116 protein-coding genes, 16 tRNA genes, 2 rRNA genes and 1 pseudogene (2 of these 135 only partly in view) are annotated in these 115,343 nt (G+C 43.9%); 125 read left to right on the top strand and 10 right to left on the bottom strand.

What is annotated here, in order from left to right; genetic code table 11:
* From rplC to CKV62_RS07615, 39 genes and pseudogenes are all read left to right on the top strand, one after another.
* On the top strand, positions 1–371 hold the 3' portion of the coding sequence (rplC, locus tag CKV62_RS07805) for a 50S ribosomal protein L3 (RefSeq protein WP_095066418.1). 271 nt of this gene lie to the left of the window's left edge; 371 of the gene's 642 nt are visible here — the last part of the coding sequence; its start codon lies off the left edge, out of view; it ends in the stop codon at positions 369–371.
* A 26-nt stretch (positions 372–397) separates the two neighbouring features.
* The gene (gene rplD / locus CKV62_RS07800; protein WP_038116113.1) at positions 398–1,021 is read left to right on the top strand and encodes a 50S ribosomal protein L4; all 624 of its coding nucleotides are present in this window, start codon (positions 398–400) and stop codon (positions 1,019–1,021) included.
* On the top strand, positions 1,021–1,305 hold the full coding sequence (rplW, locus tag CKV62_RS07795; RefSeq protein ID WP_004695108.1) for a 50S ribosomal protein L23: 285 nt from the start codon (positions 1,021–1,023) through the stop codon (positions 1,303–1,305). The genes rplD and rplW overlap by 1 nt, the downstream gene beginning before the upstream one ends.
* A gap of 26 nt (positions 1,306–1,331) precedes the next feature.
* The gene (gene rplB / locus CKV62_RS07790; RefSeq protein WP_095066417.1) at positions 1,332–2,162 is read left to right on the top strand and encodes a 50S ribosomal protein L2; all 831 of its coding nucleotides are present in this window, start codon (positions 1,332–1,334) and stop codon (positions 2,160–2,162) included.
* 23 nt (positions 2,163–2,185) lie between these two features.
* On the top strand, positions 2,186–2,467 hold the full coding sequence (gene rpsS, locus CKV62_RS07785; protein WP_038116116.1) for a 30S ribosomal protein S19: 282 nt from the start codon (positions 2,186–2,188) through the stop codon (positions 2,465–2,467).
* A gap of 13 nt (positions 2,468–2,480) precedes the next feature.
* Entirely contained in the window at positions 2,481–2,816 is a 336-nt protein-coding gene (gene rplV / locus CKV62_RS07780; protein ID WP_038116117.1) for a 50S ribosomal protein L22, read from the top strand.
* 16 nt (positions 2,817–2,832) lie between these two features.
* Positions 2,833–3,501, top strand: a complete 669-nt coding sequence (gene rpsC, locus CKV62_RS07775) for a 30S ribosomal protein S3 (RefSeq protein ID WP_095066416.1) — start codon at positions 2,833–2,835, stop codon at positions 3,499–3,501.
* Positions 3,501–3,938, top strand: coding sequence for a 50S ribosomal protein L16 (gene rplP, locus CKV62_RS07770; RefSeq protein WP_038116122.1), 438 nt, complete (start codon positions 3,501–3,503; stop codon positions 3,936–3,938). Before rpsC ends, rplP begins: the two co-directional genes overlap by 1 nt.
* A complete protein-coding gene (gene rpmC / locus CKV62_RS07765; RefSeq protein ID WP_004695115.1) occupies positions 3,928–4,131 on the top strand; it encodes a 50S ribosomal protein L29 in 204 nt (67 codons plus the stop codon). The genes rplP and rpmC overlap by 11 nt, the downstream gene beginning before the upstream one ends.
* A 41-nt stretch (positions 4,132–4,172) precedes the next feature.
* Positions 4,173–4,433: a 30S ribosomal protein S17 gene (gene rpsQ, locus CKV62_RS07760; protein ID WP_004695116.1), complete on the top strand. Its 261-nt coding sequence runs from the start codon at positions 4,173–4,175 to the stop codon at positions 4,431–4,433.
* Between the two features lie 24 nt (positions 4,434–4,457).
* Positions 4,458–4,826 (top strand): 50S ribosomal protein L14, encoded by a 369-nt coding sequence (gene rplN / locus CKV62_RS07755; RefSeq protein WP_004695117.1) that lies wholly within the window; start codon positions 4,458–4,460, stop codon positions 4,824–4,826.
* 18 nt (positions 4,827–4,844) lie between these two features.
* The gene (gene rplX, locus CKV62_RS07750) at positions 4,845–5,165 is read left to right on the top strand and encodes a 50S ribosomal protein L24 (RefSeq protein WP_038116124.1); all 321 of its coding nucleotides are present in this window, start codon (positions 4,845–4,847) and stop codon (positions 5,163–5,165) included.
* A gap of 23 nt (positions 5,166–5,188) precedes the next feature.
* On the top strand, positions 5,189–5,728 hold the full coding sequence (rplE, locus tag CKV62_RS07745) for a 50S ribosomal protein L5 (RefSeq protein ID WP_095066415.1): 540 nt from the start codon (positions 5,189–5,191) through the stop codon (positions 5,726–5,728).
* Positions 5,729–5,744: 16 nt separating this feature from the next.
* Entirely contained in the window at positions 5,745–6,014 is a 270-nt protein-coding gene (gene rpsN / locus CKV62_RS07740; RefSeq protein WP_004695122.1) for a 30S ribosomal protein S14, read from the top strand.
* A gap of 27 nt (positions 6,015–6,041) precedes the next feature.
* Complete coding sequence (rpsH, locus tag CKV62_RS07735) at positions 6,042–6,428, top strand: 30S ribosomal protein S8 (RefSeq protein WP_095066414.1); 387 nt, start codon at positions 6,042–6,044, stop codon at positions 6,426–6,428.
* A gap of 24 nt (positions 6,429–6,452) precedes the next feature.
* Positions 6,453–6,998 carry a 50S ribosomal protein L6 gene (rplF, locus tag CKV62_RS07730; RefSeq protein ID WP_038116133.1) on the top strand — a complete coding sequence of 182 codons (546 nt, stop codon included), beginning with the start codon at positions 6,453–6,455 and terminating at the stop codon, positions 6,996–6,998.
* A gap of 17 nt (positions 6,999–7,015) precedes the next feature.
* Positions 7,016–7,396, top strand: coding sequence for a 50S ribosomal protein L18 (gene rplR / locus CKV62_RS07725; protein ID WP_331711897.1), 381 nt, complete (start codon positions 7,016–7,018; stop codon positions 7,394–7,396).
* 18 nt (positions 7,397–7,414) lie between these two features.
* A complete protein-coding gene (gene rpsE, locus CKV62_RS07720) occupies positions 7,415–7,918 on the top strand; it encodes a 30S ribosomal protein S5 (protein ID WP_004695136.1) in 504 nt (167 codons plus the stop codon).
* 14 nt (positions 7,919–7,932) lie between these two features.
* Entirely contained in the window at positions 7,933–8,112 is a 180-nt protein-coding gene (rpmD, locus tag CKV62_RS07715) for a 50S ribosomal protein L30 (RefSeq protein ID WP_004695138.1), read from the top strand.
* Positions 8,113–8,134: 22 nt separating this feature from the next.
* Positions 8,135–8,578 (top strand): 50S ribosomal protein L15, encoded by a 444-nt coding sequence (gene rplO / locus CKV62_RS07710; RefSeq protein WP_095066412.1) that lies wholly within the window; start codon positions 8,135–8,137, stop codon positions 8,576–8,578.
* A 1-nt stretch (position 8,579) separates the two neighbouring features.
* Entirely contained in the window at positions 8,580–9,842 is a 1,263-nt protein-coding gene (gene secY, locus CKV62_RS07705) for a preprotein translocase subunit SecY (RefSeq protein WP_038116141.1), read from the top strand.
* A 12-nt stretch (positions 9,843–9,854) separates the two neighbouring features.
* A complete protein-coding gene (locus CKV62_RS07700) occupies positions 9,855–10,418 on the top strand; it encodes an adenylate kinase (protein WP_038116143.1) in 564 nt (187 codons plus the stop codon).
* A gap of 3 nt (positions 10,419–10,421) precedes the next feature.
* Complete coding sequence (gene map / locus CKV62_RS07695) at positions 10,422–11,192, top strand: type I methionyl aminopeptidase (protein ID WP_095066411.1); 771 nt, start codon at positions 10,422–10,424, stop codon at positions 11,190–11,192.
* A gap of 22 nt (positions 11,193–11,214) precedes the next feature.
* Positions 11,215–11,433, top strand: coding sequence for a translation initiation factor IF-1 (gene infA, locus CKV62_RS07690; RefSeq protein ID WP_004695147.1), 219 nt, complete (start codon positions 11,215–11,217; stop codon positions 11,431–11,433).
* Positions 11,434–11,459: 26 nt separating this feature from the next.
* Positions 11,460–11,573 (top strand): 50S ribosomal protein L36, encoded by a 114-nt coding sequence (gene rpmJ / locus CKV62_RS07685; protein ID WP_004695148.1) that lies wholly within the window; start codon positions 11,460–11,462, stop codon positions 11,571–11,573.
* A 23-nt stretch (positions 11,574–11,596) separates the two neighbouring features.
* Positions 11,597–11,965 carry a 30S ribosomal protein S13 gene (rpsM, locus tag CKV62_RS07680; RefSeq protein ID WP_038116149.1) on the top strand — a complete coding sequence of 123 codons (369 nt, stop codon included), beginning with the start codon at positions 11,597–11,599 and terminating at the stop codon, positions 11,963–11,965.
* Between the two features lie 19 nt (positions 11,966–11,984).
* A complete protein-coding gene (gene rpsK / locus CKV62_RS07675; protein ID WP_004695151.1) occupies positions 11,985–12,374 on the top strand; it encodes a 30S ribosomal protein S11 in 390 nt (129 codons plus the stop codon).
* A 73-nt stretch (positions 12,375–12,447) separates the two neighbouring features.
* Positions 12,448–13,449 carry a DNA-directed RNA polymerase subunit alpha gene (locus CKV62_RS07670; protein ID WP_095066410.1) on the top strand — a complete coding sequence of 334 codons (1,002 nt, stop codon included), beginning with the start codon at positions 12,448–12,450 and terminating at the stop codon, positions 13,447–13,449.
* A 12-nt stretch (positions 13,450–13,461) separates the two neighbouring features.
* Positions 13,462–13,797, top strand: coding sequence for a 50S ribosomal protein L17 (gene rplQ, locus CKV62_RS07665; RefSeq protein WP_038116154.1), 336 nt, complete (start codon positions 13,462–13,464; stop codon positions 13,795–13,797).
* 176 nt (positions 13,798–13,973) lie between these two features.
* Positions 13,974–14,807: pseudogene (locus CKV62_RS07660) on the top strand (energy-coupling factor transporter ATPase); the annotation flags it as partial.
* Positions 14,808–14,977: 170 nt separating this feature from the next.
* Positions 14,978–15,838, top strand: a complete 861-nt coding sequence (locus CKV62_RS07655; RefSeq protein WP_095066408.1) for an energy-coupling factor transporter ATPase — start codon at positions 14,978–14,980, stop codon at positions 15,836–15,838.
* A complete protein-coding gene (locus CKV62_RS07650; protein ID WP_095066407.1) occupies positions 15,828–16,631 on the top strand; it encodes an energy-coupling factor transporter transmembrane component T family protein in 804 nt (267 codons plus the stop codon). The genes CKV62_RS07655 and CKV62_RS07650 overlap by 11 nt, the downstream gene beginning before the upstream one ends.
* On the top strand, positions 16,628–17,413 hold the full coding sequence (truA, locus tag CKV62_RS07645; RefSeq protein ID WP_095066406.1) for a tRNA pseudouridine(38-40) synthase TruA: 786 nt from the start codon (positions 16,628–16,630) through the stop codon (positions 17,411–17,413). The genes CKV62_RS07650 and truA overlap by 4 nt, the downstream gene beginning before the upstream one ends.
* Before the next feature lie 275 nt (positions 17,414–17,688).
* Complete coding sequence (locus CKV62_RS07640) at positions 17,689–19,440, top strand: 2-oxoacid:acceptor oxidoreductase subunit alpha (protein ID WP_095066405.1); 1,752 nt, start codon at positions 17,689–17,691, stop codon at positions 19,438–19,440.
* Position 19,441: 1 nt separating this feature from the next.
* Complete coding sequence (locus CKV62_RS07635) at positions 19,442–20,314, top strand: 2-oxoacid:ferredoxin oxidoreductase subunit beta (protein WP_095066404.1); 873 nt, start codon at positions 19,442–19,444, stop codon at positions 20,312–20,314.
* A gap of 164 nt (positions 20,315–20,478) precedes the next feature.
* Positions 20,479–21,366, top strand: a complete 888-nt coding sequence (locus CKV62_RS07630) for a prephenate dehydrogenase (RefSeq protein WP_095066403.1) — start codon at positions 20,479–20,481, stop codon at positions 21,364–21,366.
* Positions 21,367–21,422: 56 nt separating this feature from the next.
* Entirely contained in the window at positions 21,423–22,460 is a 1,038-nt protein-coding gene (locus CKV62_RS07625) for a nicotinate-nucleotide--dimethylbenzimidazole phosphoribosyltransferase (RefSeq protein ID WP_095066402.1), read from the top strand.
* Entirely contained in the window at positions 22,457–23,560 is a 1,104-nt protein-coding gene (locus CKV62_RS07620) for a nicotinate-nucleotide--dimethylbenzimidazole phosphoribosyltransferase (protein WP_095066401.1), read from the top strand. Before CKV62_RS07625 ends, CKV62_RS07620 begins: the two co-directional genes overlap by 4 nt.
* 220 nt (positions 23,561–23,780) lie before the next feature.
* The gene (locus CKV62_RS07615; RefSeq protein ID WP_095066400.1) at positions 23,781–24,935 is read left to right on the top strand and encodes an alpha/beta hydrolase; all 1,155 of its coding nucleotides are present in this window, start codon (positions 23,781–23,783) and stop codon (positions 24,933–24,935) included.
* Positions 24,936–25,023: 88 nt separating this feature from the next.
* On the opposite strand, the gene CKV62_RS07610 is transcribed toward CKV62_RS07615, so the two are convergent.
* A complete protein-coding gene (locus tag CKV62_RS07610) occupies positions 25,024–25,914 on the bottom strand; it encodes a LysR family transcriptional regulator (RefSeq protein WP_095066399.1) in 891 nt (296 codons plus the stop codon).
* A 183-nt stretch (positions 25,915–26,097) separates the two neighbouring features.
* On the opposite strand from CKV62_RS07610, the gene CKV62_RS07605 reads away from it, so the two are divergent.
* From CKV62_RS07605 to CKV62_RS07550, 12 genes are all read left to right on the top strand, one after another.
* Positions 26,098–26,706 (top strand): sugar O-acetyltransferase, encoded by a 609-nt coding sequence (locus CKV62_RS07605; RefSeq protein WP_095066398.1) that lies wholly within the window; start codon positions 26,098–26,100, stop codon positions 26,704–26,706.
* 113 nt (positions 26,707–26,819) lie between these two features.
* Positions 26,820–26,894 (top strand) — tRNA-Gly (locus tag CKV62_RS07600).
* Between the two features lie 5 nt (positions 26,895–26,899).
* Positions 26,900–26,975 (top strand) — tRNA-Asn (locus tag CKV62_RS07595).
* A 30-nt stretch (positions 26,976–27,005) separates the two neighbouring features.
* A tRNA-Lys gene (locus CKV62_RS07590) sits at positions 27,006–27,081 on the top strand.
* 5 nt (positions 27,082–27,086) lie between these two features.
* Positions 27,087–27,161, top strand: a tRNA-Glu gene (locus CKV62_RS07585).
* Positions 27,162–27,164: 3 nt separating this feature from the next.
* Positions 27,165–27,240, top strand: a tRNA-Val gene (locus tag CKV62_RS07580).
* A gap of 3 nt (positions 27,241–27,243) precedes the next feature.
* A tRNA-Gly gene (locus CKV62_RS07575) sits at positions 27,244–27,318 on the top strand.
* A 5-nt stretch (positions 27,319–27,323) separates the two neighbouring features.
* A tRNA-Asn gene (locus CKV62_RS07570) sits at positions 27,324–27,399 on the top strand.
* A 33-nt stretch (positions 27,400–27,432) separates the two neighbouring features.
* Positions 27,433–27,507, top strand: a tRNA-Gln gene (locus tag CKV62_RS07565).
* 11 nt (positions 27,508–27,518) lie between these two features.
* Positions 27,519–27,594, top strand: a tRNA-Lys gene (locus CKV62_RS07560).
* A gap of 5 nt (positions 27,595–27,599) precedes the next feature.
* Positions 27,600–27,674, top strand: a tRNA-Glu gene (locus CKV62_RS07555).
* Between the two features lie 4 nt (positions 27,675–27,678).
* Positions 27,679–27,754: transfer RNA gene (locus CKV62_RS07550), tRNA-Val, on the top strand.
* An 87-nt stretch (positions 27,755–27,841) separates the two neighbouring features.
* Here the strand turns inward: CKV62_RS07550 and CKV62_RS07545 are convergent.
* Entirely contained in the window at positions 27,842–28,165 is a 324-nt protein-coding gene (locus CKV62_RS07545; RefSeq protein ID WP_095066724.1) for a YnfA family protein, read from the bottom strand.
* Positions 28,166–28,167: 2 nt separating this feature from the next.
* Positions 28,168–29,067: a LysR family transcriptional regulator gene (locus CKV62_RS07540; protein WP_095066397.1), complete on the bottom strand. Its 900-nt coding sequence runs from the start codon at positions 29,065–29,067 to the stop codon at positions 28,168–28,170.
* Positions 29,068–29,365: 298 nt separating this feature from the next.
* On the opposite strand from CKV62_RS07540, the gene rpsD reads away from it, so the two are divergent.
* Complete coding sequence (gene rpsD / locus CKV62_RS07535; RefSeq protein ID WP_008602541.1) at positions 29,366–29,953, top strand: 30S ribosomal protein S4; 588 nt, start codon at positions 29,366–29,368, stop codon at positions 29,951–29,953.
* Positions 29,954–30,403: 450 nt separating this feature from the next.
* On the opposite strand, the gene CKV62_RS07525 is transcribed toward rpsD, so the two are convergent.
* The gene (locus tag CKV62_RS07525; RefSeq protein WP_095066396.1) at positions 30,404–31,480 is read right to left on the bottom strand and encodes an IS30 family transposase; all 1,077 of its coding nucleotides are present in this window, start codon (positions 31,478–31,480) and stop codon (positions 30,404–30,406) included.
* A 91-nt stretch (positions 31,481–31,571) separates the two neighbouring features.
* Positions 31,572–32,444 carry an MFS transporter gene (locus CKV62_RS07520; protein WP_231968316.1) on the bottom strand — a complete coding sequence of 291 codons (873 nt, stop codon included), beginning with the start codon at positions 32,442–32,444 and terminating at the stop codon, positions 31,572–31,574.
* Between the two features lie 217 nt (positions 32,445–32,661).
* Between CKV62_RS07520 and CKV62_RS07515 the strand changes: the two genes are divergently transcribed.
* From CKV62_RS07515 to citF, 47 genes are all read left to right on the top strand, one after another.
* Complete coding sequence (locus CKV62_RS07515) at positions 32,662–33,039, top strand: WapI family immunity protein (RefSeq protein WP_095066395.1); 378 nt, start codon at positions 32,662–32,664, stop codon at positions 33,037–33,039.
* 170 nt (positions 33,040–33,209) lie between these two features.
* Positions 33,210–33,650, top strand: coding sequence for a 50S ribosomal protein L13 (rplM, locus tag CKV62_RS07510; protein ID WP_095066394.1), 441 nt, complete (start codon positions 33,210–33,212; stop codon positions 33,648–33,650).
* Between the two features lie 20 nt (positions 33,651–33,670).
* Positions 33,671–34,063 carry a 30S ribosomal protein S9 gene (rpsI, locus tag CKV62_RS07505; RefSeq protein WP_004695188.1) on the top strand — a complete coding sequence of 131 codons (393 nt, stop codon included), beginning with the start codon at positions 33,671–33,673 and terminating at the stop codon, positions 34,061–34,063.
* Positions 34,064–34,252: 189 nt separating this feature from the next.
* Positions 34,253–34,693 (top strand): MarR family transcriptional regulator, encoded by a 441-nt coding sequence (locus CKV62_RS07500; protein ID WP_095066393.1) that lies wholly within the window; start codon positions 34,253–34,255, stop codon positions 34,691–34,693.
* A 14-nt stretch (positions 34,694–34,707) separates the two neighbouring features.
* A complete protein-coding gene (locus tag CKV62_RS07495; RefSeq protein WP_197696272.1) occupies positions 34,708–35,694 on the top strand; it encodes a zinc-binding dehydrogenase in 987 nt (328 codons plus the stop codon).
* A 29-nt stretch (positions 35,695–35,723) separates the two neighbouring features.
* Positions 35,724–37,259, top strand: a complete 1,536-nt coding sequence (locus CKV62_RS07490) for an ABC transporter permease/substrate-binding protein (protein ID WP_095066392.1) — start codon at positions 35,724–35,726, stop codon at positions 37,257–37,259.
* A gap of 229 nt (positions 37,260–37,488) precedes the next feature.
* On the top strand, positions 37,489–38,280 hold the full coding sequence (fabM, locus tag CKV62_RS07485; protein ID WP_095066391.1) for a trans-2-decenoyl-ACP isomerase: 792 nt from the start codon (positions 37,489–37,491) through the stop codon (positions 38,278–38,280).
* Positions 38,281–38,450: 170 nt separating this feature from the next.
* Positions 38,451–39,206, top strand: a complete 756-nt coding sequence (gene pgl / locus CKV62_RS07480) for a 6-phosphogluconolactonase (RefSeq protein WP_095066390.1) — start codon at positions 38,451–38,453, stop codon at positions 39,204–39,206.
* Positions 39,207–39,241: 35 nt separating this feature from the next.
* Entirely contained in the window at positions 39,242–39,484 is a 243-nt protein-coding gene (locus CKV62_RS07475; protein WP_038117869.1) for a Sec-independent protein translocase subunit TatA/TatB, read from the top strand.
* Between the two features lie 11 nt (positions 39,485–39,495).
* Entirely contained in the window at positions 39,496–39,804 is a 309-nt protein-coding gene (locus tag CKV62_RS07470; protein WP_095066389.1) for a heavy-metal-associated domain-containing protein, read from the top strand.
* Between the two features lie 66 nt (positions 39,805–39,870).
* Positions 39,871–40,314 (top strand): cupin domain-containing protein, encoded by a 444-nt coding sequence (locus CKV62_RS07465; RefSeq protein WP_095066388.1) that lies wholly within the window; start codon positions 39,871–39,873, stop codon positions 40,312–40,314.
* Between the two features lie 117 nt (positions 40,315–40,431).
* The gene (locus CKV62_RS07460) at positions 40,432–41,835 is read left to right on the top strand and encodes a DASS family sodium-coupled anion symporter (RefSeq protein ID WP_095066387.1); all 1,404 of its coding nucleotides are present in this window, start codon (positions 40,432–40,434) and stop codon (positions 41,833–41,835) included.
* 526 nt (positions 41,836–42,361) lie between these two features.
* Positions 42,362–44,032: a dihydroxy-acid dehydratase gene (gene ilvD, locus CKV62_RS07455; RefSeq protein WP_095066386.1), complete on the top strand. Its 1,671-nt coding sequence runs from the start codon at positions 42,362–42,364 to the stop codon at positions 44,030–44,032.
* Between the two features lie 47 nt (positions 44,033–44,079).
* Positions 44,080–45,303: a threonine ammonia-lyase gene (ilvA, locus tag CKV62_RS07450; RefSeq protein WP_095066385.1), complete on the top strand. Its 1,224-nt coding sequence runs from the start codon at positions 44,080–44,082 to the stop codon at positions 45,301–45,303.
* 18 nt (positions 45,304–45,321) lie between these two features.
* Complete coding sequence (gene ilvB / locus CKV62_RS07445) at positions 45,322–47,031, top strand: biosynthetic-type acetolactate synthase large subunit (RefSeq protein WP_095066384.1); 1,710 nt, start codon at positions 45,322–45,324, stop codon at positions 47,029–47,031.
* Positions 47,031–47,519 (top strand): acetolactate synthase small subunit, encoded by a 489-nt coding sequence (ilvN, locus tag CKV62_RS07440; protein ID WP_038117884.1) that lies wholly within the window; start codon positions 47,031–47,033, stop codon positions 47,517–47,519. The genes ilvB and ilvN overlap by 1 nt, the downstream gene beginning before the upstream one ends.
* 11 nt (positions 47,520–47,530) lie before the next feature.
* Complete coding sequence (locus CKV62_RS07435; RefSeq protein ID WP_095066383.1) at positions 47,531–48,316, top strand: ABC transporter ATP-binding protein; 786 nt, start codon at positions 47,531–47,533, stop codon at positions 48,314–48,316.
* Positions 48,317–48,453: 137 nt separating this feature from the next.
* The gene (gene ilvC / locus CKV62_RS07430; RefSeq protein ID WP_095066382.1) at positions 48,454–49,461 is read left to right on the top strand and encodes a ketol-acid reductoisomerase; all 1,008 of its coding nucleotides are present in this window, start codon (positions 48,454–48,456) and stop codon (positions 49,459–49,461) included.
* Between the two features lie 142 nt (positions 49,462–49,603).
* On the top strand, positions 49,604–50,065 hold the full coding sequence (locus tag CKV62_RS07425) for a DUF3290 family protein (protein ID WP_095066381.1): 462 nt from the start codon (positions 49,604–49,606) through the stop codon (positions 50,063–50,065).
* A gap of 9 nt (positions 50,066–50,074) precedes the next feature.
* Positions 50,075–50,785, top strand: coding sequence for a DUF421 domain-containing protein (locus CKV62_RS07420; RefSeq protein ID WP_095066380.1), 711 nt, complete (start codon positions 50,075–50,077; stop codon positions 50,783–50,785).
* Positions 50,786–50,872: 87 nt separating this feature from the next.
* Positions 50,873–52,597: a radical SAM protein gene (locus tag CKV62_RS07415; protein WP_095066379.1), complete on the top strand. Its 1,725-nt coding sequence runs from the start codon at positions 50,873–50,875 to the stop codon at positions 52,595–52,597.
* Positions 52,598–52,650: 53 nt separating this feature from the next.
* The gene (locus CKV62_RS07410; RefSeq protein ID WP_095066378.1) at positions 52,651–53,625 is read left to right on the top strand and encodes a purine nucleoside phosphorylase YfiH/LACC1 family protein; all 975 of its coding nucleotides are present in this window, start codon (positions 52,651–52,653) and stop codon (positions 53,623–53,625) included.
* 171 nt (positions 53,626–53,796) lie between these two features.
* Complete coding sequence (locus tag CKV62_RS07405) at positions 53,797–54,483, top strand: YggS family pyridoxal phosphate-dependent enzyme (protein WP_095066377.1); 687 nt, start codon at positions 53,797–53,799, stop codon at positions 54,481–54,483.
* 52 nt (positions 54,484–54,535) lie between these two features.
* Positions 54,536–55,027, top strand: a complete 492-nt coding sequence (locus tag CKV62_RS07400; RefSeq protein WP_038117842.1) for a cell division protein SepF — start codon at positions 54,536–54,538, stop codon at positions 55,025–55,027.
* Positions 55,028–55,053: 26 nt separating this feature from the next.
* Positions 55,054–55,848 carry a pyrroline-5-carboxylate reductase gene (proC, locus tag CKV62_RS07395; RefSeq protein ID WP_095066376.1) on the top strand — a complete coding sequence of 265 codons (795 nt, stop codon included), beginning with the start codon at positions 55,054–55,056 and terminating at the stop codon, positions 55,846–55,848.
* A gap of 2 nt (positions 55,849–55,850) precedes the next feature.
* Complete coding sequence (locus tag CKV62_RS07390; protein ID WP_095066375.1) at positions 55,851–56,636, top strand: YlmH family RNA-binding protein; 786 nt, start codon at positions 55,851–55,853, stop codon at positions 56,634–56,636.
* Positions 56,637–56,691: 55 nt separating this feature from the next.
* Positions 56,692–57,339, top strand: a complete 648-nt coding sequence (locus CKV62_RS07385) for a precorrin-2 dehydrogenase/sirohydrochlorin ferrochelatase family protein (protein ID WP_095066374.1) — start codon at positions 56,692–56,694, stop codon at positions 57,337–57,339.
* The gene (hemA, locus tag CKV62_RS07380; RefSeq protein WP_095066373.1) at positions 57,308–58,579 is read left to right on the top strand and encodes a glutamyl-tRNA reductase; all 1,272 of its coding nucleotides are present in this window, start codon (positions 57,308–57,310) and stop codon (positions 58,577–58,579) included. Before CKV62_RS07385 ends, hemA begins: the two co-directional genes overlap by 32 nt.
* A 4-nt stretch (positions 58,580–58,583) precedes the next feature.
* A complete protein-coding gene (gene hemC / locus CKV62_RS07375) occupies positions 58,584–59,522 on the top strand; it encodes a hydroxymethylbilane synthase (RefSeq protein WP_095066372.1) in 939 nt (312 codons plus the stop codon).
* Entirely contained in the window at positions 59,519–61,033 is a 1,515-nt protein-coding gene (cobA, locus tag CKV62_RS07370) for a uroporphyrinogen-III C-methyltransferase (protein WP_095066371.1), read from the top strand. The genes hemC and cobA overlap by 4 nt, the downstream gene beginning before the upstream one ends.
* Before the next feature lie 113 nt (positions 61,034–61,146).
* Positions 61,147–62,121 carry a porphobilinogen synthase gene (gene hemB, locus CKV62_RS07365; RefSeq protein WP_095066370.1) on the top strand — a complete coding sequence of 325 codons (975 nt, stop codon included), beginning with the start codon at positions 61,147–61,149 and terminating at the stop codon, positions 62,119–62,121.
* A gap of 9 nt (positions 62,122–62,130) precedes the next feature.
* On the top strand, positions 62,131–63,432 hold the full coding sequence (hemL, locus tag CKV62_RS07360) for a glutamate-1-semialdehyde 2,1-aminomutase (RefSeq protein ID WP_095066369.1): 1,302 nt from the start codon (positions 62,131–62,133) through the stop codon (positions 63,430–63,432).
* Positions 63,433–63,501: 69 nt separating this feature from the next.
* A complete protein-coding gene (locus tag CKV62_RS07355) occupies positions 63,502–63,939 on the top strand; it encodes a helix-turn-helix domain-containing protein (RefSeq protein WP_095066368.1) in 438 nt (145 codons plus the stop codon).
* A gap of 320 nt (positions 63,940–64,259) precedes the next feature.
* Complete coding sequence (locus CKV62_RS09595; RefSeq protein WP_231968314.1) at positions 64,260–64,622, top strand: hypothetical protein; 363 nt, start codon at positions 64,260–64,262, stop codon at positions 64,620–64,622.
* A gap of 89 nt (positions 64,623–64,711) precedes the next feature.
* Positions 64,712–64,864 carry a hypothetical protein gene (locus tag CKV62_RS09445; protein ID WP_157728924.1) on the top strand — a complete coding sequence of 51 codons (153 nt, stop codon included), beginning with the start codon at positions 64,712–64,714 and terminating at the stop codon, positions 64,862–64,864.
* Positions 64,865–65,140: 276 nt separating this feature from the next.
* Entirely contained in the window at positions 65,141–65,308 is a 168-nt protein-coding gene (locus CKV62_RS09590; protein WP_157728923.1) for a hypothetical protein, read from the top strand.
* A gap of 2 nt (positions 65,309–65,310) precedes the next feature.
* A complete protein-coding gene (locus tag CKV62_RS09585; RefSeq protein WP_231968313.1) occupies positions 65,311–65,562 on the top strand; it encodes a hypothetical protein in 252 nt (83 codons plus the stop codon).
* Between the two features lie 750 nt (positions 65,563–66,312).
* Complete coding sequence (locus CKV62_RS07340; RefSeq protein WP_095066722.1) at positions 66,313–66,771, top strand: hypothetical protein; 459 nt, start codon at positions 66,313–66,315, stop codon at positions 66,769–66,771.
* Positions 66,772–66,913: 142 nt separating this feature from the next.
* Complete coding sequence (locus CKV62_RS07335; protein ID WP_095066367.1) at positions 66,914–67,657, top strand: M48 family metallopeptidase; 744 nt, start codon at positions 66,914–66,916, stop codon at positions 67,655–67,657.
* A gap of 12 nt (positions 67,658–67,669) precedes the next feature.
* Positions 67,670–71,077: a DNA polymerase III subunit alpha gene (locus CKV62_RS07330; protein WP_095066366.1), complete on the top strand. Its 3,408-nt coding sequence runs from the start codon at positions 67,670–67,672 to the stop codon at positions 71,075–71,077.
* A 126-nt stretch (positions 71,078–71,203) separates the two neighbouring features.
* Entirely contained in the window at positions 71,204–72,952 is a 1,749-nt protein-coding gene (gene pyk, locus CKV62_RS07325) for a pyruvate kinase (RefSeq protein WP_095066365.1), read from the top strand.
* Between the two features lie 75 nt (positions 72,953–73,027).
* The gene (locus CKV62_RS07320) at positions 73,028–73,771 is read left to right on the top strand and encodes a Bax inhibitor-1/YccA family protein (RefSeq protein ID WP_095066364.1); all 744 of its coding nucleotides are present in this window, start codon (positions 73,028–73,030) and stop codon (positions 73,769–73,771) included.
* A gap of 17 nt (positions 73,772–73,788) precedes the next feature.
* The gene (locus tag CKV62_RS07315) at positions 73,789–74,700 is read left to right on the top strand and encodes a LysR family transcriptional regulator (protein WP_095066363.1); all 912 of its coding nucleotides are present in this window, start codon (positions 73,789–73,791) and stop codon (positions 74,698–74,700) included.
* Between the two features lie 280 nt (positions 74,701–74,980).
* Positions 74,981–76,384, top strand: a complete 1,404-nt coding sequence (locus tag CKV62_RS07310; RefSeq protein ID WP_095066362.1) for a DASS family sodium-coupled anion symporter — start codon at positions 74,981–74,983, stop codon at positions 76,382–76,384.
* Between the two features lie 103 nt (positions 76,385–76,487).
* Positions 76,488–76,757: a citrate lyase acyl carrier protein gene (gene citD, locus CKV62_RS07305; protein ID WP_095066361.1), complete on the top strand. Its 270-nt coding sequence runs from the start codon at positions 76,488–76,490 to the stop codon at positions 76,755–76,757.
* Positions 76,757–77,722, top strand: a complete 966-nt coding sequence (locus CKV62_RS07300; protein WP_005382238.1) for an HpcH/HpaI aldolase/citrate lyase family protein — start codon at positions 76,757–76,759, stop codon at positions 77,720–77,722. Before citD ends, CKV62_RS07300 begins: the two co-directional genes overlap by 1 nt.
* Positions 77,712–79,259 (top strand): citrate lyase subunit alpha, encoded by a 1,548-nt coding sequence (gene citF / locus CKV62_RS07295; protein ID WP_095066360.1) that lies wholly within the window; start codon positions 77,712–77,714, stop codon positions 79,257–79,259. Before CKV62_RS07300 ends, citF begins: the two co-directional genes overlap by 11 nt.
* Positions 79,260–79,418: 159 nt before the next feature.
* Here citF and CKV62_RS07290 read toward each other — a convergent pair whose 3' ends face one another.
* On the bottom strand, positions 79,419–79,838 hold the full coding sequence (locus CKV62_RS07290; protein ID WP_095066359.1) for a hypothetical protein: 420 nt from the start codon (positions 79,836–79,838) through the stop codon (positions 79,419–79,421).
* Entirely contained in the window at positions 79,838–80,761 is a 924-nt protein-coding gene (locus tag CKV62_RS07285) for a LysR family transcriptional regulator (RefSeq protein WP_095066358.1), read from the bottom strand. The genes CKV62_RS07290 and CKV62_RS07285 overlap by 1 nt, the downstream gene beginning before the upstream one ends.
* A gap of 387 nt (positions 80,762–81,148) precedes the next feature.
* Between CKV62_RS07285 and nifJ the strand changes: the two genes are divergently transcribed.
* From nifJ to CKV62_RS07270, 3 genes are all read left to right on the top strand, one after another.
* Entirely contained in the window at positions 81,149–84,685 is a 3,537-nt protein-coding gene (gene nifJ, locus CKV62_RS07280) for a pyruvate:ferredoxin (flavodoxin) oxidoreductase (RefSeq protein ID WP_095066357.1), read from the top strand.
* Between the two features lie 201 nt (positions 84,686–84,886).
* Complete coding sequence (locus CKV62_RS07275; protein WP_095066356.1) at positions 84,887–86,500, top strand: methyltransferase regulatory domain-containing protein; 1,614 nt, start codon at positions 84,887–84,889, stop codon at positions 86,498–86,500.
* A 283-nt stretch (positions 86,501–86,783) separates the two neighbouring features.
* A complete protein-coding gene (locus tag CKV62_RS07270; protein ID WP_095066355.1) occupies positions 86,784–87,812 on the top strand; it encodes a helix-turn-helix transcriptional regulator in 1,029 nt (342 codons plus the stop codon).
* A gap of 334 nt (positions 87,813–88,146) precedes the next feature.
* On the opposite strand, the gene putP is transcribed toward CKV62_RS07270, so the two are convergent.
* Positions 88,147–89,634 (bottom strand): sodium/proline symporter PutP, encoded by a 1,488-nt coding sequence (gene putP, locus CKV62_RS07265; RefSeq protein WP_095066354.1) that lies wholly within the window; start codon positions 89,632–89,634, stop codon positions 88,147–88,149.
* 322 nt (positions 89,635–89,956) lie between these two features.
* On the opposite strand from putP, the gene recQ reads away from it, so the two are divergent.
* From recQ to CKV62_RS07240, 5 genes are all read left to right on the top strand, one after another.
* Entirely contained in the window at positions 89,957–91,789 is a 1,833-nt protein-coding gene (gene recQ / locus CKV62_RS07260; RefSeq protein ID WP_095066353.1) for a DNA helicase RecQ, read from the top strand.
* Entirely contained in the window at positions 91,786–92,577 is a 792-nt protein-coding gene (locus CKV62_RS07255) for a thymidylate synthase (protein ID WP_095066352.1), read from the top strand. The genes recQ and CKV62_RS07255 overlap by 4 nt, the downstream gene beginning before the upstream one ends.
* A gap of 10 nt (positions 92,578–92,587) precedes the next feature.
* Positions 92,588–93,082, top strand: coding sequence for a dihydrofolate reductase (locus CKV62_RS07250; RefSeq protein ID WP_095066351.1), 495 nt, complete (start codon positions 92,588–92,590; stop codon positions 93,080–93,082).
* Entirely contained in the window at positions 93,079–95,394 is a 2,316-nt protein-coding gene (locus CKV62_RS07245) for a Tex family protein (protein WP_231968312.1), read from the top strand. The genes CKV62_RS07250 and CKV62_RS07245 overlap by 4 nt, the downstream gene beginning before the upstream one ends.
* 259 nt (positions 95,395–95,653) lie before the next feature.
* Positions 95,654–97,138 carry an aldehyde dehydrogenase family protein gene (locus CKV62_RS07240; protein WP_095066350.1) on the top strand — a complete coding sequence of 495 codons (1,485 nt, stop codon included), beginning with the start codon at positions 95,654–95,656 and terminating at the stop codon, positions 97,136–97,138.
* Positions 97,139–97,221: 83 nt separating this feature from the next.
* On the opposite strand, the gene CKV62_RS07235 is transcribed toward CKV62_RS07240, so the two are convergent.
* Together CKV62_RS07235 and CKV62_RS07230 are read right to left on the bottom strand one after the other, a co-directional pair.
* Entirely contained in the window at positions 97,222–98,076 is an 855-nt protein-coding gene (locus tag CKV62_RS07235) for an IS3 family transposase (RefSeq protein WP_231968419.1), read from the bottom strand.
* The gene (locus CKV62_RS07230) at positions 98,040–98,609 is read right to left on the bottom strand and encodes a helix-turn-helix domain-containing protein (protein ID WP_231968311.1); all 570 of its coding nucleotides are present in this window, start codon (positions 98,607–98,609) and stop codon (positions 98,040–98,042) included. The genes CKV62_RS07235 and CKV62_RS07230 overlap by 37 nt, the downstream gene beginning before the upstream one ends.
* A 492-nt stretch (positions 98,610–99,101) precedes the next feature.
* Between CKV62_RS07230 and CKV62_RS07220 the strand changes: the two genes are divergently transcribed.
* The 18 genes from CKV62_RS07220 to CKV62_RS07135 all read left to right on the top strand — a co-directional run.
* Positions 99,102–100,178, top strand: coding sequence for an IS30 family transposase (locus CKV62_RS07220; protein ID WP_095064756.1), 1,077 nt, complete (start codon positions 99,102–99,104; stop codon positions 100,176–100,178).
* Positions 100,179–100,562: 384 nt separating this feature from the next.
* Entirely contained in the window at positions 100,563–102,107 is a 1,545-nt protein-coding gene (gene cshA / locus CKV62_RS07215) for a degradosome RNA helicase CshA (protein WP_095066347.1), read from the top strand.
* Positions 102,108–102,278: 171 nt separating this feature from the next.
* Positions 102,279–102,698 (top strand): Fur family transcriptional regulator, encoded by a 420-nt coding sequence (locus tag CKV62_RS07210; RefSeq protein ID WP_038117737.1) that lies wholly within the window; start codon positions 102,279–102,281, stop codon positions 102,696–102,698.
* Positions 102,699–102,847: 149 nt separating this feature from the next.
* Positions 102,848–103,684, top strand: a complete 837-nt coding sequence (locus CKV62_RS07205) for a deoxyribonuclease IV (RefSeq protein ID WP_095066346.1) — start codon at positions 102,848–102,850, stop codon at positions 103,682–103,684.
* A 222-nt stretch (positions 103,685–103,906) separates the two neighbouring features.
* Complete coding sequence (locus CKV62_RS07200) at positions 103,907–105,082, top strand: exonuclease SbcCD subunit D (protein ID WP_095066345.1); 1,176 nt, start codon at positions 103,907–103,909, stop codon at positions 105,080–105,082.
* A complete protein-coding gene (locus CKV62_RS07195; protein WP_095066344.1) occupies positions 105,083–108,166 on the top strand; it encodes an AAA family ATPase in 3,084 nt (1,027 codons plus the stop codon).
* A 160-nt stretch (positions 108,167–108,326) separates the two neighbouring features.
* Complete coding sequence (locus CKV62_RS07190; protein WP_095066343.1) at positions 108,327–108,701, top strand: VOC family protein; 375 nt, start codon at positions 108,327–108,329, stop codon at positions 108,699–108,701.
* A complete protein-coding gene (locus CKV62_RS07185) occupies positions 108,701–109,408 on the top strand; it encodes a tRNA threonylcarbamoyladenosine dehydratase (RefSeq protein WP_095066342.1) in 708 nt (235 codons plus the stop codon). Before CKV62_RS07190 ends, CKV62_RS07185 begins: the two co-directional genes overlap by 1 nt.
* Positions 109,405–109,839, top strand: coding sequence for a peptidylprolyl isomerase (locus CKV62_RS07180; protein ID WP_095066341.1), 435 nt, complete (start codon positions 109,405–109,407; stop codon positions 109,837–109,839). The genes CKV62_RS07185 and CKV62_RS07180 overlap by 4 nt, the downstream gene beginning before the upstream one ends.
* A gap of 4 nt (positions 109,840–109,843) precedes the next feature.
* Positions 109,844–110,473, top strand: a complete 630-nt coding sequence (locus tag CKV62_RS07175; protein WP_095066340.1) for a hypothetical protein — start codon at positions 109,844–109,846, stop codon at positions 110,471–110,473.
* Between the two features lie 173 nt (positions 110,474–110,646).
* On the top strand, positions 110,647–111,489 hold the full coding sequence (gene speE / locus CKV62_RS07170) for a polyamine aminopropyltransferase (protein WP_095066339.1): 843 nt from the start codon (positions 110,647–110,649) through the stop codon (positions 111,487–111,489).
* 239 nt (positions 111,490–111,728) lie between these two features.
* A tRNA-His gene (locus CKV62_RS07165) sits at positions 111,729–111,804 on the top strand.
* 24 nt (positions 111,805–111,828) lie between these two features.
* Positions 111,829–111,903, top strand: a tRNA-Gln gene (locus CKV62_RS07160).
* 4 nt (positions 111,904–111,907) lie between these two features.
* Positions 111,908–111,983 (top strand) — tRNA-Lys (locus tag CKV62_RS07155).
* Positions 111,984–112,329: 346 nt separating this feature from the next.
* Positions 112,330–113,893: ribosomal RNA gene (locus CKV62_RS07150) — 16S ribosomal RNA — on the top strand.
* Between the two features lie 151 nt (positions 113,894–114,044).
* Positions 114,045–114,121 (top strand) — tRNA-Ile (locus CKV62_RS07145).
* Between the two features lie 130 nt (positions 114,122–114,251).
* Positions 114,252–114,327, top strand: a tRNA-Ala gene (locus CKV62_RS07140).
* Positions 114,328–114,809: 482 nt separating this feature from the next.
* Positions 114,810–115,343: ribosomal RNA gene (locus CKV62_RS07135) — 23S ribosomal RNA — on the top strand; it runs 2,401 nt beyond the window's last position.
* The 16S and 23S rRNA genes sit together here with 5 tRNA genes alongside, the layout of an rRNA operon.

Raw genomic sequence — 115,343 nt, 5'->3', positions numbered from 1 at the left:
ACACAGTAGGCCAAACTCTGGCAGCTGATATCTTCGCAGAAGGTGAATTGGTGGACGTAGTGGGTACAGGTAAAGGTAAAGGGTTTGCTGGCACGATTAAACGCCATAATTTCTCCCGTGGTCCTGAAACTCACGGTTCCAAATCTCACCGTGAACCTGGTTCCATCGGTCCTATGATCTCCGGTGGCGGCGGTAAGGTATACAAAGGTAAAAAACTCCCTGGACAAATGGGTGGTTACAGAGTTACCGTACAACGCTTATCCGTTGTGAAAGTTGATGCTGAACGTAACCTTTTATTGGTTAAAGGTGGTATCCCAGGCGCTAAAGGTAGCTTGGTTAAGGTTCAGAGCACGGTTAAACCTGTTAAATAATCATTTGTCGAAAGGAGGATTATGTAATGCCTACAGTAGCAACATATAATCAATCCGGCGTTAAAGTCGGTGAAATACAGTTAAACGATGCAGTATTCGGCGTTGAAGTAAACGAAGCCGTTATGCATCAAGCCGTAGTTCGTCAATTGTCTAACGAACGTCTCGGCACACATGCAACAAAAACTAGAGGTATGGTTCGCGGCGGCGGTCGCAAACCTTGGAAACAAAAAGGTACCGGCCGTGCACGTGCGGGCTCCAGCCGTTCCCCAATCTGGATCGGTGGCGGTACTACATTTGGTCCTCAACCTCGCAGCTATTATAAAGCTATGCCTCGTAAGGCTAGACGTTTGGCAGTTAAATCTGCTCTTAGCGATAAAGTGAATAATAGCGAATTATACGTTTTGGAAGAAATCACATTAGCAGCTCCTAAAACTAAAGAAGTGTTGAACATTCTTAACAGCTTCAACGTTGGTGATGCAAAAGTATTGTTCATCACTGAAGGTGATGTAAATGTTGAACGTTCCGCTCGTAATATCCAAGGTGTTAAAGCATTGGCTTGCGAAGGTATGAACATTTTCGATCTTCTTCATTACGATAAGCTCTTCATTACTAAAGGCGCTGTCGAAAAAATCGAGGAGGTGCTCGGATAATGCAATTACATGATGTACTAATCCGCCCGGTTATTACCGAAAAATCCACTATGCTTATGGAAGAAGGCAAATACACTTTCCGTGTGCCTTTAACTGCAAATAAAGTGCAAATCCGTCAAGCAGTTGAAAAAATCTTCAATGTAAAAGTAGAGAAAGTAGCTACTATTCGCGTTTTAGGCAAAACTAAACGCATGGGTCGTACACAAGGTAAACGTAGCGATTATAAAAAAGCTATCGTAACCTTAAAAGCTGGCGAATCCATTGAATTCTTTGAAGGTGTCTAAGAGTCTAGTTGTAAGGAGGCCCACTAATGGCAATTAAATCATTTAAACCGTACTCCGCTGGTCGCCGGTTTATGACAGTATCCGCCTTCGACGAAATCACAGCAAGCAAACCGGAAAAATCCTTGCTCACTAAGATTTCTCAAAAAGGTGGTCGTAACAATACTGGTAAAATGACGGTTCGTCACCAAGGTGGCGGTCATAAACGTCAATACCGTATCATTGACTTCAAACGTACTAAAGATAATATTCCAGCCAAGGTAGCTACAATCGAGTATGATCCTAACCGTTCTTCTCGTATTGCTTTGCTTAACTATGCTGATGGTGAAAAACGTTACATTTTAGCTCCAAACGGCTTAAAAGTTGGTGACGTTGTATTCTCCGGTCCTGAATCCGATATTAAACCTGGTAACTGCTTACCATTGATGAATATTCCGGACGGTACTCAAATCCACAATATCGAATTGAAAATCGGTAAAGGCGGTCAAATCGTTCGTTCCGCTGGTACATCCGCTCAGTTGATGGGCAAAGATAATGGCTATGCTATTCTTCGCTTGCCATCCGGCGAAATGCGCCGCGTACGTCAAGAATGCCGTGCGACAATCGGTGTTGTAGGTAACGCTGATCACAGCAACCTTGTAATCGGTAAAGCCGGTCGTCATCGTTGGATGGGCGTTCGTCCTGGTAACCGCGGTGTTGTAATGAACCCTTGTGACCATCCACATGGTGGTGGTGAAGGTAAATCTCCTGTTGGTCGTAAACATCCTGTTACACCTTGGGGCAAACCAGCACATGGTGTTAAAACTCGCGACAAGAAAAAAGCTTCTAACAGCTTGATCATTAAACGTCGTACAAAATAGGATAAAGGAAAGGAGATAAAATAGTGTCCAGATCTATTAAAAAAGGCCCTTTCGTAGCAGATCATTTGCTTAAGAAAGTTGATGCTTTAAACGAAACTAACGAAAAGAAAGTTGTAAAAACCTGGTCCCGTGCCTCTACTATTATCCCTAGTTTTGTAGGCCACACAATTGCTGTGCATGATGGTCGCAAACACGTACCTGTATTCATTACAGAAGATATGGTAGGTCATAAATTAGGTGAGTTCGCCCCTACACGTACTTATAGAGGTCATGGTAAGGACGAAAAATCTACAGGCAAAAAATAGGAGGAAATAATACATGGAAGCAAAAGCAATCGCTAGACATATCCGAATCGCGCCTCGTAAAATCCGTATCGTAGCAGATTTAGTGCGCGGTAAAAACATCGGCGAAGCATTTGCCATCTTGAAGTTTACTCCGAAAGTTGGCGCCGATGTAGTAGAAAAAGTTATGCGTTCTGCTGTAGCAAATGCAGAACACAATTTCGATATGAATGTTGACAATCTTTACGTATCCGAGATCTTCGTTGATCAAGGTCCTACATTAAAACGCATTCATCCTCGTTCCCGTGGTCAAGCTTTCAAAATCTTGAAACGCACTAGCCACGTAACAGTAGTAGTTAAAGAAAGAGCTTAAGAAGGAGGGAATCAGAGTGGGTCAAAAAGTTAATCCACACGGTTTGCGTGTCGGTATCGTAAAAGATTGGGACGCAAAATGGTATGCAGATAAAGATTTCGCTGCTAATCTTCATGAAGACGTAAAAATTCGTAACTTCTTGAAAGAAACCCTTTTCATTGCAGGTATTTCCCGCATTGAAATCGAGCGTACAAATAAACGTATTAAATTGACTATCCACACTGCGAAACCAGGTATGGTTATCGGTCGTGGTGGTGCTGGTATCGAAGATATCAAAAAAGCAATGACTCGTTTCACTGATAAACAAGTGGACGTTAATATCGCTGAAATTAAACAGGCAGATATGGATTCGACATTAGTTGCTGAAAACATTGCCGGCCAATTGGAACGCCGTGTCGGTTTCCGCCGTGCAATGAAACAAGCTGTTGGTCGTACGATGCGCTTGGGTGCAAAAGGTATTAAGATCATGGTAAGCGGCCGTCTTGGCGGTGCTGAAATCGCTCGTAGCGAATCCTACCGTGAAGGTTCTATCCCATTGCATACATTGCGTGCAGACATCGACTATGGTACTGCTGAAGCTCATACAACATACGGTTGTATCGGCGTTAAAGTATGGATTTACAAAGGTGAAGTTTTGCCTGAGGCTAAACAAGCGCCTGCTAAGAAGGAAGAAGGTGGCAAGTAATGCTTATTCCAAAGCGCGTAAAACATCGTAAGCAATTCCGCGGCCGTATGAAAGGTCGTGCTATGCGCGGTAATACAGTGTCTCATGGTGAGTTCGGCTTGGTAGCATGCGAACCATCTTGGATTACAAACCGTCAAATCGAAGCTGCCCGTATTGCTATGACTCGTTATATCAAACGTGGCGGTAATGTATGGATTAAAATTTTCCCTGACAAACCAATCACAGCTAAACCTGCTGGTACTCGTATGGGTTCCGGTAAAGGTTCACCTGAATACTGGGTAGCAGTGGTTAAACCAGGTCGTGTAATGTTTGAAATGGACGGTGTGCCTGAGGCTGTAGCTCGTGAAGCTATGCGTCTTGCAAGCCATAAACTTCCAATCAAATGCAAATTTGTTGTTAAGGGTAAAGAATTGGGTGGTGACGTAAATGAAGGTTAATGACATTCGCAATATGAGCGCTGCCGAAATGGAACAAAAAGTTTCCGGTCTTAAGGAAGAGTTATTTAACCTCCGTTTTCAGCTTGCAACAGGTCAATTAGAAAATCCTATGCGCATTCGTGAAGTTAAGAAGACAATCGCTCGTATTAAAACTGTACAACGTGAAGTTGAACTTAAATCTGAAAACGCATAATAACACAGATTTGTTAAAGTTTGAAAAGGAGGCTTAAAATCGTGGCAGAAGAAAGAAACGTACGTAAAGTCCGCGTAGGTAAAGTTGTTAGCGACAAAATGGACAAAACTGTTGTTGTTGCTGTTGAACGTAAAGTACCTCACGCATTATATAACAAGCCAATGGTTAGCACAAAACGCTTCAAAGCTCATGACGAAAATAATGAGTGTCAAATTGGCGATACAGTTAAAATTGTAGAAACTCGTCCACTTTCTAAAGATAAATGTTGGAGAGTTGTTGAAATTCTTGAAAGACAAAAATAAGAGTGATGTAAGGAGGAATAGACGATGATCCAGCAACAAACAATTTTGAATGTTGCCGACAACACTGGTGCTAAACGTATTATGTGCATCCAAGTCATGGGCGGTTCTTATCGCAAATTCGGCAATATCGGTGACGTAATCGTTGCTTCTGTAAAAGATGCATCACCCGGTGGCGTTGTCAAGAAAGGTGACGTAGTCAAAGCTGTTATTGTTCGTTCTAAAAAAGGTATCCGCCGTCAAGACGGTTCCTATATCCGTTTCGATGAAAACGCAGCAGTAGTTATTAAAGATGACAAGACCCCTCGTGGTACTCGTATCTTTGGACCGGTAGCGAGAGAACTTCGTGAAAAAGATTTCATGAAAATCGTTTCTTTGGCTCCGGAAGTATTATAAGAAGGAGGAACGCAGCATATGGCTAAATTACAAATCAAAAAAGGCGATACCGTTGTTGTTATCTCCGGTAAAGATAAAGGTAAGCAAGGTAAAGTAATCGCTACTGAACCTAAAAAAGAACGCGTATTTGTTGAAGGCGTTAACACCGTAAAACGTCACACAAAACCTTCTCAAGCTAACCCACAAGGCGGCATCGTTACTAAAGAAGCTGGTATTCATGTTTCCAACGTAATGATCGTTGATCCAGAAACTAAAACAGCTACTCGTATCAAAAAAGTAGAAGGTAAGGACGGTAAATTCGTTCGTGCTACTGTTAAATCCGGTACAGTACTTAAATAATCAGGAAAGGAGGAGCTACATAAATGTCTCGTTTGTTTGAACAATACAACTCTGAAATCAAAAAGAGTATGCAAGAAAAATTCAGTTACGGCAACGTAATGGAAATTCCTAAATTGGAAAAAATCGTTATCAACATCGGCGTAGGTGATGCAGTAGGTAATGCAAAAGCATTGGAAGCAGCTGTTCATGATTTGACTATCATTGCAGGTCAAAAACCTGTAATCACAAAAGCTAAAAAATCCATTGCGAACTTTAAAGTTCGTGAAGGCATGTCGTTGGGTACAAAAGTTACTCTTCGCGGCGAACGCATGTATGAATTCCTTGATAAATTGATCAATGCGGCATTACCTCGTGTACGTGACTTCCGCGGTATCAGCGCTACTGCATTTGATGGCCGTGGTAACTACGCTTTGGGTCTTAAAGAACAGCTCATCTTCCCTGAAATCGAATATGATCAGGTAGAACGCGTTACTGGTATGGATATCATTATCGTAACAAGTGCTAATACAGATGAAGAAGCTCGTGAATTGTTGACTCAATTCGGTATGCCTTTTGAAAAATAATAGGAGGAACATATAGATGGCTAAAAAATCTATGATTGAACGCGAAAAGAAACGCGCTAAAATCGTTGAAAAATATGCAGCTAAACGTGAAGCGTTAAAAGCAGCAGGTGATTATGAAGGCTTATCCAAATTACCGGCTAATGCATCTCCAACACGCTTGCACAATCGCTGCAACTTAACTGGTCGTCCTCACGGCTATATGCGTAAATTCGGTATCAGCCGTATTGCGTTCCGTGAATTGGCGTATAAAGGACAAATTCCTGGTGTTAAAAAAGCCAGCTGGTAATATTAGACGAGAGGAGGTTTTTAGATTATGGTAATGACCGATCCTATCGCGGATATGCTTACGCGCATCCGTAATGCAAATGCTGCACTTCATGAAACGGTAAACATTCCGGCATCTAGAATGAAAGCAGCTGTTCTTGACATCCTTTTACAAGAAGGTTTTGTAAAGAACGTAGAAAAAGAAGAAAACACTTTAAAAGTAACTTTGAAATATGGTTCCAATAGCGAAAAAGTTATTACAGGAATTAAACGTATTTCCAAACCTGGTTTACGTGTTTACGCGAAAAAGGAAGAACTTCCTCGTGTACTTGGTGGTTTGGGTATTGCAGTTATTTCTACATCTAAAGGCGTTATGAGCGACAAACAAGCTCGTAAAGAGGGTCTTGGTGGCGAAGTAATCGCATACGTTTGGTAATAGTAACAAGAGGAGGTAGAAATAATGTCACGTATCGGTAGAATGCCTATCGAGATTCCTGCAGGCGTTACTGTTACATATGATAATCATCATATGCATGTAAAAGGTCCTAAAGGCGAATTATCTCGCGATTTGCATCCAGATATGAATATCACTGTAGAAGGTAACACAATTACAGTAGCTCGTCCTTCCGAAGACAAAGCTCATCGTTCCCTTCACGGTTTGACTCGCGCTCTTGTTGCTAATATGGTAACAGGCGTAACTGAAGGATTCACTAAAACGCTTGAAATCAACGGTGTTGGTTACAGAGCGGCTAAACAAGGCAATAAATTGGCTCTTACACTTGGCTTCTCTCATCCGGTAGAAATGGAAGCTCCAGCTGGTATTACAATTGATGTTCCGGCCCCTAACAAGATCGTCGTGTCTGGCGCAGACAAAGAAGTTGTTGGTGCAGTAGCAGCTGATATCCGTAAATGGAGAAAACCTGAACCTTACAAGGGCAAAGGTATCCGCTATGAAGGCGAAGTTGTTCGTCGCAAAGCTGGTAAAGCTGGTGCAAAAGGTAAATAGTAATATCATCTATATGAATGAAAGGAGTGAATATCTTGCCTCGTAAATCTAATAGAAACATCGCACGAGCAAAACGTCATCTTCGTATTCGCCGTCACATTTCCGGTACGGCAACTTGCCCACGTTTGAACGTATTCCGTTCTTTAGGTAACATCTATGCTCAAGTTATCGATGACGTAGCAGGTACAACTTTGGTAGCTGCTAGCTCTTTAGATAAAGATTTGAACTTGTCCTATGGTGGTAACGTAGCCGCTGCTAAAGCTGTCGGTGAAGCAGTTGCTAAAAAAGCTATCGCTAAAGGCATTGACACAGTAGTGTTTGATCGTGGTGGTTATATTTACCACGGCCGCGTAGCAGCACTTGCAGAAGGTGCTCGTGAAGCAGGCTTAAAATTCTAAGAAGGAGGAACTATAGACATGGCGAGAATTGACTACACCAGTCTTGATCTTAAAGAAAGAGTAGTATTCATCAACCGCGTAGCCAAAGTAGTTAAAGGTGGTCGTCGTTTTTCCTTCAGCGCACTTGTAGTTGTTGGTGATGGCAACGGTTATGTAGGCGTTGGCTTAGGTAAAGCAGCGGAAGTACCTGAAGCGATTCGTAAAGGTATCGATGATGCTAAGAAAAATATTGTAAACGTAGCGATTAAAAATGGTACAATCCCTCACAGCGTAACAGGTGTATTCGGCGCAGGCCGCGTATTCTTGAAACCGGCTGCTGAAGGTACCGGCGTTATCGCCGGCGGCCCTGTTCGTGCCGTATTGGAATTGGTTGGTGTTCGTAACATCTTGACTAAATCCTTGGGTTCTTCTAACCCTAACAATATGGTTCGCGCTACAATCGAAGGTTTGAAAGATTTGAAACGCGCTAGCGAAGTTGCTGAACTTCGTGGTAAAACCGTTGAAGAAATCTATAACGCGTAATAAGGAGACAAGAAATGGCACAAGTTAAAGTAACATTAACAAGAAGCTTAATCGGTCGTCCTGAAGATCAACGCGCGACAGTTAAAGCTTTGGGCTTGAAGAAAACTAATTCTCAAGTCGTTAAGGAAGTAACACCTCAAATCGAAGGTATGCTTCACAAAGTTAGACATTTAGTAAAAGTTGAAGAAGTTTAATACTGATAAGGAGGTGCACTGAATGAAACTTCATGAATTACAACCGGCTGCCGGTTCTAAAAAAGCTAGAACTCGTGTAGGTCGTGGTCTTGGCTCCGGTTTGGGTAAAACTTCCGGCCGTGGTCAAAAAGGTCAAAACTCCCGTAGCGGCGGTGGCGTTCGCTCCGGTTTTGAAGGTGGCCAAATGCCTCTTTATCGTCGTTTGCCAAAACGCGGTTTCAACAACGTATTTGCTAAAGAATATGCTGAAGTTAACGTAGCACAATTAAATCGCTTTGAAGATGGTGCAACAGTTGATCCTGTAGCACTTATTGAGGCCGGTATTTTGAAAAATGTACGCGACGGTATCCGTATTTTAGGTAATGGTACATTGGAAGTTAAAAACTTGACTGTTATCGCTAACGGCTTCACTAAATCTGCTGAAGAAAAAATTACAGCAGCAGGCGGAAAAGTAGAGGTGATCTAGGGTGCTAGATAGCCTCTCGAACATCTTTAAGATTACCGAATTACGTAATAAGATTTTATACACATTGATGATGTTTGCTGTATTTAGAGCAGGCATTCATATTCCTGTGCCAGGTGTAGATGCATCTGTTATCGAATCCTTGTTTACATCCGGTAACCTATTCGGTCTATTAGACTTGTTTGCTGGTGGTGCGCTAAGTAAGTTCTCTATCTTTGCAATGAGTATTACCCCTTACATTAATGCTTCCATCATCATGCAACTGCTTCAAGCTGTAGTTCCTCAGTTTGAGGCGTGGAGTAAAGATGGTGAAGAGGGTCGTAAGAAAATAGCGAAGGTAACTCGTTATGGCACCGTAGTCCTTGGCTTTGTACAAGCCTCCGGCATGGCATTTGCCCTCAAGGCAAATAACGCTTTGGTAAATAATGATTTCCTTAGTGTATTCGTTGTGGCCATCATCCTCACAGCAGGCACATGCTTGTTGATGTGGATCGGTGAACAAATCACAGCATATGGTGTAGGTAATGGTATTTCCCTGATTATCTTTGCCGGTATCGTCGCACGTTTACCGGATGGACTTCAAACCATTTACCAATACATTGAAACGGGAACAATTAATATGTTCCAAGCATTTTTATTTGCTGTAATTGCATTGGCGATGATCGCTATCGTTGTTGCAGTTACACAAGGCCAACGTCGTATTCCGATTCAATACGCTAAACGCGTGGTAGGTCGTAAAATGTACGGTGGTCACTCTACATTCTTGCCGTTGAAAGTCAATCAGGCAGGTGTAATTCCCATTATCTTTGCGTCATCTGTGTTGATGTTCCCTGTAACACTTGCGCAATTTATCGACAATGATATGGTTCATAAATTTGCGGATTACTTCACATGGGGAACGCCGTTACAAACGGCATTGTATGCAATATTGATCTTCATATTTACTTACTTCTATACTGCGATCTCTATCAACATTACAGATATGGCAGATAATATGAAAAAATACGGTGGTTTTATCCCAGGTATTCGTGCGGGTAAACCAACTGCTGATTATGTGGATAACGTGATGACCAAGATCACTTTGGCAGGCGCTGTATTCCTAGCTGTCGTTGCTATCGTACCGAATTTTCTCGGTACTATAACAGGCGTCCAGGGCGTATACTTTGGTGGTACGGCTCTTCTCATCGTTGTAGGTGTAGCACTTGATACAATGCAACAAATTGAGTCGCTCATGGTAACACGCCACTACAAGGGCTTTGTTAAATAGGAGGGAAACAATATGTATATTCTATTAATGGGACCTCCGGGTGCCGGTAAAGGTACTCAGGCGGCTCGACTTATTGAAAAATACGGTATTCCCCAAATTTCAACAGGTGATATGTTCCGCGCTGCGATTAAGAACGAAACACCTCTTGGAGTTGAGGCTAAAAAATACATCGACGCCGGTCAGTTGGTGCCTGACAGTGTAACTGTCGGTATCGTGCGTGATCGATTGGTTAAAGATGACTGCAAATCTGGATTTATTCTTGATGGATTCCCAAGAACTACGGCACAGGCCGTATCATTGGATGCAATCCTTAAAGAATTAGGAATTGCTCTTGATGCGGTACTTAACTTGAACGTTCCTTCCGAGGAATTGGTTAAACGTATCAGCGAACGGGCTGTTCTTGAAAATCGTGCTGATGATAACCCTGAAACAGTACAGAAACGTCTAGCTGTGTACGAAGAATCTACAAAACCGTTAATTGATTACTATCGCAATAGCGGATTATATCAAGAAATCGACGGTTTACAAGATGTAGACGCAGTATTTGCCGACATCATTAAGGCGTTGGAGAAATAATCCATGATTATTTTGAAATCGTCTCATGAAATTGAATGTATCCGCAAGGCAAGTAAGCTTACAGCAGACACGTTGTCCTTGTTAGTAGAAAAGGCTAAACCTGGCATCACGACGCTTGAGTTAGATACAATTGCCGAAGAATATATTCGCAGCCACGGTGGTATACCAAGTTGTAAAGGGTACTATGGATTCCCGGCAACAATCTGTGCTTCTATCAATGATGAAGTCGTTCATGGTATTCCGAGCGCCAAGCGAAAGCTTAAAAACGGTGATATCATCAGTATTGATCTAGTATCATCCATTGATGGGTATCACGGCGATTCGGCTGTGACGATTCCTATCGGTCATGTCAAACCCGATGTGATGAAATTGTTAAAAGTAACAGAAGAAAGTCTGTTCAAGGGAATTGAACAGGTGAAAGTAGGCAACCATATCGGTGCTATCGGTCACGCTGTTCAAACGTATTGTGAGAAACATGGTTACGGTGTCGTTCGCGACTTCGTAGGTCATGGTTTAGGCCGCGAAATGCATGAAGATCCACAAATACCGAACTACGGCAGTCCTGAACAGGGACCGATTATGAAGCCGGGAATGGTATTGTGTATCGAACCGATGATTACAATGGGTTCTTATCAAGTTCATGTATTAGGGGATGACTGGACGGCGGTTACCGCTGACGGTAAAGCTGCCGCTCATTTCGAACATACAGTGGTTGTTACAGAAAACGGCCCTGAAATATTAACTATGCGGGATGAACCGCGGTTAATTAAATAAACAGGTAACCGGAGGAAAAGATATGTCAAAAGAAGACGTTATTGAGGTGGAAGGTACGGTAGTTGAGGCTTTACCGAATGCCATGTTCCAAGTTGAGTTGGAAAATGGTCATATCGTATTGGCTCATGTGTCAGGCAAAATGCGTATGAATTTTATCCGTATTCTTCCTGGTGATAAAGTTACTATGGAACTGACACCGTATGACTTAAATCGTGGTCGCATCACCTATCGCTTTAAATAAGCATAGGGTCCACAAAGGAGGTACTAATGAAGGTTCAACCATCAGTTAAAAAGATATGCGAAAAATGTAAAATCATTAAACGCAAAGGCCGTGTAATGGTTATTTGCGAAAATCCAAAACATAAACAAAAACAAGGATAATCTGATAGGAGGTGGAGATTTAAATGGCACGTATCGCCGGTGTAGATTTACCTCGTGATAAACGAGTGGAAATTGGTTTAACTTATATTTATGGTATTGGTCCTACTCTTGCTACTGAAATTTTAGCAAAGACAGGCATCAATCCTGACACACGTGTTCGTGATCTTTCTGAAGATGAAGTTGCGAAAATTCGTGAAGTGTTGGATGCTGATTACAAAGTTGAAGGTGACCTTCGTCGTGAAGAAGCTCTTAACATTAAACGCTTGATTGAAATCAACTCCTATCGAGGCAAACGTCATCGTATGGGTTTACCACTTCGTGGTCAACGTACTAAAACGAATGCACGTACTCGCAAAGGTCCTAGAAAAGCAATTGCTGGTAAAAAGAAATAAGATAAAGGAGGGATAAAGCGTGGCTAAAAAAGTTGTTAGAACTAAAAGAAAAGAAAAGAAACATATTGAATCCGGTGCGGCTCATATTCGTTCTACATTCAATAATACTATCGTAACTTTAACTGATACAAACGGTAATGCGTTGTCTTGGGCTTCCGCTGGTGGCTTGGGCTTCCGTGGTTCCCGTAAATCCACTCCATTTGCAGCACAAATGGCGGCTGAACAAGCTGCTAAAGCTGCTATGGAACATGGCCTTCGTACTGTTGAAGTATTTGTAAAAGGTCCTGGATCCGGTCGTGAAGCTGCGATTCGTGCTTTACAGGCTGCAGGGCTTGAAGTTACTTCCATCAAGGACGTAACTCCAATTCCTCATAATGGTTGTCGCCCTCCAAAACGCCGTCGTGTATAATTCATAGGGACCGCTTTGGTACGGTTTGCTATAATTAAACTATGAACGTGTGTTATATAGGAGGATGTTCCTGATGAGCGAAGAAAAGAAACTTAAAATCGAGAAAGTGGACATCGCTGATGGCGGTCGTTACGGTAAGTTCGTATGTGAACCTTTGGACCGTGGTTATGGTATCACTCTCGGTAATAGCTTACGCAGAATTTTGCTTTCATCCTTGGATGGGGCAGCTATCACCTCTATCAAGATTGATGGAGTTCTTCATGAATTCTCAACTATCCCAGGTATTCGCGAAGATGTGACGGATATTATCCTTAACTTGAAGCAATTGTGTATTAAACTTGAAGAGGATGCACAAGTACCGTTGGAAGTTCATTTGGACTTTCAAAAGGATGGCGTATTAACAGCCGGTGATCTAGCTGAACAATTCCCACCGGAAGTAGAAGTATTGAATCCTGAACTCGTGATTGCGACAATGGATGAGACTGCTCACCTCGTAATGGACGTAGTGATTGAACGTGGTAAAGGCTATGTTCCGTCCACGAAGAATAAAAAAGATACGGATGTAATCGGTTGTATTCCTATCGACTCTATCTATTCTCCGATTCTTCGCGCTAAATACGAAGTGAGTGATGTTCGTGTAGGTAATGAAATGGACTTCGACAAACTGACGTTGGAAGTTTGGACCGACGGTTCTATTACCGCTGCTGATGCAGTGGCAAAATCTGCTGCCATTATGATTGGTTATTTAGGGAACTTCACTAAATTAGCTCATTCTGCTGATGTTGTTGCTGTTGGTAGTGCTGATGACGGTATTATTATCGGACCTACTGATGATCCTGTGGATCAACCTGAAGATGAAGGTCCGGCAAAGATTTCCATCGATGAATTGGAATTATCCGTGCGTGCTTACAATTGCTTGAAACGTGCCGGTATCAATACGATTGCAGATTTGCTAGACAAAACCATTGATGACTTAGGAAAAGTTCGCAACTTAGGTAAAAAATCCATCGATGAAATTGAGGAAAAACTCAATAATCATCCGGGCGGATTTAGACTTAAACAAAAAGGCGAATAAGGAGGAAGACGAATGTACAGAAAATTAGGCCGCGACAGCTCCGCTCGTAAAGCGTTGTTTCGTGGAATGTTAACATCTTTCTTCCAACATGAGCGTATTGAAACTACTGAAGCTAAAGCGAAAGAACTTCGTTCTTTAGCAGATCAGATGGTTACATTGGCTAAACGTGGTGATCTTCATGCACGTCGCCAAGTTCTTTCATACCTTATGGATGAAGATGTAGTAAAAAAATTGTTTGATACTATTGCTCCAAAATATGCTGAACGCCAAGGCGGTTACACTCGTGTAATCAAAACTGGTATTCGTAAAGGTGACTCTGCACCTTTGGCTATTATCGAGTTGGTTTAATCAAACTTATACGGTGTTGTAACTTCGGTTGCGACACCGTTTTTTTATTGTCAATTTTGTGGTACAATCGATGAGTATAAATGTCATAATATATTAGCAGTTATCGCAAATGATGAAAGTAAATTGTCAACCTTTCACAAAAAGGCGAAATTGACTAGAAAGATATGAGGCTATTCATGAACGAACAGGACATTATGATCGATGTGGATCATATCAGTCATATTTACACAGATGAAAACGGCAATGATGTACGCGCATTGGATGATGTGAGCTTATCGATCAAGCGTGGCGAATTTGTCTGCATCATCGGTACTAACGGTAGCGGTAAGAGCACGCTGGCCAAGCATTTTAATGTATTATTACAGCCCAGTATCGGTAAAATTCACGTGTGCGGATATGATACGAGTGATGAAAATCATATATGGGATATTCGACAACATGTGGGGACGGTATTCCAAAATCCGGATAATCAGATTGTGGCGGCCGTCGTAGAGGAGGATGTCGCTTTCGGTCCGGAAAATTTAGGCGTTCCCAGCGAAGAAATCGTCGCTCGTGTCGACGCGGCTCTTGAAGCGGTGAATATGACGGAATACAGAGAACATGGACCTCATCTATTGTCGGGCGGGCAGAAGCAACGCATCGCCATTGCCGGTGTATTGGCGATGAAGCCGGACTGTATCGTTCTCGATGAACCTACGGCCATGTTGGACCCCAAGGGGCGGCGTGAGGTTCTTGAAACCGTACATAAGCTTAATAAAGAAGAGGGCATTACGATTGTACTTATCACTCATTTCATGGAGGAAGCCGTAACGGCTGATCGCGTAATCGTCATGAAGAACGGTAAAAAGTTACACGACGGTACACCGCGTGAAATCTTCAGTCATGTGGATGAATTGAAATCCCTCGGTCTCGATGTGCCGGTAGCATCGGAAATTGCTTTCAAATTAAATCAGCACAGCTATGCATTGGGGGACAGTATCATCAATAATGAAGAACTGGCGAACGCACTTATCAAATCGGATAAAGGTTCGCGTCTGTTATGTGACGGTGCAGTCTCGGCTGAGAATACTGCGGCAGATAGTGCTGTAACAGCTACTACAGCAACTACGGCTACTACGGCGGCAAATCATCTTGAAGCGAATAGCAATGTTAATACGGTAAGAGGGGAGGGGGCCCGGTAATGGCGATTGTATTAGATAATATCACCTATACATACGGTATGGGAACACCTTTTGAAAAGACGGCTCTTCACGGCGTTTCTCTTACTATTAATAATGGTGAGTTTTTAGGAATTATCGGTCATACCGGATCCGGTAAATCTACATTCGTTCAACATTTGAACGGTCTATTACATCCTACTACGGGAACCGTTACGGTGAACGGCGTGGATATCAGTGCCTCTACGGAGGAAGCGAAGCGGATGCGCCATAAGGTGGGTATGGTATTCCAATATCCGGAGCATCAGCTGTTTGAGGAGACGATTGCTCAGGATATCGCCTTCGGTCCGAAGAATTTAGGCTTCTCGGAACAGGAAGTGGATGAGCGCGTGCGCGATGCCATGAAGTTTGTAGGTCTTGACTATGATATGTATGCGGAACGGTCGCCGTTTCATCTCTCCGGCGGTCAAATGCGTCGCGTCGCTATTGCCGGAGTAGTGGCTATGGATCCGGACTTTCTCGTTCTGGATGAACCGTCCGCCGGACTTGATCCGTTCGGTCGTGAGGAAATATTTGAAGAGATTATCCGACTTCATAAGGAAAAGGGAATTACGGTTATTCTCGTATCTCATAATATGGAGGATATCTCCCGCATGGCTTCGCGCCTTGTGGTTCTCGATAAGGGGCGCATCATTCTCGATGGGGCTCCCATGGATATTTTTAACGACCATCGCGATGAATTGCAGGCTATCGGGGTCGACGTGCCGCCGGTATCGGTAACGATAGAATACTTACGCTCTCGCGGGCTCGATGTATCAAATCGCGTACTCTCCGTAGATGATGCAGTTGCTGCTATCATGGAAGGAGGCAGTCATGTTAAATAATATAACAATCGGCCAATACTTTCCGGGCAATTCCTTTTTGCATCGCATGGATCCGCGTGCAAAAATCATTGCCACTACGATTTTCGTGATAGCGATTTTCCTGGCTAATTCGACATTAGCATATGGCATTGTGGGCGGCTTTACGATTTTTGCGATGCTCTTATCGCGCTTGCCGCTCCGTTTGATGTGGACGGCCATCAAACCGTTGTGGATTATCATCGTATTTACCATGGGTATTCATATATTTACGACACCGGGCAACACGATTTTCTCGTGGGGTTTTATCAATATCAGTGATCAAGGGGTGGCCATGGGCTTACAGATGGCGGCGCGCCTCATATTCCTGATTCTGTTTTCATCGCTGTTGACGTATACGACGTCACCGATACGCTTGACGGACGGCATTGAACACTTATTGAATCCGTTCCGCTGTATCGGTGTACCGGCCCATGAACTGGCGATGATGATGACGATTGCGTTGCGGTTCATTCCGACCTTGCTGGACGAAACGGATCGTATTATGAAAGCTCAATCAGCACGTGGTGCGGACTTTGTGACGGGTTCCATCATTCAACGGGCAAAGAACATGGTACCGCTTTTAGTGCCTTTGTTTATCAGCGCTTTCAGAAGAGCCGATGAACTGGCCACAGCCATGGAGGCACGCTGTTATCGCGGCGGTGTGAATCGGACGCGTATGAAGGTCCTCAAGGTGACCTATGTCGATTATATCGGCGTCGGCGCTGTTATCATCGTTACGATTATCCTTCTTATATTGTGGTGGTTCGGACTATGAGAAATATACGATTGATTGTCGCTTATGACGGAACGGATCTGGCGGGGTATCAAAAGCAGCCTGATGACAAGGGGCTGACCGTGCAGGGCTGTCTGGAATACGGTTTGTCGCGTATCTGCAATGAACCGATTCAGATTTATGGGGCGTCCCGCACTGATGCGGGGGTGCATGCAAAGTTTCAGGTATGTACGTTTCAGACCTCCGGCTCCATTCCGGTGGAGAATATTCCGCGAGCCATGATTGCGCATATTCCTGAGGATATTGTGGTCACTGCGGCGGAGGAAATCTCTCTTGACTGGAAGCCTCGGTGGAACATATACGGCAAGGAATACGCATACACCATTTATAATCGGGAAATAGGGAATCCGCTAACAAAACGTTTCCATTGGCATGTGAAGAAACCTCTTGATATTGGATTGATGCGTCAAGCCGGCGCTGAACTCGTCGGTACGCATGACTTTACGACTCTGCAAGGGACGAATTCGACGCCGGCTAATCCGGTGAAAACGATTCTGGGGATTGCCGTTGAAGCGGACGGCCCGAATGTGACCATATCCGTTGTAGGGGATGGTTTTCTGTATCATATGGTGCGCAATATTGCGGGGCTTCTTGTCGATATAGGACAGGGGCGGCGCAGGGTGGCGGATATCAGAGGGTATTTAGAGGCCAGAGACCGTCGTGTTATCGGTAAAACGGCACCACCTCAAGGCTTGTGTTTAGAGGAGATTTTCTTTACCGAAGAGCGCTTACAAGAGGTGCTTGAGAATAAATATTCTATATAATCCGATATAGCGATAAATGGATTGAGTAATAAATTTAATCAATAAATCTAACCGGCAAAAGAGGTACTGTGTTATTACAGTACCTCTTTTTATTTATAGATTTTGGTTATAATACGCTGATTTATACCTATTATTATGTGAAATGATACATTGTAAAGCGATTTTAGACATGATACAATGACTTTGTAAGACAGGTTTGTTACGTGTATATCGGTTAAATAAGTACGATAGACTCTTGTCAGCAGTATAATTTTATCCTAAGGAGGGTGAATCTCTTGCAAAAGCGTAAAGATTTTATCTGGAAAATGGGCGGCCAACAAGGTGAAGGTATCGAGAGCTGTGGCGAAATCATGGCCACAATCCTCGCTAAAGAAGGGTACTCTTTATATAGTCAACGTTTATTCGCATCCCGCATTAAGGGGGGACATACTACATTTGCATTGCGTGTAGCATTGGAACAAATTATGTCCATCGGTGAAGGTGTCGACTTCCTGCTTGCTTTGGATCAGGAAACCGTGGACATGCATGGCGGTGAGGTTCGTGATGGCGGCTATATCATCTGTGACAGCAAGGTAAATCCGGACTTTTCCAAATTTGAAGGCTCCAAGGTTCACTGTTTGTCCCTGCCTATTTCCGAAACAGCGATGAAACAAGGCTCTTTGTTGATGCGTAATATCGTTGCTCTCGGCATGTCCGTAGCGCTTCTCGGATTTGATACGAAGATGTTCAAGGATGCCATTACTGCCAAATTTGCAAAAAAATCTCAGGAAATCGTAGATAAGAATTTACAGGCTTTTGATGACGGTCACGGCCTGGTTATGGAACAGTTGGGCGATGTGGATATCGATACATTGCCGGCTCCGGGTAAGAAAGATCAAATGTTCTTATTAGGTAACGAAGCCTGTGCACTCGGTGCGATTGCAGCGGGGTCCCGTTTCATGGCATCCTATCCGATTACACCGGCATCGGAAGTTATGGAATATATGATTAAGAACATGGATAAATTGGGTGCCACCATCGTTCAGACAGAGGACGAAATCGCGGCCTGCATGACTGCCATGGGCGGTGTGTATGCCGGTGTTCGCGGCTTTACATGTACATCCGGCCCGGGATTAAGCCTCATGGCGGAATCCTTATCCATGGCATCCATGGCTGAACTTCCGATGGTCGTTATCGACGTACAGCGTTCGGGCCCATCCACGGGGATGGCTACCAAGGTGGAACAGTCCGATATCGATGCGGCTTGCTACAATGCACACGGTGATTATTCGGGCATCGTAATTTCCCCTACATCTATCGAAGAATGTTTCTATGAAATCCAGAAAGCTTTCAACTTGGCTGAAATGTATCAATGTCCGGTTATCTTTATGCCGGATTTACAACAAGGCTTGAATAAACAGTCCGTTCCTTCCTTTGACTTGAACCGCGTGCCTATCAACCGCGGTAAGATGATGAAGGAATCCGATCTTCCCGCATTGGAACAACCTCATTATTTCAAACGCTTTGAATTGACTGAGGACGGTATTTCCCCTCGCACAATTCCGGGCATGAAAAACGGTCTATTCCTTTCGACCGGTCTTGAACATAATGAAGAAGGTAAACCGGCGGAAGCGCCTACGATGCACGTATCACAAACGGATAAACGTTTCCGTAAATTGGAAACTGTAGCGGATAATTATGAACCGTTCTTGAATAATGCAAAATACGATGAAGCGGATGTACTCGTTGTAGGGATTGCTTCCAGTCGTGGTGCTATTGAAGAAGCGGTAGCGGAATTTGATCAGGAAGGGGTTAAGGTTAACCACTTGCAATTGCGCTTGATTAAACCGTTCCCGGCTAAACAGTTGCAACCGTTCATGGATGCTGCGAAGAAAGTAGTCATCGTAGAACACAATAAAACAGGTCAATTGACCAACCTATTTAAAATCAACATGCATAAGAAACATAAAATTTCCAGCTGCTTGAAATACGATGGTAATCCATTCACAAAAAGTTATGTGAAAAATGCGATCAAGGAGGTCCTATAATATGACAACAGCTAAAGATTACAGAAACGATATTCGTCCTAACTGGTGTCCGGGCTGTGGCCATTATGGGGTGCAAGCTGCGATTACCGATGCCGTAGTAGCTAAAAATATTCCACCGGAAAAACTGGCCGTTATTTCCGGTATCGGTTGTTCCAGTCGTATCGGCGGTTATTTCTACGCATATGGCGCACATACAACTCATGGCCGTGCACTTCCTTATGCACAAGGCGTAAAGCTTGCTAATCAGGATTTGGAAGTTATTGCATGCTCCGGTGACGGCGATGCATTTGCTATCGGCATGGGACATACGATTCATGCGTTCAAACGCAACGTAAACATGACATACATCGTAATGGATAATCATGTGTACGGTTTGACCAAAGGACAGGCATCCCCTCGTTCCGATATCGGCTTCGTTACAAAAACGACGCCTCGTGGGGCCTTTGAAACGCCGTTATCCGTATGTGAAACGGCGATTGCCGCCGGTGCTACATTCGTGGCGCAAGGTTATATGATTAATCGCGCGGAATTAGTTGATCTCATTCAACAGGCGATGGACCATGAAGGGTTTTCCTTCATCAATGTATTCAGCCCTTGTGTTACTTATAATAAACACAACAGTTATGATTGGTTTAAGGAACACTTGACTGCATTGCCTGAAGGATATGATCCGACAGATCGCGCAGCGGCGTTCAAGGTATTGAGCGAAACGCAAGGTTTGGTAACGGGCTTACTCTACCAGGATAATAGCCGACCATCCTTTGAAAAAGCAATGGCTGACGCTAACGGCGGCCCTCATCCTCATCCATTGACAGAGGATGTTGTAAAACCTGATCAAGCTCTATTTGACAGCCTTTGCAACCAATTTAAATAATACTTTTACAATATATAGCCGTCCCGTTAAGGATGCGGCGTATATATCAATGATGAAACGTGTCATCTGCGGATGGCACGTTTTGTTTTGTCACATAGGGGCGTAGAACATGATATAATAAGGTCATTGTAGTTCCATATTATAGTTTGTGAAAGTAGGTTTATATGAGCAAGACTGTTGGTATCATCGGACTCGGCCTGTTGGGAGGTTCGTTGGCGAAGGCTTTGAAAGCATATACGGATTATGAGGTGGTAGGGTATGCCCGTCGTCAGGAGGTTTGTGATGCGGCCTTGCAGGACGGTGTCGTAAAATCAGCGTGGACAGAGGTGGAACCCCTCATTGAAGCGTCGGATATGGTCGTATTTTCCTTGCCTCCTGATACTAATGCACGCCTGTTCAAGGAGGTGGCTCATCTTTTTAAACCCGGGCAGGTGGTGACGGACGTATCCAGTGCAAAAGAGAATTTTGTACGTGCCGTATATGAATCGATTCCGAAGGGGACCTTTTTCGTATCCGTTCATCCCATGGCGGGCTCCGAAAAGGGCGGCTATGAAGTGTCTCATAAAAATCTGTTCAAAGGTATGGGCTGGATCGTATTAGAAGACAAGGCCTCCGACGTATATAGTGAAGCTATAGCTCAGGAGCTGGCGGATATGGGCCGTGCATTAGGTTCCCGCATCGAGTTTGTCGACATTTACGCACATGACGCGTACTTGGCCATGGTCAGTCATATGCCTCATTTAATGGCGGCTATGCTGACACAGGTTTCCGGTGGTGATGAGCTGGGAGAACTACGTATGAAATTATCTGCAGGCGGATTTCGCGATTGCACCCGTGTAGCCGGCGGATTGCCGTCCATGTGGCGAGAAATCATTTACGGTAATCGCCATAATGTTCTTGAAGGCCTGGGGAAGATGGAAAAAGAAATTCTTCGGGTAAAGGAGATACTTTCACAGGATGACGACGGGGCGGCGCTGGAAGCCTATCTGGAGCGCAGCCGGGATATACGAAATACCCTGCCGTATCTGACGGGTCAAATCAAAGACAGCTAAAAGGAGAAGAAGCTGATATTAAGACGGATAGATTAAAATCTGATAAGGGAGATTATATGGGTTTGTTACAAGAAACCTGCAGTGCGATTAAGAAACGCAGCGCAGAGATTGAGCAACATATTATAGATCGATGGAATGCGGCATCGCCGGTCGAACAATACGGACGCCTGGTGGATATAGTGGCTCAGTATGGGGCCGCCACGAATCAAGACTCCGTTACGGTGCCGAAGCCGTGTATGATTATCGCTTCGGCGGATCATGGCGTGGCCGACATGGGTGTCAGCGCATATCCAAAGAAAACCACTGTCGGCATGACGCAAAATTACCTGATTCCTAAAGGGGCGGGGGCTAATTCCCTGGCGAATTACTGCGGTGCTCAAATGGAAGTTATCGATATGGGGATCGATGCGGATATGAGTTGGGTGCCGGGGCTTCGCAGTCATAAGCTCGGTATGGGGACGAAGAATTTTGTGGAAGAGCCGGCCATGACACGTGAGCAAGCTATTGAAGGTATTGAAACGGGAATCCGCCTCGTGGAGGAAAAAATCAGAGATGGTTATAATGTGTTTCTTGTTGGTGAAATGGGCATATCAAATACTACGGCCAGTGCGCTTATGACGGCTAAGTTTGCAGGACTTACAGCGGAAGAGGCGACAGGTCGAGGAACGAATATTTCCGATGAGCGCCTTAAATTAAAGCAACGCATTGTTCATGACGTACTGGAAAAATATAAGGATATTCCGAAAAATGATGCCATCGGAATTTTATCCTCTGTAGGCGGCTTTGAATTTGCCTGCATCGTAGGCGTTATTTTAGGGGCTGCGGCGAATCATGCACTAGTTATTATCGACGGTTTCAATACATCCGCCTGTGCATTGGTGGCGAAGCATTTGGCGCCTTATGCGATGGACTATGTGATGGCATCTCATTTGTCCGCTGAAAAAGCGGCTAAATCATCTTTGGAAAATCTGGGCCTTACGGCATATGTCGATTTGGGCTTATGTCTCGGAGAGGCGTCGGGCGGCTCTATTCAAATGGGTATGTTGGACCTTGCCGTTCATATGTATGCAGCTGTTACAGGAGGTAGGGCATGAGAACTTTCACAATAGAACCGTTGCATGCACCGTCCATGGAGGCATGCCGTTTACGTATTGATAATCTGACAAAACCTATTTATAGCCTCGCTACGTTAGAAACTATAGCGGAACGCTTTGCAGGGATTCTTGGAAATCCGAAACCGAATCATTTGCGCCATGGTGTGCTTGTTGTGGCGGCGGATCACTTGGTAGATGGCCCGCAAAATAGTCAACACGGTAGTGAAAGTTACGCTGCCATAAAACATTTTAATGAAGGAACGACGGCAACACAGGGGGCGGCTTTTAAATTAAATGCCGATGTACATGTTGTCAATGTCGGACTTGAGCAGGATACATCCCGTTTGGAGCATATTGATACAAAAGTAGTCCGTAAGGGTTCCCATTTCTTTGGAGTGGAGCCTGTCATTTCCCGAGAGGAATTAGACCGTGCTATTGACCTCGGCTTTACGTATGCTGATAAACTACACGATGATGGATTACAGGTCGTAGCTATCGGTAATATAGGGGAACGAGCGTTTCTGGACGCTTTAGTAACGACTGCCACCATTACGGGTTGTGCGTATGATGATATTCTCGTTCATACAGAGTGCGGTCCTACGGTAGAGCAACGAGCTGCTCAGATTCATTCCTTTGTGGATCGTTTTAACATTGCTGTGGATGACTGGTCTGCTTTGAGTGAAAGCGAGCGCCGTGATGCGGTATTGCATTTGCTTCACGTAGCAGGGGGATTAGATATTGCATTCCTGACGGGTTTTATCTTAGGTGCTGCCGGTCATCGTATGGCTGTAGTTTTTGATAATGCCGTAACCGGTGCCGCTGTTTTGGCTGCCGTTACCATTGACCCGTTAGTTATGGATTATGTATTCCCATCTGCCGCCTATGATGAACCGATTCATAAGGAGCAATGTCGATTCCTTGAGGTAAAACCGTGTTTATACTATAATTTGCAAATAGATGAAGCTTTAGGTTCAACGATGGGACTATCTGTTATTGATGCGTCCATGCATATGCTTAATGATATGAAAACCTTCGTTGAAGCGGAGGTACAAGCAGCTGAAGATGGGGTCGGTAAAGGTAGACAAAAGAATAAAGAATAGATAGATTATTAGCCTTCATATAGGCATATGAATAATACCAGAGATATTGTAAATATTATTATGATTCTCTGGTATTTTTATTTTATCTGACATTAAGAATAATTATATCTAGATATTAAGTATATAAAATTGTTATATTAGATAGTTGAAGTTATACTAAGTTCACAAGATTTAGTGATTAAAAACTTGTAAGGTCTAAAGCCTTATTAATGGAGGAAATATGAAGAAACTTACTAAAATTGCAATTTTAACATCTGCTTTAGCATTGGGGGGATTTTCTATGGGAATAACAAATTCATTTGCAGCAACAACTATCGATAATCTACAAGAAGCTGCTCATTTACAAAATGCGACGGTCAGTGATTCTATTAAGGAAGATACACGTGTATTCGCTGTTGATAAGAATATTAAAGCTGTCGATGTGAGATTCCCAAATCGTTTTGGTATCGAAGTAGTCGGTCATATGTATTTACCAAAAGATTTTGATGCATCTAAAAAATATGATGCCATCGTAATTAGCGGACCATTTGGTGCGGTTAAGGAGCAGTCCTCCGGTTTACATGCACAAGAACTGGCAAAACAGGGATTTGTAACAGTTGCATTCGATCCGTCTTTTACAGGTGAAAGTGGCGGTGCTGTACGTGATATGGCATCTCCGGAAATCTATACGGAGGACTTTAGTGCGGCTGTTGATTTTGTAGGAACTCTTGATTTTGTAAATCGTGACCGTATCGGAGCATTGGGTATCTGCGGTTTATCCGGCCCGGCCGTGACAGCTGCTATCAATGATGTGCGTATCAAGGCCGTTGCTACAACTGCTATGTATGATATGGCTGAAAGTATTCGTGATCATTATAATGGCGCTTATTATACGCCAGAACAACGCGAAGCAGTTAAGCGGGAAATGGCGAAAGAACGCTGGGAAGGTGTTGATAGCGGTAAACAAATTCGCTCTTTACATGAGATGCCGGTGGATGCACAAGGTTATGTAGATAAAGGGACTCGTATATTACCGGAAACATTACCTGCAGATGCGGATCCTGTAACTACAGTGTTTTATAATTATTATCGTGATCGGGCATATCACCCACGTTCTATTAATTCCAATACAATGTGGGACAATCGAGCTAAATACGGTTTCTTTAATTTTGAATTGATGGAACATATAGACGAACTGGGTAATCGTCCTATTTTGATTATAACAGGCGATAAAGCTCACTCCCGATACTTCTCTGAAAATGCTTACAAAAAAGCAGGCCCTAATAAAGAGTTAGTAGTTGTTCCAGGGGCAAACCATGTAGATTTATATGACAACTTAAAGCTCATTCCTATTCAAAAAATGGCGGATTTCTTCCGTACTAATTTAGATAAATAATATAACTATAAGTAGAAATACCCTCTGTTGTTAGTATTTGTTCTAACAACAGAGGGTATTTCTCTAAGTTGTACTGCCTAATATTTAATTAGCGATTTTCAGTATATTGTTCTATGTGCTGTTGTAATTGTGTTAAGAAGAGTTTTCCTATAGGTGAAAGGGCGGTATTCTTCTTCCATAATAGGTGACAGCCAATGTCGAGTTTTGGTGATAATGGAATAGTAACAAGATTTGTTCCCTCTGTATTTATGAGGCCCTCGACAGTAAGTACTGAGCCGATGCCAGCTCTTGCCATAACAGATGCGTTATAAACGAGATTATAATAACCTGCAATATGTATTTCCTCCAATGGTTTTCCAACCCATGAAGCGATAAATAAATCTGCATTCGTTTGACCTGATATAATTAATGGCTCCTCATACAAGTCTGTGTTAGTTATATGGGGAAGGTTTGCAAGGGGAGAATCATTTCTCGTAATCAGTACCCAGTAATCTGTATAGGGTAAAGATATAGTATTATATTTTCTTGTATCAACATTACCCATAGTGACGGCAAATTCGATTAATCCTGTATCAAGGTTATGCATAGTATGATCAGCATTAGCACTCGTGTAAGATAACTGGATGCGTGGATGTTTTTTTTGAATCGAGTGAACTATATCAAATAAGAATTGATTTTGTATTGTTTCTGCACCACCTAATGCTAATATTCCGGTTATATTATCTGTAGTCTGTAAATTTGATACCGTATTAGATACTAAAGTTAATATTTGTTTTGCTTTATCAAAGAAATATTCTCCATCTTGTGTAAGCACTATACCACGATTCGTACGTTCAAATAGTATAGTATCAACCTCATTCTCCAATTCTCGTAATTGAATGGAGAGGGTTGGTTGCGTAATGTGTAGACGTTGAGCCGCTTTAGTCATGTTTTTTTCTGTAGCCGTTATAACAAAGTATTCAAGTACACGTAATTCCATGGGACCTCACTTTATGATTTGAAAAATATATAAATGGCTGAGATAAATATAATCAATGTATTACTTTCAAGTTCAGACATAGGAATAACTAATGTCTGGATATATATTATAGTAAATTGTTATGCTTAGGAAGTAAAGCTATACTATATGCATAAGGTAAATTAATTAAAATAAGGTATGATTATGAATACATTTAATGAAGAAAAACTAGAGTCTGCCCTAGGGAATGCCTCTACATGGTTAGAAATACTTAAAATAAACAAGTCTATTTCAATTCCAGAAAACTCATATTTGTTTGAAAGAATCCATCAGCTATTAGAATCTGCTATGGTAGAAAATAGTTCTCTGAATCAAATACCGCCATTGCAATCAAATATACGTGAGCAATTATCAAAGTTATGGGATGCTAATATTGATCCGTCAGTATTTGTACATACTCCATTTCATACGGACTTCGGAAAACATACTGTGGTGGGAAAGCATGTTTTTATTAACAAAGATGTATTCTTTACCGATTTAGGTGGCATTCAGATTGATGATCATGTTTTAATAGGTCCTAGGTGTTCATTAATAACTGTTAATCATAGTATAGATCCTAATAAACGAAGAGGTTTAGAACTAAAACCTATTCATATTAAAGAAAATGCTTGGCTCGGGGCCAATGTCACTATATTACCCGGTGTAACTGTTGGTAAAAATTCTATAGTAGGTGCCAATAGTACGGTAACAAAAGATATACCTGATAACGCTGTAGTTGTAGGAACACCAGCTAAGATTATAAAATTCATATAAAACCATTGACACTATATAGGTAAATTGATATTATTATAAGGCAGTCAGGACAGACTTAAATTCTTCTTGACGACAGATTGATAATTATGTTATGTTAATTATCAGTTCTGTATGCGGGAATAGCTCAGCGGTAGAGCACCGCCTTGCCAAGGCGGGGGTCGCGAGTTCGAATCTCGTTTCCCGCTCCATACGTTCCTCGATAGCTCAGTCGGTAGAGCAATCGGCTGTTAACCGATCGGTCGTAGGTTCGAGTCCTACTCGGGGAGCCATTTCTCTTTTGAGACTGCCTACTGGCATATGACTCACTAGCTCAGTTGGCAGAGCACCTGACTTTTAATCAGGGTGTCCCGCGTTCGAGTCGCGGGTGAGTCACCAATCATGGCCCGTTGGTCAAGCGGTTAAGACACCGCCCTTTCACGGCGGTATCCCGGGTTCGATTCCCGGACGGGTCACCACATGGACGATTAGCTCAGCTGGGAGAGCGCCTGCCTTACAAGCAGGATGTCGGCAGTTCGATCCTGTCATCGTCCACCACATGCGGGAATAGCTCAGCGGTAGAGCACCGCCTTGCCAAGGCGGGGGTCGCGAGTTCGAATCTCGTTTCCCGCTCCATATGTTCCTCGATAGCTCAGTCGGTAGAGCAATCGGCTGTTAACCGATCGGTCGTAGGTTCGAGTCCTACTCGGGGAGCCATTTTTTATTTCTGGTACTGGTATACCACTATGTAGGGGTATCGCCAAGCGGTAAGGCAACGGACTCTGACTCCGTTATTCAAAGGTTCGAATCCTTTTACCCCTGCCAAAACTTTACATGACTCACTAGCTCAGTTGGCAGAGCACCTGACTTTTAATCAGGGTGTCCCGCGTTCGAGTCGCGGGTGAGTCACCAATTGCGGCCCGTTGGTCAAGCGGTTAAGACACCGCCCTTTCACGGCGGTATCCCGGGTTCGATTCCCGGACGGGTCACCAACATGGACGATTAGCTCAGCTGGGAGAGCGCCTGCCTTACAAGCAGGATGTCGGCAGTTCGATCCTGTCATCGTCCACCAAAATAAGCGGTTGTCTTCGGACAACCGCTTTTATCGTTTTATGTCGACGTATATATATCGTTTTATATTCCGGCTATACATATCATCTTACCTTGGTGCATACATGATGATATAAACGCCGACGAGGCAGACAAGTCCGCCCAGAATATCATGCATATCGGGACGTAATCCGTCTATGAGCCACCCCCATAGGATGGAGAGGGCGATGAATACACCGCCGTATGCGGCGTAGACCTTTCCGAAATTCGCCTCCGGCTGAAAGGTGGGGATGATGCCGTATAGTATGAGTATGAGCGCACCGGCCAGAAGATATAAAGGACCTTTGTCATCGCGCATGTAAAGCCACACGAGATAGCCGCCGCCGATTTCGGCGAGGCCTGCGAGTATAAAGAATAGAATTGATAAGAGCATAATCATATTTGTGCAGGGGATTCACGTTGTACATAATCCATGAATGTATTCATGGTTTCCGTTTTGGAGTTATTTTTCTTAAATGCAAAGCATACTTGTAATTTAAACGGTTTTTCCAACGGAACATAACCGTCCGAAATGTTTAAGGAATCCAGGATTTGTCGAGCCACGATACAACCGGAGTTATTCTTCTGACAGTAGTCGATCATCGTGTACGGATTGGATAACCGGCTGCCGCGGATATGGATATTCTGCTGTCCGTTGCCGACATAGTTTTTTAATGTACGATACATAAAGTATTTAGGCGGATACATGAGCAACGGCTGCTGCTGAATCGATTTGAGACTGGCGGTTTTCATACCTTCAATCAGATTCGGTGCATAATAGACGAACTCATCCTCACGAAGCGCCGTTGATTCATACAGGGACATATCCTTATTGTTCGGTAAATAGAGAAGGGCGATGTCGATGCGGTTCTCGCGCAAGTCGAGCATCAGTTCTTCTTCTTCCATATCATAGATGCTGACGGAGAATTCCGGATGATTGCGGAAAAAATGTGATACATAGCCGTTCAGGCGGATATCGCCCAAGCTGCGTAGTACGCCGATATTCAGGATAGGTCGTTCCACCTTGCTCGCTAGCCGGATGGATTGAATCGCCCGTTCCAATGTATCCAGTACTTGCTCCGCTTCAGGCAGGAACAATTCGCCTTCCGGTGTCAAACGACTGCCTCGTGTCGAGCGGGATATTAATTTCACGCCTATTAAGCGCTCCAATTTTTTCATTTGAGCGCTGAAAGCAGACTGTGTAATATTCATAGATTGTGCAGCTAATGTAAAGCTACCTGTTTTATTATAGGTAATAAAACTTTGCAGCTCTTGCATTGTAGGTAATTCTTTCATATGGATCCCCCAATTTAATCATAAAACTCCCATGCTAACTATTACCTTACTTAATCGTATTGTAGCATATCACAAGTATTTTTTCATCTAAATCTACAAAATGCGATGAATCATGCGGAATCGATATAGTAGACAGGTTTATCGTAAAAGTTATACTTTCAAAAGATCGTTATGCATTTGTTTCAATAACTTTCACAGGTATCACTAATTGACATGGTTAGGGGGAAGTGATATTATTTATAAGTACCTTTATGTGTAGGTACGGATTTTTTTATTTAAACTATGAGGTGATAATCACATGGCAACGAGAAGAGAGGCTCGATTCAAACTTTGTCGTCGCTTTGGTGTGAACGTATTCGGTCACGCAAAAGCCTTGAATCGCGTCAAGAAAGACCAACGTCAGAAGAAAATGTCTGAGTATGGCACACAATTATTAGAAAAACAGAAAGTTAAAGCTTACTACAACTTGCTAGAACGCCAGTTCGTACGCTATTATGATAAAGCGAAAAAAATGCAAGGTGTTACAGGTCAAAATATGTTGATCCTTTTGGAACAACGCCTTGATAACCTTGTATATCGCATCGGTTTCGGTAACTCCATTCGTCAAGCTCGTCAAATGGTAAACCATGGTCACATCCTGGTAAACGGTCGTCGCGTAGACATTCCTTCCTTTTCCTGCAAACCAGGCGATGTAATCGAATTACGCGAAGCATCTCGTGACAACGAAATGTTCAAAACTAACTTCCAAGAACTTCGTTCTTTCGAACTTCCTTACATTGAAAAAGATTTGGACGGCTTCAAAGCTACTTTCACTCGTCTTCCTCAACGTGAAGAACTTCCTATCGAAGTTAACGAAACACTTATCGTCGAATTGTACTCCAAATAATTTGGTGCAAAAATCCGCAGTGCAACGCACTGCGGATTTTTTATATATTATGTGTGTATTATTTATAAAAGGGTAAATCAAATAATTATCATAAAATTTATCTTTCTTGATTTAATCGAGTATAGCTTATTATAATAACGGTACTTATGATTATCCCCAGTCCACATATAAAAAATACATCATGTAGCGGTAATACATTTGCTAAGTTTGTAAATATAGTTATTGATAATATTGATCCAATAGAGAAGCCTGTACTTACAGAATCGCTAGCTAATGTTAACTCTTCCTGTGAAAAAATAGATTGTATATATGCATGAACTAAAACAACGGCTGTAAATAATAATATTTCAGATATACTATATAGAATATAAAGTTGTTCTATTGTTTCTATATAGCCTATGCAAAAAATACTTCCCCCATATAGTATAAAAAGAGGAAACAAAATCTTTCTTAAATTGCAATATGAAATTGAACAGTATCCAAATCTACAATTTTATTAACTTCTTCAAGAAAGACATCCAAAGGGGTTCTATAATTTAGAAGCTTGCGTGGCAAATTATTACACCATTGAAGTGTTCGTTGAATTGTTTCCTCTGAAACGGCTTTTATTGGCATTCCTTTCGGTATACATCTACGAAGTAAACCATTATGCCTTTCGTTCGATCCACGTTCCCAAGCAGAATAAGGTCGAGCAAAATAAATAGACAAAGTTTCATTTTCTAAATCAGATATCTCTGAAAACTCTAAACCGTTATCTGCAGTTATTGTTTTACATAAGCAGGCTAGATTAACATCTTTAAACGTATTTAACCATGCATGCAGTGTTTCTTTTACATCAGTAGCCCGTGCTGATGGACATCGTAAAGCCACATACAATCTGCTTTTACGCTCAAGTAAAGAGATTAAAACATGGTCTGTCTTATCTTTTATTCCACGGACGGTATCTAATTCCCAATGTCCGAATTCCTCGCGCGTTTCAATATTAGGATCACGAAGCTCTATGGATTTACCAAGTTCTCGCTTATGTTTTCTAGAAGTAGATTTTCGTTGGGAACGCCGTACTACCAATGGTAAATCAATTGCTTTTATTCCCAATACACCTTTGTGAAGATAATTATATAAAGTTTTAGCACAAACCATTTCATTACGCACAAACAAACCCTTATGTTTAGCATATCCAACAGCAGCATCAAAGGACCAATGATCATTTAGAACTTTGCTTTCAATCCAATTTATAAAAGATTCTATAGCACCAACTCTCATGGTATTAAAGGAGCCCATACGTTGTCTTTCATAGGTTGCCTGTCCAGAATCAGCTAAATATACAAGTTGAGATTTACCTTGTCGAATTTGAATTACAGTACCGCGTTTTAATTCTGTATAAATAGTTGTTCTGGAACGGCCCAGTGCACGTGAAATTGCAGTAATACTGTCTCCTAGAACGATTCTCTTTTCTAAATAAAATCGTTCTTCGAAGTTTAAGTGTTTGTTTGTGCGTAATGTCGTGTTATGATTATTGTAGTCCATAGTGATTACCTCGGTTATATTTTGATTAGGCACCTAAATCATAACACAAGGTTCACTATGGATTTTTTATTTGTTCAATTTCATTCTACAATTAAGCAAACAAAATCTTTTTAAAACTCGTTGCTAAGTTAATGGTGAAATATTTAGCAAGAATTCCAAAAACAATGAATGATGCCAATCTAGAGATTGTTTGCGTATATCCATACTGACTATCAGTTAAATGTAAGATATCTTTAATAAATATTAATAGTAGAATTGGAATACACATATAAAATATTCTAGCTAATATACCCAAATAAACTATAAAATTAATTTTTTTATTTAGGAATAATAATTTATATCCTTTTATTAAAAGTTGAATACGGTCATAGATGCTTTGTCTAATAGTTTTTTGGGAGATAGTTGAGTGTGATTGTATTCTCACATTTCTATTTAATCGATAAAGTAGGTAGGCTGAAATAATATAAGTAATTGCATCAATAACAAACACCATCGTTAAAGAGTAATTAATTATAACACTAAATAATAAGGAACCACTTATCAATGCAAAACGATTAATAGACCGGAGCAGTGCATTAAATTTGACTAGATCATTTGTTATATTAGGTATAAAAGAAAGTCTAGCGATTCCTAAAATTTTATTATTAAAACCTATAAGAAAAGCTATGATATATACTAGATAAAGATTATCTATGAAAACAAAAAATAATAATATAAAACCCGAAACTATTTCAGGAACTACCATAGACCACATTAAGCCCTTTTCTTTTACAAGTATCCCTAAAAATGGGCCTAATAACATTCCAACTAATAATGTTGCTATCGTAACTGCCCCTGTATTAAAGGGACTGTGGGTGGTATTAAATATATATGTTATAAAGCCTAGTGTTGTTGCTGTGCTTCCCATTGTTGAAAAAAATAGAGCACTATTTAAGAGAAATGAGTTTTTATTTTCTAGATTCATATTATCATCTCCTAGATTATAGAAGTACAGATATAATATGTGTTGTTTTACAAAATCTAAATTAAACTTTTATCAATTTTTGATATTATATATTCATAATTCTATATAAATATATAAATTTCCTGCACAATATAAAGTTATATGTAATATAAGTAGGTTTTTGCTAATGCAAGATAATAAAGGGGACTATTCATTTTTTATTATTTAGAGGAGATTAATGGATGTTATACGTGTTGAGTTAGAAGAAAACTATATTGCTGATGTTGAGTCTCGAGAGGAGTGTATTGCCTTTAGTGTGTATATTAAAAGTGGTGATTTTTCCGGACGAGGCACATTTGTTTATACTGTAAATCAATTTAGACAATTAATCAGTCAACTCAAATTAATATATATTACATTAGATGGAGAGGTTCGTATTGCTTATGATGATTCGGATGATTATGTCCATATTATATGCAAATCATATGGACATATAAAAGTAGACGCTCAATTGGGAGGCAGTTGGCGTGATAATTGGGTTAAATTTGTTCTTAATACTGATCAGACCGTATTGAATGACGTAATACAGCAATGTAATTCTATACTAAAAAAATAATTTGATGACAGCACATAACTGACAGCACATAACTGTTAAATTTTAATTGACATAGCCTTATAAAATCTGTATACTGTTCGGGTAGGCTTATGTCGTGTTTCCATTAGCCCCGGAAGCAGAGGACTAGCTGATTTTGGTAGAATTATGACGTTATTAGGAGGATATGCAGCATGAAAACTACATTTATGGCCAATCCGAACACAATCGAACGGAAATGGTATGTTGTTGACGCTGAAGGTAAAACTTTAGGACGCCTTGCTGCCGAAGTTGCAAAAGTTCTTCGGGGCAAAAATAAACCGACTTTCACACCACACGTAGACACTGGTGACCATGTGATTGTTGTAAACGCTGAAAAAATTCGCGTAACCGGTAAAAAATTAGAGCAGAAGGAATATTTCCGTCATTCCGGTTATCCAGGTGGTGCTCGTTTTACTAAATTGAGCATGATGCTTGAAAAACAACCTGAACGTGTTGTTGAGATGGCAGTTCGTGGTATGCTTCCAAAAAATAAATTGGGTGCACAACAATACCGTAAATTAAATGTATACGCTGGTCCTGAGCATCCACATGCAGCTCAAAAACCAGAAGTGTTAGAAATTTCCGTACGATAATCTAGAGGGAGGAACATATAATGGCAGTAGCACAATATTACGGCACTGGTCGTAGAAAATCTTCCGTTGCTAGAGTTCGTCTGGTACCGGGCACAGGTAAAATCACTGTTAACAAACGTGAACTTAATGATTATTTCGGTCGCCAAACTTTGGAATTGATCGTAAAACAACCTTTGAATTTGACTAACACAGTTGAACAATACGATGTTATCGCAACTGTAGCTGGTGGCGGTCCTTCCGGTCAAGCCGGTGCAATTCGTCACGGTATCTCCCGTGCGTTATTGGACGTAGATGGCGAACTTCGTCAATCTTTGAAAAAAGCTGGCTTCTTGACTCGTGACCCACGTATGAAAGAACGTAAAAAATACGGTCTTAAAAAAGCCCGCAAAGCAAGCCAATTCTCCAAACGTTAATATTTGGAAAACAGGTTATTACACCTGCAGACAATGTCTGCAGGTGTTTTTTGTTGTTTACATTATAGTGGTACTAATAATTATCTGACCTTGTATGACGGTATATTTGCTATATTTATTTTTATATAGTACTATTTGTATAGATAGTTTTATATAAAAATATTTAGGTAAAGAAAGCGGCATATACTTATGAAGTCGAAGCAAGGCGGTTTTTTAGTTCATAAAATCAAATATTTGAATACTCGATTATTCAATCGGTTGTTACAAGCTGATACAAGAGCTTTATTTAATGGTGAACAAGGAAAGATTCTGTCGGTTTTATGGGATGAAGGGGAACGTACGGCATCTGATATTGCGGATATTACAGGCTTGGCGAACAGCACGTTGTCAATTATGCTGAAACGTATGGAACAGCAGGGTTTAATTATCGGTTATGATGATTGTAATGATAAAAGGAAGCGTATTTATGGCGTATCTGCTCTTGGACGAGAACAACAGGTTGTAGGCAATGAGATCAGTGATGCTTTGAGTGATATTTTTTATGATGGATTCAGCGATGTTGAAATTAAAGAGTTTGAGTCGTATTTGGAGCGTATTTTGGACAATCTGAAATCTGAATATTATAAATGATAGGAGATATTGTTATGGAATTGATGAAAGCTATTCAGTTGACAGGTCCCTGTGAAATAGATGCAATGACTCCCGTAGAAATAGAAAAACCTCAATTGAAACCAGGGTTTGCTGTGGTTAAGGTAAAAGCGTTCGGAATTAACCAGTCAGAGATATTCAGTCGGAAGGGCTTATCGTCACCCGATTTTTCTTATCCCCGTGTGCTGGGAATTGAAGGGGTAGGTATTGTTGAAGAGGTTAATCCCGACAGCTTTCTTCGCGTAGGCGAGCAGGTGGCGACAATGATGGGGGGATTAGGTCGTTCACTGAATGGATCTTATGCGGAGTATATGTTGGTGCCGGAGAAACATCTTTTGCCATTTTCATCTGATTTACCTTGGCATATTCTGGGTGCTTTGCCGGAAATGATGCAAACTGCATATGGTTCTTTATCTAAGGGGTTGTTAATGAAATCGGGGGATACATTATTCATTCACGGCGGTACTTCGTCTGTAGGTCTTATGGCTGCTTTATTGGCTAAGGATATAGGTGTTACAGTCATATCCTCTACACGTCGTATTTCAAATATCGATATTTTAAAACAATATGGTGTTGATCATGTCGTGCTAGATGATGGTACTTTGGATACACAAATACGAGAGATCGCACCTTATGGTGTAGATGGGGTATTAGAGTTAGTCGGTAGTAATGTAGTTATGCAAGATTTAAGCTATATTAAAGTCGGTGGTCATTTATGTTTTACCGGGGCATTGAACCAGCAATGGATTATACCGGAATTTGACTGTTTCTCTGTTCCCAGCGGAGTTTTCTTTACTACCTATTCCGGGGAATTTGAAGATTTACCGGTAACTGTATTTCATGATATGTTACGTCGTTTAGAACGGAATGAAGTACAACTGCCAATCGGACGGGTTTATCATGAATTAGATGCAGTTCGTGAGGCTCATCAGGATATTGATTCTGGTAAGTATGCAGGTAAAAAGGTAGTTGTTCTTTCATAATATATATTTACCTGTGTATCGGAGGATGTATGATAGAAAATGTATATCATTTATTAGTTGAGAATTGGAGCTTTTTCTCCGGTCTGTTATGGGAACATATCGGCATAGCTTTGCTTTCCAGTGTAATTGCCATTATTCTGGGAGTAGTTGCGGGTATTTTACTTAACGAGTATCGTCGAGCAGTTCATCCGACCATGATGGTTATTAATTTCTTGTATACCATACCATCCATATCAATGCTGGGCTTTTTGATTCCCTTTTCCGGGATTGGTAACGCAACGGCGGTGATTGCTCTTGTGATATATGCATTATTGCCGATGGTGAGAAATACATATATCGGGTTAAGCGGTATTGATAAAGAAATGATTGAAGCGGCTACATCGCTGGGATTATCTCGTGTACAATGTTTACTATATATTGAATTACCTTTAGCCTTTCCGGTAATTATGGTAGGTATACGAAATATGCTGGTTATGACTATAGCGCTTACCGGGGTAGCATCTTTTATTGGTGCCGGAGGCCTTGGTGTAGCTATTTATCGAGGTATTACCACAAATAATACGACTATGACCGTAGCCGGCAGTTTACTGATTGCTTTTTTAGCATTGGTTATGGATGGGGTATTGGGTCTTTTTGAGAAAGTTATACTATATAGAGGGCGTTATTCGAGAGCTCTTAAACGTATTGGTATTGCAACCTTTATTGTGATAATCAGCGGTATTGGCATGGTCATGTGGCCGTCGCAACAATCCGATGTAATTCATGTAGCTACAAAACCGATGACAGAGCAGTTGATTTTGGGCGATATGTTGAAACTTCTTATTGAACAGGATACAGATTTAGCTGTTGAAGTAACAGCCGGAGTCGGCGGAGGAACCTCTAATATTCAACCGGCCATGGAGTCCGGTGAATTTGATATCTATCCTGAATATACAGGCACCGGTTGGAATGCAGTACTAAAACGAGATACGCAATATAGTGAAAATTTATTTGATGAATTACAGCGCGCTTACGAGGCTACTTATCAATTTAAATGGGTAGGTATGTATGGCTTCAATAATACATATGGGATGGCTGTACGTAAGGATATTGCTAACAAATATAACTTGAAAACATATTCGGATTTAGCGAAGGTTTCATCACAATTAATTTTGGGCGGGGAATATGATTTCTTCGGGCGTCAAGATGGGTATTCGGGATTACAGCGGGTATATGGCATGCACTTTAAAGATATGAAGGATATGGATATAGGTTTGAAATATCAGGCTATTGAAAGCGGACATGTGGATGCCATGCCTATATTTACTACTGACGGGCAGTTGAGTTATGCGTCTATCGTCGTTCTTGAGGATGATAAACATTTATATCCGTCGTATATTTGCGGCAATGTGGTCAGAATGGATGTGCTAAAGAAGCATCCCGAGCTAGAAGCGGTATTGATGAAATTGACACATACGATTACGAATCAGGATATGTCATATATGAACTACGAGGTGGAATCGGAAGGACAGAAACCTCATGATGTTGCTGAGCGATATTTACGCACTAAAGGTTTGTTATACTAGCTTGGGATCCTAGAAGGTATAATTTTTACATAACGTTGTATTGTGATTATAAGATTGTATTTACATCTATACTTAATTCTCCTATAATAGAATTGCAATCGAATATTTTCGATAGAATGTTTGCTGTAAGTTGCTATCTGGGCAAGGTTTGGGCGATTGTATTTTAAGCGCGTTTATTAGCGGTATAGATAGCGGAGCAGATAAATTGTTGTATATAGGAGATCGATTTATGATATATAATACAATTCAGTATGTCGTAGACAACGGCATCGGCACATTGACGTTTAATCGTCCTACTGTGGCGAATGGTTTTAATATCGAGATGTGCAAGGAGATCCTTGAGGTTTTAGATAAAGCTCATAATGATGAAAGTGTTCGTGCATTGCTCATCAATGCAGAGGGGAAGGTGTTCTCTGCGGGTGGTGATTTAACGGAGATGGAGCGCGCTGTAAACGAAGGGGATACTGAGTCTTTATTTGAAATCGTTGAACTGGTAGCTGAGATTTCTATGGCTATGAAGAAGTTACCAAAACCTGTTATCATGAGCCTTCAAGGCGCTGCAGCAGGTGCTGCCTTCAATATGGCTTTGGCAGCGGACTTTGTTGTGGCTGCTAATAACGTACGCTTTATTCAAGCCTTTGTAAACGTTGGCCTTGCTCCTGATGCAGGCGGTTTATTCCTACTAGCTCGTTCTATTGGTATGAACCGTGCTATGCATATCGTTATGACCGGTGAAGCCGTATCTGCTGAAAAGGGTAAGGAACTTGGCTTTGTGTATAAGGTTTGCGAACTAGAGGATCTGGAGACCGCTACAAGACGCCTTGTTGAGAAGTTGGCAAAAGGACCTGCACAATCTTACCGCGTTATGAAGGAAATGATGTGGAATAGCTTCTTAGCAGGTTGGGAAGAGTACAAGAAGTTTGAGGTAGAAAACCAATGTGCATTAGGTCTTTCAGAGGACTTCAAAGAAGGTGTACGTGCTTTCACAGAGCGTCGCCGTCCTAAATTTGGTCAAAATTAATATGGATTTATGAATATATGGAATGGAATTTCCTGTAATTCATAAGAAGATACAAATATAATTAGAACCGATGTGGCTCCAACTATTGAGTTACATCGGTTTTGCTTTCATTACACAGAAAAAGTGTATATAATAGAACTATTGAAATAGTTTTAGGAGGTCCATATTAGATGGCTCAAGATACAATTAAGTGTTATGACAGTCCTGATGATGTCGTGAATGCTATGGTGGAGGATTTTATCGCTTTCACCAATGAGGAAATCGCCCGTACCGAGACTTGTGTCGTGGGTATTACAGGGGGAACGGTGGTAAACGGATTATTGGAAATGCTCAATTCTCCGGAGTATATCGATCGTTTGAACTGGGAGCGGGTATTCTTTGTATGGACGGATGAACGTTTTTTGCCGCAATCTCATGAGGATAATTACTATAATCGCGTAAAGCCTTATCTATTGTGTAAAGCTCGTGGTGCGGCTCATTTTCTGCCGATTAACACAGAATCCAAGACCGTCGTGGAGGCGGCCGGGGAATATGAGAAAGAGGTTCAGACGGTTCTCAAGGCGTGCAAGAAAGGCGGTCTTGATCTGGCGATTCTCGACCTCGGTGAAGACGGTCATACGGCCGGGTTATTTGCGGGGTCTCATGCATTGCGTATAACGGATCACGATGTGGTGGCCGTTGAGGACGGCAAGGTATGGGAACGTATTTCCATGACATTCTCGTTTCTCGCTAGAACTGATGCGGTATGGTTTACTGTAACCGGTGAAAGCAAGAAGGCGGCTTTAACAAAGGTGTTGTACCAGCGTGAGGACTACGAAGATACGGCCTGGGACAAGCGCATCGGTCGCGTGTTGCCGGGGGCGGTACTTTCACAGGAAGATATGACCTGGTATGTGGACAAAGCCGCTTATGATGATGTACACTAAAGAATGTAGTATAAGTAGAAACAAAGGAGATACATATGGGGTCTATAGGAACACCTGAATTAATAGTTATATTAGTGATTGCTCTAGTTATCTTCGGACCTGGAAAATTACCTGAAGTGGGTAAAGCTATCGGTAAGGGCATCAATGAGTTTAAAGATGCCATATCGGGGCCTAAAAAAGCTGTAGACGAAACGAAGGAAGCCGTTAAAAAAGCGACGACCATCGATGTGACGGCAGGGGCCAAAAATGATGATAAACATAAGGAAACTGAAGATTAGGAGGTATCACTATGTGTAAAGATTGTGGTTGCGGCGAAGATAATGGCGTTGTTACAAAGGTATTTACCGTACCGGGCATGATGTGCAGTAATTGTAAAGAAACCGTAGAAGATGCATCGTTAGGATTACCGGGCGTATTGAGTGCGGAGGTGGATTTGCCGGAAAAAACGGCGACCGTATCTTTTGATCCGGCTAAGGTATCTGTTGAGACGATTACAACGGCCATCGAAAAGACGGGCTTTGAAGTGGCATCCGTCGCGGACGGTGTACATAAGCACAGTCATGGTTTAATGGGTACATTGAAACGTCTCTTTAAATAATCGGACTTATGGAGCTGTATTGAAACATTGTTTCGATGCAGCCCTTTTTTGTAATGAGGTGATAAGATGATACGCAAGTTTGATGCGCAAAATTTCAAGTGGGATGGCGTAGATACTTTGGTATACAAGCAGGACGGCAGTCCTTTTAAGGATGTGACGCGACAGGTCCTCTATGACGGTGCTTACGATATTCCTTGTCAATTCCGCTATTTTGAATGTCTGCCCGGCGGTTATTCCACATTGGAGTATCATGAACATACTCATATGGTCATGATATTTAGGGGGAAGGGGCAGCTGTTACTGGGGGATGACATTCATGATGTTGAGTCCGGTGATTTCATCGAAATTCCGGGCAGTACGATTCATCAGTTCCGCGCGAATAAGGGGGATTATATCGGATTTCTCTGCCTCGTGAATAAAGATCGGGATAAGGTGAAGTTGTTATCGCCGGAACAGATGGATGAGCTGCAGCGAAATCCTAAAATCAAAGCTTTTTTAGAAAGTTGCTGATAAGGTATGGCGGTTATGTGTGATGCGCGCCTTATAATTAATTGTAATTGTAATTGTAATTGTAATTGTAATTGAACGTGTGCTGTTAATGTGTGTGCATATTTAGAGGGAGGTCCTATGAATACATGGATACGAGCGGCCTTGACATTTTTTGTGGGGCTCATTATTTGGTTCTTGCCTCATACGGAGGCGATTAAGCCGGAAGGCTGGCATTTATTAGCTATTTTTACGGCTACGATTGTAGGCTTTATTTTACGGCCCTGGCCGACGGGTATCATGGCTCTGTTCGGTATCGTAGCGGCGGTGGCGACACAGTCCATTACCATGGTGCAGGCTCTCGGCGGTTATGCGGAGGCCAATGTATGGCTCATCGTGGCGGCCGTATTCTTCTCGCGGGGCATTATTAATTCAGGACTCGGTAGGCGCATTGCGTACACCTTGATCAGGGCCTTCGGCACCAGCTCTTTGAAACTGGCCTATGCTCTGGCGTGTACCGATTTGATTATTTCGCCGGCGACGCCGTCCAATACGGCACGGGGCGGCGGTATTATATTTCCGATTGTACAGAATATTTCTCTTGCCTTCGGTTCCGAACCGCACGCTTCTACGTCTCGACGTATCGGTGCGTATCTGATGACGACGGCACATACGATTAACACCATTACGGTCACGATATTCCTGACCGCCTGCAGCGGCAACTTGTTGATTACATCATTAGGTGCGAAGCTGTTCGGCTACGATATTTCGTGGTGGGAATGGTTTCAGGCCGGTGTTATTCCGGGTGTTATCTGTATGATCCTGATGCCGTGGTTCATTTACAAGATTTATCCGCCTGAAATCAGGGAAACCCCTGAAGCGGCCGCGATGGCTCAAAAGGAACTGGATGCTCTCGGACCTGTTACGAAGGCCGAGATTTCCGTGGCTATTATCTTTGTGCTTTGTATCTTGCTTTGGGCCACCGCGATTTGGACTAAGCTTCATCCTACCGTGATTGCGATGATGGGAGTATTGGCTTGCGTTGTAACGGGATCCCTTACATGGGAGGACATCCTAGGTGAACGCACCGGTTGGGATATCCTCATCTGGATGGGCACCCTTGTAGGCATGGCCGGACTTCTCGGTAAACTCGGCGTGGTGGCCGTTTTTGCCGATTTTGTCAGTCAGCATTTAGCCGGTTTTGACTGGTTCTGGGCGTCCTTCATTATTTCCGCAACCTTCGTGTATTCTCAGTACTTCTTTGCCAGCGGCACGGCCCGTATTACGGCGTTGTTCTCCGCCTTTGCGGCGATTCTGGTCGCGATGGGTGCACCGATTCCGTTCACCATCTTGCTGTTCGGTTTGATGAACAGCCCGGGTTGTACGTTAACCCATTATAGCTCCGGTGTAACGCCGATTTTCTTCGGCTCCGGCTATGTGCCGCAAGGTACGTGGTGGCGCGTAGGCCTCGCCATATCCGTTGTGAGCTTCTTGATTCACTTCTGGGGCGGCACGTTCGGCATGTGGTTTTTCGGTATTTTATAATGTACATGATCCCTCGCTACGGCGGGGGATCATTTCGTTATATGGTTTAATGGGGTAAAAATTAATTTTGAGATAGATTTTTTCTATACCCAACCCTCATAAATTTTTATGATGTTTTCCCGTATTAGACTAATGTTTATCTTGCATAGCACAATGTAACGTGATATTATAATTTCATATTACAGATTATTTCAGGAGGAAACATGTTAGGTTTAGTCATCAGCTTGTTGATTATCGCGCTCGTCGTGATTATTAAAAACATTCGAATTATGAACAACAACTTAACACGTTTTTGTCTTAGAAGTTCCGCGAATGGTTTAATATACAATCAATAAGATTTGGCTATATGGTTTGTTTCTTATATGTATATTTTCCAAGGGGTACATAGGCTTATTTATGTATCTGGGAATTCTGTAAACAAGAGAAATATCATTTGTAAACTTTTAAGGCGATTCATAGGAATCGTCTTTTTTATTTTGTGAAAGCCGTCCAAGTGGATACTTTCAAAGGAAACGAGGAGATCATCATGAGTTGTAGAAGTGACAATTTGAAAACGGGCGTGGCACGTGCACCACATAGATCGTTATTGAAGGCATTGGGCTTTGTTGACGAGGAAATGGGCAGACCCGTTATCGGCATTGCGAATTCTTTCAACGAAATTATTCCAGGTCACGTAGGACTCAAAAATATTGTGCAAGCCGTAAAGGACGGTATCCGCAACGCAGGCGGTGTTCCGATCGAGTTCAATACAATCGGCATTTGTGACGGCCTTGCGATGAACCACATCGGCATGAAATACTCCTTGGTGACTCGTAATATCATCGCGGACTCTATCGAAGCCACTGCGATGGCGACGCCGTTCGATGCGATGGTGTTCATCCCGAACTGCGATAAGGTCGTACCGGGCATGTTAATCGCTGCGGCTCGGCTTAATATTCCATCCGTATTTGTATCCGGCGGCGCTATGTTGGCCGGTGTACATAAGGGTAAAAAAATCGGCTTATCCGATGTATTTGAAGCGGTCGGCAAGCATCAAACCGGTGAAATGGACGATGCGGAACTGCAGGATATCGAAAACAGCGCATGTCCTACGTGCGGATCCTGTTCGGGTATGTATACAGCCAACACGATGAACTGTCTGACGGAAGCTCTCGGCATGGGCCTTCCCGGTAACGGAACTATTCCTGCCGTATATTCCGAGCGTTTACGTTTGGCGAAGTTGGCCGGTATGCAGGCCGTAAAGGTTCTCAAGGAAAACCTCCGTCCGAAGGATATCATGACGCGTGAAGCCTTTGAAAATGCGGTAGCCCTCGATATGGCTTTGGGCGGCTCGTCCAATACGGCGCTTCATTTGCCGGCTATCGCCCATGAAGCGGGGGTAGAGTTGACCTTGGATGACTTTGACCGCATTGCTCAGATCACACCGCAATTATCTAAATTGTCTCCGTCCGGCGTTTACTTCATCGAGGATTTGTATGCGGCCGGCGGCGTATCCGCTGTACTGAAACGCTTAGCGGAAAACGGTCGACTTCATAAGGATTGCAAGACCGTAGCCCTAAAAACGCAGGGAGAAATCGCGGAGGCGGCTCATGTCGTTGATGAAGATGTTATCCATCCGTGGAATAATCCTGTACATGAAACCGGCGGCATCGCGGTACTTAAAGGCAATCTTGCGGTAGACGGTTCCGTTGTAAAAGCCGGTGCGGTCGATGAGGATATGCTCGTTCATTCAGGTCCTGCCAAGGTGTTCAACAGCGAAGAAGAAGCGGTTGAAGCGATTACGGGCGGTAAAATCGTAAAGGGTGATATCGTTGTCATTCGCTATGAAGGCCCTAAAGGCGGTCCGGGCATGCGGGAAATGTTGACACCTACATCGATGATCGCCGGTATGGGCCTCGATAAAGATGTGGCGTTGTTGACTGACGGTCGTTTCTCCGGTGCTACACGCGGCGCTTCTATCGGTCATGTATCTCCGGAAGCCGCTGCAGGCGGTACCATCGCCATCGTTGAAGATGGGGATATCATCAATATCGATATTCCGAACGGCACATTGGAACTTGCCGTATCTGACGAAGAAATTACTCGCCGTAAAGCGGCATTGAAACCTTTCAAATCGAATGTAACCGGATATCTTAAGAAATATGCTCTCCACGTATCCTCCGCCGCACAAGGTGCTATTGAGGTATTTGAAGATTAAGAATAGTATAGTTGAATTTAATGCCTCTAGTGGGGAAAGGTGTATTCATGCGTAAATTATATGATTTTATGGAAGCTCGGGAACGGTTAAACACGATTACCGTAAAAACAAAATTGCTCCATAGTGATGTGTTTTCAGACGAGTGCGGCAATGATGTGTATATCAAGCCGGAAAACTTGCAGATAACGGGCTCCTTTAAGGTCCGCGGAGCCTATAATAAAATTGCAAAACTGACAGAAGAGGAAAAGGCTCGCGGTGTCATTGCCGCATCCGCCGGTAATCATGCACAAGGCGTGGCGCTGGCTGCTAAACGCCTCGGCATCAAGGCGACCATCGTCATGCCGAAACATACACCTCTTATCAAGGTCAATGCGACAAAGCAATATGGTGCTGAGGTTGTACTGTCCGGTGAAATTTATGATGAAGCGTATCAGAAAGCGATGGAGCTCCAACAGGAATACGGCTATGTATTCGTCCATCCCTTTGATGATGAAGCTGTAATCGAAGGTCAGGGGACCATTGCTCTAGAGGTTCTGGATGAACTGCCCGATGCGGACATCTTGTTAGTGCCCGTCGGAGGGGGCGGCATCGTGTCCGGCATTGCGGCGGCGGCGAAGCTGAAAAATCCTCGGATTAAGATCATCGGCGTGGAGCCGGAAGGAGCCGCAAGTGCTTTGGCAGCTTTGAAAGCGGATCATCCGGTGCCTCTCGACGAGGTGGCGACGATTGCGGACGGTACGGCGGTGCGATTGATCGGTGAAACCACATTGGAATACATCAAGAAATATGTAGATGATATCGTTACCGTCTCCGATTATGAATTGATGGAAGCCTTTTTACTGCTCGTCGAAAAACATAAATTGGTGGCTGAAAACTCCGGTATTTTACCTTTGGCGGGTCTTAAGAAATTGAACTGCCGCGGTAAAAAGGTGGTCGCTATCGTCAGCGGCGGTAATATCGACGTGCTGACGATTTCGTCCATGATCAATAAAGGTCTTGTACTGCGGGGCCGCATCTTTACATTCTCTGTAAACCTTCCGGATAAACCGGGTCAGCTGGTGGCCGTTTCTGAAATGCTTGCCGATGCAGATGCGAACGTAATCAAGCTTGATCATAATCAGTTTAAAAATCTGGACCGCTTTCATGAGGTGGAATTACAGGTGACCGTTGAAACAAACGGAGAAGAACACATTCAAAGTATTATTGAAACTTTTAAAAAGAATGGTTACACCATTAAGCGTTTAAATTCCAGTGAAATTCTATCAGAATAGCTGGTTGAAAGGGTTCCTATGAGTGCAGAAACAATCAATGGGGCACGAATTGTCCTAGAAACACTACATCGCCTCGGCGTAACCGATATGTTCGGGTATCCGGGCGGTGCCGTTATTCCAATTTATGATGAAATTTATAGTTTCCCTGAAATCAAACATTATTTCGTGCGTCATGAACAGGGGGCGGCTCATGCAGCCGACGGCTATGCGCGTGTATCGGGGAAAATAGGTGTATGTCTCGCTACATCCGGACCGGGCGCGACGAATCTTGTGACGGGGATCATGACCGCTTATATGGATTCCGTACCGATGGTGGCCATTACCGGTCAGGTCGGCCGTCCGTTTATCGGTAAAGATTCGTTTCAGGAAGCGGATATCCAGGGGATTACGATGCCGATTACAAAGCATAATTACCTCGTTCAGGATATACACGACCTGCCCCGCATCATCAAGGAAGCGTACTTTATCGCAGGTACAGGTCGTCCGGGGCCTGTGTTAATCGATATTCCGAAGGATATTCAGACGGAAACGATATCTTTGGCTGAATATAATAAATTGTATGAGGTTCCGATCAGTCTTGAAGGATATGATCCTACCTATAAGGGCCATCAGGGCCAGATTAAAAAGGCGGCAACGCTTATTAAAAATGCGAAACGGCCTTTGATCATCGCCGGTGCCGGTATTTTGAAAGCTAACGCCATGGCGGAGCTGAAGACGTTGGCGGAAACGGCACAGATTCCCGTTACCAACACATTGGTAGGCCTCGGCGGTTTTCCGGGAAATCACGAATTGGCCCTCGGCATGGTAGGAATGCACGGTTCTGTTGCGGCTAATAACTGCACGGATGAGGCGGATCTCGTCATTGCGGCGGGCATCAGATTCCACGACCGCATCACGGGTCATCCTGATTTCTTCTGCAAAAAGGCGAAGATTATCCACATCGATATCGACCCTGCGGAAATTGATAAGAACGTTGCCATCGATGTGCCTATTGTAGGTGATTTAAAACACGTATTATCCGATCTCAACGCATTGGTGGAACCGGCGACACACGAACCGTGGCTGGCGCAGATTCGAGAATGGCAGGAGGAATATCCTATGGTGGTACCTGAGCCTGACAAGGATGAACTGCATCCTCAGTATGTGTTGTCGGAGCTCAACAAAATTATCAATGATGATGCCGTCATCGTGACAGATGTAGGACAGCATCAGATGTGGGCGGCTCAGTTCTTAACTCATAAATCTCCTCATACGATCGTGACATCGGGCGGTGCGGGTACCATGGGTTATGGTTTGCCGGCTGCCATAGGCGCTCAAGTGGGGGCCCCTGATAAGCAGGTTATCCTCGTCGTAGGTGACGGCGGATTCCAAATGACCTTTGAGGAACTCATGATGGTACGTCAATATAATCTGCCGATTAAAATTGTCATCATCAACAACGGTTATCTCGGTATGGTTCGTCAATGGCAGGAAATCTTTAATGACCGTCGTTATTCCTATGTGGATCTGGAGGTGAGTCCGGACTTCCTGAAACTGGCGGAGGCCTTCGGTTTGAAAGCTGACCGTCTTGATACCGTAGAGGCTCTCGATGAGAACCTCAAGCGATATATTACATCTCCGGGCAGCATCATTCTGGACTGTCGCGTGTCCCGCGAGGATAATGTATTGCCGATGATTCCGGCAGGCGGTACCGTGAGCGGTATGATGGGCAAGAAAGGAGTGCTATGATGGTAAAAGAACATCAGGTCTTAGTCATTGCGAAGAATACGCCCGGCATCGGTACGCGTATTTTGGCACTCTTTAATCGACGCGGATTTAATGTTACGAAGATGACATCCGGTGTTACGAATACGCCGGGGTATGCGCGGATTACGCTCACCGTCGAGGCGGATGATCGCATACTGGATCAAGTACAGAAACAGATTTACAAACTCATTGATGTTGTTAAGGTCAAGGTCTTTGAGGATCATGATGTAGTCTGTCGCGAACTGATGCTTATCAAGGTGAAAGCGACGGCATCCACGCGATCTCAAATCGTTCAGATTGCCGATGTATATCGCGGCAATGTGCTCGATATTTCTCCGACGTCTATGATTATCGAGGTCATCGGCAGTGAAGAAAAGTTACGCGGTTTTATCCAGATCATGGAGACCTACGGTATCCTTGAAATAGCTAAAACCGGTATTACCGCTATGAGCCGTGGAGAAAAGATTTAGGAGATGATATTGTGGGTGATGAATTACTCCATTATGAAAACGTCTGCTTCCGGCGCGACGGCAGGCCGATTTTAGATGATGTCAATTGGCATGTGGAGTCCGGTGAAAACTGGGCCCTGCTCGGACTGAACGGGGCCGGCAAATCGACGATGCTCAGCATGATACCGGCGTATCAGATCCCTACGACGGGAACGCTTCGCGTATTCGGCCATGAATTCGGCAAATATGCGTGGCCGAAAATCAAGGCGCGTTTGGGCTTCGTCAGTTCCGCATTGGGACAGTTTCAATCAACACTGGATAAACAAAAGGTGGAGGATGTCATCATTTCCGGTGCTTTCAGCAGTATCGGCATCTACCAGACGGTGGATGAGATGACTCGTGCAAAGGGGCTGCGGCTACTCGAGGAATTCGGCCTCGCCTATTTGGAGGGGCATCGGTTTTATACCCTGTCCGCCGGTGAGCAGCGGCGTGTTTTATTGGCGCGAGCCATTATGGCCGATCCGGATTTGCTCATTTTGGATGAGCCTTGTGCAGGTCTTGATTTACCGGCTCGGGAGAAATTCCTTCGAACCGTGGAGTCCCTCGTAGAGGTGCAGCACACGCCGATTGTCTACGTTTCACATCAGATTGAAGAAATATTGCCCGTAATTACGCATGTGGCGATTTTACAAGCGGGCAGGATCATTCGGGCGGGCCCCAAACAGGATGTCCTGACGGACTCCGTTTTGTCGGACGTATTCGGCATGACCGTACAGGTCGTGTGGGAGCGGGAACGTCCGTGGGTTATCGTGCAATAGCTATTACATTTTATCATGGGATATTCATATTGTCCTTTGATAATGAACAAATGTACTCCACAGCTTATGTATAAATGTAAGCTCGTGTACAGTATATATTACATATTCTATTTGAATATCATTGGAGGTTGTCTAACATGGCAGGTAAAATTTTAGGTACTACAGTTTATTATGATGCGGATTGTAATTTAAGCAAATTGGAAGGCAAAAAAATTACAGTCTTAGGTTACGGTTCTCAAGGTCATGCACATGCATTAAACTTGAAAGAAAACGGCATGGATGTGACAATCGGTCTTCGCGGTGGATCCTCCAGCTGGAAAGCGGCTGAAGAAGCAGGCCTTACCGTAAAAGAAACGGCGGAAGCTGTTAAAGGTGCAGACATCGTTATGGTATTGATTCCGGATGAATTGCAGGCAGATGTTTATGCTGAGGATATCGCGCCTAATTTGAAGAAAGGCGCATATTTGGCATTCGCTCACGGTTTCAACATTCACTTCGGTAAAATCGTTCCTCGTGAAGACGTAAATGTATTCATGGTGGCTCCTAAAGGTCCTGGCCATTTAGTTCGCCGTACATACCAGGAAGGCTCCGGCGTTCCATGCTTGTACGCAGTAGAAAAAGACCCGTCCGGCGACACTGAAGAAGTTGCTTTGGCATGGGCATCCGGTATCGGCGGCGGTCGCTCCGGTATCTTGGAAACCAACTTTAAATCCGAAACGGAAACCGATCTCTTCGGTGAACAGGCTGTATTGTGCGGCGGCATAACCGAGTTGATCAAAACAGGTTTCGAAGTATTGACTGAAGCCGGTTATGAACCCGTAAATGCGTACTTCGAGTGCCTGCATGAAATGAAATTGATCGTAGACCTTATCTACGAAGGCGGCTTCCAAAAGATGCGCCATTCCATCTCCAACACTGCTGAATACGGTGATTACTATGCAGGTCCTCGCGTAATTACTGCAGATACTAAAAAAGCTATGAAACAAATCCTGGCGGATATTCAATCCGGTAAATTTGCTGATGAATTCTTGGCTGATTCCAAGAACGGTCAGAAATTCCTTAAAGAACATCGAGAAGCGGCGGCTAATCATCCAATCGAACCGGTTGGTGCGGAACTTCGCAACTTGATGAGCTGGTTAAAATAATACTCGTTAAAGTGTATCACAGAAAGAGCAGCCTTTCGGGGCTGTTCTTTTTTTCGAAATAAGGGCTGTTACAGCATCTCTATATCGAAAAATTTAATACGTTATATGGTATAATAAATTGAATATGAAAGGAGCGAATTATATGGATTTTTACACTGTTTCCTATGTGGAGAGCCAAATTACGACGGGAAATATATGGCTGTTTATCAGTTTTTTAGTTGTTTTGCTGGCACTACTCGTCGTTGGTATTCAAGTTATGAGAAACGGTTTTACGAGTCGCTATCGTGATTTGACGGTTATCTTATCTCTTATCGTAGTGTTTTTCCTCGGCATGGAGTATCAGGAATACGGCCGTATGAGATCCTATTCGGAGGATTCCTCGCGGATGCTTGCTTTTTTGAATGGTTTCAGTAATGACCGTTCCATTTCGCGTGATCAGTTGGCGGTCAACTCCTTAAAGGTACGTAACGGTATGATTTTAAAGGTCAGTGATGCGTATTATGAGGTGCAGTTTAATCCTGAATTTACGGCCTATACCATTTCTCGTGTATATACGGTGAATCCGACGAACTGGATTCATGATAAGGCTGAAGTACTACCTTAAGGAGGAAATATGACAGAATCTATGATCGTCTACGGCATGGTTTTTGCAAAACTCGCCATCGGTCTCTTAGCGATTATCTTACAGATTAACTTGATGGGCAAAGGGAATTTGGCACCTACATCCGCGCTGGATCAATTGCAGAATTATGTTCTCGGCGGTATTATAGGCGCTATTATTTATAACGACCAAATCGGTATTTTACAATTTATGCTCGTTCTTATCTTGTGGACTATCCTGGTTATGACCCTTAAATTCCTGAAAGGGAATCTACGATTTTTCAAAACTATTTTGGACGGTCATCCTGTAATCGTTATTGAAAAGGGTGTCGTTCTTACGGAGGAATGCATGCGCTACGGTATTCAGGCGGCGGAGCTGAAGCTTAAATTGCGCGGGGCGGGCATCCAATATGTAAAGGATGTCAAACGGGCCGTACTTGAGCAGAACGGTGCCCTTACCGTCGTTCAATACGGAGAGGATAATATCCGATTCGATCTTATCAATGACGGTCAGATTAATACTTTCACATTGGATCTCATCGAAAAAGATAAGGAATGGCTCGAACAGGAAGTGAAGAACAAAGGCTATACCGTGAAGGAGATTTACATTGCCGAATATATAGATGGCGAGGTTGTTCTCTATCCGTATGAAAAGAAACATCGCCCTCGGCTGGTGCAGAAGGTCAGCAATAAAGTCAGCGACAAGGTAAGCCATATAAAATAGTTGAAATTAATTAGCTGCGGCGGATTGTAGTAATACATAATGTATTGAATTGTTTCCTTGTAGTGAATTCGTATAGAAAGGATTGTAGTGAATCGTAAGGATTTAATCGATCGATTACAACAACTCCATAGAGATGAGGCCAGTCGCGTGACGATTAACCCTCATGCATCGCAGAAGGTGGCCATCGTTTACCCGAACACGTACTATGTGGGCATGAGTAATTTGGGTCTTCATATTATTTATGAAGAAATAAATTTACGTCCTGACAGCGTGTGTGAGAGAATTTTCCTGCCTGAAAATAAGGAATTGGACGCATATGATAAAACCAAAACGCCGCTTATGAGCATTGAAACCCGGCGAGCCATGCATCAGTTCGATGTGGTCGCTTTCGATGTGACCTTTGAGATGGATTACTTTCATATTCCTCTGATGCTGCGTCACGGACGCGTGCCTGTGATGAGTCGCGACAGGACTGAATTCGACCCCATTGTTATCGCCGGCGGACCTTGTGCAACCTTTAACCCCGAACCTTTTGCGGACTTTATCGATGCCTGTATTATCGGTGAAGGGGAGGGTGTTGTTACCGCCGTATTGGATCGTATTCGGGAGGGGCGCGATCATGGTGAAAGCAGGGAACAGGTCATAGCGTCTCTGGCGAATATTGACGGCGTGTATGTGCCTGTGCTGTATACGCCGCGGTATGATGAGAAAAATCGTTTTATAGGCTATGATTCCGGTGATGCGCCGAAGACTATACGTCGCCATTTCGGACCGTTGACGAGCGGCGGAGAGACGGTAGTGGCGACGAACTATACGGAGTTCGGTGCCATGTACATTATCGAAGTGGCTCGCGGCTGTGGACGTCATTGCCGGTTCTGTATGGCCGGTTACTGCTTCAGGGTGCCTCGTGTACGTTCCTTGGAGGTTCTGAAAAAAGGCGTCGACAGGGCGGAGCAGCTCGGCAAGAAAGTAGGCCTGATGGGGGCCGCCATCTCCGATTATCCTGAGGTGGATGATCTGGTGACCTATATTCGTTCAAAGAATATGCGCTATTCCTGTGCATCCTTGCGGGCCGATTCGTTGACACAAGCCGTTGTGGACGGTCTTGCGGACAGCGGGCAAAAGACGATTACCATTGCACCGGAGACAGGCAGTGAACGCTTGCGCCGCGTTATCAACAAGGGAATCAGTGAGGAGCATTTGCGAAATGCCGCCACCTTGTCCGCCCAATCGGGAATTCAACATATGCGCCTGTATATCATGATCGGCTTGCCGACGGAAACGGATGAAGATATCGATGCTATCATCAGCCTTGCGGAGCGCACCCAGACACATATGGCCGAAGTGGGCTGTAAAGGGCGGTTGACCTTGAGCATCAATCCGTTTATACCGAAGCCGTTTACACCGTTTCAATGGATGGCGATGGCTCGTCAAAAAGATGTGGAGCGCAAGTTACAATACATAAAAAAATCACTGCAGAAGAATCGTCGCATCGAGGTTCTCGTAGAATCGCCGAAAGAAGCCTATATTCAAGGTGTACTCGCTCGTGGAGACCGACGCTTAGGCGCCGTCATCGCCGCCTGTGCAGAGGATAGAGGCAGCAAATCCTTTAAGGCGGAAATGAAAGCGGCCGGCCTTGATATGGATGACATGAATTATCGGGAACGCAGCTTTGATGAGTTTCTGCCGTGGAGCCATCTCGACATGGGTTTACGGGACGGATATCTGGAGCTGGAATGGAAACGGTCTCTTGATGAAGCTTATACGCCTCCGTGTGCAGAGGGTTGTAAGCGCTGCGGTGTATGTGAATAACTTCATGGGTGTAACTTTGTATTTGCAAGTATAGAAAGGGCGTTTTATAACATATGAAAAATGATGTGGAGCGCATTGATGTTAAAGGCCCTTATGGGATGTGGTCGTATGAGCAGCCTCTGTGGGCTAACCATTTTCCGCTCGTCATGGGGGATACGTGCCGTCACGGCGGGGTGTCGGAAAAGCCGTACGACTCTTTAAATTTAGCCTTTCACGTGGGGGACGATCCGGAGGCGGTACGTCGTAATCGTTCTGTTATTACAGACTATTTAGGCGTTGGTGCAGGACGTATTACCTGCGGAAATCAGGTGCATGGCTTAAAGGTTGTAGAGATTACGGAACAACATATCGGTGCCGGTGCCTTTAACAGCGAGACGGCTATCGATGATTGCGATGCCATATTCACAAAGATTCCGAATGTGCCCTTGTTTTTATTTACCGCCGATTGTGTGGGTGTCGGTATTTATGATGCGGCACACCATGCATTGGCTGTGGTACATGCGGGATGGCGCGGCGCTATCGACCATTTGCCGGTTCGGACCATCGAGGCCATGCATGCCGCATATGGAACAAAGTTCGAAGACTGTTATGTTTACTTAGGCCCCAGCATCGGACCCGAATCCTTTGAGGTTGACCGCGGGTTAGCGGAGCGATTTGAACAGGCTTGGCTGGACATGACGAATCGGGAGATAACGGATCTGGTTCGTTATAGGGACAGCAGTTCGCTTGATGGTATACTATCGGATAGTTCTGAAAGTTCCGATAGCGCTGATAAAACAAAGAAATCTGGAGCAAATGAACGTGATATAAATGTCACTGACGCAGCATCTGCAGAAGCTCCTACAGATAAAGGCTATGTTAATTTGTGGGCTTTCATCGAAGAAGGCCTCATCGTTCACGGTGTGCTTAAAGAACATATCTGCATCGGCGGAACGGACAGCATGACAGAGGCGGATTGTTATTCCTATCGCCGTGAAAATGGTATAACCGGCCGCATGGCATTATTCGGTATGCTACGGGCGCGATAATGGTGTGCTGTAAATATAATTAAAAAGCGTAGAAATATACTGTATCATGTCAGAAATTCGCATGGTATATGCGGTAAACGATATACATTCGCGGCTAAATACTATATAATAGAATAGTCTATACTGATATATTGGTTTATTATTATATAGAGATTGAAGGGGGACTTTCACATGATTGAAGAATCCCTGCACGCAGTACAGCAGCGCATGGCGGATGCTATGGCGCGTGCCGGTCGCGTGGATACGGCTATTCTGGTGGCGGTTACAAAGAATCATCCTGTTTCCGCTATTGAAGAGGTTTCCGGTCTCGGTGTAACTCATGTGGGGGAAAATCGAGTACAAGAGGCGAAGGAAAAGCAGATGCTCTATAAAGGTCCTCGATTGACATGGCATTTGATCGGTCATCTGCAGGTCAACAAGGTACGTCAGGCGGTTCCTATGTTTGATCTCATTCACTCCGTAGACAGTCGTAAATTATTGGATGAAATCGAGAAGGTGGCTGCAAAGCACGATAAGGTGCAGGATGTATTATTGCAGGTCAATATAGCCCGTGAGGAGTCTAAGTCCGGCATGTCCGTCGAGGAATTTCCGGATATTCGGGATTACGCGAAGACCTTACCTCATGTGCGGGTTCGGGGAATGATGTGCATTGCGCCTTTCTTTGATGATCCGGAGGAAGCACGTCCTATCTTCCGCGTAGCTTATGCCTTGTATGAGGATATGAAACGCTATTTCGAAGAGGGGCAGATTCAATATTTATCTATGGGGATGACTCACGACTTTGAGGTGGCTTTGGAAGAGGGCGCTAACATCGTTCGTGTAGGCACAGCTATTTTTGGGGAACGTGTATATTACTAAATTTTGTATTATTCAGTTTATACCGCGTTAGTTTTATCAGGAGGAAAAATTCATGGCATTGGGAGATTACTTAGACAAAGCAAAAAACTTATTCTTAGCGAAAAATGATGACGACTATGAATATGATGATTACGATTATGAAGATGAAGAGGAATACGAGGATGAAATCGCTCCTGTAGCAGCGGCCCCTGTATCCGGTGCATCTGAATTTCATCCACGCAAGGTAGGAGGCCAATCTACAATGACACAACGTCCAACGGCAATGAAGGTAATTGTTATTGAACCAAAGGTATTTGAGGATTCTGAAAATATTACGCATCAGCTGCGCGATATGCGCCCCGTATTGATCAATTTTGAAAATACGGATCCTCATGAAGCTGCTCGTATTGTAGATTTCGTATCCGGCGCGACCTTTGCATTGGATGGTAAATTGGAAAAGGTAGGTAAGGACATTTTCATGTGCGTACCTGTTAACATTTCTATTGATTACAATGATAATGAAAGCAGCACCGAGCAAAACGAATATTCTTGGCAAAATAAATAAATTCCCTGAAAATGGCGGTGACAAATATGTTAGGTAAAACCTTATGCATCGGTGTCGGATCGATGGGCGGAGCTCTGCTTCGCGGTGCGTTACAGCATGGTGTGTTACAAGCGTGTGACACGCATATTCTGGTGCGTCGCGAGGAGCAATGCCGGGAACTGACGGATGAACTGGGTGTTGTAGGATTTACTGCGATGCCTGATGTAAGGAACTATAATACCATATTGCTAGCCGTAAAGCCTCAGGTATTACCGGCTGTGCTTGAGCCTTTGAGTCAAGTAGCATACGGGACGACGATGATATCCGTAGCCGCCGGGGTTACATTGGATACTTTGAAAGAAGCCATTCCGCAAGCTAAATGGTTCAGAGCTATGCCGAATACACCGGCAGCCATAGGGGTAGGCATGACCGCACTCACCGGGGACGATATGGAAACGGACGTAGCCCATAGTGTGCAGTCTTTGTTTGAAGCCGTCGGAGAAGTGGCGTTGGTGAGCGAAGCCGATCTTGACCGATTGGGCGCTCTATCCGGAGCCGGTCCCGGCTATATGTTTGTCATCCTCGATGCCTTAGCGGATGCGGGCGTTCGTATCGGACTGCCCCGTCAACTGGCCATTAAGGCCGCCGCACAGACTATGTACGGTGCCGGCAAGATGGCCCTTGATAGCGGGCTGCATCCGGCTGTGTTACGCGATCAGGTAACGAGCCCGGGAGGTACTACTATCGCCGGTATCGGGGCTATGGAAAAGGCCGGATTGCGCAGTGCCATTCAGGACGGTGTTGCGGCATGCCTTGCTCGGTCGAATGAATTGGGGAAATAATTTTGGCAGATACTAGTAAATTAATTCGATATTTTGAAGCCAGCGGTAGCGGCGAAGAAGCGCGCCGTATGCTGGATCTTGCGGAGCAGGTGGTAAAGGGCAAGCCCTATCGTGTGGCGGACTTTACGAGTCCTGCGGGCCTTGTTATCGCCGATGCGATAAAGGCGAATTATCCGCAGCTGTCGGTGAAAACCGATGGCGGCTATGAAGGGGCGGAACGTATTCGTATAGCCTTTGTAGATAGCGACTTTAACGGTACTGTGGACATGGGTATCCGCGCGTTAAAGGTGAACTGGGACCCTCGGTTCCGATTGCTTACTCATCGTGATGTACTGGGCTCTTTGATGGGCCTCGGTATTGACCGTTCCAAATTCGGTGATGTAATCGTACAGCAGGGGGGCGCTCAAATCTTGGTGGATGAAAGCATAGCGGACTTTGTCATTCAGAACTTTACGAAGATTGCTATGGTTTCCGTGTCTGTAGAGCCGATTGAGCTTGCGGACATTGCACCGAAGGAAGAAAGAATAAAAGAAGTGCGTACTACTGTCGCATCTTTGCGTTTAGATGCGGTGGCAAGTTCCGGATTCAGTGTATCCCGAACCAAATTGGTGAGCGCTATCAACGCCGGATTACTGCAGGTAAACTGGCAACCGGCTAAGGGGGCATCTCAAGAGGTAAAAGAAGGAGATGTCATTTCCATGCGCGGTTGTGGCCGAATGAAGGTGGAAGCCATTACAGGTACCTCCCGAAAGGGGCGTATCGGCGTATACCTTAAACGATTTATGTAGGCAATTAAAAGTCGGCTTGACCATCAAGCCGATTTTTTATTATAGCAGGTGAGTTATGGTATCCATCACATTTCAACCCACAACTGAAGATATGATTTTGTTCATCGGCGGCGGTGAGGTGGCGGAGCGAAGAATTCGATTATTTATCGATGAGCCCTGCCGGATTGTGGTCATAGCGCCGTCTGCGACGGCGGCGGTCGGTACATGGAGCAGGGAAAAACGTCTCACCTGGCATGGGAGGGCTTTCACGGAAGATGATGAATCACTCATCGCTCAAAGCAGATTATTGTTTGTCTGCACGGATAATCATGAATTAAATGATCGATTATATGAATTAGGTCAGGCCCATCGTGTGTGGACGAATCGCAGCGATAATCCGTCGGCGTGTACTTTCACAGTGCCGTCCTCGTTGGAACTGGGTGATTTACACATCGCCATCGGAGCGAATCATGCGGGGCCGCGTATCAATCGTCTGGTGAGACGAGATATGATGAATCGTTATGGTCAGTTGCAAAAGGCTATGCCCGGACTTAAAATATTTAGAGAAGAAGTAAAGTTACTGCTTCCCACACCGGAGGCCCGTCAGCAGTTCTGGCGTGACCATTTAACGGAGGATACGTTTGAAGCCATTCTCAAGGGAGAGTGGAGAAGTATAGAGGAGAAACTACGCCATGCAATTAGTGGTATTAGGTCTAAATCATAGAAGTGCCGCTGTAGAGGTGCGTGAACGTTTCTCGTTTGAAAAGGACGAGGTAGTTGCCGCACTGAACCGCCTCTATGAGTATGATTTTATTTCAGAATGCGTTATATTATCCACATGTAACAGAACGGAAATATATGCCGTTTTAGAGGATGTGGACTGTCCGAAGACGTATATGTTAAGGCTGTTACAAGACTTGAAGGGGGCCGAAAAAATTGATGAGAAAGCATTCTTTTTCTATGAGGAAAGAGATTGTATAGAGCATCTGTTCCGCGTGTCCGCCAGTCTCGATTCCCTTGTGTTGGGGGAAGGTCAGATTTTGAGTCAGTTAAAGGGGGCTTATATTCAGGCATATAGCGCAGGCTGTACAGGTACAATTTTTAATATTTTATTCCAACGCGCCATCGGTGTCGGTAAAAAGGTTCGCACCAATACGGGTATTGCGAATACGCCGGTATCCGTCAGCTATACGGCGGTCAATCTTGCGGAGGACAGTCTGGATAAACCGTTATCCGATGCGACGGTCCTCATCTTAGGGGCCGGAACGATGAGCGAATTGACGGCGACCCATTTGCAGGCAAAAGGGGTAAAGACCATATTCGTGTCGAACCGTACCTTTGCTAAAGCGGAAGCGTTGGCGAAACGCTTTAACGGTAAAGCGGTTAAGCTCGATCACTTCGTGGAACAGGCGAAGAATGCGGATATTCTCATCACATCGACGGGGGCACCGCATTATATCATCACCCCTAAAGAAGCGAAAAAAATCGTTCAACTGCGCGAAGGAGAACCGATTGTTATGATCGACATCGCTGTACCGCGCGATATTGATCCGGCTGTGGCTGATATCGATGGAATTTATTTATTTAATATAGACTCCCTTGAAAGCGTCGTAGAGGAAAATAAGGCGCAACGCGAGGAAGAGGCGCGCCGGGCTGAGCCGATCATTCACGAAGCCATCGAGGATTTATTGGACAAACTTAGTTATTTATCCGTTCGCCCTATGATGGCCTTGTTGACGGAGAAGGCTGAGCGCATACGAAGCCGTGAATTACACAGGGCGCTCGCTAAATTACCGGATATTTCCGATAAGGAACGGCGCATTATGGATTCCATGAGTCGCATGATCACCCGTAAAATTTTGCGGGAACCTATGATTCACTTCAATGAGATTGCAGGTACGGAGGAAGAAGGTCTGTACTGGGAATTATTCAAAGATATGTTTAATCTTGAGAAAGAAGGCTGATGCCATGAGAGATCATATTCGTATCGGCACGCGAAAAAGTGCCCTTGCCCTATGGCAGGCTGAACATATTAGTGCGGAATTGAAGCGTCTGTATCCCGGCGTTTCAGTGGAGCTGGTTCACTTTAATACAAAAGGGGACCGGATCCTGGAAAAACCGCTGGCTCAAGTGGGCGGTAAGGGATTATTCACGGCGGAACTTGAAGCGGCTATGTACGACGGGGACATCGATATTGCCGTACATAGCTTGAAGGATATGCCTACGGAATTACCGGAAGGCTTGACCTTAGGCGCTATCTCCGCTCGTGAAGTTCCCTATGATGCTCTCGTGAGCCCTGAGTATAAGACACTCGATAAATTGCCTCAAGGTGCCCGCATCGGTACGAGCAGTTTACGTCGTCAGGCACAGCTGCTTCATGTGCGTCCCGATTTACGCGTAGAGGTTATCCGCGGCAATGTACAGACGCGCCTCAGTAAGATAGAGACGGACAATCTGGATGGCGTCGTGTTGGCGCAGGCCGGTCTTAAACGGCTAGGTCTGGAGAATCAGATTACGCAGGTGTTTACGGCGGATGAAATGATACCCGCTGTAGGACAGGGGGCGCTTGCCATCGAGTGTCGTGCGGATGACTCGGAAATGCTCGACATGCTGGCGCCTATCAATGATGAAGCGACGCGCTATGCCGTAGAAGGGGAGCGCAGTTTCCTGCGTCAACTCAACGGCGGTTGCCAGGTGCCGATGGGCGTTCATGGCACCATCGAAAAGGGGCAGTTACGATTAAGGGCGATGATTGCATCCCTTGACGGTAGGGCCGTATATGAAGGTGAGATTTCCGGCCCCGCTAAAAAGGGGGAAATTCTCGGGAAAAATCTTGCGAGAGCCTTATATGAAGAAGGGGGCAAGCATATTGTGGAAGCCCTTATAGAGAAAGGAATCATAAAATGACAGGTATGGTATATCTAATCGGTGCAGGCCCCGGTGATGTAAAGCTAATTACCGTAAAAGGTCGAGAGTGCATCGAGCGTGCAGATGTAATTGTATATGACTATTTGGCGGATGCTCATCTGTTAGAATGGGCCCGTCCCGATGCGGAACTCATTTATGCAGGGAAACAGTGTAAGGATCATACGATGCATCAATGGGAAATCAATGAACTGCTGGTGCAAAAGGGAAAAGAAGGTAAAATCGTGGCCCGCCTGAAGGGCGGCGATCCTCTCGTGTTCGGTCGTGGCGGAGAAGAGGCTATGGCCCTTGGCGAGGCCGGTGTTCCTTTTGAATTTGTTCCCGGCGTTACTTCGCCGATTGCGGCGCCTGCCTATGCGGGGATTCCTGTAACGCAACGGGCCATGGCCACATCCTTTGCGGTTGTTACGGGCCATGAGGATCCGACAAAATCCGTTTCCGGCATTCACTGGGAAGGCCTTGCGACTGCGGTGGATACACTTTGCTTTGTAATGGGCGTCGGCAATTTACCTGTTATTGCGGAGAAATTGATGACCTGCGGTCGCGCGCCGTCTACACCGGTTGCGCTCGTTCGTTGGGGTACGAAGACCGTGCAGGAGGTATTGGTATCCACCCTTGAACATGTAGTGGCGGATGTGGAGAAGGCTCAGTTAAAAGCGCCTGCTATCATCGTCGTGGGCGATGTGGTAAATCTTCGGAAGAAATTGCAATGGTTCGATAATAAACCGCTGTTCGGTAAAACCGTCGTTGTTACCCGTGCCCGTGCTCAAGCGAGCGCTTTCCGTGAAAAGTTGATGGCACAGGGGGCCAATGTGGTTGAAGCGGCCGCTATCAAGACGATACCGATGGACCTTTTCGATGAGGATAAGCGTATCATCGCAAATGCCAATACATATCAATGCGTGGTATTCACATCCGGTGAAGGGGTTCGCTATTTCTTCGATGCACTTTATAAAGAGGGCAAGGATACACGTGCTTTAGGTTATGCAAAGGTGGCAGCCATCGGTTGCGCTACGGCTCGTGAACTTGGTAAATACGGCATCGTGCCGGACATTATCCCTGCCGATTACAAGGCGGAATCCGCTGTTGAGGCCCTTGAAGAAGAACTGAATGCGGGCGACTCCGTATTGTTGATTCAACCGAAGGTGGCACGTGATGTCATTCCGCGCTGCTTGCGTCATCGCGATATGAACGTAGACATTTTGCGCCTGTACGAAACGACACAGGACACATCTCAACAGGAGGCCTTGATTAACGCATTGACCGAGGGCTCTGTGGATTATATTACGTTTACAAGCTCCTCTACGGTGACAAATACGATTCAGCTGTTGGGTGAAGATGCATTAAAACTATTGGCTAACACCAAGATTGCCTGCATCGGACCGATTACGGCTGCCACCGCTATGAGTGCGGGCCTTAATCCGCACATTATCAGCGACGTATATACAACTGATGGCTTGGTTAATGCCCTTGTAAAGGATGCTAATGCCTGAATGTGATAGAACATAGCTGGTTTCTGTTTATGAAATCGGCATATTCTATTGCCTATTTATGAGTTGGCGTTCAAGATTTTAATTAGCCCGTATAGGGCATATAGGAGGATTACATGTACGACTTAACATATCGTCCTCGCCGCTTGCGTATCAATCCTGAAATGCGGGATTTGGTGCGCGAAACGACACTCGACGTATCCGATTTAATTTATCCGTTATTTATCGTTCCCGGTGAAAGTATTAAAAAAGAAATCGACACATTGCCGGGGCAATATCATTTGTCCGTGGATGAAGTCGTGAAAGTTGCTCAGGAAGCATACGATCTCGGCATTCGCGGCGTAGAAATCTTCGGCATTCCTACCTATAAGGACGAACAGGGTTCTTCAGCATGGGATATGTCGCAGCCTGTACAACAGGCGATTAAAGCGATTCGTCAGGCAGTGCCCAATCTTTTGGTTATCTCTGACGTATGCTTGTGCCAATATACATCGACAGGTCATTGCGGCATGATTGAAGATCACGAAATCCTGAATGATGAAACGTTGCCGCTACTTTGTAAGGTCGCGGTGAGCCAGGCGGAAGCGGGTGCTCATATGGTGGCTCCGTCCGACATGATGGACGGCCGTGTCGGCGCTATCCGTGAAGCCCTCGATGCGGCGGGATACAAAAATGTATCCATCATGAGTTATGCCGCGAAATATGCGTCCGCTTATTACGGACCGTTCCGTGGCGCCGTAAACTCCGCACCTAAATTCGGGGACCGTAAATCCTATCAGATGGACCCGGCGAACCGATTGGAAGCTTTCAGAGAAATCGAACTCGATATCGCGGAAGGCACCGACATCATCATGATTAAACCGGCATTGTCCTACCTGGACATCGTCCGTGAAGCGCGTGACCGCTATGAATTACCGGTCGCCGTATACAATGTGTCCGGAGAATATGCGATGGTTAAATCCGCAGCTGCGGCAGGCCTCATCGACGAGGAACGACTCGTGATGGAAACGATGCTATCCATGAAGCGGGCCGGGGCCAAGATTATCATCACGTACCATGCCCTTGATATTGCAAAATGGTTACAACAATAAGGAGAAGCCATGTTACAGTTAGGTAAATCTGAAAAAGCCTTTGATGAGGCGAAACGGTATATGCCGGGCGGCGTGAACAGTCCGGTGCGTTCGTACCGCAGTGTCGGGTCCAATCCGCCGTTTATCAGCAGTGCCAGCGGCAGCCGTATTTATGATATCGATAATAACGAATACATCGACTACGTATTGAGCTGGGGTCCCATGATTTTGGGGCATGCAAGCCCTGAGGTCATTGCGAGCCTGCAGGAGGCGATTCCGCGCGGTACCAGCTATGGGGCGCCTACGCTGTTAGAAACGGAATTGGCGAAGAAAATTCAGGCCTTCATGCCGTCTATGGAAATGATTCGCCTTGTGAACTCCGGCACGGAGGCGACCATGAGCGCTTTGCGTGTGGCTCGTGGCTATACGGGGCGCGATCGCATCGTTAAATTCGTAGGCTGTTACCATGGCCACAGCGATTCTCTCTTGGTGAAAGCAGGCTCCGGGCTTGCTACATTCGGCGTACCGGACAGCCCGGGCGTGCCGCAGGGGGTAGCGGAAAATACAATTACGTTGCCGTATAATGATAGTGATGCGGTGCGTGCACTATTCGATGATATAGGCGATACCATCGCGGCTATTATCGTGGAACCGGTGGCGGGCAACATGGGTTGCGTGCCCCCTGTAGCGGGATTCCTCGAAACCTTGCGGGATGTGACAAAGACGCATGGTGCGCTCTTGATTTTTGACGAAGTTATGTGCGGATTCAGGGCGAGCAGCGGCGGTGCTCAAAAGCTGTACAAGATTAAGCCTGACCTTACCTGCCTCGGAAAAATTGTCGGCGGCGGTATGCCGTTAGCTGTATTCGGCGGTGCTCGTGAGGTCATGAGTCAGGTCGCTCCGTCCGGTCCGATTTATCAAGCCGGCACGTTGAGCGGCAATCCGATTGCCGTAACTTCCGGACTTGCCACATTGTCCATTTTGCAACGGGATCCGACCATCTTCAAGCAGGTGGAGGATGCGACCATTGCACTTTGTGACGGACTCAAGCAGTTAGCTGCAAAGTATAATGTACCTGCTACGGTGCAACGTGTGGGCTCCATGTTCACACTGTTCTTTACGGATAAATCGGTCATGAATTTCGACGATGCAGCGGCCTGCAATGAAGAACACTTCAAAATGTTCTTCCATCATAACTTGAGTCACGGCATTTATTATGCTCCGAGCCCTTATGAAAGCAACTTCGTGTCTATCTGTCATAAGAACAGTGAAATTGAGCGTACATTAGCGGTGGCTGAGGAAGCTTTCAAAAAAATCAGTGATACATTGTAATTAAATATAAGTCATAATCAAGGCTAACTTGATTATAGTATGTGTGTATTCTCGATATAGGTGATGAACATGCAGTTTTATAAGAACTTAAAGCGTGCTCGCGTGCGCATGGGTAAGAGCCAAATCGAAGTAGCAAAGGCCGTAGGTATCAGTAATGCGGCGCTTTCAAATTACGAAACAGGGTATCGCGAACCGGATTTAGATACACTCTGTGCCCTGTCCCGTTACTATGGACTGACCTTGGATGAACTGTTGGATGTGAATAATACGGTTCATAATCCCATTTATGATCTCAATCCGATTTTGAAAAACAGATATATTGCGTATAAAGGTGATGTATACGAACTGAAAGAATCTCAAAAACGTGTTCTGTTTCGTGAACTGGATCGCCTGTTTGAGGACTTTGAACGGTCGAAAATAAGCAGCAGTACGAAGCCGAAGACCTATAAACACGGAAACCCTCATATTAACCGTAACGGTTTATTAGGGACAAAACTTAACCGTTAGGTATAAAATATTGATCTTAATATGAATATATCTTATATTTGACCTTTGAATTTTATAGTATGTCGTTAGCTGGACTTTGGACGTAATTGTAATAGTTTATACCACAAAACAATAATAAAAAGAGCCTAGATAATCGTTTATAGAGTACATAAACGTTATCTAGGCTCTTTTTTGCTTAAACTTAGAGGAGAATTACATTTGTAGTTAGTATTTATATTTTACCAAATTTTAACCAATCATAGAATCTGATTAGTCTCTTAAAGGCCGTAGAGCTTGCGCAACTTAAAGCGAATCGAGATACTAATATCATAGGATCTACTGTGCCCTCAAAACCGAACTTCACTGACCCTACCGGCAGTATCAGTGCTAGTGTTGGTCGCATTGACAGCAAGTGGAAGAGTGTGACGAAACAGGCGGGGATCTATGCCGGTGATGAAGGATACGATATTCATACAGGCAATGCGACAACCTTAGAAGGGGCTTTGATTAAGAGCAGTGCACCAAAAGAAAAGAATAAGTTAACTACCAAATCTTTGGCTATGAAAGATATCCATAATGAAGCGGAATATATCTACACAAATAATGGTATAGGGTATAACTATTATGGTAGTAAACAAAAACTAGAGGACATGAAAACCAATGATAAAAAAAGTATGATAAAATCTATAATAATATCGGACTAGTACCTAATTTAGGTGTTGGCTCTAAAGGTAAAGCTAGCTCTACTACCCAATTCGCAATTTCTGATGGTATACTTGCAGTAGATGGTAAATTGGCAAAGTCTATTGCTTCCGGTATCATTGGTGAATGGGTAGCCCGTATAGCCGGTAATGCGCCTGGTAGTGGGTTTAAAGCGACTATGATTAATGAAATGTTAATTGGGGAGATAAAGAAACTAGCTAAAAATGATCCTGCACTAGCATAATGGATTAGTGTTGCTGTTGGTGCTACAGTTAATAAGGCTAGTGGTGGAAATGTAAATGCAGGAGCGGCAGTTGCATCTTATGCAACAAAGTGGAATGAAAATTAACAATATTCAGGTTTTGATAAAATGGATAATTTCACTCCTGAAATGTTTGATAAGGATGAATTAGATGCCACTATTAATGCTTATAAACAAGACATAGAGGCTTTGGCTATAAATGAAGATTGATATTTAAGAGGGGTAGGAAAACATGTAATTGATAATTCGTTTGATTATATGTCTATTCAAGGCTATTTTGGAACTATTACTGCTCGAGGCGGTGTTGGTGGAACTATTGGTATTAGTGGTTCTGGTGCAGTGACCGAGGTGAATATTGCTCCATCTGTATCGTTATCAGCTTCTGTTGGGTATATTTGGTATATAGGTAACATAGAGGATTTGTAGGGATGAAATTTAGAACTATTTATTCTATCATTTGGTATATGTTTATTGGTTGCGTTATCTTGTGGTTGATTTGTGGTTTAGGTTATAAATTCTTTTTTTATGATGCTGTTGAGAAGTCTAGGTCAGAGTTGACACAAGCTTTAAATCTCTATTTTCCTCGAGATTATTATATGATTGATGGAGAGGTTTATGATTCTAATAGAAGAAATCTTTTATCAATAGGTCAATCAATTAATATAAAAAAAGATTTATAACATACAGATTTAAAATCAATCGTACCTTTAAGTGGAAACTGGACTCTCATTAAACAAAATGAGTCTCGTTGTGTCTATGAAAGTCAATCATATAGAATATATGTAACAAAGAATACGCAAGATGATGGGTATATTGTAGTTCTAACTCATAATAACTGGTTGGAAATATTACATTTATAATCAAATTGTTTTTGATGCCTAGATATTGGTGGTCATGGTGGTTTAGTGATTTTGATAAATATGTTAATTCAATGCATTGGGAACGGTATTAAATATGGATATAAAAAATTATAGTAAAATTGGTGATTGAGCAGATTATATAGTTGGTATTGTTAAGGGAATCGATAACCTTAGAGCTTTGAATATATTATGACTATTTTTATGTTAGGCTATACCTTTTTTTGATAGAGCTTGATGATCAATTTTCTGAGACCTTTCTTGCTTTTAAAAAATAATATTGTTAATGGCATTATGAATTTAAACTATGAGTACTCCGAGTGTTTTGTTGTAGTGATGGAGCTTTTTTACATCTTAGTGATGGATATTATCCTTTAAAAGAAAATCAAGCATTAAGAAAGGGTTAGTGATATTCCATCTTGGGCAGAAGGAATACCTAAGAGAGAGGGTGAATCGGGAAAGGATTATGCTGATCGAGTATATAGAGAGAAAGGTAAAGAGATACCTGAAAATAAAGGGCCAGGAAGTGATTGGAATAAATTAAAAAATATGGAGATAGAAAGGTTTGGTAATATGAATATGGTTATTTATGAGGCTTTAGCTAAGTATAAAAAAGATGATAAATTACCATATACAGAGTATTTTAGTTTAGGCTTTTTGGGGACAAAGGACTTAGCAATAGAAACAATAATTTCAGCTAAACAGCTCCCTGGATTTAGAGAGCTTTATCATGAAAATTTTTATTTTGAAAAGCTCTTTTTAAATGATGGAATACAGAAAAATAGCCATATAGATGATATTATTGAAGATAATAAGGTTTTTATACTATGGTATGGATATGATATCGACTCAATTTATACTGTTGGTGGGACTTTAGGTGTCTTTAGTAAGTATGAGTATGCAGAATTAGCTAGAGAAAAATATAGTTCTTGGGATATATTTATTGTACATGGGTTAGAAAATTTGGGGATTGACAAGGTTACACTCAATAAACGTCAATGGGTGGATGGTTTTGTAAAAGTTTATGATTGAAAGGATATAGAAATAGGATCTGTACTTGTATGTATAGCGATTGTTCATACAAGTACGGGTCCATTTTAATTGTATCGTAGGAATATCTTCTAAAATTATAAATTATACGAATTTTTATTGTACTTATGATAAAATAAAAAGTATGAATACTTCAACAACTAAGTCTATTACCTATAATGGCGACAGAATTGAATACGAGTTGACCGTCAAGCGCGTGAAGAACATGAATCTGCGCATTACAAAGGATGGTGTCGTCCATGTTTCGGCGAATGCTTATGTGCCGGAGCATCGCATTGACGCTTTTGTTATGGATAATATGCCGTTCATTGAGCGGGCCCGATTCAAGATTGATGCGCTCAATGCCAAGCGGATCGAGGCGTTACAGTATGTGGATGGTGAAAGTTTATCTATTCTGGGCTTGCCAATTACGTTGCATGTAATCGAGCAGGGCGGAAAGCCTCATATCGGTTTTGACGGCAAGGCGCATCTTATGATGTATGTGCCTCATGAGGCGACTTACGAGCATAAGCATAAACTGATGCAGGCTTTTTGGCGTCAACTGGGGGACAAGGTATTCAATCATTGGGCACAGGTTGTGTACAAACGCTTTCACCAGCAACAAATCGATGTGCCCAAGCCGACGGTAAAGCAGCAGCGCATGAAGAGTCGCTGGGGTTCGTGTACACCGTCAAAGCAACTCATCAAGATGAATATGCGCCTGTTGGAAGGCCCGCAGGCATATATTGAATATGTTATGGTTCATGAGTTTGCTCATTTTAAATATTTAGACCATTCCAAGAACTTTCACAATCTGGTCGCTCAGTTTCTGCCGGATTGGAAGGCTCGCAGGAAATCATTGAATCTGTATTTTGCTCATCGCCCTTAAAGGAGGTGTACCATGCAGCCATTTGTACATTTACATAGTCATACGGAATTCAGCCTGCTCGACGGCATCAGCCGTTTGCCTGACATGGTACGTCGTGCGAAGGAGTTGAATCAGCCGGCCTTAGCCATTACAGACCATGGCAATATGTATGCGGCCATTTACTTTTATAAAGAATGTGTAGCACAGGGCGTTAAGCCCATCATCGGCTGTGAAGTGTATGTAACGGAAAACAGCCGATTTGACCGTCCGGAGGGGCGCAGCCGGGAGCGTTTAAAGCATTTGATCCTCTTGGCAGAGACCATGGAAGGGTATCGAAATCTCGTTAAGATTGTATCGAAAGCCTCTACGGAAGGGATGCTGTATCGCCCGCGTGCGGACCACGAGCTGTTAAGGCAATACAGTAAGGGGATTATTGCCCTCAGTGCCTGCATTCAAGGTGAGATTCCTCAGTATATTTTACAGGATAATATGGAAGGGGCTAAGCGCTCCATCGAATGGTATATCGAAACGTACGGCAAGGATAATTTCTTCCTGGAGATTCAAAATCACGGATTGTCGGAGGAATTGAAGGCGCAGGAGGAACTCATTAAGCTCAGTAAGGAATACGGTCTCGGTATCGTCGCATCCAACGATTTTCACTATGTCTTAAAAGAGGATGCGGATGCACAGGATATCAAGGTTTGTATCTCTACGGGGCGCCGCCGTGCCGAGGTGGATCGCTTAAAGTTTCCTAATGATGAGTTCTACCTCAAAAGCGGTGATGAAATGGCACAGCTCTTCGGCCATATTCCGGGCGCTATAGAGAATACACTGGCCATTGCGGACCGATGCAATGTGGTGTTCAATTTCGATGAGCATCACTTGCCTCATTTCGATGTGCCGGAAGGGGAAACGGCGGCGTCTTATTTGCGTACCGTCTGTGAAAGAGAAGTTCCGCGCCTTTACGGTGAACCTAGTGATGAGTTGATGAAGCGCCTCGATTATGAATTGGGCGTTATCGGTACGATGGGCTTTGAAGATTACTTCCTCATCGTGTGGGATTATGTGCGATATGCACGGGAGCATGATATCTTGGTAGGACCCGGCCGCGGGTCCGCAGCGGGTTCTGTCGTGGCGTACCTCTTAGGCATTACGGGTCTTGACCCGTTAAAATACGATTTGCTCTTTGAACGGTTCCTCAATCCGGAACGTGTCAGCATGCCCGATATCGATATTGACTTCTGCTATGAAAAGCGGGGGCAGGCTATCGAGTATGTAACGAGAAAATACGGCCAGGAGCGGGTATCTCAGATTATTACATTCGGTACTGAAGCGGCTCGTGCCGTTATCCGCGACGTAGGTCGTGTTTTGGACTTGCCTCTGGCCGAGGTGAACCGCATCGCCAAGATGATTCCCAACGAATTGGGTATTACTTTGGATAAGGCGTTGCAGGGCAAGGATTTAAAGGCTCTGTACGAATCGGATTCAAATGTAAAGGAACTGTTTGATTTCGGTAAAAAACTGGAAGGGATTGCGCGCAACTCCTCTACTCACGCGGCGGGCGTTGTAATATCCGCCGACCCGCTCGATGATCACGTACCTGTACAAAATGCCAACGATGAAGGCTTTGTCACTCAGTATGACAAGGATAATATCGAGGAATTGGGCCTCTTGAAGATGGACTTTTTGGGACTCCGTACCTTAACTGTTATGGGAGATGCCTTAAAGTTCATCAAGGCGAATCGCGGAATTGATTTGGATTTGGATGCGATACCGCTCGATGATGCGGCTGCTTGTGAACTTCTCACAAAAGGTGACACGTCAGGCGTGTTCCAGCTCGAGTCCGAAGGAATTACAAAACTTGTTATGGACCTCAAGCCGGAGCACTTCGAGGATTTGATTCCGTTGGTGGCGCTTTATCGTCCGGGACCGTTAGGTTCCGGTATGGTGGCGGATTTTATCGATCGCCGTCATGGTAAAAAAGAGGTTACTTATTTACATCCTATTTTGGAACCTATATTGAAAGATACCTTCGGAGTAATCTTATATCAAGAACAGGTTATGCAGATTGCGTCCGCCATGGGTGGATTCTCCCTCGGTCAGGCGGATTTGATGCGCCGCGCCATGGGTAAGAAAAAGGAATCTGTTCTGAAAGCACAGCGGGAGTCCTTTATTCAGGGCTCCGTTAAAAACGGTATCGATGAATCCGTGGCGAATGAAGTATTTGATTTGCTCGTATATTTCGCAGGCTACGGCTTTAATAAATCGCATAGTGCGGCGTATGCGTACATTGCGTATCAGACGGCATATTTGAAAGCCCATTATTTCCCTGAATTTATGGCGGCTACGATGACGAGCTTCATGCAGAATATGCAGAAGTTGACCTATTACATCAACGCATGTAAGAAGCATAATGTACAGGTGTTAGGCCCTGATATCAACTATTCGGAACGTAGCTTCGCGGTGCAGGACAATGCTATCCGGTTCGGTCTTGGCGGTATCAAGAACGTCGGGGATAATGCCATTGATCGTTTGATTCGTGAGCGCAATGAGCATGGTCTCTATACGGATATTGTGGATTTTTGTAAACGTGTTGATAATAAGGTCGTGAATAAACGTCTTCTTGAAAGTTTGATCCGATGCGGTGCGATGGACGGGTTCAAAGAAAATCGCAATCAGTTGCTCCATATGTATGAAAGCGCTCAAGCCGTGGGCGCCAAGGAGCAGAAGGATGCGGCCATGGGCACCGTGAGTCTCTTCGGTGAAACGGAGGAATCGGCGGATTTCATCGCCGTACCGAATCTGGAGGATTTGCCGGAGGACGATAAGCTGAAGGATGAAAAGGAATACACCGGCTTTTACATTACGGGTCACCCGTTGCAAGGATATGCGAAGGAACTGGATGGGCTCTTTGAATTAGGGGCGTTGATGGAAAATCCTGAGCAATATGACGGACAAACCATTACATTCGGCGGTCTCATAGAAAATAAATCGGACCGTATGACAAAACGCAATGAGGTCATGTCTATTTTGCGTATCGAGGATTATTCCGGTGCGGCCAATGTGGTGGCCTTTCCGAAGGTGTTCAGCCAATGCCAGCAATTCCTTGCCGTCGATATGATTGTAAAGGTAAAAGGTCGTGTCGACGCCGATGAAAAAGGTGTGCAAATCATCGCTGACAGGATTTCGCCTCTGAAGGTAAATTATGGTCAGGCGAAGTATATTGCCATCCATATTCACAGTCAATATGATACACCTGAAAACAGCGAGGCGTTGAAACGCATCTTGGTGAATACCGAGGGCAGCGTGCCGACGTCGTTATACTTGCATCGTCAAAGAAAACGTATTAATCTGCCGGCCAATATGTGCTTTGATCCCAGTGATGAGTCGATTAAGGCTATCGAGGCCGTCCTGGGTGAAGGTGCCGTGGAAATTCAGTAAATCCATATGGCTATTCGTGTTGCATAGGGTCCATCTTAGAACTCTATGTTATTGATATAATAATGTAAATATGATGTTATAAATTTATTACTTAATGTGAAGAGATATACTCGACTAGGAGAGATTATGAAACGTACCAAAATCGTATGTACCGTAGGTCCGGGGACGGATAAATTCGGTATATTGGAAGATATGATGCGGGCCGGCATGAACGTGGCTCGATTTAACTTCTCTCACGGTACTCATGAAGAGCAGGCGGAACGTATGCAGATGGTGCGTGATGCGGCGATGATTGTGAATAAACCGATTGCCCTCATGCTTGATACAAAGGGGCCTGAGGTTCGACTCGGCTTATTCAAGGAAGGAAAGGTGCTCCTCGAAGCGGGGCAACAATTTATATTGACGGCTGACGACGTGGAGGGGACTAAAGAAATCAGCTCCGTTAATCATAAGGGCCTTGTGAAGGACGTATCCGTAGGGGACAAAATCCTCTTAGCGGATGGTCTTGTAACGCTTACCATCAATGCTATTGAAGGAAATAATATCGTTACAACCGTCCAAAACAGCGGAGAAATCGGCAACCGTAAACGCGTGGCCGTACCGGGTGTGGCGCTTAGCCTACCGCCCGTGTCCGAGCAGGATGAAGCGGATTTGCGCTTCGGCTGCCAGCAGGGGATTGACTTTGTTGCGGCATCCTTTATGCAACGCGCCAAGGATATCGTAGCCATCCGTCGAATATTGGAGTCCGAGCAAAAAGATATCAGAATCATTGCGAAGATTGAAAATGCGGAAGGCGTTAAAAATATTGACGAAATTCTAAAGGTTGCCGACGGCCTTATGGTGGCCCGCGGTGACTTGGGTGTGGAAATTCCTGCCGAAGAGGTGCCGGTACTGCAAAAGATGATGATTGAAAAATGTAATGCTTCGGGTAAACCGGTGATTACGGCAACACAGATGCTTGAATCCATGATTCAGAATCCTCGTCCGACCCGTGCGGAGGCAAGTGACGTGGCCAATGCTATCCTCGACGGAACTGATGCGATCATGCTTTCAGGGGAAACCGCAAACGGTACCTATCCGGTAGAAGCGGTAACGACGATGACACGCATTGCGGAGGTGACGGAACGTGCCGCTATTTATGACAGTAAGGGGCGGGCCCGCAACGAGGCTGATATGACCACTACCGATGCGGTCTGTGCAGCGAGCGTACGCATTGCTCATAATCTGGACGCATCTGCAATCCTTACGTGTACCGAGTCGGGACATACGGCAATCAGTGTGGCCCGCCATCGTCCGGATTGTAAGATTATCGCCGTTACACCTCATGAGGAAACGATTCGTCGCATGCAGATATGCTGGGGCGTAGAGGCCATTAAAGGTAATGAAATCGTCAATTCCGACGATATGGTCAAGCGGGCTATTACCGGAGCCCTCAGCGCCGGTGCCATTGAGTCCGGAGACCTTGTTGTGGTTACCGCCGGTGTACCGTCAGGTGCAACGGGGACGACGAATATGATTCGCGTTCATATCGCAGGGCAGGTGCTCTTGTCCGGCAACGGTATTTTGCGAAAATCCGTTACAGGCAATCTCTTTATCGCCGCAAATCATAAGGGTGATTATGATTCTTTCAAGTCCGGAGATATTCTGGTGGTAGGTACGATGGAGCCGGAATTGATGGCCCTGGCCAAACGGGCGGGCGGCATCATCGCCGTGGAGGACGGATATACATCGGATAGCGCCATTGCAGGGATTACCTATGGGATTCCTGTCATTTTAGGTGCAAAGAGCGCTCACGAAGTGTTGCTTGAAGGTCAAGAGGTGACAATCGACGGAGAACGGGGCAAGGTATTTGCGGGCATGGCGAATGCACGATAATATATGTATATAGAAGGTGTGCACTATATTGGTGGACATATATATGTTTATAATTTATCAGGAGGAGCGATTATTATGGATCAATTCAATACGGCTCAGCCTAGCAATATCGGTGTTGCGCAGGTTGAATATATCGTATCTCAACGTCTGAAAGGGTCTTTCTTGTGGATGATCGTAGGGCTGATTACAACCATCGGAGTCGGCTTAGCATCTCTCATGCAGCCGAACTGGTTACGATTCACCTATGAACATTTCAGTATTATATTATTGGTTGAACTGGGCGTAGTGTTTTTATTCAGTGCTCGCGCCTACAGTGCCAACGTTATGACTTTAAGAGCGATGTTCTTTATCTATAGCACTTTGAACGGACTTACTTTAACCTTAGTATCATTGAGTTATAATATATTTGAGGTGGTTATTCCTGCGCTGATCGGTACGTTGGCGTTCTTTATCGCTTTTGCCGTTGTAGGGGCGATGACAAAACGCAATTTATCGTCCCTTACGCCTTACGTGTTGGCTGCTTTGCTGGGGATGATCATCGTATCCGTTGTGATGATGGTCGGTCGTTATTTTAATGTGGCAATCCTCAGTGCATATAGCGACACGGTAAGCCTTATCTTCGGTTATGTCGGCGTTGTGGTATTCTCCATCTTTACGGCTATCGATGTGAATCGCATCAAGAATACCGTGACCGAGTTGGCCTTGACCGAGGATGAAAGTATTCTTGATCGCGTTGAAATTGCAGGTGCTTTGAGTTTATACCTGGATTTTATTAATCTATTCCTTTCTTTATTGCGGATTTTCGGTAATAAAAGATAATATATAAAGGAGTTATTATGGATGATAGAGAATGGCGTACTTTTGTAACTGTCGTCAACGAGAGGAACATTACGAGAGCGGCCGAAACATTATTTTTATCGCAGCCGGCTTTGAGCTATCGGTTGCGGCATATGGAAAAAGCTTTGGGCCATTCTCTATTATTGCGTAATGCCGACGGCATTGCTCTGACGGCACAAGGGGAAATTTTTTATGAATACTGTAAGCGTATGCTGCAGGAACAGGAGACCCTGGGAAATGCGATGAATTCCGCATCCGGCAAGATTCAAGGTACCTTGAAAATCGCATCATCCATTAATTTTGCGGATTATGAATTGCCGACACTGCTGCAATCATTTCGTGAACAATATCCGGATGTACACATTCAGGTTAAGACGGCCTTCAGCCATCAGGTGGTGAAGATGTTCAACACCGGTGACTGTATGGTGGCATTTGCCCGCGGTGGTTACGAGGTGTCCGGTGAATCGGAACTGCTCCTGAAAGAGCCGTATTGCTTGGCCTACAAGGAACTGGTGGCTCCGGAGTCGCTTGAGAAAGTGCCGTTTATTCGGTATCAGACGGACGCATCCGTAGCCAATATCATCGAAAACTGGTGCGCCGAACATTTTGAAGGGCCGCCAATGGTTGCGATGGAGGTCAACTCCATGAGTACGTGTCGTCACTTTGTGCGCGCCGGTCTGGGATGGTCCATCTTGACCTATATGGGACTCGGGTCCTGTAAGGATAAAGATATCTACGTAAGCCCGCTACGCAGTAGGGAAGGGCAGTATATTACGCGCGATACCAACATGGTGTACACGAAAGATGCGGCAAACCTTGTGGCGGTGAAAACTTTCATCGAATACGTACGTAATTATTACAAGAAACATACGGTAGTAGATAAGAGTATATTTAGAGAATATAAAGCATAAAATCATGTAAGTGCATGTATACATCAAATTGTGTATGTATACATGCATTTTTTTCATTTTGATATGAAAATCTATACTTAAAATGCATAAACGATATGAGATGAAGGTATAAAAGTTTTTATAACCCCTATAAAACTAATCTATTTTTCATAATGCTTATGTCCATTTATAATGAAGATAGACTTAGACCAGGGTTCATAGATAACAGTCGCGTGTTATGGATATCTTGGATAGTGTTAGTATTGATTTTAATGCCTTGTTTAGTAAGAAAGGAAACGACATGGAAAGAATTCTAAAATTAGCCGTTATCGTGCTAATTCCGGTTATCCTCTGGTTCACAACTCCACCGGAAGGACTTTCAGATACCGCCTGGCGCCTATTTGGTTTCTACATTGCAGGTATCTTAGGTTTGATTTTAAAACCGTATCCAATTCAAATTATTTTATTAGCTGTATTATCCGCTTCCGCATTATTCTTGGACAATGCGAAAGAAATTTTAGTAGGTTACGGCTCCACGGCATTGTGGATGATCATCGCGGCGTTCTCCTTGAGCGTAGCGTTTGGTAAGACCGGCCTTGGTCACCGCGTGGCTTATCACCTGATTCGTGCATTCGGTTCTACCGTATTGCGTTTGGGGTATGTAACGGCACTTCTTGATTTGATTTTATCTCCCGCAACACCTTCCAACACGGCACGTGCGGCCGGTATTATTTATCCGATTAACTTATCCATCGCCGAATCCATCGGTTCCTATCCCGGCGATACGGCGAAACGCGGCGGTTCCTTTATCTTGATGAATGGCTACTTCGTAACAAAGATTACATCCTTCATGTTTTTAACTGCTATGGCTCCGAATGTGTTGGCACTGGACTTCGTTACCAAGATTACCGGCCTCAGCATGACTTGGGGCGAGTGGGCATTAGCGTTGGCACTTCCTGGTCTTGTAATGTTGATCTTTGTTCCTCTTATCGGTTACTGGATTGACCGCCCTGAAAGCGTGGAAATCGACAACAAGAAATTGGCTGCCGACGGTCTCGCTAAATTGGGACCTATGAAAGTATCCGAAAAGATCTTGGCTGTTGTATTCGTTCTCGCTCTTATCGGTTGGGCATTGCCTTCCATCGGCGTTGATTTAAGCGCGACCGCAGTAGCATTAGTCGCTATGACTATCGTATTCTTGAGCGGCATCATCACTTGGGATGACATGGTTCAAACTAAAGCTGTTTGGAATACTTTCATCTGGTTCGGTGCTATCCTCGGTTTGTCCACAGCGTTGACTAAAGCTAAATTCTTCGCTTGGCTTGCAACATTCATGCAAACAAACTTGGTGCTCGATTTTTCGCCACTCGTAGTCGTATTGATTCTGTCCGCTATCAGTGTTGTGATCCGTTACTTGTTCGCCTCCAGTACTGCATACATCGCATCCATGCTTCCTGTATTTTTGACGGTAGGTATGGCATCAGGTGTAGATCCGGTTATGTTCGGTCTCGTATTGCTTGCAACAAATGCGTTCGGCGGTCTCGTAACTCACTACGGTGCATCTCCTGGACCTATCATTTATTCCGCAGGTTACAACAACTTGAAAGACTGGTGGACTGCCGGTGCGATCCTTGCTGTATTGAGCTGGATTCTACTTTTCGTTGTAGGTATCCCTTGGTGGACTTTCATCGGTATGATCGGTTAATCATACAAATTTATAATACTCTTTGTTTTATCGGTACGGGCCAGACAGTCGCGACACGTCTGGTCTTTGCCATTTGATATATTTTTTGTGGAAAGGATGCAACATGGCACAATTAGTAAAAGCCGCGCAAGCGGGCTTCGATGAAAAAAATGATGCATTAGTAACGGTGGAACCGATTGCTAGCGGCATCGAAATCGAATTAACATCCAAAGTTATTCGCCAATACGGCGACCAAATTAAATCCGTTATCTTGAACACAGTGAAAGAAGCCGGTTATGATGGCGTAAAAGTAACCGTACAAGATAAAAACGCTTGGGATTACACGATTAAAGCCCGCGTGTTGGGCGCATTGGAAAGGGGGAGCAAAGCATAATGGCTAACGATAAAACATTTCCTGAAGTTAAAACAAATCCATTAACGGAGGCAGCTAAAAAACGCTTGTCCCGTTCCATGATGTTCGTACCGGGTAATACACCTAAAATGATTAACAGTGCTGACATTCACGGCTCTGACTCCATCATGATCGATATCGAAGATTCCGTGCCAATTACAGAAAAAGACACAGCTCGTCTTTTAACTGCAGAAGCATTGAAATCCCGTAAATTCCGTGCAGAAACAGTTGTTCGTATCAACCATCCTACACAGACACCTTATGGCTATGACGATCTTGATGTCATCGTTCCAGCTAAACCTGATATGATTCGTTTACCTAAAACTGAAGACGTTTCTGAAGTTGAAATCGTAGCGAAGAAGATTGAAGAAGTGGAAAAAGCTAACGGTTGGCCGGAAGGCACAATCAACATTATCGTGGCTATTGAATCCGTTCGCGGCTTATACAATGTTCGTGAAATCTGTCACGGCCCTCGCGTAGTTGCTATCGCTCTCGGCGCTGAAGACTACCGTGCTGACCTTCGTACAGGTAAACATAAACCGGCTGTTGAATTGTTGTTCGCTCGTCAGACAATCCTTCATGCAGCACGCGAAGCGGGTATCCGAGTAATCGATACGGTGTTCTCCGACGTGAAAGATCCTCAAGGCTTCCGCGAAGAAGTTGAATTTATTAAAGCGTTGGGATATGACGGCAAGTCCTGTATCCATCCAAGCCAAATCAAAATTATCCACGAAGTATTCACTCCTGATGAAAAAGAAATCGCTCATTCCGTTAAGGTATTGAACAGCTATGCCGATGCATTGCGCAACAATAAAGGCGTAATTTCCGTAGATGGTAAAATGATCGATGGCCCTATCGTAGTTCGTGCACAACGCGTAGTCGATAAAGCACGTGCAGCAGGCATTAAAGTTGAATTAGAGGAAGGAGCAGAATACGATGTTAAATAAAGTAGGTCGCGATATCCCGACAAATATTCCCGCATTAAAAGGTCGCGAAGTATATCAAGGTGAATTCGCAATCGAACCTAAAGCTCATCGCGCAGGTAAACCTGTACATATGAGCCGTGTGGGTACTAATAAAGTACTTGCTTCCATCGATGAAGCAATCGAAAAAGCCGGCGTAAAAGATGGTATGACATTGTCCTTCCATCATCATTTACGCAACGGCGACTATGTAATGAAAATGGTTATGGAACGCGTTCAGGCGAAAGGCATTAAGGACATTACCATCGCGTCCTCTTCTTTGTCCCCATGCCATGAATTCTTGGTGGAAATGATTCAGGACGGTACCGTTACAGCTATTGAAACATCCGGTTTACGCGATCGCCTCGGTAAATTCTTGACTCAAAACCCTGGCGTATTGAAACGTCCTGTAGTGATTCGCTCCCACGGTGGCCGTGCTCGCGCTATCGAATCCGGCGAAGTTCATATCGACGTAGCTTTCATGGGCGCACCTACAGCTGATCCACGCGGTAATGCAACCGGTCGTATGGGTAAATCCGCATGTGGCGCACTCGGTTATGCTAAGGTTGATTCTCACTATGCAGATACAACCGTTATTATTACGGATAATTTGGTTGATTATGTACATAACTATGCAATTCCTCAAACTGACGTAGATTATGTTGTTCCTGTTGAAAGCATCGGTGATCCGGAAGGTATAGCTTCCGGTGCGGTAGGTTTCACTAAAAACCCTATCCAGATTAAGATTGCTGAATTGGCCGGTGAATTCCTTGATCAGGCGGGCATCATCAAAGACGGTTTCGTATTCCAATTGGGCGCCGGCGGTGCTCCTTTGACTGTTGCGAAATTCATCGCTGAAAAACTTCGCAAACGCGGTGAAGTAGGTGGCTTCGCTATCGGTGGCGCTACTGGTATCTTGACTGGTATGCTTGAAGAAGGCTTGATTCGTGCCATTTACGATACTCAAACATTCGATACTACTGCAGCAGCTTCCTTGGATAAAAACCCTGCACACATCGAAATGTCCGCTTCCATGTACGCTAACCCATGGACAGACTGCACTACAAACTACTTAGACGTAGTATTCCTTGGTGCTACTGAAATTGACCTTGATTTTAATGTAAACGTAATGACTGACTCCAACGGTGTATTGATGGGCGCTTCCGGCGGTCACTCCGATACAGCGGCAGGTGCTAAATGCACAGTTATTACTTGTCCATTGATCCGCGGCCGCTTGCCGATGATCCGTGACAAAGTAGCAACTGTTATTACACCGGGCTCCTCCGTTGACGTACTCGTTACCGAATACGGTATCGCAATAAATCCGGCTCGCAACGATTTGATTGAACGCTTCAAAGACAGCAACTTGCCTATCTACACAATTGAAGAATTACGACAATTAGCATTCGACTTGGTAGGTAAACCACAAGATATCCCTGTATCCGACAAAGACGAAGATATCGTGGCAATCGTAGAATACCGCGATGGTTCTATCCTTGACGTGGTTCGCAAACCTCTATAAGTTAGATGTGATGTGGAGTCCGGTTGAATCCTGAATGGTTCCACTGTCGACTTACCATCCCTTGCTGATTAGTTAATATAAAGACCCTCTCCATGGTCCTCGGACTCACATATGAATGAAGTTCGTCTACGGACCACGGAGAGGGTCTTTTTGCGTAAATTATTTTTTTACATCCGGTACTTTCCCCGGATTCATATCGAGGTTTAGATCCGTCGATTTGAATTGGTACGGATTGGCATCCGGCGGTTGTACTTTCAGGTCCGGATGAAGCCATTGCAGTTGTTTCAGTTCCCAGTCGTATCTGGCACCTTCGTTTTGCAGGTACCGTATATCTTTCTGGATGTCATCGATCTGATCGCTGTGCTTGTTCGCCATTCCTTCCAAAATATACAGGCGTCCTGCTACGCTTTCAATCGTGGAGCCGTCGTGGTCCTCGTCGACGCGCCATTGCAGTTCCGCTATCTGAATCTGCTGTATGATGATGACGATAATCAGCACGATGATAACGCCCCACATGGGTGTTTGTTTAGCTTTCAAAAGGGCTCGCAATTTAGTAGCGAGCCCAGATGGTTTATTCATTATTGGCGTTCCTCAAGTTGTAATCCTGGTAATGGTAGTTTGGAATTTACAAAGTCTAACCACAAGCGAGATGCATGGGAGAGGTAGTGGCCTTTTTTCCAAATTACGTAGAGGGTGTGAATGATTTCAGGCACTAGCGGTCTTACGACAACTCTGGAGCTGACGTCGGAGCTTTCACCGACCTCAGGGCAGAGACGGGAAGGCAATAATGCAATCGCAAGATCGGCACTGACCGTCTGCAACATGAGATCCCGCTGGCTTGTCTCGAATACGATATGAGGTTGGAAGCCTGTATGTTTACATGCCTTGATAATTTCATCATGAAGGTTGAAATCGTCCTTGTGCAGTACGAAGGATTCGTCAGCCAGCATTTCCAAGCGGATTTCCTTTTCCTTAGCCAAAGGGCTGGACTTTGGAATGATGACGGAGAGGGGATCGCTGGTCAAATAGAACGATTCAAATTCCTTCGGATTAGGTTTCGTACAGATAATCCCGATATCGATTAAACCTTCCTGGACACTGATTTCCACTTTCTTGGAACCTTGTTCGTAGAGTTCCAATTCGATTTGCGGATATACTTTCTTAAATTCCCCTAAAAGTTGTGCAAAAATCGGTGCGTCTGTAATAGGCGGAATACCGATTCGAATAGAACCCTGTTCTAAACGAAATTCGTTTTCAAAATCTGTTTTTAGATGTTCAAACATGAATACAACGCGTTTAGCATGGGTGAGGAAAATCGTGCCCCCGTCAGTAAGCTCTACGGATTTAGCGTTTCGCATGAAAAGCACTACGCCTAATTCATCCTCAAGAGCTTTAATGGTGCGGCTAATTGCTGATTGAGAAATATGTAAATTTCTCGCAGCTTTACTGAAGCTTTTTTGATCAGCTACTTCTACGAAGTATTTCAAATGATGAAAATCCATAATTAACCCCCTAATTAGAAAACATAGCTATAGGAAGTGACTTGACTAACTGAGAATAGTTATTACTGAAATGCAATTAGCTATTACTTTATGTAAAGCATGGATAGCGATATTGGCAAAGCGACAGTCACTGTATGTATTGCTTTGATAGGGCCCTCACGTTATAATGAATTTATAGGGCTATATCAAGTTATGATATTAGGAATTATGGTTGTGCCCATTACAATACAGTATGCACACGCACATAATGCCATATTATATATAACATATATATTATTGCATTATTTTTTCATGTACGCAAGTTTGTAATGGTTGTTATTCCTATTCATAATGATAGATTAAGCAAGTGTTCTATTTTTGCTAAATGCTTAAGGAGGCAATAATCACATGAGTCGTAAATTTAAAACTATGGACGGCAACCAAGCGGCTGCTCACGTTTCTTACGGTTTTACAGAAGTAGCGGCGATTTATCCAATCACTCCATCTTCTCCAATGCCGGAACACGTTGACGAATGGGCTGCAACTGGTCGTAAAAACATCTTCGGCAACACTGTTCAAGTTGTAGAAATGCAATCTGAAGCGGGTGCTGCTGCCGCATTCCACGGTTCCTTGCAAGCTGGCGCATTAACAACAACTTTTACATCTTCTCAAGGTTTGTTATTGATGCTTCCTAACTTATATAAAGTTGCAGGTGAATTACTTCCAGGTGTATTCCAGGTAGCTGCTCGTGCTTTGGCTGCACATGCATTGGCTATCTTCGGTGACCATCAGGACGTAATGGCTGCTCGTGCAGCTGGCTGCGCTATGCTTGCTGAATCCTCCGTACAAGAAGTAATGGACTTGTCTGCAGTTGCTCATTTGACTGCTATTAAAACTCGTGTACCTTTCATCAACTTCTTCGACGGTTTCCGTACATCCCATGAAATTCAAAAAATTCAGATCTGGGATTATGAAGATTTGAAACCATTGGTTGACATGGACGCTGTAAAAGCATTCCGTAAAAATGCTTTGAATCCTGATGCGCCTGTAACTCGTGGTACTGCAGAAAACCCTGACGTATACTTCCAACATCGCGAAGCAGCTAACAAATTCTACTTGAACGTTCCTGACGTTGTAGAACATTACATGAACGAAATCAACAAGTTGGCTGGTACTGATTATCAATTGTTCAACTATGTAGGTGCTCCTGATGCGACTGATGTTGTTGTAACGATGGGTTCTTCCGCTCAAGTAGTAGAATCCACTGTTGAATACCTCAACAAATTGGGCCGTAAAGTCGGTTTCATCAACGTTCACTTGTTCCGTCCATTCGCAACAGATCGTTTGTTGAAAGTACTTCCTAAAACTGTTGAACGCATTGCGGTTCTTGATCGTACTAAAGAACCTGGCGCATTGGCTGAACCATTGTTCTTGGACGTACAGGCGGCTGTAGTTGACGGCGGCCGTAACATCAAAGTTATCGCCGGTCGTTATGGTTTGAGCTCCAAAGACGTTATCCCTGCAGACATCGTTGCTGTATTCGATAACTTGGCAGATAAAAACGGTAAGAAATTCTTCACATTGGGCATCAATGACGATGTGACATTCTTGTCCTTGGAACGCGCTAAAGACGTAGACGTTCACACTGAAGGTTTAACTGAATGTAAATTCTGGGGCTTCGGTTCTGACGGTACTGTAGGTGCGAACAAATCCGCTATTAAAATCATCGGTGACCACACTGACATGTATGCTCAAGCATACTTCGATTACGACTCCAAAAAATCCGGTGGCGTAACAATGTCTCACCTTCGTTTTGGTAAAAACCCGATTAACCAACCATACTTGGTAACTGAACCACATTTCGTAGCGTGTCACCGTCAATCTTATGTACATGAATACGATCTAATCCGTGGCATCAAAAAAGGCGGTACGTTCCTATTGAACTGTACTTGGTCTCCGGAAGAATTGACTGAACATTTGCCTGCTAAATTGCGTCGCGAAATTGCTGAGAAAGAATTGAACTTCTACATCATCAATGCTGCGAAAATCGCTTCTGAAATCGGTTTGGGCGGTCGTATCAACATGGTAACACAAGCTGCTTTCTTCAAATTGACTGAAATTATCCCTGTAGATGACGCTGTTAAATACCTTAAAGAATCCGTAGTAACTTCCTATGGTAAAAAAGGTCAGAACATCGTCGACATGAACAATGCCGCTATCGATCAAGGCGTCGGCGCTTTGGTGAAAGTAGATGTTCCTGCAGACTGGAAAAATGCTGTTGACGAAGGTCATGAAAAAGTTAAACCTGGTTGCGAATCTTGCCCATCTTTCGTTAAAAACATTGCACAACCAATCAATGCACAAGCCGGTTATGATCTTCCTGTATCCACATTCGCTGGTTACGAAGACGGTACATTACCTGCCGGTACTGCTAAATACGAAAAACGCGGTCCTGCATTGTTCGTTCCAAAATGGTTACCTGAAAACTGTATCCAATGTAACCAATGTTCTTTCGTATGTCCACATGCTACAATTCGTCCAATCTTGGCAACTGAAGCAGAAGTGGCAGCGGCTCCTGAACATTTCGATACAATCCCTGCACTTGGTGCTAAAGACCTTCAATTCCGTATCGCCGTATCCCCATTAGATTGCTTGGGTTGCGGTAACTGCGTTGATATCTGTCCTGCACCAAAAGGCAAAGCTATCGTAATGACTTCCATCGATTCCGAAATCGAACAAGCTGAAGCTTGGAATTACGGTGTAAACCTTCCTGTAAAAGAAAATCCTATGAAGAAGGATACTGTTAAAGGCTCCCAATTTGAACAACCATTGTTCGAATTCTCTGGCGCTTGCGCAGGTTGCGGTGAAACTCCTTACGCTAAATTGATTACTCAATTGTTCGGCGACCGTATGATGATTGCGAATGCTACCGGCTGTTCCTCCATCTGGGGTGCTTCCATGCCTGCATCTCCATACACTACTAACCAACTTGGTCAAGGTCCTTCCTGGGCAAACTCCTTGTTCGAAGACAATGCTGAGTTCGGTTACGGTATGTACATCGGTGTTAAAAAGATTCGTGAACAGTTGGCGGAAGTAGCTGCAAAAGCAGCTGAAACTGCAACAGGCGAATTGAAAGAAGCTTTGGAACAATGGTTAGAATTTGCTAACCTTGGCGCTTCCAGCCGTGAACGTTCCGCTCGTTTGGTAGCGGCAATCGAAGCTGAAGGTGCTACAACTCCTGAACTTAAAGAACTTCTTGAAAAGAAACAATTCTTGGTTAAACGTTCTCACTGGATCTTCGGTGGTGACGGCTGGGCTTACGATATCGGCTTCGGCGGTGTTGACCATGTATTAGCTTCCGGCGAAGACATCAACATCTTCGTATTCGATACAGAAGTTTACTCCAATACTGGCGGTCAAGCTTCTAAATCCACTCACGTTGCTGCAGTAGCTCAATTCGCTGCTTCCGGTAAACGTACTAAGAAGAAAGATCTCGGTATGATGGCTATGTCCTACGGTTATGTATACGTAGCACAAGTAGCTATGGGCGCTGACAAAAACCAATTGATGAAAGCATTGGCGGAAGCAGAAGCTTATCCAGGTCCATCCCTAATCATCGCTTACAGCCCATGTATCAACCATGGTATCAAAGCTGGTATGGGTAAAGCTCAGGAAGAACAACGCAAAGCTGTTGCAGCTGGTTACTGGGATCTTTACAGATACAACCCTCTACTTAAAGAAGACGGTAAAAATCCATTCTCCTTGGATTCCAAAGAACCGACTGAAAGCTTCCAAGACTTCCTTAAAGGTGAAGTACGTTACGCTTCCTTGGCTAAAGCGGCTCCTGATGTGGCAGAAGAATTGTTCGCTAAAACTGAACAAGACGCTAAAGAACGTCGCTTGAGTTATGTTCGCTTACAAAAAGGTTTTGACGACGTAAAATAATTTATTATTAACGACGTAACCTATATGAGGCACCCTTTCGAGGGTGCCTCTTTTTTATGGATATTTACCATCTTTACTCATAGGTATTACACAAGCGATTTGGTATAATGAGAACAGATTGATTATAAATTGAAATGATATTTATAAGAATCATATATGATGATACATTTGATGATAATGATGATTAGATAGAGGTGCGGTATGTCAAAGAATACAGCGAAGGTGAAGACCGATACACAACAAACAATCTATAAGGAACTGGGGTATAAATCATATCCGTTTCCATTTACGACACCGGCCTATTTAGAGGCTTACGGCACCTTGGTTGGACTTACTGTGCCTGCGGCAAAAACTGCTCGCGTATTGGAGCTGGGGGCTACATACGGTGGAAATATTATTTCACAAGCATTACATAATCCTGAGGCGACCTTTATAGGCGTTGAGCTTTCACAGGATCAGGTGGAGAAGGGGAATAAGATCATAGCTGATGCAGGACTTGATAATGTGTCATTGGTTCAAGGGGATATCGTGAATTTTGATAAATCTATGGGTACTTTTGACTATATCATTGCGCATGGCCTCTATTCATGGGTTGATGACGAGATGAAGGACAAGATTCTGGAGATTATCGAAGATCATTTAGCAGATAACGGTCTTGCTTATGTATCTTACAATGCTTATCCGGGATGGCATACGATGGACGAGGTTCGTCAGTTGATGTTGTTTGCAAATCGCGACCAGGCTCAGCTGACTCATAAGAAGAAGGTGAAGCACGGTAAAACGATCGGTAGTTTTGTGGGTTCTCAAATCCTTAATTATGAAAACTTAACGGAGCGGAATATCAAGTTTCTTGGTGCTCTAAAGTCCGTTATGCAAAAGGACGACTATTATGTTGGTCATGACCATTTGGAACCGCATAACGATCCGTGTTATTTTTACCAATTCTATGACCACCTGGAACGTCATAATCTCGCCTATGTATGTGATGCTGATTTGACGCTGTCCATGGTTCGTACTTATGATGAAAGTATGGCGGAACAGCTGGAGAAATTGGCGCCGAAAAATCATGTGGCACAGGAACAGTATCTGGATTTTATTTTGGATACCACATTCCGTAAGTCCATTCTCTGTAAGGCTGAGGCAGTTAAGAATCTTAACTATGATGTGTCCAATCCGTTGAAGGTTAATAGTTTACCTGTGCGGACTATTGTTAATGGATTTACATTCCAGATCCTTTTTGATGAAGAGGCGTTGGCGATGTTTGATAATGACATTGTGCGCGATACATTCCAGGCCCTCATAAAGGACGGCGGAATCTTTACTATGATCGAGGCGCTTGCCGTTTTAAAAGCTGCACATGATGCTGTTCACGATGATGATACTACATTGGAGGATGAAGTATGTGCATTGTATAAGGCCATTGTAGAGCACATGGTACGCGGAGGTATCCGGTTCTACAAAACCTTCCCGCAGAAACAGGAGTTTATGGATGGACTTTCATACATACCGGAACGCTTTACGCAATTTGTGAAAGCCGTTGTGGACGGCGGCCATGAGTATGTATATGGGGCGAATCTGTTTAATGATGCCATCGGGGACATTTCTTCGGAGGACTTGCTCTTTATGGAACTGTTGAGTCGCCCGAAGTCCAGGTCTACCGTAATTCGTCAAATTAAGGATGCTCTCTTTAGTGCGGATAAGGCGCAGTCGGGGAAAAATCAGACCGCCATGGCTGAGGCCTTTTATACGGAACTGACAAAGCGTATGGAACAGTTAGGTTACGTTAGAAATAAGCAGCCTGAATCCATTTCCTGATAAATTGTATAAGGACTTAGTTATAGGGAATAACCCGCTGTAGCGATAGTTGCATGAACTGTTAATTATCGCTATAGCGGGTTTTGTATTGCCCGGGGCTTAAATCATTATTACATTTAGGTATTAAAGAATGACAAATTAATATAAATCAATCGATAAAGTTCATGAAAAATAGATGAATTAATCATGAAGCGTATGGTATACTATGTATGGGTATTTTTGTGTACATCATCCGCGTGTTGAGGATGATACAATAAATTGTATATTTGTAAAAGGAGTCTTTATGGCATCTAAAAAGGCTATTCTGGTATATATACTGGAAATCCTGCGAAGTGAAACAGATGCTAATCATACGTTGTCTCAGGAGGAGATACGCAATAAACTGATCGCGAAGTATGAAGTATCTGTGGATCGGAAAACATTAGGCCGTCACCTAAATGATCTTTATGAAGCCGGTGATTTCGGTATCGAATGTGAAGAGTCTGCAATGGGGACGGACGGTACTGTCAGACGAACCGATTTTTATATGATTCATCCTTTTGAGGATTCGGAATTGCGTTTGTTGGTAGATGGTCTTTTGGCATCGCGTCATATTTCGGCGGCACAGAGGAAGGACCTGATTGAACGCGTATTGAAATTAGGCAGTCCGCATTTTATTTCTCATGGTAATAATATTGAAAGTCCGACAGGGTATCTGCCTAAACGACAGGAGCTTTTCCTTAATATTGACCTCATAGAAACGGCGATACAAACAGGGAGAAAAATTTCATTATCTTACTGCCAGCCTGATGTGGATAAGAAATTACATGTAAATCTCGATTCGGACGGTAAGCCGAAAAAGTATGTGTTCAATCCTTTTCAACTGGTTATGAACCGCGGTCAATACTATCTTGTTGGCAATCATGATAATCATGATGACATGGCTACATTGCGTATGGATCGTATCTGTCAGGTTAAGATTTTGCCTATGAATCGGAAACTGTTACGTCAAATTAAAGGATTCGAACATTTACGCGTATTTAATGTGTCTCAATATATGAAAGAGCACATTTATATGTTCGGTGGAGCATCGATTTCAGTCAGCTTCCAGGCAAAGCGAGACATTGTCAATCAGATTTTGGACTGGTTTGACGGGAATGTTAATTTCACGAAAGTGACGAAATCAAAGGTTGTATGTCATGTGCAGGTTAATCGCGAGGCGTTTAAGTATTGGGCGCTTCAATACATGCAAAGTGTGAAGGTGCTTACACCAAAGTCGTTGGTAATCGAGATAAAGCAGGCCATTCAGGAAGGGCTTAATCAATATTCGTAGAATGACATACATTGTAACGGCACCATTTGCATTACCATGAATATGTATCTGAATATATAAATGAATATGAATATGTATATGTATATGTATATGTATATGTATATGTATATGTATTGTGTTAAGTTGTGTTGTGTAGACACCGATTGTCGGCTATATGATGCTGATGATTCGGTTATAGAAAACTGTATAAAATAAAAAGAGATAGTTGATTCATGATGAACTGAATTTCCGATGTCAGATTTATAATCTGATAAGGGAGATTCAATTCGGAGAATCAACTATCTCTTTTGTTATATAGCGTATTTTATAGGCGAAATATATCTGTTATTTTGAATTATAGGACATGCATTTTTTCAGCTTCTTTGTAATCCTTTAAAACAGGTCTCGGCGGTAATTTTCCCATCAAGCTTACCACATAGATGGCGATGGAGGAGAAGATGAAACCCGGTACGATTTCGTAAAGACCGAAGGGCTCAAATTGTTTCCATATGAGAACCGTCAGACCGCCTACGATGATGCCTGCAAGACAGCCGTGACGAGTCATGCGCTTCCAGAATAAGGAGAACAGAATGGCAGGACCGAAGGCGGCTCCGAAGCCTGCCCATGCATAGGCTACCATCGTCAAGATGTAGCTGTTCGGATCCATCGCCATATAGATGGCGATGAGTGCCACGATGAGTACGATTGCACGACTTACGAGAACGAGCTCTTTATCCGATGCTTTCGGATGAATGAGGTTGGCATAAAAGTCGTTAGCGATAGCCGAAGCGGTTACCAAGAGTTGCGCAGAGGCGGTACTCATGATGGCAGCGAGAACGGCGGACCAGATGAGGCCTGCTATAAATGGTGTAAATAAGCGTTCCGTCATGATGAGGAAAATCGTTTCCGCATCGGTACCGACTAATTTATCAGGCAGCAGATATACATGGCCGATGAGACCTACAGAAATCGCCGCCAAGAGGGACAATATAACCCATACCATGGCGATGTTCGTAGATTTTTTAAGTTCACGTGCGTCGGAGATGGCCATGAAGCGAACCAAGATGTGAGGTTGCCCAAAGTATCCAAGGCCCCAACCGAGAGCGGAAATCAGACCGATTACCCAAGCGAATAAATCCGTTGTATCTCCGAACAGGCTCAATCCTTGAGGAAATTCGTGTTGGATGAGCTGGAATGTTTCTATCGGACCGCCAAGATACATAGCCGCTGTAATCGGCACGGCGAGAATGGCGAAGAACATCAATGCTCCCTGAATGCAGTCCGTCCAGGATACGGCGAGAAATCCGCCGAGGAATGTATAGAATACGACGATGCCTGCGGTAATAAATAGAGACGTGGTGTAGTCCAATCCGAAGATCGTATTGAATAACTTGCCGCCTGCAACAAAGCCGGATGATGTATAAATCAAGAAGAAAATCAGGATGAATAGTGCGGAAATGACCGCTACCGAATGAGATTGATCGTGAAAGCGGTTCTTCAGATAATCCGGCAAGGTTAAACTGTCGCTGGCCACTTCGGTGTGATTGCGCAGCCGTCTCGATACGAATTTCCAGTTCGCCCAGGTTCCTAAGGTGAGCCCTACGGCAATCCATACACCGGAAATCCCCGTCGTATATGCCAATCCAGGCACACCCATGAGCATCCATCCGCTCATATCCGATGCCTCTGCGCTGAGGGCGGTAATCCATGGTCCTAACTGACGTCCTCCGAGAATGTAATCCCCGATGCTGTTCGATTTGCGATAATAATAGACCCCGATATACATCATGAGTCCTAAATACAAGGCAAAGGCGATTATGATCATTAAATTGTCCTGTGTCATGCCTATATAAGACCTCCTTAGGTGTTTTGTATTCTATAGTATTAATACGTAATTCTTATTGTACCATATAATGGGCTTTTACAGTGGATAAAATGCACATTGCCGCAACGTTTTTGGCTTCTATGACTGTGAAAGTATTCAATCGATGCGGGCGGGTTGCCTTGCATTTGGATAGAATATTTTAGGGAAGATAATTATCCGGATATGCTGAAAGAATTACTTGTAATATGCTAAAATAATACAATGAGATGATTTAATATAACGGTATATTGAATTATTCTCGTTCTAACAATGTAATGTAAATAGCGGTGAAAGGGGGCCGATGAGCGAAATGACATCTAATCAACAGGCATTGCGTATGTTGGAAACATATTTCGGGTATACCTCTTTCCGTCCGGCTCAGGAGGCACCGGTAGCCTCTCTCTTACGCGATGAGGACGTCATCGGTATCATGCCGACAGGTGCAGGGAAATCTATTTGCTTTCAGATACCGGCCCTTTGTAAATCGGGGCTGACCATTGTGTTTTCACCGCTTATTTCACTTATGAAAGACCAGGTGGACGGCCTGGTGGTGCAGAATATTCCGGCGGCTCTCATCAACAGTACTCTGACGCAGGCCGAGTTCAATAAGACCATGTATGAGGTGCGTAGCGGTAAGATTAAATTGTTGTATATCGCACCGGAGCGATTGGGGTCCAATTTTTTCTGTAATGTCTTACGGGCGTTACCGATTGCACAGGTTATCGTGGATGAGGCTCATTGTATCTCCGAGTGGGGTCATGATTTCAGACCGTCATATCGACTCATCGGTGAATGGTTGCGTTCGTTGCCGAAACGACCTGTTATCGGTGCTTTCACGGCGACGGCGACAAAGTCCGTAGAAAATGATATTAAGCAGTTGTTGGGATTGCAGGATGCAAATGTGTATGTAACGGGATTTGACAGGCCGAACTTGTCATTTTCTGTTATTCGCACTCCGAAGCGGATGGACTATGTGGTGCATTATGTGCGTCAGCACATGAATGAAAACGGCATTATTTATTGTTCCACCCGTAAGGATGTGGAACGTGTTTATGATAATTTGACCCGTGCCGGCATCAAGACCGGCTATTATCACGGCGGCTTGTCCGATGAGATGCGTCATAAAATGCAAAATGCGTATGCAGATGATACGTTGCAGGTTATGGTGGCGACTAACGCTTTCGGCATGGGTATCGATAAGAGTAATGTGCGCTATGTATTGCATTATCAGATGCCGCGCAATATGGAGTCCTACTATCAAGAGGCGGGTCGTGCTGGCCGTGACGGCGCACCGGCGGAATGCATTCTCCTCTACAGCGGCCAAGACGTGCAGGTGCATAAATATCTGATTGAGCAGTCCATTGAGTCCCCGAGTCGGCAAGAGATAGAGATGCGTAAGTTGCAGGCCATGATCGATTATTGTTTCTGTAGTTCCTGTCTGCGTAAATATATGCTTAACTATTTTGGTGAAAGCACGGTCTGGACATCTTGTGATAACTGCAGTTCCTGTAAGGGGGATAATGAGCGTGTCAACGTGACGCGAGAGGCGAAGGCCGTTTTCCGTGCTATCATGGGAACGGACGAACGCTACGGGGCGACGATGATTGTCGCCATTGTCAGAGGTGAACGGACGGAGCGGATTACACGTGCCGGTCATGATGCGCTGCCGGTGTTCGGCGCTCTCAGCGATGTGGATGAAAAATCTCTAAAAGGCCTTATCCAGCAATTTGTAGCATCCGGTTATCTGCACAGTTCCGGTGGAAAATATCCGGTTCTGTCATTGACGGCCGGTGCTGAAGAGGTTTTGGAGGGGCGTAAAGAGGTGGAGGAAATCAGACAACATGTATCCGTGCCATCTCGCCGCAGCAAAGTTTCTGCGCGTACGGGAGCGGGTACACGAAGTGCCGCGGGTGGTCTCTTTGAGCATTTACGGCAGCATCGCAAACGGTTGTCTGAAGAGGCGAATCTCAGACCGTATCTTATTTTTCCCGATACGGTGCTCATCGATTTAGCTAATTTAAGACCGACTACATTGGGTGAGTTCGCCAATGTAAAAGGTGTAGGGGAAGCGAAGCTAAAAAAATACGGCCTTTCATTTTTGCAGGCTATTTCTGAATATAAGGGGGATTTATGAGTTTAGCAGATACACAATACCTCGGTATTATTGAAAATATTTTGAATAATGGAACTTACGGTCAGAATCGTACCGGCGTGGCGACTTACAAATTACCGCATCAGATTATGCAGTTTGATTTGCAGGAGGAATTTCCGATTTTAACGACGAAATTCGTCGCTTTCAAAACGGCTGTAAAAGAATTGTTGTGGATTTGGCAAATGCAGTCCAATGATGTACGTAAATTACAGGAAATGAATGTTCGCGTTTGGGACGAATGGATGCGCGAAGATGGCACTATCGGAAAGGCGTATGGGTATCAAATCGCCAAATATAGGCAGCTGGATAACCTCATTAAAACGATTAAAGAGGATCCAGACAGCCGTCGTATGATCGTTACGCTCTGGAATATCGAAGATCTGCCGGATATGGCGCTTCAGCCTTGTGCGTATGAAACATTGTGGGATGTAGGAAGTGGTTATTTGAACTGTATGCTCATTCAACGGAGCGGTGATATGGGCCTTGGTGTCCCTTTCAATACGGCACAATATGCGGCGCTTGTGTGTATGATTGCGCAGGTGACGGGACTTAAACCGGGAAAATTTACTCATGTTATCAATAATGCTCATGTTTACGAAAACCACGTGGATGCGTTGCGTGAGCAGCTGGCTCGTCGAGAACAGGCATTACCTGCACCTAAGATTATCATCAATCCGGAAGTGAAGGATTTCTATGCTTTCACACCGGAAGATATCTCACTCGAAGGATATGAGCATTTAGGTAAGTTATCTATGACTGTGGCGGTATAAGAGGAATACTATGTTAGCATTAATCGTGGCCGTAGCGCGTAATCGTGTTATCGGCAAGGATAATTCACTGATTTGGCATCTGCCGAATGATTTGAAATTTTTTAAGGGAAAAACGACGGGGCATGTCATTATCATGGGACGTAAGACCTTTGAAAGCTTACCGTTTTTATTGCCAAATCGGGAGCATTGGGTCATTACTCGCGATAAAGGTTTCGATGCGCCGGAAGGCGTCCGTATATTCCATAGTGTCGAAGTGGTCGTGGAGGAATCGAAGACCCTTGAGGCGGCTTATATCATCGGCGGCGCCCAGGTGTATGAAGCGTTTTTGCCATATGTAGATATTATGTACATCACCGAGGTTGATCACGACTTTGACGGGGATGCATTCTTCCCGGAATTTTCAAAGGACGATTTCCTTGTTGAATCCGTTACGGATGGCATCGTAGATGAGAAAAATCAATATCCTCATCGTTTTGTAACGTATCGTAGAAAGGCATCTAAATGAGTGAAAGAATGTTTGCCATCATCGGCAGTGAATTAAATGTTAAGCCGAAGCAGGTACAGGCGGCTGTGGAGTTGTTGGATGAAGGAAATACGGTGCCGTTTATCGCGCGGTATCGTAAAGAGGTGACGGGAGAGCTGCAGGATGAGCAGCTGCGCACGATCGAGGAGCGCATAAAGTATTTGCGTAATCTTGAAACACGCCGTCAGGAAATCATCACATCCGTTACGGATCAAGAGAAGATGACTGATGAATTGATGAAAGCCTTGGAGTCGGCTACGAAATTACAAGAGTTAGAGGATTTGTACCTGCCGTATCGTCCAAAGAAACGGACTCGCGCCATGATTGCACGAGAACGTGGCCTTGAGCCGTTGGCTATGATGATGCTCGATGATATGGAAACGAGCGGGGACCCACTTGCAATTGCTGCAGATTATATTACGGAAGAGGTGCCGACCGCGGAAGATGCCCTTCAAGGCGCATCGGATATCGTAGCGGAAATCGTCAGCGACAGTGCGGAATTTCGTGCGTATCTGCGTAAAAAGATGTGGAATGAAGGCTTTATTCAAGCTGAATTGAGCGGTGAAGAGGACGTACAGCAGCAATTTCTGCAGTATGCGGACTATGCCGAGCCTGTACGCCAAATGCCGTCCCATCGTATTCTGGCGGTAAATCGCGGTGAAAAATTAGGTGCTTTGAAATTGGCGCTCACCGTACCGGGTGATACCTATGTAGCCTATATGGTGCAAAAGCTTGAGAAAAATCCGAACTCCATATTCAGTGAATATAAGAGGGCTGCCATAGCGGATGCCTATAAACGTCTTATTTTCCCGGCATTGGAACGGGATATACGCAATGAATTGACGGAGCGTGCCGATGAACAAGCTATCAAGATATTCGGCGTGAATCTTAAAAATCTATTGTTACAACCGCCATTGGCTGGACATGTTATCATGGGGCTTGATCCGGGATACCGCACGGGTTGCAAGATGGCAATCATTGACCAACAGGGTAATGTGCTGGACTATGGTGCTTATTACTTAACGAACAGTGAAAAACTTCGTAAAGAAGCGCAAAAAGTCTTAGCGGATAAGATTCGCAAGTTCAACGTAACGCTCTTGTCTATCGGGAACGGCACGGCGTCGTATGAGACGGAACAATTTGCATCTACCATGATTGAAGAGGAAAAACTGGATTGTCACTATATCATCACCAATGAAGCGGGGGCATCCGTGTATTCCGCATCGAAATTGGCAATCGATGAACTACCGGATTTAGACGTTACCATTCGCGGTGCCGTATCTATTGCACGTCGTGTGCAAGACCCGTTGGCGGAGTCCGTTAAAATCGATCCGAAATCGATCGGCGTCGGTCAATACCAACATGATGTAAATCAGAAGCAACTGACCCATACATTGGATCAAGTTGTGGAAACCGTGGTAAACCACGTCGGGGTCGAACTCAATACGGCATCACCTGCGATTTTGCAGCATGTTGCGGGTATTTCTAGTGCGGTGGCTAAAAATATTGTTGCATACCGGCAGGAGAACGGCGTATTTAAAAGCCGTAAGGAATTGTTGAAGGTACCTCGTTTAGGCCCTGCAGCATTTACTCAATGTGCGGGTTTCCTCCGCTTACAACACGGTAAAAATCCGCTAGATAATACATCTGTTCACCCAGAGTCTTACGACTTGGCGGAACGTATTATCGGTGAATTGGGCTTTACGCTGAAAGATATTCAGGATAAATCACAACTGGAAGCATTGCAAGTGAAACTTCCGTTGGTTGATGCGGAGCGGTTAGCGAAAAAACTTGATGCAGGGGTACCGACTGTACGAGATATACTTGGCGCGCTCGCAAAACCGGGGCGCGATCCGCGTGAAGATTTGCCGGTACCGCTTACCCGTAAACATGTGGTGAGCCTTGAAGATATTAAGGTAGGCACCGTTGTAAAAGGTACGGTGCACAATGTTGTGGACTTCGGTGCTTTCATAGATTTCGGACTTAAAACAAACGGTTTACTGCATCGTAGTGAACTGTGTAACAGCCGCCAACATCCATCGGATGTACTGGCCGTAGGTGATATCATCGAGGCGCAAATTATTTCTGTTGATGCAAAACGCAATCGCATCGGTCTGTCTGTAAAAGCATTGCAACCGGAAAAGTCGAAGAATAACGATAATAACCGTAATAGAAATAACAATGGTCAGCGTCGAAATAATGATAACCGAAATAACAACCGTAATAATGGCGGACGTCAAAATAATAATCGCAATTATGGCTCTCGTAATAATGGGGATCGTTGTAATTTATAATTTAATAGAAGTCCAGTTAATCTACATTAATAGATTTTAAATGATAGCCATTCTTGACTAAAAGTCATTATACCAAAAACCGCACTCTCTATGCTTTTAGAGGGTGCGGTTTCTCTATATAGCTAAAAATTATGCATGTTAATGCAGAACAGATATATCGAAAACAGTATATCTAATTGAAAATTTTAGATATAAGGAGTATGATGAAATCACAGAGAGGAAATTCCCTAAATCATATTCCTAAAGAGGAGGTAATGCAATGAGCTTAAACCTTAAAGAAAGATATGGACTTTTAATTAATAATGAATGGGTAAAGGCATCTGACGGTGCTGAATTTAATGTATATAACCCTGCTAATGGCGAACAACTCGCTATCTGTGCAGAGGCGACGAATGATGATGTTGATAAAGCTGTAGAGGCTGCAACAGAAGCTTTCAAAACGTGGAAAAAAGTATCTCAAGTAGAACGTGCTGATTATTTGTTAAAAATTGCGGATGCTATTGATGCGCATAAAGAACATTTGGCACAAGTTGAAACATACGACAACGGTAAACCTATCCGTGAAACATTGAACGTGGATATTCCACTTGGGGCTGACCATTTCCGTTATTTCGCAGGCGTACTTCGCTCCGAAGAAGGTTCTGCACAAGTATTTGATGAAAATACATTGAGCCTTATCGTTCGCGAACCGATTGGCGTTGTAGGTCAGGTTGTGCCTTGGAACTTCCCATTCCTGATGGCCGCTTGGAAATTGGCACCGGCTCTTGCAGCGGGATGTACAGTTGTTATCAAACCTTCTAGCCATACATCCCTCAGCCTTTTGGAACTAGGGGACATTTTGAAAGAAATCTTGCCGCCAGGTGTTGTAAACATCATCACTGGTAAAGGTTCTAAATCCGGTCAATATATTCTTGATCATCCAGGTTTCAGTAAACTTGCTTTCACAGGCTCTACAGAAGTAGGCCTTGATGTATATAAAGCAGCATCTGAACGCTTGATTCCTGTCACATTGGAATTAGGTGGTAAATCTGCGAATATCTTCTTTGAAGATGCGAACTGGAAACAAGCTCTTGATGGGGCAATGCTCGGCATCCTTTTCAACCAAGGTCAAGTATGCTGTGCAGGTTCCCGTATCTTCGTACAAGATACAATTTACGATAAATTCGTAGCTGAACTAGCTGCACTATTTGATAAGGTGAAAGTCGGTTTGCCTTGGGATCCATCTACTCAACTTGGTTCCTTAATCTACGAAGATCAAGTTAATAAAGTACTTAGCTATGTAGACCTTGCAAAAGAAGAAGGTGCTCGTGTTGTAGCCGGCGGTGTGCGTGTTACTGATGGTGAACTTGGTAAAGGTTGCTTCATAAGACCTACACTTATCGCAGATGCTACAAATGATATGCGTGTAGCTCGCGAAGAAATCTTCGGTCCTGTAGCTGTTGTCATCAAATTCCACAGCGAAGAAGAAGTGATTGAACAAGCAAATGACAGCTTATACGGCCTTGGCGGTGGTGTATTCACTCAAAACATCAACCGTGCTATCCGCGTAGCTCGCGGTATCGAAACAGGACGTATGTGGGTAAATACATATAACTCTATCCCTGCAGGTGCTCCGTTCGGCGGTTACAAACAATCCGGTATCGGACGTGAAACTCACAAGGTTATCCTTGAGCACTACACTCAAATGAAAAACATCATCGTAAACTTGAGCGATAAACCATCTGGGTTCTACGACTTAGATTAATAAAATATAAATCTCTCCAATAAACTATAATAAAGAGGCACCTCGAATGATATGTACCCATTTTCCTGGACACATATTATTTACTAGCCTAAACACATGGATGCTTTCCTGTATTTTACAGGGGGCATCCATTTTGTTTTTGCTTGAATCCTTTTGTTATTGTAATAGTTAATGTATTCTTCTATCGCTGCTGCAAAAGCATTAAATGATGAATATTCCCTTTCAAAACCATAATATATTTCCGTTTTCAATCTACCAAAAAAGGTTTCCATCACAGAGTTATCATAACAATTTCCTTTTCGAGACATAGATTGAATAATACCATGTTCTTTGAGTGTTTTCCTAAAGTACTTATGTTGGTATTGCCAGCCTTGATCAGAGTGGAAGATTAATCCCGAAAGATTGGTAAACTTCTTAAAGACTTTATCTAACATACGAGAAACTTGCTCTAAGTTAGGTCTTAATGCTAAGTCATAAGCAACAATCTCATTCGTATTCATATCTAAAATAGGTGACAAATAACATTTTCCCCAAGAGAAGTTAAATTGAGATACATCAGTAGTCCACTTTTGTAATGGTGCGGTTGTACTAAAATCTCTATTAATAATATTTTCTGCCACTTTACCTACTTGTCCCTTATAAGAGTGATACTTCTTCTTTGGCCGTTTTCCAGCAAGTCCCATGATATGCATAAGTCTTTGTACTCGTTTATGATTGACTATAAAACCTCGGTTAAGAAGCTCTTGGTATACACGGCGTACACCATACCGGCCTTTATGTTCTGTAAAAATCTTTTGAATTTCGTTTTTTACTTGTGTATTTCTTCTATCTACAAGATCTACTTTAGAGAGTTCAAAATAATAGGTAGATTTGGACATTGGCATAGCTTTCAGAAGATACTTTAGTTGATAGCCTTGCTGGCGGAGCGTTTTGATAATCGCTGCTTTTTCGCCTTGAGTCGCGCAGCCTCTTTTTCTTCTCTCAAGGCAATCTCTTTTTTTATGACTTCATTTTCAGCTTTAATGTAAGCATTTTCAGCTCGTAAGCGAATTAGCTCCTCATATTCACTCTCTTTGAGTTTTCGAGGTAAGATGGTCTTAGTTGCTTTCATTTTGGAATCCTTTGATGGTCGCCCTTTAGGTTTATTAATAAGACCATTGTATCCCAAAGTTTTGTATTTATGAACCCATTGATACAGTTGGCCAGTGTTAATTTCAGCCATAACAGATACAGAACGTATAGATTTACCAGATAATACTTGGCATACTAACTCATATTTGTTCTCTGGAGACCAACGCTTATTATCTGTACGATGCTCATTAATTTCTGGTCCGTTAAACTTTTCTTGTTTAGCCCATTTCCTTATTTGCTCATGAAAAGTATGAGTCAATACTCCGATTGGTGTCTCCGGCCATTTACCTTGGTAAAACAATTCAATTGCTTTTCTTTTAAATTCATAACTATATCTCATGAAAATACCCCCTTTACTAGTTGTCCAGTAAAGGAGGTACATATCAAAACGTGGCCTTTTTGCTATTTTTTCTATATTATTTGGTATTGCTGGTTTAGGTTATGCATTAAAGAATATGTTCTTTTAGTAGTAAATATATCAATTCAGATTTTATCAATATAATGTTGTTTTGTGTGGGCACTTATGGAATGATTTTTAGAAATTAAAAATCATTAAAGGGCAGTATAAATCATGATTCAGTTAGATTATCTATTAGTTATAGACGTATTACTTAGTGTTTTGCTTTTTCTTTTTGTTGGAGTATTTTATTATAGTAAATGTAAATTTTTAAAGGGGCTAAATATTTGGCTCTTAATAATACTTAACGTTCTATTGAGTTATTTATTATATCCGTTGCTTAATTGTAGAATGAAATTGAACAAATAAAAAATCCATAGTGAACCTTGTGTTATGATTTAGGTGCCTAATCAAAATATAACCGAGGTAATCACTATGGACTACAATAATCATAACACGACATTACGCACAAACAAACACTTAAACTTCGAAGAACGATTTTATTTAGAAAAGAGAATCGTTCTAGGAGACAGTATTACTGCAATTTCACGTGCACTGGGCCGTTCCAGAACAACTATTTATACAGAATTAAAACGCGGTACTGTAATTCAAATTCGACAAGGTAAATCTCAACTTGTATATTTAGCTGATTCTGGACAGGCAACCTATGAAAGACAACGTATGGGCTCCTTTAATACCATGAGAGTTGGTGCTATAGAATCTTTTATAAATTGGATTGAAAGCAAAGTTCTAAATGATCATTGGTCCTTTGATGCTGCTGTTGGATATGCTAAACATAAGGGTTTGTTTGTGCGTAATGAAATGGTTTGTGCTAAAACTTTATATAATTATCTTCACAAAGGTGTATTGAGAATAAAAGCAATTGATTTACCATTGGTAGTACGGCGTTCCCAACGAAAATCTATTTCTAGAAAACATAAGCGAGAACTTGGTAAATCCATAGAGCTTCGTGATCCTAATATTGAAACGCGCGAGGAATTCGGACATTGGGAATTAGATACCGTCCGTGGAATAAAAGATAAGACAGACCATGTTTTAATCTCTTTACTTGAGCGTAAAAGCAGATTGTATGTGGCTTTACGATGTCCATCAGCACGGGCTACTGATGTAAAAGAAACACTGCATGCATGGTTAAATACGTTTAAAGATGTTAATCTAGCCTGCTTATGTAAAACAATAACTGCAGATAACGGTTTAGAGTTTTCAGAGATATCTGATTTAGAAAATGAAACTTTGTCTATTTATTTTGCTCGACCTTATTCTGCTTGGGAACGTGGATCGAACGAAAGGCATAATGGTTTACTTCGTAGATGTATACCGAAAGGAATGCCAATAAAAGCCGTTTCGGAGGAAACAATTCAACGAACACTTCAATGGTGTAATAATTTGCCACGCAAGCTTCTAAATTATAGAACCCCTTTGGATGTCTTTCTTGAAGAAGTTAATAAAATTGTAGATTTGGATACTGTTCAATTTCATATTGCAATTTAAGTATTATATCCGTTATATGAATTGACAGATTATAGAGAAGAATTTACGCTAATAGTTATTATTTCTGCGATAATCATTAAAATAATTATCAATTTATCTATATTTATGATAGCTGATCAAATAAGAATGAAATGGATTTCTAAATTACTATTAATTATATGGGTTGTTCTTGTTGAATGTTTGTATACTCCTATTAATTTATCATACATTGTTTCATTGTTTTTCTATGTGTATCAGGTGGAATTGTTTTAATGGAATATTTCTGGGGGAGAAGAAATCATATTTAGTTTAGATTCAGAATGACTGTTATAGCGCTCACCATCGAAATATGTTATACTATTTAAATGCGCATAGTTTGTGCGCGATAGGAGGAAACACATTTAGATGTTAGAAAAATTTGAACAATTAATGATTAGCGAACCTGTTCTAAGAGCGTTAAACGATATGGGCTTTGAAGAGCCTACGCCAATTCAACAGGAAGCTATCCCGGTAGCCATGAGCGGTAAGGACATGATCGGTCAAGCTCAAACAGGTACTGGTAAGACAGCAGCATTTGGCTTGCCTGTATTGGAACGCGTAGATGGGAATGAGTGTCACGTTCAAGTAGTTATTTTATCCCCTACACGAGAATTAGCTATTCAAGTAGCTGAAGAGCTTAACAAAATGGCTCAGTATACGAATATCACAGCACTGCCTATTTACGGCGGTCAAGATATCGGTCGTCAGTTCCGTGCATTGAAAAAGAATCCTCAAATCATCGTTGCCACACCGGGCCGATTGATGGACCATATGGATCGCGGTTCTATCCACTTTGACCATGTGAAAGTTGTCGTATTGGACGAAGCCGATGAAATGTTAAACATGGGCTTTGTTGATGACATCAATAAAATTTTAGGGGCTATCCCGGAAGATCATCAGACATTGTTGTTCTCTGCTACGATGCCGAAAGCCATTCAACAATTGGCTGAAACGTATTTAACAGAGCCGACCTTGATTCGCATGAAACCGACTCAAGTGACGATGGACCTGATTGAACAATATTATATCGAAGTGCAAGACCGTCAAAAATTCGATGTTCTTTGCCGTCTGTTTGATATTCAGACGCCTGACCTCGCTATCATTTTCACGCGTACGAAACGCCGTGTTGATGAAGTGACGGAAGGTCTTAAGAAACGCGGTTACATGGCGGAAGGCATCCATGGCGATTTGTCTCAGCAAAAACGGGACAGCGTAATTCGCCAATTCCGCGAAGGCACTATCGATATTCTTGTCGCTACGGATGTAGCGGCTCGTGGTCTTGATATTTCCGGCGTGTCTCACGTATATAACTATGATATGCCTCAGGACCCTGAAAGTTATACGCACCGCGTAGGTCGTACAGGTCGTGCCGGTAAGGCCGGTCAAGCTTTCACGTTCGTTATTCCTCGTGAGATGGAGCATTTACATGCTATCGAGCGTTTAACAAAACGTAAAATTGCACGCCGTCGTGCTCCTTCATTGGGTGAAGTTCTTGAAGGTCAACAACGCTTGGCAATTGAGAATCTAATTGAAATGACGGATAATTTAGAAGCATTGGCGCCGTTTAAAACAAGTGCCGAGGAGTTGTTGAACGATACTGACTCCGTAACGTTATTAGCGGCGGCTCTTAAATTATTGACGAAGGAACCGGATACGACCCCTGTTAATATTACGGAGGAAAAACCGTTGCGCGTACGTCGTCGCCGTGATAGCAGTCGCGGCCGCAGCGATCGTCGCCGTCGTGACGGTGATCGTCGTCGAGATGGAGACCGATCTCGTCGCAGTCGTGATGACCGCAAAGGTGATCGTAGAAGCGACCGTCGCCGTGATGATCGAAAGTTTGATCGTCCACGCGGTGAGAAGAAACAACGCCATTTAGGGGAAGGTTTTAAGCCGTACTTTAAAGACTGATATGATGTGGATTGCTTTTGGGCAATCCACATTTTTTATTACCTAATACTTGCTACTGTTTATCTTGCTAAAAGGTGAGAATTTTGCTATAATAGAGAATAATTATTTCTTGTAAATGGCCGATAATGGCCAATACCTTGTAGATTTCCAAGTGGAGAAAGGTAGATTATTATGGATATCGCACAGATTTTACGTAGTCAGGGGTTTAAGGTAACACCACAGCGTATTGCGATTTATGATGCTTTGCGTGCTCATCATGATCATCCGACGGCAGAAATGTTGTATCATACATTGCGTCCGGAACATCCAAGCATGAGTTTAGCCACTGTATACAAGACAATGGAAATTTTTGAAAAAATCGGTCTTGTGAAAATTTTAGAGGTCGGTGATGAACGGGCTCATTACGATTGGGATACGGAGGACCATTGCCACATCCGTTGTATTCGTTGCAACAAGGTGGAGGATTTAATGGGCGTCGATTTGAAAGCTATCTCGGAGATTGCTAATCAAGGCAGCGATTATCGAATCATAGGTCAACACATTACCTTTGAAGGTGTTTGCCCGGCCTGTGCCAAAAAAGAAAGTCATTAATACATAACCCCTGTCGTTGAAGGGCTGCCTTCACGGTAGGGGTTTTATAGTTTTATACAGAGACGATTCGTTTTGGTTTATAGATTTGAGTTAGTTGTATTATTGGTAGATTGTAAGGTTTTAAGACCTTTTCAGATTAGAGGTGTTTTATGTTCGTTATAGGTAGTCATTTATCAATCAGTAAAGGATATTTACATATGGGGAAAGAAGCGACCGGCATCGGTGGCAATACGTTCCAATATTTTACCCGCAACCCTCGAGGTGGCGGCATGCGTGCATTAGATATTGAAGATATGAATGCTCTTGATGCATATATGAAGGAACATAATTTCGGTACGCTCTTAGCACATGCACCATATACATATAATCCGTGTGCGGCGAAGGAGGATCTACGAAATTTTGCTAAACAGTCTATGATGGAGGATTTGGAGCGCATGGAATATCTGCCGGGACAGATGTATAACTTTCACCCGGGCAGTCATGTAAAACAAGGCGTAGATCAAGGTATTAAATATATCGTCGATTGTTTAAACGAAGTGCTGTTTCCCGGCATGAATACCACGGTCCTTCTGGAAGTGATGGCAGGAAAAGGTACCGAAGTAGGTTCCCGCTTTGAAGAAATTGCCCGCATTATCGATGGCGTTAAACTGAAAGAATATATGGGCGTCTGTGTTGATACCTGTCATATTCACGAAGGCGGCTATGATATTATAGATAATTTAGACGGCGTGCTTGATGAATTTGACCGTTTTGTAGGCCTGGATCGTTTAAAGGCGATTCATCTCAATGATTCTAAAAATCCTCGTGGCGCTCATAAAGATCGTCATGAAAAGATTGGAGAAGGTCATATCGGCATCGATGCTATCGCAAGAATTGTCACTCATCCGAAGTTGACGAATTTGCCGTTTTATTTGGAGACGCCTAATGAATTGGACGGATATGCGCGGGAAATCAGCATACTTCGCTCCATTGTTGAAAATGCCTAATTACGGTTTTATATGTAGCGGTTAACGTTTTGATGAAAGGGTTACACAAAGAAGATACAGTGTCTAAGAAGCACATGTGAAGTACATATAATGTTTACAGGCCATATATAGGACCTATAGAGTATATGTGATGCTTCTAGAAATATGTATTGTGATGATGTTCATTGTATAATAAAGGTAATGAATCGATTGTTATCTTAGTTTGGGGAAGGGCGGCTTGTTATGCGTTTGTTACATACGGCGGATTGGCATTTGGGGCGTATTTTTTACGGTCAATATTTAACGGATGATCAGGCCCATGTGTTAGAACATCAGTTTTTTCATATCCTTCGTGATGAAAAAATAGACGGAGTGCTTTTGGCGGGCGACGTATTCGATCGCGCGGTACCGCCTGTGGAGGCTGTTGAACTATGGGACTCTATCATTACCCGTCTCGCCATGGATTATAAGATTCCCTTATTTGTGGTCAGCGGAAATCACGATGGGGCGGAACGGCTCGAGGTAGGTCGGTCGATGCTAGGTCGTTCCGGCATTCATATCTGGGGTTCTCCGCAGCGTTCGTTGGAACCCTATGTTTTCGAGGCTTCCGATGGGGCGGTGGCAATTTGTCCTATGCCCTATAGCGAGCCGAGGCGTATAGCGGTTAGTCTAGGACTTGGTGAAAGTATGTCTACCGTAGAAGCAGCTATTAATGTTCATAGCTATGACCCGATGTATCAGGCCTGGAGCGAACATCTGCAGAGTCAGATCCCGAAAGGTATGCGCTCTATCGCGCTTAGCCATGTCTTTGTGATGGGCGGTGAGGTAGGCGGTTCAGAGCGTACCTTGTCGCTTGGGGGCAGCGAGATAGTTAATCCGGCTGTATTTAAAGATTTTCACTATACGGCTCTTGGTCATTTACATGGGCCGCAACGCATGGGGGCGGACTATATTCGTTATAGCGGATCTCCTTTAAAGTATTCCTTTGATGAACATGCGCAGAAAAAATCTTTCACCATTGTCGAGATGGATGGGAAAGGGCGTGTTGAGATTGATACCATTCCTGTTGAGGCGAAGAGGGATGTGGTGATTCTTGAAGGATATTTTGAAGATTTGTTGAATAATACAGCTTTTCAAAATGCACATCGTGATGATTACGTACAGGCTCGCCTGCTCGATACGATGCCGATAATGGATGGAATGGCAAAGTTGCGGCAAGTGTATCATCAGTGTATGACCATTGAGCTGGTCGGTCGAGTTGCAATGTCGACGACGGAAATATCGGAACCTATTTTTAAATCGCTTAATGAGCGGGAGCTGTTCAATCAATTCGCCGAGTCTGTCTGGCAACAGCCGTTGACGGAGCGAGAAGCATCCTATATCAATGTCTTGTGGGATCGTATTGTGAAGGAGGACTAAATGAAACCTATATCATTGACTATGCAGGCCTTCGGTCCGTATCGCGATACGATATCATTGGATTTTAATGCACTGGAAGGTCATTCGATGTTTCTTATTTCCGGTCCTACAGGGGCTGGAAAAACATCTATTCTGGATGCCATCGTATATGCGTTATATGGCGAGCCTAGCGGAGAAGTGCGTAAGACGGATGCCATACGTAGCGATTTTGCGGAACCTCATACGATGACATGCGTTGAATTCACCTTTGCCATTGGAGCAAAAAAATATCGCATAGAGCGATTACCGAAGCAGTTGGTGGCAAAGAAACGCGGCACCGGTATGCGCGAACAGAATGCCAGTGCGACCGTGTATGCCATGAAGGACGGTGAATGGCAGGTGATCGCCACATCGGCGGCAGCTGTACGTGAATCCGTTCAAAGTATCATCGGATTTCGAAAGGACCAATTTTTACAGGTCGTTCTTTTACCGCAAGGGGAATTTCGAAAATTACTTGTCGCATCTACCGGTGAACGTGAAGAAATATTGCACACGCTGTTTAGAACCGAGTTGTACCGAAGATTACAAGATGCTTTAAAGGAGGCGTACGAATCGTCCAAACAGGGAATCGAGGAAAATCTGACTAAACAGCAGATTGTATTGCAATCGATTCCCCACGAGGAAGATACGCCGATATTGACGATAGAGCATGTACGGCAATTATTGGCGTCCCGCGTACCGCGACGCGATATACTTGAGACACAACGTGATGAGGCGGTGCGCATTGTTGCGGACTATGATGCGTTGCGTAACAGATGGGCTTTATATAATCAGGTGAAACAGTCTTTGCTTGATGCACAAACCGCTTTAGATAAGGTGAAAGGGAAAGAACCGGAGCGACGTAAACTGGCTCAGCAAGTACAGTTCTTGACGGCCTTAACACCTGTATATGAATTATATAAAGAAAATAAAAGCAAGGGGGACAACTTACATACGTTAGAGAAGACCTTGGCGGAGACACAGCAGTTACTGGCTACAGCTCAAGCTACTGAGGCTGAATGTCGTAAAGATTATGAGGTATTACAGGCACAGTCGGATGCGATGCAGGAAAATCGGGTAACGTTGACATACTGGGAACAGCAGGCTGAAAGCTTGATAGAATTAGAGTCGACTCAAAAGGAACTCGATTGTTTAATAAAAAAACGCGCCGAATATGATGTGGTACAAGCTGAGAAAGCCGCCTCAGCAGGTCGTGAGCAAGTTCAAAATCTGCAATATGAGATACAGACTTTGCGGGATAAGATAAGTTTAAATATAAAAGAAACTGATCAGATTTATACCGTAAAGGATAAACTGTCTGTACTGGATACTTTCAAAACAGTACAGGCTGATTGGCAGACACTTTCACACGCTATGGCCAGTAAAGTTGAGAGCCTGTCTAAATTAGATAATGAGGTGCATTCCGCCAAAGTACAGTTGGAGCGCTTGGAACATCTGTTACAGGAGGGGCGCGCCTATGAACTGACCGACCTTGTAAAAGATGACGCACCGTGCCCTGTGTGCGGTTCGTTGGAACATCCTGCGCTGGCGAAGAAGCCGGAGTTATACCCTACGAAGAAAGAAGTGGACGCGGTTCGCAAGTTATATCAAGATTTGGTAGAAAAGTTGGCGAAGGAGCAGGGCGCGAAAGAGTCTCTGGCGCAGAGAATAGCTGAAACTGAAGTAACTCTTGATAAACAGCAGGCTGAGATCGCCTCTCTGAGCGACGGATTGTCTGCTGATACTTTCGATGATATCTATACAAGTTTGCAAGCTGATATGATTCGATTGGAAACACTGCGTACGGATACTGAAGTACTGCAAGATACACTTCGCCACAAAGAAGACGAACTTGCTGCTGTGGAGAAGGAGGTTTCTGATTTAGAAAAGGCTAAGGATACTGTTGCATCAGAGGCTCACCGATTAGATGTGAAAATCGGAACGGTTCAGGCGAAGGCGGATACGCTATCGGCTAATTTGCGTATAGATGATGCCGATACTTGGCGGACGAAGCTGACGAACTTGAAGGCGGAGTTAAGTATATACGATGAGGATGTTACGAAGGCTCAAACGCGACTGGAAAGCGCACGACAAACGGTTAGCGGTGATGCAGGTCGTGTCGATACGTTGACGTCTCAGGTTAGACAGGAGGCAGAATCTCTAGCAACTGTTCGTAAAGTGTATGAACAGTCTCTTGCGGCGATAGACTTGGTAGAGTCTGAATTCGAAGAGCAACTAGCGGACTATGAACAATGCGATACGTATCGTGAGAAGTTAAAAATATTAGATGCTGATTATCAGAAGGCCCAAGCCGTATATGAATCGGCACAGAAGAGAGCAGATTCAACAGTAAAGCCTGAAGATACGGCATCCGATGAAATGTACGAAGCCGCGGTACAATCCCGTGATGATATAGTAGGTGCTCTTGCCACATGGGACAAGGAATCAAAACAAATAGAGGATGCACTCGGGAAATTGGAAGCCCTTGATGCGGCTATGGGTGAGGCTCGTGATGAAGTGGAATTTCTCGGACGTCTTAATGATTTGGCGAATGGAGGGGAACAAGGCTTTAAAAATGTTACCTTTGAACGCTATGTGTTAGGTGCTATCTTGGATGAAGTGGTATATGCGGCGAATTTACGATTGCAGAGAATGAGTCGCAGCCGTTATTCCTTAGAGCGGTCCGACTATACCGGAGGCGGACGAGGTAAGCAGGGTCTTGATTTAGCCGTGATGGATACTTTCACAGGGCAGTCTAGGCCGGTGAATACATTATCCGGTGGAGAAACCTTTCTCGCATCTATGGCACTGGCCTTAGGCTTGGCGGATGTTATTCAAAGCTATGCAGGCGGAATCCATATGGATACGATTTTTATCGATGAAGGGTTTGGCACTTTGGATCCGGATACGTTGGAACTGGCGATGGAAACATTGGTGCAACTGCAATCGTCGGGACGCCTCATCGGCATTATCTCTCATGTGCCTGAGTTGAAATCCCGTATACCGGCACATCTTGAAGTGACTCGCGGCGATGACGGCAGTACGGCGCGGTTCGTTATTAATTAGATGGATCATTATATTCATCTGTTGTGAAAACGGTTATATCCGTTGTGGAATACGACAGATACCATGATTATTACAATATATGGTATGGAATTGCCAAATGTGATACTATTATAGGAGGATAATTCCTACAAAAACATACTGTATTTATAAAGGAGTTTCTATGAAGTTTTCTTTTGCTCATAATAATATCAATGTGAAGGATTTAGACAAGAGTCTTGCCTTTTATAAAGAAGCCTTGTTATTGGAGGAGTCCCGTAGACTGGAGGATCCAAGCGGTGCTTTTACCCTAGTGTATTTGAAGAGCCCTTATACGGCACATGAGCTTGAACTCACATGGTTGCGCGATTGGGATCGCCCTTATAATTTAGGGGATAATGAATTCCATTTGGCATTCTATGTGGATGACTATGAGGCGGCACTCAAAAAACACAAAGAAATGGATGTCGTAGCTTATGAAAATACGGATATGGGTATTTATTTTATTGCGGATCCTGATGGGTACTGGACGGAGATTATTCCGTCAGGTAAATATTAATGGAACATTTGCTGACACGGCTCGAATGGTTAGTGGGACCGGATAAAATCGATACTTTGAAAGATACATCTGTCGCTCTGTTTGGGGTGGGCGGTGTCGGAGGCGGTGCCTTAGAGGCACTTGTTCGTGCCGGTGTGGGTCGCATAGTTTTAATCGATGGGGATTCGGTTGCACCCAGCAATTTAAATCGTCAGATGATTACAACCTATGAATCCATAGGACGACGCAAGGTGGAGGTCGCTAAGGAGCGCGCCCTTTCCATTAATCCTGATGCAGTCGTTGAAATACACGCTATAATGTATACGGAGGAATCATATCCCGGTTTTATTGAAAGTTTGCATGTCGATTATGTTATCGATGCCATTGATATGGTGACGGCAAAGATCAATATTATCGAGGTGTGTCAACGTGAAAGTATCCCCGTTATTTCCTGCATGGGCGGGGGAAACCGTTTTTATCCTGAAAAACTGATGATTGCCGATATTTCTAAATCCCATACGTGTCCGTTGGCGCGCGTTATGCGGCGAGAATTAAAAAAACGAGGCATAAAAAAACAGTTAGTTTTATTTTCTACAGAAAAACCGACGAAGCCGCAGTTTCGAGGTGATGAAACGAGCCCCGGCACATGCAGCTTTGTGCCGCCTGTGGCGGGTTTTATATTAGCAGCCCATGTGTTGCGTACGATTTTGGAGGTACATGAACAATGAAACAAGCAAAAATTCATATGGCTAATGGCGGCGATATTGTAATTGAATTATTTGATAAGGAAGCACCCGGTACGGTGGAAAATTTTGTTGAGCTGATTAAGCAGGGCTTTTACAACGGCCTTACATTCCACCGTGTTATTCCCGGATTTGTTGCACAAGGCGGCTGTCCTATGGGAAACGGTACAGGAGGTCCCGGCTATACAATTAAAGACGAACTGATCGGTAATCCTCATAAACACGAAAGAGGCGCTTTGTCCATGGCGCATCGCGGCCCTAATACGGGCGGCAGTCAGTTCTTTATCGTATATGAACCGCAACCTCATTTAGATGGCGTGCACACTGTATTCGGTAAAGTGATTGAAGGCATGGATGTTGTAGACGGTATCCATCAAGGAGATATTATGGAATCCGTAGAAGTAATTGAAGGCTAGTAAGATGACTGATGTATCGATTAAACATCCCGAGTGGTTATATATCGATGTGAACGGTAAGATTTCACATGGTTATGATCAGGAATGGTTTAAGGATGAGTGGCAACGTTTGGCCGGTTGCGGTCCGACGACGGCTACACAAGTGTTGAGCTATTCACAGTTTCGTGATGGGTTGCTCGATGTTGCGACTACATCTGATCAGGCCCTTGCATTAGAACGCATGAATCTGGTGTGGAATTATGTTAAACCGCGTTTTGGTGGCGGTTTATATAAAACGCAATGGATGGAACGTGGCTTGAATCGCCTTTTAGGTGATGAAAGTTTACCTTATGAAGTGCATATGCTCACTGTTTCTCCGTTCTGTGCCTCTCGTGTAGAGGTGGAAGCGGCAGCCAAATTTATCCGCGATGCATTGGCGCAAGATGTGCCTGTAGCATTTTTGAATCGTCATAAAGGTAAGGAACGAGCCCTTTATACATGGCATTGGGTTCCTATTTATAAGATTTTTAACGCTGGTGATGATATTCGTTGCGGCATCTTTGACGAAGGTGAAATTCGTGACTTTTCATTAGCGAATTGGATGAAAGATACCATTTTAGGCGGTGGCTTCTGCTATATCAGTCGCAAGGAATAATAAGGCGTATAAGGTTGCCGATATTGTATCTATACGCATCGCAGTTTTCTGCGATGCGTATATTATTAATTAGTCGAGTTGATATAGTTAAGTTCACAATTATGTAATTACAGTAATTTTTATAGTTACAGGGGCTTTTAACAGTAGCTCGTAAGCAATGGGAGGTATTTATCGTGAGTCAATGGATTACAGAGGAGCAGACACCTCATTTGCGTCTCAGTGCAGAGGCGGAAGAGGTCGTATATTCCGGTGAGTCTGAATTTCAGAAAATCGAAGTATTTAAGTCCAAAGAATATGGGATGATGCTCGCGTTGGACGGTGTATTCCAAACGTCCGAGCGCGAAGAATTTATCTATCATGAAATGATGAGTCACGTGCCTTTGTTTTTACATCCTAATCCGGAACGCGTGTTGATTATCGGTGGCGGTGATGGCGGTGTGGCACGGGAATGCGTGCGCCATGACTGTGTGAAAGAAGTAACGATGGTGGAAATCGACGGCAAGGTTGTGGAACTGGCAAAACAATATTTGCCAACCATCGCTAAGGCTATGATTGAGAACAACCCTAAGCTGACGGTGAAAATCGGTGACGGCATAGGATTCATGGCGGAAGCTGAAGATTACTATGATATTATTATTGTGGACTGCTCTGACCCGATCGGTCCGGGGGAAGGTTTGTTTACTGAAGAATTTTATAAGAATACTCTGAAAGCGCTAAAAAAGGACGGCTTATTTGTGCAACAGACAGAATCACCTATATTGCATCAACCGTTGGTGAAAAAAGTGTTCGGATATGTTAACAACCATTTTCCGATTGCGCGACTCTACACGGCCTTTATTCCGATTTATCCGGCGGGCATGCACTGCTTTACGTTGGGATCTAAAACCTTTGACCCTTTAACGTGGACGCCTAATCGTGAACAAAATTTTGAAACTCAATATTATAATCAGGATATTCAAAAGGCGGCTTTTGCATTGCCTAATTTTGTGAAAGCATACTTGCCTAAGAAGCAATGACCTATAAATAGTTAAATCCTCTTTTATATATCTGTTCGAGTCTTTGAGCATTGAAATGAAACAATTCTCAAAGTAAGAGACGGAAACATATAAAGGGGGATTTTCTATGTATAAAAGGTCAATTTCTTGTGCGCCCGGAAAATATGAGGAAGTTATAAAAAAGGTGTTGACACTACTCTCTAAAACCGATATAATTCTCTTTGTTACAAAGGCAACATGCCTTTGGTACCTACAAGGTGGTGGGTATGGTGAAGCGGTTAACACGGCGGATTGTGGCTCCGTTACGCGTGGGTTCGATCCCCACTACTCACCCCATAACCTACACATCATAATCAATGTAGGGGTGTCGCCAAGTGGTAAGGCAACGGACTTTGACTCCGTTATGCGCTGGTTCGATCCCAGCCACCCCTGCCAACATGACTCACTAGCTCAGTTGGCAGAGCACCTGACTTTTAATCAGGGTGTCCCGCGTTCGAGTCGCGGGTGAGTCACCAAATTAAACTCACAAACTTAGGTTTGTGAGTTTTCTATCTCTATTTCTAGAGGATTTGGTTGTGATTGTGAGTATAAATATGGCGAAAAATTTATGGGTAAATGTAAATTGAGAATCTCATGAAAAAGAGGTTGACGATTTAAAAAATGATTGCTATACTTATACAAGTCGTTAGGTGAGAACCTGATGAACAGATCTTTGAAAACTGAACAATGATAGGTAATCAATCAAAACGATTGAACATATGCCAGAGTGCGGGTTTTGACACAGTCAAAACCAACCATAATTCAAAGCTACTTAATTGTAGCGACAACAAAACAAATGAGCTATTCAAATAGCTTCAAGATATCTTGGAGAGTTTGATCCTGGCTCAGGACGAACGCTGGCGGCGTGCTTAACACATGCAAGTCGAACGAAGAGCGACGGAAGCTTGCTTCTATCAATCTTAGTGGCGAACGGGTGAGTAACGCGTAATCAACCTGCCCTTCAGAGGGGGACAACAGTTGGAAACGACTGCTAATACCGCATACGATCTGACCTCGGCATCGAGGATGGATGAAAGGTGGCCTCTACATGTAAGCTATCACTGAAGGAGGGGATTGCGTCTGATTAGCTAGTTGGAGGGGTAACGGCCCACCAAGGCGATGATCAGTAGCCGGTCTGAGAGGATGAACGGCCACATTGGGACTGAGACACGGCCCAGACTCCTACGGGAGGCAGCAGTGGGGAATCTTCCGCAATGGACGAAAGTCTGACGGAGCAACGCCGCGTGAGTGATGACGGCCTTCGGGTTGTAAAGCTCTGTTAATCGGGACGAAAGGCCTTCTTGCGAATAGTTGGAAGGATTGACGGTACCGGAATAGAAAGCCACGGCTAACTACGTGCCAGCAGCCGCGGTAATACGTAGGTGGCAAGCGTTGTCCGGAATTATTGGGCGTAAAGCGCGCGCAGGCGGATCAGTCAGTCTGTCTTAAAAGTTCGGGGCTTAACCCCGTGAGGGGATGGAAACTGCTGATCTAGAGTATCGGAGAGGAAAGTGGAATTCCTAGTGTAGCGGTGAAATGCGTAGATATTAGGAAGAACACCAGTGGCGAAGGCGACTTTCTGGACGAACACTGACGCTGAGGCGCGAAAGCCAGGGGAGCGAACGGGATTAGATACCCCGGTAGTCCTGGCCGTAAACGATGGGTACTAGGTGTAGGAGGTATCGACCCCTTCTGTGCCGGAGTTAACGCAATAAGTACCCCGCCTGGGGAGTACGACCGCAAGGTTGAAACTCAAAGGAATTGACGGGGGCCCGCACAAGCGGTGGAGTATGTGGTTTAATTCGACGCAACGCGAAGAACCTTACCAGGTCTTGACATTGATGGACAGAACCAGAGATGGTTCCTCTTCTTCGGAAGCCAGAAAACAGGTGGTGCACGGTTGTCGTCAGCTCGTGTCGTGAGATGTTGGGTTAAGTCCCGCAACGAGCGCAACCCTTATCTTATGTTGCCAGCACGTAATGGTGGGAACTCATGAGAGACTGCCGCAGACAATGCGGAGGAAGGCGGGGATGACGTCAAATCATCATGCCCCTTATGACCTGGGCTACACACGTACTACAATGGGAGTCAATAGACGGAAGCGAAGCCGCGAGGTGGAGCGAACCCGAGAAACACTCTCTCAGTTCGGATCGTAGGCTGCAACTCGCCTACGTGAAGTCGGAATCGCTAGTAATCGCAGGTCAGCATACTGCGGTGAATACGTTCCCGGGCCTTGTACACACCGCCCGTCACACCACGAAAGTCGGAAGTACCCAAAGCCGGTGGGGTAACCTTCGGGAGCCAGCCGTCTAAGGTAAAGTCGATGATTGGGGTGAAGTCGTAACAAGGTAGCCGTATCGGAAGGTGCGGCTGGATCACCTCCTTTCTAGGGAGACATACACCGGGCCGAGTGCCTGGATGTCACTTAGGTCGACACTTTGGCGGGTAAGTAGACGTAGCATAAGCGCTAGCTGTACTTACCACTTATCATTGTTTGGTTTTGAGAGATCTGCAAAGACTCTCAATTCTACAGATATGGGCCTATAGCTCAGCTGGTTAGAGCGCACGCCTGATAAGCGTGAGGTCGGTGGTTCGAGTCCACCTAGGCCCACCAGTTGGCTCATATAACTTGAAATACACTTTGTGTAAAGTACAGACACTAAGAGCTAAATATAATGGTAAAACTTTTAAAAGATAACGGATTCTGCGGAATGGATTATCGAGACTAAAGCGTAACCGAACATGGGGGCGTAGCTCAGTTGGGAGAGCACCTGCCTTGCAAGCAGGGGGTCAGGAGTTCGAATCTCCTCGTCTCCACCATTTAGTATTTATTTATTAAATACTAAACTGACTCAATGGTAAGTCAGTTACAATTTAATAGATTTCGATGGCTATCCGGGCGCATGAGATGAACGACGTCGCCGCGTAATGGTAATTACGCAGGACAAGTGAAGCGAATGCAACGACGATAGACGCGAAATATATGAATTGTTTGTTCTTTGAAAACTGCATAGAAGAATTAATATATATTTGTAAGGTCATCTCTTAGAATTTCTAAGTAGGTTGACCCGAGCACATAGGAAATAATTCTCTGACTTAATTGGTGACGTACATGTAAAATGTACGGCTATAAATGAACGACAATGTATCTAATGCATGTCAATGAAATCTAAGAATAGATTTTCGTCAGAATTGGATGGATAACGAGGTGTGCCAGTGAGGTGATGTCGCCGCGTACTCATGTACGCAAGACAAGCCGAACGCAGCACAACGAAGTTAGCCGCAAATTATGGCGTAAAATAAGTAAAGATTTTAAGGGCGTACGGTGGATGCCTTGGCGATATCAGCCGAAGAAGGACGCGGTAAGCTGCGAAAAGCTACGGAGAGGTGCAAGCAACCTTTGACCCGTAGGTATCCGAATGGGGGAACCCGGCAGTGGTTATGCACTGTCACCCATACCTTTGAGTATGAGGAGGGCACCCGGGGAACTGAAACATCTAATTACCCGGAGGAAGAGTAATCAAACGAGATTTTCTCAGTAGCGGCGAGCGAACGGGAAAGAGGCCAAACCGGAGCGGGCAACCGCACCGGGGTTGAGGACAGTCATCAAGTGTAAATGAGGTAGAAGAATCGAGCTGGAACGCTCAGCCGTAGAAGGTGAAAGCCCTGTAATCGAAACCTTGCATGCACGGGACTGTATCCGGAGTACCACGAGACACGTGAAACCTTGTGGGAAGCAGGGGGGACCACCCTCCAAGCCAAAATACTGATATCGACCGATAGCGCATAGTACCGTGAGGGAAAGGTGAAAAGAACCCCTGGCGGGGAGTGAAAGA

This window comes from Veillonella rodentium, from assembly GCF_900187285.1.
Taxonomy (GTDB): Bacteria; Bacillota; Negativicutes; order Veillonellales; family Veillonellaceae; genus Veillonella; species Veillonella rodentium.
Note: the sequence above shows the minus strand (reverse complement) of the source record. Positions and strands in the feature narration are given on the sequence as shown.

What these genes read in the sequence shown, in the direction of transcription:
- CKV62_RS07195 (WP_095066344.1), top strand. Translation starts at nt 105,083, where the DNA reads ATGAAACCTATATCATTGACTATGCAGGCCTTCGGTCCGTATCGCGAT.
- CKV62_RS07240 (WP_095066350.1), top strand. Translation starts at nt 95,654, where the DNA reads ATGAGCTTAAACCTTAAAGAAAGATATGGACTTTTAATTAATAATGAA.
- CKV62_RS07405 (WP_095066377.1), top strand. Translation starts at nt 53,797, where the DNA reads ATGATTGAAGAATCCCTGCACGCAGTACAGCAGCGCATGGCGGATGCT.
- CKV62_RS07290 (WP_095066359.1), bottom strand. Translation starts at nt 79,838, where the DNA reads ATGAATAAACCATCTGGGCTCGCTACTAAATTGCGAGCCCTTTTGAAA.
- CKV62_RS07460 (WP_095066387.1), top strand. Translation starts at nt 40,432, where the DNA reads ATGAATACATGGATACGAGCGGCCTTGACATTTTTTGTGGGGCTCATT.
- CKV62_RS07220 (WP_095064756.1), top strand. Translation starts at nt 99,102, where the DNA reads ATGGACTACAATAATCATAACACGACATTACGCACAAACAAACACTTA.
- CKV62_RS07545 (WP_095066724.1), bottom strand. Translation starts at nt 28,165, where the DNA reads ATGCTCTTATCAATTCTATTCTTTATACTCGCAGGCCTCGCCGAAATC.
- rplD (WP_038116113.1), top strand. Translation starts at nt 398, where the DNA reads ATGCCTACAGTAGCAACATATAATCAATCCGGCGTTAAAGTCGGTGAA.
- hemL (WP_095066369.1), top strand. Translation starts at nt 62,131, where the DNA reads ATGTTACAGTTAGGTAAATCTGAAAAAGCCTTTGATGAGGCGAAACGG.
- CKV62_RS07635 (WP_095066404.1), top strand. Translation starts at nt 19,442, where the DNA reads ATGACAACAGCTAAAGATTACAGAAACGATATTCGTCCTAACTGGTGT.
- CKV62_RS07475 (WP_038117869.1), top strand. Translation starts at nt 39,242, where the DNA reads ATGGGGTCTATAGGAACACCTGAATTAATAGTTATATTAGTGATTGCT.
- CKV62_RS07255 (WP_095066352.1), top strand. Translation starts at nt 91,786, where the DNA reads ATGAGTTTAGCAGATACACAATACCTCGGTATTATTGAAAATATTTTG.
- CKV62_RS07515 (WP_095066395.1), top strand. Translation starts at nt 32,662, where the DNA reads ATGGATGTTATACGTGTTGAGTTAGAAGAAAACTATATTGCTGATGTT.
- pgl (WP_095066390.1), top strand. Translation starts at nt 38,451, where the DNA reads ATGGCTCAAGATACAATTAAGTGTTATGACAGTCCTGATGATGTCGTG.
- rpsN (WP_004695122.1), top strand. Translation starts at nt 5,745, where the DNA reads ATGGCTAAAAAATCTATGATTGAACGCGAAAAGAAACGCGCTAAAATC.
- CKV62_RS07605 (WP_095066398.1), top strand. Translation starts at nt 26,098, where the DNA reads ATGAATACATTTAATGAAGAAAAACTAGAGTCTGCCCTAGGGAATGCC.
- rplF (WP_038116133.1), top strand. Translation starts at nt 6,453, where the DNA reads ATGTCACGTATCGGTAGAATGCCTATCGAGATTCCTGCAGGCGTTACT.
- rpmJ (WP_004695148.1), top strand. Translation starts at nt 11,460, where the DNA reads ATGAAGGTTCAACCATCAGTTAAAAAGATATGCGAAAAATGTAAAATC.
- CKV62_RS07315 (WP_095066363.1), top strand. Translation starts at nt 73,789, where the DNA reads ATGGATGATAGAGAATGGCGTACTTTTGTAACTGTCGTCAACGAGAGG.
- CKV62_RS07615 (WP_095066400.1), top strand. Translation starts at nt 23,781, where the DNA reads ATGAAGAAACTTACTAAAATTGCAATTTTAACATCTGCTTTAGCATTG.
- CKV62_RS07340 (WP_095066722.1), top strand. Translation starts at nt 66,313, where the DNA reads ATGAATATGGTTATTTATGAGGCTTTAGCTAAGTATAAAAAAGATGAT.
- CKV62_RS07670 (WP_095066410.1), top strand. Translation starts at nt 12,448, where the DNA reads ATGAGCGAAGAAAAGAAACTTAAAATCGAGAAAGTGGACATCGCTGAT.
- rplP (WP_038116122.1), top strand. Translation starts at nt 3,501, where the DNA reads ATGCTTATTCCAAAGCGCGTAAAACATCGTAAGCAATTCCGCGGCCGT.
- rplB (WP_095066417.1), top strand. Translation starts at nt 1,332, where the DNA reads ATGGCAATTAAATCATTTAAACCGTACTCCGCTGGTCGCCGGTTTATG.
- rplN (WP_004695117.1), top strand. Translation starts at nt 4,458, where the DNA reads ATGATCCAGCAACAAACAATTTTGAATGTTGCCGACAACACTGGTGCT.
- CKV62_RS07520 (WP_231968316.1), bottom strand. Translation starts at nt 32,444, where the DNA reads ATGAATCTAGAAAATAAAAACTCATTTCTCTTAAATAGTGCTCTATTT.
- ilvN (WP_038117884.1), top strand. Translation starts at nt 47,031, where the DNA reads ATGGTAAAAGAACATCAGGTCTTAGTCATTGCGAAGAATACGCCCGGC.
- ilvA (WP_095066385.1), top strand. Translation starts at nt 44,080, where the DNA reads ATGCGTAAATTATATGATTTTATGGAAGCTCGGGAACGGTTAAACACG.
- rpsM (WP_038116149.1), top strand. Translation starts at nt 11,597, where the DNA reads ATGGCACGTATCGCCGGTGTAGATTTACCTCGTGATAAACGAGTGGAA.
- CKV62_RS07200 (WP_095066345.1), top strand. Translation starts at nt 103,907, where the DNA reads ATGCGTTTGTTACATACGGCGGATTGGCATTTGGGGCGTATTTTTTAC.
- rpsH (WP_095066414.1), top strand. Translation starts at nt 6,042, where the DNA reads ATGGTAATGACCGATCCTATCGCGGATATGCTTACGCGCATCCGTAAT.
- CKV62_RS07525 (WP_095066396.1), bottom strand. Translation starts at nt 31,480, where the DNA reads ATGGACTACAATAATCATAACACGACATTACGCACAAACAAACACTTA.
- CKV62_RS07425 (WP_095066381.1), top strand. Translation starts at nt 49,604, where the DNA reads ATGGATTTTTACACTGTTTCCTATGTGGAGAGCCAAATTACGACGGGA.
- CKV62_RS07310 (WP_095066362.1), top strand. Translation starts at nt 74,981, where the DNA reads ATGGAAAGAATTCTAAAATTAGCCGTTATCGTGCTAATTCCGGTTATC.
- CKV62_RS07275 (WP_095066356.1), top strand. Translation starts at nt 84,887, where the DNA reads ATGTCAAAGAATACAGCGAAGGTGAAGACCGATACACAACAAACAATC.
- proC (WP_095066376.1), top strand. Translation starts at nt 55,054, where the DNA reads ATGTTAGGTAAAACCTTATGCATCGGTGTCGGATCGATGGGCGGAGCT.
- CKV62_RS07490 (WP_095066392.1), top strand. Translation starts at nt 35,724, where the DNA reads ATGATAGAAAATGTATATCATTTATTAGTTGAGAATTGGAGCTTTTTC.
- CKV62_RS09585 (WP_231968313.1), top strand. Translation starts at nt 65,311, where the DNA reads ATGAAATTTAGAACTATTTATTCTATCATTTGGTATATGTTTATTGGT.
- putP (WP_095066354.1), bottom strand. Translation starts at nt 89,634, where the DNA reads ATGACACAGGACAATTTAATGATCATAATCGCCTTTGCCTTGTATTTA.
- CKV62_RS07230 (WP_231968311.1), bottom strand. Translation starts at nt 98,609, where the DNA reads ATGAGATATAGTTATGAATTTAAAAGAAAAGCAATTGAATTGTTTTAC.
- CKV62_RS07285 (WP_095066358.1), bottom strand. Translation starts at nt 80,761, where the DNA reads ATGGATTTTCATCATTTGAAATACTTCGTAGAAGTAGCTGATCAAAAA.
- rplM (WP_095066394.1), top strand. Translation starts at nt 33,210, where the DNA reads ATGAAAACTACATTTATGGCCAATCCGAACACAATCGAACGGAAATGG.
- CKV62_RS09590 (WP_157728923.1), top strand. Translation starts at nt 65,141, where the DNA reads ATGTCTATTCAAGGCTATTTTGGAACTATTACTGCTCGAGGCGGTGTT.
- rpmD (WP_004695138.1), top strand. Translation starts at nt 7,933, where the DNA reads ATGGCACAAGTTAAAGTAACATTAACAAGAAGCTTAATCGGTCGTCCT.
- rplR (WP_331711897.1), top strand. Translation starts at nt 7,016, where the DNA reads ATGAAAGGAGTGAATATCTTGCCTCGTAAATCTAATAGAAACATCGCA.
- CKV62_RS07400 (WP_038117842.1), top strand. Translation starts at nt 54,536, where the DNA reads ATGGCATTGGGAGATTACTTAGACAAAGCAAAAAACTTATTCTTAGCG.
- CKV62_RS07330 (WP_095066366.1), top strand. Translation starts at nt 67,670, where the DNA reads ATGCAGCCATTTGTACATTTACATAGTCATACGGAATTCAGCCTGCTC.
- rplE (WP_095066415.1), top strand. Translation starts at nt 5,189, where the DNA reads ATGTCTCGTTTGTTTGAACAATACAACTCTGAAATCAAAAAGAGTATG.
- CKV62_RS07175 (WP_095066340.1), top strand. Translation starts at nt 109,844, where the DNA reads ATGACTGATGTATCGATTAAACATCCCGAGTGGTTATATATCGATGTG.
- CKV62_RS07355 (WP_095066368.1), top strand. Translation starts at nt 63,502, where the DNA reads ATGCAGTTTTATAAGAACTTAAAGCGTGCTCGCGTGCGCATGGGTAAG.
- pyk (WP_095066365.1), top strand. Translation starts at nt 71,204, where the DNA reads ATGAAACGTACCAAAATCGTATGTACCGTAGGTCCGGGGACGGATAAA.
- rpmC (WP_004695115.1), top strand. Translation starts at nt 3,928, where the DNA reads ATGAAGGTTAATGACATTCGCAATATGAGCGCTGCCGAAATGGAACAA.
- CKV62_RS07320 (WP_095066364.1), top strand. Translation starts at nt 73,028, where the DNA reads ATGGATCAATTCAATACGGCTCAGCCTAGCAATATCGGTGTTGCGCAG.
- cobA (WP_095066371.1), top strand. Translation starts at nt 59,519, where the DNA reads ATGACAGGTATGGTATATCTAATCGGTGCAGGCCCCGGTGATGTAAAG.
- rplQ (WP_038116154.1), top strand. Translation starts at nt 13,462, where the DNA reads ATGTACAGAAAATTAGGCCGCGACAGCTCCGCTCGTAAAGCGTTGTTT.
- rpsD (WP_008602541.1), top strand. Translation starts at nt 29,366, where the DNA reads ATGGCAACGAGAAGAGAGGCTCGATTCAAACTTTGTCGTCGCTTTGGT.
- CKV62_RS07495 (WP_197696272.1), top strand. Translation starts at nt 34,708, where the DNA reads ATGGAATTGATGAAAGCTATTCAGTTGACAGGTCCCTGTGAAATAGAT.
- ilvC (WP_095066382.1), top strand. Translation starts at nt 48,454, where the DNA reads ATGGCAGGTAAAATTTTAGGTACTACAGTTTATTATGATGCGGATTGT.
- rpsI (WP_004695188.1), top strand. Translation starts at nt 33,671, where the DNA reads ATGGCAGTAGCACAATATTACGGCACTGGTCGTAGAAAATCTTCCGTT.
- CKV62_RS07420 (WP_095066380.1), top strand. Translation starts at nt 50,075, where the DNA reads ATGACAGAATCTATGATCGTCTACGGCATGGTTTTTGCAAAACTCGCC.
- CKV62_RS07335 (WP_095066367.1), top strand. Translation starts at nt 66,914, where the DNA reads ATGAATACTTCAACAACTAAGTCTATTACCTATAATGGCGACAGAATT.
- CKV62_RS07625 (WP_095066402.1), top strand. Translation starts at nt 21,423, where the DNA reads ATGGGTTTGTTACAAGAAACCTGCAGTGCGATTAAGAAACGCAGCGCA.
- CKV62_RS07385 (WP_095066374.1), top strand. Translation starts at nt 56,692, where the DNA reads ATGGTATCCATCACATTTCAACCCACAACTGAAGATATGATTTTGTTC.
- CKV62_RS07465 (WP_095066388.1), top strand. Translation starts at nt 39,871, where the DNA reads ATGATACGCAAGTTTGATGCGCAAAATTTCAAGTGGGATGGCGTAGAT.
- CKV62_RS07205 (WP_095066346.1), top strand. Translation starts at nt 102,848, where the DNA reads ATGTTCGTTATAGGTAGTCATTTATCAATCAGTAAAGGATATTTACAT.
- nifJ (WP_095066357.1), top strand. Translation starts at nt 81,149, where the DNA reads ATGAGTCGTAAATTTAAAACTATGGACGGCAACCAAGCGGCTGCTCAC.
- rplW (WP_004695108.1), top strand. Translation starts at nt 1,021, where the DNA reads ATGCAATTACATGATGTACTAATCCGCCCGGTTATTACCGAAAAATCC.
- citD (WP_095066361.1), top strand. Translation starts at nt 76,488, where the DNA reads ATGGCACAATTAGTAAAAGCCGCGCAAGCGGGCTTCGATGAAAAAAAT.
- CKV62_RS07630 (WP_095066403.1), top strand. Translation starts at nt 20,479, where the DNA reads ATGAGCAAGACTGTTGGTATCATCGGACTCGGCCTGTTGGGAGGTTCG.
- CKV62_RS07500 (WP_095066393.1), top strand. Translation starts at nt 34,253, where the DNA reads ATGAAGTCGAAGCAAGGCGGTTTTTTAGTTCATAAAATCAAATATTTG.
- rplX (WP_038116124.1), top strand. Translation starts at nt 4,845, where the DNA reads ATGGCTAAATTACAAATCAAAAAAGGCGATACCGTTGTTGTTATCTCC.
- CKV62_RS07470 (WP_095066389.1), top strand. Translation starts at nt 39,496, where the DNA reads ATGTGTAAAGATTGTGGTTGCGGCGAAGATAATGGCGTTGTTACAAAG.
- hemA (WP_095066373.1), top strand. Translation starts at nt 57,308, where the DNA reads ATGCAATTAGTGGTATTAGGTCTAAATCATAGAAGTGCCGCTGTAGAG.
- CKV62_RS07620 (WP_095066401.1), top strand. Translation starts at nt 22,457, where the DNA reads ATGAGAACTTTCACAATAGAACCGTTGCATGCACCGTCCATGGAGGCA.
- rpsE (WP_004695136.1), top strand. Translation starts at nt 7,415, where the DNA reads ATGGCGAGAATTGACTACACCAGTCTTGATCTTAAAGAAAGAGTAGTA.
- CKV62_RS07650 (WP_095066407.1), top strand. Translation starts at nt 15,828, where the DNA reads ATGTTAAATAATATAACAATCGGCCAATACTTTCCGGGCAATTCCTTT.
- CKV62_RS07210 (WP_038117737.1), top strand. Translation starts at nt 102,279, where the DNA reads ATGGATATCGCACAGATTTTACGTAGTCAGGGGTTTAAGGTAACACCA.
- ilvD (WP_095066386.1), top strand. Translation starts at nt 42,362, where the DNA reads ATGAGTTGTAGAAGTGACAATTTGAAAACGGGCGTGGCACGTGCACCA.
- CKV62_RS07300 (WP_005382238.1), top strand. Translation starts at nt 76,757, where the DNA reads ATGGCTAACGATAAAACATTTCCTGAAGTTAAAACAAATCCATTAACG.
- truA (WP_095066406.1), top strand. Translation starts at nt 16,628, where the DNA reads ATGAGAAATATACGATTGATTGTCGCTTATGACGGAACGGATCTGGCG.
- cshA (WP_095066347.1), top strand. Translation starts at nt 100,563, where the DNA reads ATGTTAGAAAAATTTGAACAATTAATGATTAGCGAACCTGTTCTAAGA.
- hemC (WP_095066372.1), top strand. Translation starts at nt 58,584, where the DNA reads ATGAGAGATCATATTCGTATCGGCACGCGAAAAAGTGCCCTTGCCCTA.
- CKV62_RS07250 (WP_095066351.1), top strand. Translation starts at nt 92,588, where the DNA reads ATGTTAGCATTAATCGTGGCCGTAGCGCGTAATCGTGTTATCGGCAAG.
- hemB (WP_095066370.1), top strand. Translation starts at nt 61,147, where the DNA reads ATGTACGACTTAACATATCGTCCTCGCCGCTTGCGTATCAATCCTGAA.
- citF (WP_095066360.1), top strand. Translation starts at nt 77,712, where the DNA reads ATGTTAAATAAAGTAGGTCGCGATATCCCGACAAATATTCCCGCATTA.
- CKV62_RS07190 (WP_095066343.1), top strand. Translation starts at nt 108,327, where the DNA reads ATGAAGTTTTCTTTTGCTCATAATAATATCAATGTGAAGGATTTAGAC.
- ilvB (WP_095066384.1), top strand. Translation starts at nt 45,322, where the DNA reads ATGAGTGCAGAAACAATCAATGGGGCACGAATTGTCCTAGAAACACTA.
- CKV62_RS07655 (WP_095066408.1), top strand. Translation starts at nt 14,978, where the DNA reads ATGGCGATTGTATTAGATAATATCACCTATACATACGGTATGGGAACA.
- CKV62_RS07540 (WP_095066397.1), bottom strand. Translation starts at nt 29,067, where the DNA reads ATGAAAGAATTACCTACAATGCAAGAGCTGCAAAGTTTTATTACCTAT.
- map (WP_095066411.1), top strand. Translation starts at nt 10,422, where the DNA reads ATGATTATTTTGAAATCGTCTCATGAAATTGAATGTATCCGCAAGGCA.
- CKV62_RS07185 (WP_095066342.1), top strand. Translation starts at nt 108,701, where the DNA reads ATGGAACATTTGCTGACACGGCTCGAATGGTTAGTGGGACCGGATAAA.
- CKV62_RS07410 (WP_095066378.1), top strand. Translation starts at nt 52,651, where the DNA reads ATGAAAAATGATGTGGAGCGCATTGATGTTAAAGGCCCTTATGGGATG.
- rplO (WP_095066412.1), top strand. Translation starts at nt 8,135, where the DNA reads ATGAAACTTCATGAATTACAACCGGCTGCCGGTTCTAAAAAAGCTAGA.
- recQ (WP_095066353.1), top strand. Translation starts at nt 89,957, where the DNA reads ATGAGCGAAATGACATCTAATCAACAGGCATTGCGTATGTTGGAAACA.
- CKV62_RS07610 (WP_095066399.1), bottom strand. Translation starts at nt 25,914, where the DNA reads ATGGAATTACGTGTACTTGAATACTTTGTTATAACGGCTACAGAAAAA.
- CKV62_RS07270 (WP_095066355.1), top strand. Translation starts at nt 86,784, where the DNA reads ATGGCATCTAAAAAGGCTATTCTGGTATATATACTGGAAATCCTGCGA.
- CKV62_RS07245 (WP_231968312.1), top strand. Translation starts at nt 93,079, where the DNA reads ATGAGTGAAAGAATGTTTGCCATCATCGGCAGTGAATTAAATGTTAAG.
- fabM (WP_095066391.1), top strand. Translation starts at nt 37,489, where the DNA reads ATGATATATAATACAATTCAGTATGTCGTAGACAACGGCATCGGCACA.
- CKV62_RS07700 (WP_038116143.1), top strand. Translation starts at nt 9,855, where the DNA reads ATGTATATTCTATTAATGGGACCTCCGGGTGCCGGTAAAGGTACTCAG.
- infA (WP_004695147.1), top strand. Translation starts at nt 11,215, where the DNA reads ATGTCAAAAGAAGACGTTATTGAGGTGGAAGGTACGGTAGTTGAGGCT.
- rplV (WP_038116117.1), top strand. Translation starts at nt 2,481, where the DNA reads ATGGAAGCAAAAGCAATCGCTAGACATATCCGAATCGCGCCTCGTAAA.
- CKV62_RS07180 (WP_095066341.1), top strand. Translation starts at nt 109,405, where the DNA reads ATGAAACAAGCAAAAATTCATATGGCTAATGGCGGCGATATTGTAATT.